This is a genomic window from Spirosoma fluviale, from assembly GCF_900230225.1.
In the GTDB taxonomy this organism is placed as follows: Bacteria; Bacteroidota; Bacteroidia; order Cytophagales; family Spirosomataceae; genus Spirosoma; species Spirosoma fluviale.
In genome coordinates this window covers 807,401-922,743 of record NZ_OCNH01000001.1, presented here as the reverse complement: position 1 = coordinate 922,743, position 115,343 = coordinate 807,401, and the positions used below count along the sequence as shown (strand labels likewise).

The following is a 115,343-nucleotide window of genomic DNA, read 5'->3' as shown; positions in this document are numbered from 1 at the left end:
AATATTCTGATAGACAATGCAATGTACCAATCGGCAGTAATTAATATCAATAAGCTCTTGGATAATTTTAATGCATTCTAATTTCCTTCTCACACCGTTTTAATGTCATGGGGCTTGATTTGTACTGAAGTACAAAGGATACAAGTTATGCAACGCCGAAACTTCCCCTCGATTTTGCTCTATGGTTTTGGACTGGCTCTGGCTCTTTCGCTGGGATTCAATGGCTTTTTGCTGTATGAGCAAAGCCAACGTCTGGGCCTTTACGAATACGAATCAGGCTACACCGCTCATCCGATCGATCTCGTGGCCTGGCAGCAGCAACTCTCCGATTGCAAACGAGCCAACGAGCAGAAAGACAGCCTGATTAGCCGTTTGGAGCAGGGGCCTGCTACACCGCCGGGACAGGCGGCCATTGTTAGCCACATGTCTTCGCGATAGTGCCAGCCAGGCCCTAAAAATTTTCAAAAATAGGTTCGTGTAAAAATAAAATTAGTATGAAAACAAACCCCATTCTCATGAGCTTGTTCGCCGTTTTTGCTGCTTTTAGCATTACGGGCTGTTCATCAAATGCAGAAGAAAAGAAAGAAGAGGAAATCAAATTCCTGGTTACAAGTCCTTTACAGAAAGATACCCTGGCTACCAAAGACTACGTGTGTCAGGTCCATGCCATCCAGCACATTGAGGTAAGGGCGTTGGAAAAGGGCTACCTGCAGAAGATTTTTGTGGATGAAGGGCAGTTTGTAAAACAAGGGCAACTCATGTTCCGGATCATGCCTATGATCTACAATGCCGAACTGCAAAAATCGCAGGCCGAAGCTAATTATGTAGGTATCGAACTCCAGAATACCAAGCGACTGGCCGATAGCAACATTGTATCGAAAAACGAGCTGGCACTGGCCAGAGCCAAGTTCGATAAGGCAAACGCCGATGTAACACTGGCGAAAACACATTTGCAGTTTACCGAAATCCGAGCCCCGTTCAGTGGCATCATGGACCATTTTCAGGTACGGCTGGGTAGCCTTGTCGATGATGGTGATTTGCTAACGACCCTGTCCGACAACAGCAAAATGTGGGTGTATTTCAACGTGCCGGAAGCCGAGTACCTCGACTACAAAACCCACCACGACGACAACATGAAACACGTGAAACTGGTGATGGCCAACAACGAACTGTTCGACCAGCCCGGCGAAGTGCAGACCATTGAAGCCGACTTTAACAACGAAACGGGTAACATCGCTTTCCGGGCCACCTTCCCCAATCCCAAAGGTCTCCTGCGGCATGGCGAAACCGGCAGCGTTCGCATGACGGTACCCTTGAAAAACGCCCTGATCATCCCCCAGAAAGCCACCTTCGAAGTTCTCGAAAAGAAGTATGTGTATGTGGTAGATAAGAACAACACGATCCGGTCGAGGGAGATCACGATAGCCGCTGAAATGCCGCACATCTTTGTCGTTCAGTCTGGTTTGAACAAAGGCGATAAGATCCTGCTGGAAGGCTTACGTCAGGTGAAGGAAAACGAGAAGATCCACTACAATTTCGTGCAACCTGCCTCTGTCATCTCGAATCTGAGTCTGTACGCCGAGTAATCAACTAGTCTAAAACGGAGAAGACATGTTCAATAAATTCATACGTAGACCTGTATTCGCTATCGTGATCTCGATCATGATCGTGTTTATCGGTGTACTGGCTATCAAGAGCTTACCCATTTCTCAGTTCCCTGATATTGCCCCCACCACAGTAAACATATTCATTGCGTATCCCGGAGCCAGTGCTGATGTGCTCGTTAAATCCACGCTGATTACGCTGGAACAGGCGATCAACGGTGTTCAGGATATGCGCTACATTGCAACGGATGCAACCAGTGCCGGTGAGGCCACGCTCCGGATCATTTTTGAGCCGGGAACAGACCCCAACGACGCCGTGATCAGGGTAAAGACCAGGGTAGACCAGGTTATGCCCCTGCTACCCGAACTGGTACAGCGCGAGGGGGTTATTATTACGCCTATTCAGCCGAGTATGCTGATGTACGTCAACCTCTATTCAAAAGAAAAGAGCATTGACGAAAAATTCCTGTTCAACTACGCTACCGTTAAAATGATCCCTGAAATTCAGCGGACAAGAGGGGTAGCAAGGGCGCAGATTCTGGGTAGCCGCCGGTACGCCATGCGCGTTTGGCTCAACCCCGAGCGCATGCGGGCCTACAATATTTCGGTCGAAGAAGTGATGAAGGCCATTGGCGAGCAGAGTATCATTGGTCGGCCGGGCCGGATTGGGCAAAGCTCTGGTATAGCCGCCCAGTCGCTGGAATATGTACTTACCTACAAAGGCCGTTACAACAAGCCGGAAGAGTATGAAGGCATTATTATTCGAGCCAATGCCGCCGGTGAAAGTATCCACCTGAAGGACATTGCCCGCGTGGAGTTAGGCAGCGAATTCTTCGACATCTACTCCAATCTGGATGGCAACCCATCGGCCGCTATCGTGTTGCGGCAAAACTATGGCAGTAACGCCAGTGATGTTATTGACGAAGTAAAAGAGAAGCTCGAAGTAATGAAAGCTTCTTTCCCGCCGGGGGTTGGCTATAAGATCAGTTACGACGTATCCAACTTCCTGGACGCATCGATCGAGCAGGTAATTGATACCCTGCGCGATGCATTTTTGCTGGTGGCTCTGGTTGTATTTATCTTCCTGGGCGACTGGCGGTCTACCCTGATTCCAATCCTCGCGGTTCCGGTATCGTTGATCGGTGCGTTCTTCGTGATTCAGGCATTTGGACTTTCCATTAACCTGATTACGCTCTTCGCGCTGGTACTGGCCATTGGTATTGTGGTCGATGATGCCATCGTGGTCGTGGAAGCGGTACACGCCAAGATGGAAGAAGAACCGCATTTAACGCCGTTCAGGGCCGTTCAGAAAGTGCTTGGTGAGATCAGTGGCGCTATTATCGCCATTACCCTTGTGATGGTATCGGTGTTCCTGCCCATTTCGTTCATGTCAGGTCCGGTGGGTACGTTTTATCGACAGTTCTCCATTACCATGGCCAGTTCCATTGTGATTTCGGCACTGATCGCCCTGACGCTGACGCCTGTATTGTGTGCCATGCTGCTGAAAAACCATCATGGTCATCCGCCCAAGAAAAACCCGCTGACCCGCGCGCTCGACAGTTTCAACCGGGGATTCGATAAAATGACCGGCTGGTACGTTGGCTTGCTGAAATTAATTGTCAGCCGCCGATTCGTTACGTTCGCCGTCCTGGTGGGTTTCTGTGCGGGTATTGTCGTTGTGAATAAGATTTTACCCGCAGGCTTCATCCCGAACGAAGACCAGAGTACGATTTACGCCATTATCCAGACGCCACCGGGCTCGACGCTGGAAAAAACCAACGAGGTATCCCGACGGCTTCAGAAGATTTGCGAAGAGGTTCCGGGCATCGAATCGGTATCGTCGCTGGCTGGTTACGAAATCATGACAGAAGGCCGGGGTTCCAACGCCGGTACCTGTCTGATCAACCTGAAAAGCTGGGGGGATCGCGATAAGAACGTGAAGGAGATCATGGAAGAACTGGAGGAGAAATCCAGAAACCTCGGCGCAACGGTCGAATTCTTCGAGCCACCGGCTATTCCTGGTTTTGGTACATCGGGTGGTTTTTCGATGCGTCTGCTCGACAAAACGACCGATACGGACTACAGCGAGTTCGACAAGATTAACAAGCAGTTCATGGAAAACCTGGGCAAGCGGAAAGAGCTTTCGGGCTTGTTTACCTTCTTTGCCGCTAACTATCCGCAGTATGAACTGGAAATCGACAATAAGCTGGCCATGCAGAAGGGCGTGTCTATCGGCAAAGCGATGGACAACCTCAACATCATGATCGGTAGTACGTACGAGCAAGGCTTTATCAAGTACAACCAGTTCTTTAAAGTGTACGTGCAGTCGGACCCCAGCTTCCGGCGGCTTCCAACCGATCTGCTCAAGCTTTTTGTCAAGAACGATGCGGGCGAAATGGTGCCGTACTCGGCCTTTATGCACCTGAAAAAAGGGCAGGGACCCAACGAGATCACCCGATTCAATTTGTACAATTCGGCCGCTATTCAGGGGCTTCCGGCCAAAGGATACACCACCGCCGACGCCATTCAGGCCATCCGGGAAGTAGCCGCCAAGACGCTGCCAAAAGGGTACGACATCGCGTTTGAAGGTCTTTCGTACGACGAGTCGATCCGGGGTAATGAGTCACTGTATGTGTTCCTGATCGTACTGTCCTTCGTCTACTTTGTGCTGGCCGCTCAGTACGAAAGCTTCATTATTCCGCTGGCGGTCGTCTTCTCGCTGCCGGTGGGGGTATTTGGTTCCTTCCTGGTGCTGAAGATGATGGGACTTGAAAACAACATCTACGCGCAGATCGGCTTGATCATGCTGGTGGGTCTGTTGGGTAAAAACGCCGTACTGATCGTGGAGTTTGCCGTTCAAAAGCGACAGCAGGGCGAAACGATCCTGAACGCAGCCATCGAAGGGGCCAGAGTTCGTTTTCGACCCATTCTGATGACCTCGTTCGCCTTTGTGGCCGGTCTGATACCGCTGATCAGCGCAACAGGAGCGGGTGCTATCGGTAACCGAACCATTGGTGCATCGGCCCTGGGCGGTATGTTGTTCGGAACCATTTTCGGGGTCATTATCATCCCAGGCTTGTACTACATATTTGGCAGTTTAGCCGATGGGCGGAAGATGATTAAAGATGAAGAGGCTGATTCACTGACCGAAAATCTGGTCCATCAATTAGACGCTTTTCCTGTAACTGAAGAAAGCACGAACCATGTTTAAAGCACGCATTTATATAGGACTGGGGATTACCTGCATGACGTTAGCCATAACGTCATGCAAGACCCCGGCATTGGTTACAAGAACCGAAAACAGAGTCGTTCCCACCAGTTTTAATACAGGTCAGGATACGCTCAACACAGGTAGAGCGAGCTGGCGGGAATTTTTCACCGACCCGAATCTGGCCGCCCTGATTGATACAGCCCTCGGAAACAACCAGGAACTGAACATTTCATCGCAGGAAATTCAGATTGCCCAGAACGAGATACGAACCAGAACTGGAGAGTATCTACCATTTGTGGGTTTACAGGCGGGAGCGGGTGTCGATAAAGTAGGACGTTATACCCGATCGGGAGCCATTGAGGAGAGTACGGAAATCCGGCCCGGCCACAATTTTCCCAACCCCCTGCCCGATTTTCTGTTATCGGCCAATGCCTCCTGGCAGGTCGATATCTGGAATAAGCTGCACAACGCCAAACGGGCAGCCGCCATCCGGTATTTGTCGTCCATAGAAGGGCGTAATTTTACCCTCACGAACCTGGTTTCGGAAATCGCCAACTCGTATTACGAATTATTGGGGCTCGATAGCCAGTTGGATATCGTCAAGCGAAACATCGATATTCAGACCAATGCCCTGTCCATTGTTCGGATTGAGAAAGAATCGGCCAAGGTGACGGAACTGGCCGTACGTCGATTTGAAGCGCAGGTGCTTCGTACCCAGAGTCTTCAATTTGATATTCAGCAGCGGATTACGGAAACGGAGAACCACATTAATTTTCTGGTAGGCCGTTTCCCACAGCCTGTTCAGCGGACGACGCAGGACTTCAACACGATAATACCGGAAGTCATGCATGCCGGTGTTCCCACACAACTCTTGCAGAATCGGCCGGATATTCGTCGGGCTGAGCGGGAACTGGAAGCTGCCAGGCTGGATGTTCAGGTGGCGAGAGCTAATTTTCTTCCATCGCTGGACCTGTCGGCAGCTGTTGGTTTCAACTCCTACAAGCCCACGCTGTTGTTAACGCCCGAATCATTTCTGTATTCGCTGGTTGGCGGTTTCGTTCGACCATTGGTTAACCGAAATTCCATTAAAGCCATGTATTACAGCGCCAATGCACGGCAGATCCAGGCGGTTTACAATTACGAACGGACTATTTTAAATGCCTACATTGAAGTGGCCAATCAGTTATCCAATATCAACAACCTGCAAAAGAGCTACGATTTAAAGGCAAGGCAGGTGGATGCGCTGATTCAGTCGACCAATATTTCGAATACGCTCTTTAAATCAGCCAGAGCCGACTATATGGAAGTGTTGCTGACCCAACGCGATGCGCTGGAATCCAGATTCGATTTGGTTGAAACGAAAGTGCAACAACTCAATGCCATGGTCAATACGTACCGGGCACTGGGTGGCGGCTGGAAGTAAAGGGAGTACCGGAAACGGGGTGATTTAAACGCCATATATTAAAGATATGGCGTTTAAATCACCCCGTTTCCGGTATATAAAGACGTTAAAACTGAAAGTAAATAAACTGGTTGGAGGAAAATACCCCAAATAGATAGGTGACGAACGAAATCAGGCCAAACAGCACAGCAAAGCGGATCGTGTTACGAGTCGGGATGGTGAGGTAAAATTGCTCTTTCAGCAAAAGGAACACGATCAGGAACAGGCTGAACCACATCTCTACCGAATTTAGCGGACTATTGATGGTATCCCCCAGCGATGCCGTTGGTATCCGTTTCAGGATCAGGAAGGCGTCGGCCAGGCTGCGTGCCCGGAAAAACACCCACGTTAACATGATCAGCGTGAACGTAATCAACACGTTGACTACTACCCGTACGGGCGATTTGCGACTCTGTTTATCATTTACCGGCGAGGTGACCAGACTTGGTGGCGTACTCGAAAAGCCCATTCTTGCCAGTAGCTTATCCCGCAAAACGGCCAGAATCTGGTAAAGACCGTTCAGTCCGCCCCAAATCACATACGTCCAGTTGGGGCCGTGCCAGAGCCCACTGGCCAAAAAGACGATGAGCATGTTGAGATACTGCCGAAACTCCCCTTTCCGGTTTCCGCCCAGTGGTATGTACAGGTAATCGCGAAACCAGGTCGACAGCGAAATATGCCACCGACGCCAGAACTCAGAGATCGACTGAGCGATGTACGGCGTTCGAAAGTTGTCCATCAGGGTAAACCCCATAACCCGGGCAGCCCCAATGGCCACGTCGGAATACCCCGAAAAATCGCAGTAAATCTGGAACGTATAAAAGAAGGTGGCAATCAGTAGCGTCAACCCATTCTGCTGCGCCGGATTGGCATAGGCGTGATCGACGAGCATGGCCAGTCGATCCGCAATGACGAGTTTCTTGAAAAGCCCGAACGCCATTTGCATCAGACCCGCTTTCACCTTCTCGACATCGTATTTGAAGTAATCGTGAAACTGCCAGAGCACATTCTGCGGCCGTTCGATGGGTCCCGCTACCAGTTGCGGGTAAAACATGACATACAAGGCGTAGATGCCAAAGTGTTTCTCGGCTTTCTGGTTGCCCCGGTACACTTCAATGGTGTAACTCATGGCCTGAAACGTGTGAAACGACAGTCCGATGGGCAGTATGCTCATGTTGTCTTTGTAAGACGAAATACCGCTCTGTCCAAATACATGCAGGACTTTCACGAACACCCGGTTTACCAGTTCCGTCACCGATTCGGCAACGCCGGGCATACTCAACTTCTCGAACAGCAGGGAAATATTTTCGGTAAAAAAGCCGAGGTATTTAAAGAAGGCCAGAATGCCAAGGTTCGAAATAAGCGACAGAATCAGCAGCCAGCGTCGTGACTTACCCCTCGATCGCTCAATCCAGATTCCCGCAACGTAATCAATCACAATGGTGAGAAAGAGAATCAGGATATAAGCAGGCTGAAAAACCATGTAGAAGTAGCAACTGGCTACCAATAACAAGATCCATCGCCCCTGCCACTTCAAACTAAAGTAACCGAGGGTAACAACCGTAAAAAAAAGTAAAAACTGTAGTGAATTAAAAAGCATTGGTTGATGAGTAAGTCGGCAAGACGCTCTAGCATCTCGCCAACTCCGTTAATATACCTTCTCGACCTTCTCGACAAAATCCTGAAACTGGCGCGCCGGGATGAACTGGGGCTGCGTACGGTAAGACAGAACAATGAAGACCAGCAACAGCGAGATCAGGAAGGCCTGTAAGATAACGATCAGGAAAGAGAACACTAAATAATTGGCCCAGCCCGGCACGGCTGTATCGGTAAACAACCGCAGGGCAACTACCATACCGATACCGGATATAGATATCACCACCATAATAACGCAAAACAACGCCAGGCGTACGGCGGTGGTATCCATGAGGACCGAAACTGCACTCAGGCCATGCAGCACCAGCGAAACAAAATTCATCTTGGATTCGCCCGCCAGCCTACGTCCCCGCTCCAGCGGTACGGCGGTATAGGGTAAGCGGGAACGGATAACGCCACCAGGGTAGTTGTTCCAGATTTCGGAAACATGCGTCAGCTTGCGCAACTGCTGGGCAGGCACCAGACTGAAGTTACCAAACGTAATGACTTTTCCGGTAAGCAGTTGAAAGACTCGTTTATAAACTTCGTAGAACAGGCGAAAGACGAGACTTTCGTGTCGTTTGGCCCGGTGCGCAAAGACAATCCGGTTGGGGTTGCCCACGCCGGTTTTTATCAGCTCCGGAATATCCTCAGGCCGGTCTTCACCGTCGGAGTCCATGACAATCGTTGGGTACTGCTCGGGTAAGGACGCCAGATGCGAAAGACCAAGGGCTATGGCTTTCTGGTGGCCGACATTCCGGAATAATCGAAGAATTGACAGCGACTGCCCAATACCGGTGGGTAAGGTTTCGTAATTTGCCGAGGAGCAATCGTCCACAATAAGAAAGTCCAATCGGCGAACTAACGTATCCTCGTTTACCGCCTGAATACGCTCTAATAAAAGTCCGAGCGCCTGCCAGTCATTAAAGAGCGGAATGACGACATTGATGCGGTCGGGATAGCTGGCTAGCGTTTTATCCAATGTTATCAGGGTTCACAACAATGATAAATGATTTACAAAAAAAGCTACTGGGGCGCTGTGGCCGACGAATTGGCCGAGTACAGACCGGGCAACGGTTGACGCTGCTTCTCCCGGATTACGTCCCTGACCACATAAAGTGGTCGACCTTTTGACTGAAAGAATATGCGTAACACGTATTCGCCAATCAACCCCAGTGCAATGAGTTGTACGCCACTAAAGAGTACAATGACAAACAACAGGGCCGTAAATCCCTGTGGTACGTCATGATAAATAAATCGTTTAATCAGCGTCTGGATCAGGTAGATGACGGCAATCCCGATGGTGAACATACCCAGGCGGGTAATAATCTTAACGGGAAATTCGCTGAAATTGAAGATGCCATTGTAGGCCAGTCCTTTCAACATGCTGAATGAATATTTCGACTCACCAGCCAATCGCGCATCCCGTTCGTATTCGATACCGATCTGCCGGAACCCGATCCAGCTGCGCATGCCCCGGATAAACCGGCTTTCTTCCGGCATTTGGTTCAGCACATCGGCCACCCGGCGGCTGATCAGCGAAAAATCACCACTATCCAGCGGCATGTCGACGTACGAAATCGACCGAACCAGCCGATAGAACGACGCATAGGCCATTCGTTTGAACCAGCTCTCTTTGCGTTTTTTCCGCACTGCGTAAACAACATCATAGCCCTCCTGGTACTTCTCAAAAAATTCGTTGAGCAGTTCGGGGGGGTCCTGTAAATCGCCGTCTATGATAAACAGGGCTTCGGTGGCGCAGGCAGCAGCAATACCTGCCGACAGGGCAATCTGATGGCCGTAATTTCTCGATAAAAAAACACAGTGATACCGGCTGTCGGTCAGGGCAAGTTGTTGCATCAAAACAGCCGTATTATCGCGGCTCCCATCATCAATCAATACCACTTCAATTGTACGGGGAGATGTATCCATTACGGCATTCAGCCGTTCGACAAGACGCGGAAACGACTCGGTTTCGTTGTACAATGGAGCAACAATAGAAATCTGCGGATTCAACAAAACAAATAAAGTTGGAACAGTGTCAAACTGGGCAAAAGTAAACCTTTTCGTACGAAAACCCGCCAACGTCTATCTTACAGCCCACCAGTGACATCGACAAATTGACTGTCTAGCCTTCGAAACGGGTTACGTTCGATACGTCTGGTAGATTCTAAACAGCTCGTACCACATCTTGAAAACATAGCCTGAACTAATTCGCGAATCACTCTGCTCAATCCATTGGCGCAGCGGATACTCGGCTACATGCGCCAGTACCTCGGGGCGGCCATGTTTCCGGATGAGCCGGGCCAGTAGTTCAACGTCAAAGAGCCAGGGACTGATAAATGACTCCTCAAACAATCCAGTCACGGTAGCGCGCCGGAATAATTTGGCTCCGCACTGCGAGTCGTAAACGGGTAGCCTTAGAATATTACTGATGATTGTAGCAATAACGCGGCCAACATAATGCCGAAACGGGTCTCGACGGATATCTACACCCAGAAATTTTATGCGTGACCCCATCACCATATCCAGCGCCCGGTTGGCATCCAGCACGGCAGCCAGGTCGGTAATGGCCGTTAAGGGTGTGGCCAGATCGGCATCCAGAAAGCCCAGGTAATCGAACGACTGGCTGGCACAATGCAACATACCAGCCCGCACAGCCCCCGCTTTCCCCTGATTTTGAGGAAGAATTAACGCATCGATGCAGTCAGGATACCGGGCCTTCATCGCGGTCAGTACGGTCTGGGTAGCATCGGTACTGCCGTCGTCGACAAAGCAAAAGTTCACATTTTCTGTCTGCTGTACATACGAAAGAAACGCATCGACCGGCAACCGGGTAGCTTCGTTATAACAGGGGACAATAATACAGACAGACGACATAAAACCTTTAGCGATTGGCAGTTAGAGTGGAGTCAAGGACAAGTGCCTTATGGCCGTAATAGCCCGATTGGCAACGATTCCACCAATGCGTACGGTCGGGCTTAACGTCCTCCACAAACAAACTGGGAGGATACACACTGATGGGCCGGAGCCGAACCGTATCGGCCGAGGTCAGTAATTGCTGATGCCGCTCGGTCATTTCGCGGTCGTACGTAGCGGCCCGGCCACTTAGCCAATCGGCATACAACTGGTTAACGGCGCTGCTGGCTCCTACGCTTCCAATCAGCCAGATGCCCGTCAGGAACCACACGGGGGCGGGCCATTTCTGAGCGATTGTGAGGCTACGCCCCCGCCGGTCGAGCCAGCCCACCCACACCGTTGCGACATAAAACCAGCCAAGTACAAAGAATACGAACAGGATATTCATCGTTCGCGCATAGGGAGCAATGCCCAGCCCGTAATAAGAGGGGAAAATCATAGCCGCTAGTAAGCCCAGATATACGACGGTTAGCAATCCCGCCGGAACCATGAATAAATCGCGAACCGGACTTCCCTGCCGGGTTGCCCGCCTGGCCAGGGTAACAAACAGGAGTGTAAACGGCAGAATGGGCGTTTTCAGCAGCCAAAACGCTATTGAACGGGCTAACCAGCTAAATGACCGGGCAATTGACGGGAACAGTTCACCGGCTTTAGCCTCATTGCTTCCCATGCGAATGGCATTCCCCGGTGCCTGGAATAATACCCAGGCCGACACAAAGGATACCAGCACCAGCCACATCATGAGTGGATCGACCTTTCGAAGAAACACCAACCGATAGCCCGTAATGGCCAATAACAGTAAAATCAGCAATACCAGATTTGTTTCGCCGGAGCCAATGATGGCAAATACCAAAAAGCTGGCCCATACGGTGGTGAGCCATTTTATGGGGCCATTCGGCAATCTATTGTATCCTATAAGGACAGCGATCAGGTAGATCGTCAGGATGGTAGGAACCGTATAGGTAGCAATCGCAGCTGTCCAGAAAAATGCCTCAACTGTGCTTTGAAGGGATAACACCACCAAAAAGAAGAGCAGACAAGTGGCTGTCACTCTGTTTATCAGCGACTCAGTCCGCAGTAATTCACTGACCAATGCGTAAATGGCTCCTACCAAAGCCGTAGCCATCAAGGCGGGGATGAACCGATACCCATCATACCAGCCCCAGACAAGCGGACTGCCGTGAACCAGCATATTGGAAAAATAACGCCCTGTCCACCCGTCATAATAGAATTTCTGTGCCTGCCAGAAACCATATTTTAACGCCGTATCGGCAAAACAGTAATCATCGGCGGCTGATGGGTGGTTGTGGAACGAAAGTAATACCAACGGCAGGTAAGCCACCAGAAATAAGAGAATAACGATTACGGTCGCCAACCGGTCAATAAGCGGATGTTTCATGTAGTAGTATTCGCAGGCATACTCAAGTTAACGACTCCAGTTTTCTGCCTTCTGTTTTAATGTAGGTCAATTTCCAGATCGCCCCCGGTGGGCGTTGTGGTTGCAGGCTTTTGACGGTTGAAGAACGGATACGTCAACACGGCCAGCAAAATGACCAGCGTACCAATATAAAATCCTGACGTCATGTGTTCGGTATCACCAAAGATCAGAACGGCCAGTAAAATACCATATACCGGCTCCAAATTTACTGTTAATATGGCCAGATAGGGCGAAAACTTACGCAACAGGCTAACCCCAACGGTATAGGCGTACACCGTACATACCAACGACAGCACCAGCAGCCAAAGCCACTGCATGGGCATTTGGGGTATATATTGAACCCCACTGCCTACCGACCCATCGAATTGCTGCACCGCCAGCCATAGTACGACAGCACTGAACAGAGCACCCGCCATTTCGTAAAAAGAAATTACCAGCGCATCATACTTATGCGTGAACCGGCTGTTGATAATTGTGAACAGTGAGGATAGCATAGCCGAACTAACGGCCACCGCCAACCCAATTACCTTATCGAACTCAAATCGGAAAATCAGGTACAGACCGGCCATGACAACAGCCCCTAACGCAACCTCAACCAAACGAACCCGCCGACGCAGTAGTAAGGGCTCCAGCACACTCGCCCAAAGCGAACTCGTTGCCATACCCGCCAGACACACAGATACATTAGACAGCCGGGCGGCCAGAAAAAACAACACCCAGTGCAAACCAATCAGACAACCGGTTGCGAGTAACCGCCAGCGATCCGTCGACGAAACCTGGATGGATTGCCGCCGAACGAACAGTACAACACTCATGCCAAGAACGGCCAGCAACGTCCGAAACAAAACAACCGCCGACGAGTCGAGCGGTACCAGCAGTTTACCCAGAATGGCGGTGAATCCCCAGATCAGCACAATGAAATGGAGTTGGAAATAATCTGTTAATGAAGCTTTTTTTTGCATAGGATTGAGGAACGATGAGCGGGGACGGAGAAGCCATTCGGCAGAAAGCAAACTAAAGGCTCCTCAGTCTCCGCTCTTCACTCCTATTACCTTGGAATCGTATTATACAGCAATACGCCGATAGCCGCAAAAATAGCGTTTGGCAGCCAGACCGCCACTATCGGATTCAGATTCCCGGACTCAGCGATGCCCTTCGCCAGCATAAAGAACAGCAGGTACGTAAAGGCCAGGAAGAACCCCAGCGCCACCTGCCAGCCTACCCCCCGCCGACTTTTCCGAGCCGACATGATTACCCCAATGACCGTCAGGATGATGATGGCGAAAGGACGGGTATCCCGGCTGTATTTCTCAAGCAGATACGTTTCCACGCCATCGGCCCCCCGGCTTTGCAGTAACTCGATGTGGTCATTTAACTCCGGACGGGTCAGGGTTTCGTACAGGTTGAAATCCGAGCTAAAATCGTCCGGTTTCAGGTTGAGTGTGGTATCAATGCGGGCACCAGGGGTAAGGGTTTCCTGTAGCCCATTAATGGTGCGTATTTTATAGTCATACACCGTCCATTTTTTCTTTTTAGCATCCCACTCAATATGGTCGGCGGAGAGTTTCTGCTTGAGTTGATTGCCCTCTACCCGTTCCATGGTAAACTTATATCCCGTATTAGTCTGGTTGTTATAACTCTCCAGATACGCATAGGTATTGGGCGCAATCTTCAGGTGAACATTCCGTCCCGAGTAGTTATAGGCATCGTTGATGTATTTTATCTCAAAGGCAATGCGGGTTTTATTTGCCTTGGGAATTACGTAGTTCACCATGAAATAGGTGGCCACGGCCAGTACGGTAGCGCCTAAAACATAGGGTAACAACAGCCTGACAAAACTAACGCCACTACTCAGGATGGCAATGATTTCGGTGCGGGCCGCCAGCCGGGAGGTTAGAAAAACAGTGGCAATGAACACCATCAGCGGACTGATGTAATTGGCCCAGTAGGGAATGAAATTGAGGTAGTAATTGAACAGGATTTCATTGCCCGGAGCATGGGTTTTATGAAAATTATCCACCTTTTCGGTGTAGTCAATCATAACCACCACAAGCACAATCACCATCACCACAAAGATGTAGGTTTGCAGAAAGCGCTTGAGAATATAGGCGTCTAAGAGTTTCATAAAAAAGTTGGTAAGTCAAATAAGTTCGTAAGTGCTACCACTCGCTTAATTCACTAATAAATTTCGGGCTACCTCGTGGCTGATAAATACGGAGCGACCGCTTGCAATTTGCACCAGCACCGATTTATCGAAGGCGTTGATTTCATTGACCGTTACCACACAGCCAAGTGTTAACTGCGAATGATCGAGGTGTTTAAGAAACTCGGTAGAGTGTTCAAGAACAGCCATTAGGCATACCCCCTCCCCGGCCTCCACTTCCGATAGTTTTCGATAGCCGGTTTCGGGCATCTTTCCGGCAGGAGTTGGAATCGGATCGCCGTGCGGATCAAACTGCGGATAGCCCAGATATGTATCTAAACGGGTTACCAGTTCTTCTGATCGAATATGCTCCAACTCCTCGGCTATTTCGTGGACTTCATCCCAGCCGAAACCAAGCTTCTGAACCAGAAAAACTTCCCAAAGACGATGCCGACGGATAATCTGCAACGCCAGCCGTTCGCCTTCGTCCGTTAACCGTACGCCCTGGTATTTTTTATAATGGATTAACTGTTTATCAGCCAGTTTACGCAACATATCTGTCACCGAGGCTGCTTTCGTCGCTGTCATTTCTGCCAGGGCATTCGTGCTGACTTCTCCCTGCCGACGGTTAGCCAGGTAATAGATGGTCTTCAGGTAATTTTCTTCAGTGAATGAGTGCATGAACAAGACGGCTGCTTACCCACAACGGTGGAATAAACGAAAACAGTTTACCTACAAAGGTAGTTTTTATGTTAAACTTTCTAAAAATTTAGGGTAGTCTAAATTTTTATTTCAACAATCCTTATCTTTGATCCGTTATATGTTTGCTCAGTTGATTGAGGATGTTTTGATAATTGGTTCCGATGAGCCCAATTTATTGAACAGTAAGGTGCAACAAATAGTAGTAAGCAGGTAACAGAAACGATGGAAGCTACGAATACGTCGATGAAAGGCTGGCGACAGGAGAACACCACAAATTCACTGTCCGACGTACATAGTTCAGTCCATGTGCCCGTAGGCGCGGGCTTTTTCAAGACCTTACGGGCGTATGCAGGCCCCGGACTAATGGTTGCGGTTGGCTACATGGACCCCGGCAACTGGGCTACGGATATAGCTGGTGGAGCACGATACGGGTATAAACTCCTGTCGGTCGTCCTGATCTCCAACTTATTTGCCATTCTGCTTCAGCATTTATCGCTCAAACTCGGTATTGCCACCGGACGTGACCTCGCGCAGGCCTGCCGGGACAACTTCAGCCAGCCCGTTGCCATTGGGCTGTGGCTGCTGGCTGAAATTGCCATTGCCGCAACGGATCTGGCCGAAGTGATTGGCTCGGCCATTGCGCTGAATCTGTTGTTCGGTTTACCGTTAACGATTGGTATTTTACTGACAGCGCTGGATGTGCTCCTGCTTTTATATTTACAGAACAAGGGATTCCAGTTACTGGAACGGGTTGTAGCCAGCCTAATTTTCCTCATTGTCGGCTGTTTTGGCTACGAATTAATCGTATCCCGACCCGATCTAGCCAGTGTGGCGGGGGGCTTGCTTCCACGTACTGAAATCATCACCAATCCGGGTATGCTCTACATTGCCATTGGTATTTTAGGCGCTACCGTTATGCCCCACAATTTGTACCTGCACTCCAGTATCGTACAAACCCGCGATTTTGGCCGCACGGATGCGGGTCGGCAATCGGCTATCAAGTTTGCCACAATCGACTCTACCGTTTCGTTGTTTCTGGCATTTTTCATCAATGCCGCCATCCTGATCTTATCGGCTTCTGCCTTTCACTTTTCGGGCAACCAGCAAGTGGCCGACATTACCGATGCCCACCGGCTGCTCGACCCGATTTTGGGGGTGAAACTGGCGGGGATTCTGTTTGCTGTTGCCTTGCTGGCGTCGGGTCAGAACTCAACCCTTACCGGCACTCTCGCCGGGCAAATTGTGATGGAAGGCTTTGTGAACCTTCGGGTCAAGCCCTGGCTGCGTCGGCTGATTACCCGGCTGGTAGCTATCGTTCCCGCTTTGGTTGTGGCTATCCTGTACGGTGAACATGGGACCAGCGAATTACTCGTGTTCAGTCAGGTTATCCTTTCTCTTCAACTAAGCTTTGCCGTTGTGCCGCTGGTAGCCTTCACGAACGACAAAGCGAAAATGGGGCGTTTCGTAAATCCAGTCTGGATAAAAGGGCTATCCTGGCTGGTCACCGTACTGATCATCGGATTGAACGCGTATCTGTTGTGGGATACAGTTCTGAAAGCGTTTAGTTGAGGTTGTTTTAGGCACCGTCCTCAGACAAGGCTTATTCATAAAATGCCGGTTAGTGAGAGCCTTGGAGCTTCTCACTGATCCTGTAAATTTGATGCCGGTGTTGTTCTTCCCGGTTGCCAAATTCAGTTACGGATATATACAAATCGGCGGTTGGTTCATGCGAGGTACTTATCAGACGTACTTTATTCCTAGTACCGTCAAACTCGATTACCCGCGTCCAGGAATTACCACCATCTTTCGAGTACATCAATAAACTTCTGGCCTCGGCAGAGAGGCAGCTGTAGGAACATGCCCAAACCTCGTTCCCTGAGGATGATTTCCTTGTTACCATATTCATAACCGGGCTACGGCGGTACGGATCGGGCAAGACCCGTTTATCATACAGCTTGCCATCGGTTGTTGAAACGATAAAATTGGTTCCTGCCAGATAATCACTACCCAGCAAAACCTCTTTCTCTGTCTCAGCCATGGACGTATACCCACCCATTTGATGGTGGTACTTATTAATCAGGCACCACCCGTCTGTGATCCGGCTACTTTTTCTATCCAGACGGATTAGCGATTTATTTAGCCATAGCTGTTTTTTGTTGTCACCATCTGTCAACAACAAGGCTTTGAGAAGCCTAGAGTACTTCAGCAGGTGAATATGTTTATTAACCCCTTGCTGGATTAGAAAATCAGATGTTTTCCAGGTATCCCCTCCATCTGTCGAGATATACAGGAAGGCTAAATTTTTCCATGTTTTATCCCGCCATAAAGAGCCATATTCTCCAATCACAAGGGTTTGATCCGGTAACTCCGACATACCGTTGTTAAATAGAAAATAACTTATAGACGTTGAAAGTTGTAAAACTTGCACAAACGAAAACCCTTGATCATGACTCTTATAAAGTGTACCGTTTGTACAAACAAAGAGCACGTTACACCGATTGATATAAATCGATTTGATGGGTTGCTGAAAGTCATAAACAGCACTAGCCGACTGACTATGGTCATCACTTCTATATAAGATAGTCAATGAGGAAAATCGACACCCCCAGAGAACGCTATCTGTGCCCCAAAAGCAATATTTCCAGTCGACCCCTACTAACTGGCAATCGATCTTCTGATTGTTAAGCCCTAATTGGATAGGCATAAGGCCCCCAAGTAAATCTGTCTCTGTAGCTACCAACGAACCTACTGTTTCTGTAAATTTTACGTATCTGCGGTTGATCTGATAGAAACGCAATTGATACATAACCTCCCACAAAACAAATGAAATGGCTTCCATTAGTTTGCCAACTCTGTAGATGTCTAGCAGAAATGCATAGCCGTGTTTCAGGCTGTGAAAGCCTGGCTGATGTAATTTTGAGAAGTATTTTGATGAGATGTCCACGGTGGCTATAATTTGATTGCCTAAAAGAACTTTGTTTCAGGTATACATAGGAGGTGCTATGAAAAGGTGAGTGGCTCTCCATCGATTTTCAAACAAATCAAGCTTTATGCGATGTTTTAAGCCGCCGTACTAGGGCGATGATGCTTTTCAGAGGGGATCAATCAGTTCCTGCTTTTACAGAAGAAGGCTTGCGTCAATTACAGGCTAGCAACCGAATCAGGCTATCGGGCACATTTATAACTTGGCTTCTATAGAAGGTCGGGCAGCGATAGCCGGTATGCCTTTTTTAGTATAACCACTACCTTTCTGGAGGGCGAAGAGAACGACCTTTTCACCTCTTGGCTGTAATCTCCGGTATACCCTGCCGCCATAATGAAGGGTATCTTTTCCCCACTGCATTGAAATAACATAGTTTACGGCTGGCTGGGGGTCCAGCGACTGGCTGGATGTCGTTACCCGAATATGGTAAAACCGGGCTGGCCGTCGTACCTGTTGGTACCACATGTAGTCAAAATCGTTTTCGTTAAGAATGAGGCCGACGGTTAACGAATCCTGATGCTGCTGATTTAGCATCGTTGTGATTTGATCAAACTTACTGTACAAATGACGCTCATTAACGAAGTAATTAATCGCCCGCCCATCGAGGAACGAAACGGGATACGTTAGCGGAGGCAGTGTAATAAGTGGACGAATGGGGTTCGTCATCACGAAAGCGGTAGCCGAGCCAAGGAATAGTGCCAACGGCCACCGTACCCCTTTTTCGATCACATGAACTAACCAGATAGCCCCAATTGGCGAAGCCATCAGGAATAATGTCGTATGCAAACGACTGTGCCATGGTTGCCACCTAAGATAGGCACAAAACAAACCGAATGTACAAGCCAGCAGGCCAGCCAGCAGCAGGTATTGCGTGCGGTTGGGTATTTTTTTTCGTCGAATTAGCCAGATTACACTCCCTGTTAGCCACAGAAAATGGATAAAAGACGAGGCATTATCCTCATTGTTGCTCAGGCTGGGAATTCTAAACGAGCTACCGGGAAAGGTCGTTCGGCTATCGCTTACGGCAACGTGTATCCATTGGTGAAGCTTTTCGACAGTCCGCTGCGCCACCCAATTGACACCTGGAAATCCGAAATGGAGCGCCAGGTTCCGGCTTATGTTCGACACCATCATTCCCGCTGAATGATACTGGTTTACATAAACATTTTCTGTTTGCGGATCCGTTAGCGGATGGCCATAAACGCGCAGGTTACGTGAGTAATGACCTGCATTTAAGCCAATGCTCAATATTGCCATCAACAAAATGCGAAGCCCTAGTTTGTACACTGCATACATTCGAACTTGCCAGCCTGTGTTCGCAAGCCAGAGCTGCCTGAGTTCAAGTACTCCCCAGCTAAACAACAGCGGGGCACAGTATAGATAAGCAGTACCTTTTGTTAGCAATGCCGCGCCAAGGGCAAGACCGACCCAAATTAGATTCCCGACGCGTTTCTCCTGATAATAACGAAGCAGGTAAAGGGCCACAACAATCAGGTAAAAAGATACGACCAGATCGTTTTGTGTGGACGACGACTGCAAAATAACCATGGGAATCGTCACAGCCATAAACACTGTCGCGATTTGTATGGCACGGGAGCCACCCAGTTGATGGCTCAACAAAGATACCCCAACCAAACAGCCGGCAGTTGCTAACCACTGCACGGAATTAGCCCAAAGGTCGGAATGGCTCAGCAGCATTGTGTGCATGATGATCCATTCGGCTAAAGGTGGCTGATACAACTGCCGTTCGATGTGCGTAGCGAAGGGTTCAACACTTTGCTGCTGCAGCCAGTGTCCAATCCGCCCCATATGATACGTGAGAGAGTCAAAATTATTGGGCGGGTACACAAAAGCGGTTAGCAGCGTCAGGCAGGAAATAATGCCGACTACCCACAGAAGCCGCTTCTCTACCGTAGACAAGGCGCTTAACCGGGGACGGATGGGACCCTCTCCCAAATTGTATTGGAAAACAGCCCAGCCCGTGCAACAAACAGCGACCCCTACCCAGGCTAGCGTCATCACCGTTTCATTTAGCTCACGTAATGAACTTGCTATTTCGGTCAGAAAAATAATAACCAGAGTATTGACCAGTAATGAATCAATGAAACTGTAGCGGATTGGTGCTGATTGGGCATGGCGGAGTCGCTGTAGATATTGCCCAAACCATAAGCTACCGATTGACCACAGTACTAGCAGAATATACATGAGAATAAACAGGCATTAACGCCCTGAGTTGGATAGCTAGGCACGAAACAGATTATAGTATAAAATGCAGTAGATAGCCCGAAAGCCATCTCGCCAGCCAATCTTTTTACCCTCCGCATAAGTCCTTCCGCTATAGGAAATACCAATTTCATAAATGCGAATACCGGGTATACGGGCAACTTTCGCGACAATTTCGGGCTCAAAACCAAACCGTTTTTCCTGAAGGTTTATCTCCTTGAGTATAGACAGCCGAAACATTTTGTAACAGGTTTCCATATCCGTCAGATTCAGGTCGGTAACCATATTTGAGAGCAGCGTCAGAAATTTATTCCCTACCGAATGCCAGAAATACAGAACCCGGTGCGGCCGTCCGCCCAGAAAACGCGATCCGAACACCACATCCGCTTTGTTGTCGAGTATCGGCTGAAGCAGCAGACTGTACTCCATGGGGTCATATTCAAGATCGGCATCCTGAACCACCAGAAAATCGCCGGTTGCCGCTTTAATCCCGGTCAACAGGGCCGCCCCTTTCCCCTGGTTTTGTTCATGCCGAATGTATTGAATGGATGCCCCAGTAGCCTGATTAATATAGTTCTGAGCACACGTTTGTGTTCTGTCCTGAGAGCAATCGTCTACGATGATTACTTCGCGATCAACGTTTTCGGGAAGTTTAACAGACAGGACTCGTTCCAGAATTGTCTGAATGGTTGCTTCTTCATTGTAGGCAGGAATTAAAATGGATAGTTTCATTCACAAAAGAGTTAGGCTGGTATTTTTTATTCGCAGAGAAGGTTTTTGTCGTTACTGGACGGTAGGCAACTTAGCCTGTAAACTTATTGGTAATGGTCCGGTTGGCGGCTGAATCTGGTGTCTGATCTGGACGAATTCGCGAGTGTAGACCGCGTGCCAGTGTTCATTACGTTTATACAGAACGCCAAGCCGATAGGGCGCTGCTGGCAGTAGATCACCATAAAGGGTAGCAACATTGTTGGCTGTCTGGATTTTTCCATTCATCAGAAAATACCCTAACTTATAAGCACTTTGATCAATCGGCCAAACGAATGTGTGCTGGTCTGACTGCAATAGCAGACACGCATCATCCATGTAATCAGGCAGTTTGTCGCTATCGATTGTCAGCTCGTACAACTGACGTGCAACAAAGCTGTACGAGTTTTCTTTCTTCACCACCCGAAGGCGATTGTCTACCATTGGGTGGGCAAGTACCGGCTCAAACTCAGGCTGCGGTAAGCGATAAACCCCTTCCCGCACCGCATCTCTGACAATCAGGCTATAGTAGCTATCGAAACCCTTGTCATTGGGCGGCATGGTAATCAGTAATGCATTCTCCCGCCAATTGTGCAGATCACTGACGAGCGATTTATGAATGGTTGTCGCTTCGCCCAGACAATAGGTATAGGCGGTCAGGTTGAACAGGATGCTGAGGCCTAAAACGACCATACTCACCCGCGACCGATACCCAGGCGACACCAGAAGCATACCAAGTAAGTAGCCAAGCGCAACCAGTACCGTTGCAAACCAAATGAATCGGGGCACCAACAGGCTATAATGCCAGCCAATACTCCGGGCAAACGCAATACCAGCCAAGGTAACGGCTATATATACGTAACACCCGATAAACGGCAGCACTGCCTCCTCACGAATTGGCGTGGTGAACCTCAACGAAACCTTTCGGACAGCGGGTAGCTTTTGATGCAACCAATTGATAGCAGGCCTGGTCCAGTTTCGAACGGTTGTTATTTGAAGCATAAGCAGCAACACGATTATTGCCAGCATCCCCTGAATACCCACCCCCAGCATACTTAATCCAACAAGCGAACGGGTGATCAACACCCCCATAGACCCACTTGCCAGGAAGAAGCCTGCCAGTACGCGAAGGGGATGGCTTATATTCGTCAAATCTACAGTTGCCTCATGGAGCGACGACACATAACGTGACAGCAACAGTACCACCAGCGAAAACAGCGCCCATACCGTCAATCGTCGGTAAAATCCCCCAACCAGCAAGAGAATGCAACCCGCTATGGGTACCGCCATCCCGTTGCCGTTCGAAAAAACCGCCAGCAGGGCAATTGGGAAACTGGCAATAAACCCCACGCGAGACGGACGTGAGAGCAGATAAAAACTTAAGAAAGCGAAGAAAAGAGCCGGTAAATGTTGTAAAGAGCAAATAGCCCAGGTGATAGTAGATTCGTAATACTGAGGCTGAAACAATAGGAAAATTAGCGGTAAGGCCTGAATAGCTGACAAACCTGCCCTCCTTGCCATAAGTATAAGCAGCAATGCCGTGGCGACCAGGGTGGCGTTACCCACAAAAAACAGGGTTTTAAAATTCACATGCCCCTCTATGAAGTAATCAAGCAGGGCAGCTAACCGGGCAAACACGATCATGTGTTCTTTATGCGGCCCGTGCGGAGCCAGGAGTACGGACATTAATTCACGGAGCGTATGACCTCCCCGCTGAAAGACCATAGCATCCACCAGAAACGTATAGTCGTCCATAAAAGGCATATTCACGGCCAGCTGGTTAACCGTCCGGAAATGAATAAAAATGGGAACCAGTAAGCCGGTAAGCCAGAAAATTCGGGATGTAAGTGACGCCTTGAAAAACGACTGAGGTAAATTAAAAACCATGTCAGACGATGTGGATATAATGAAGTTGAAAGCCTTCCGGAAGCTGCACGCAACTCTTTATGCATACAGAAGTAGTCCGTTCAGCGAGCAGACGCTTAATCGATTTACACGTTGATTGGTAAAATGTGTGCCATACTGGCACGCTATTGCGCACACAGGTCCATGCTCACAGGAAATCTGATGAAGACAGGAAAACGTTGTGGAGCAACAAACACCTGAATAGGTTTACAGAAACAGCGGTTGATCGCTTGCTGTTGAAAGCTGGGAAACCTGGCTACTTAGGCTCGATTGTAAGAAAGCCTTTTCGAGCTTTTGTCTTTTAACATCATTAACTTGAACAAAGCCAAGTAGTATATAAGAAGTAATCATAATAGTACGGTGGGTATGGTAATTATACCCTAAAGTTAAGTAAAGTATTTATTTATGGTGTGGACACAAGCTAAATTAGTTAATGGATACAAGTTTTAAGTATACTATAACTATAGACGAATAGTATGACATCAATTCAGCTTCAACTATACATAGGAGCCGCCTGAAAAAGGTGATTGGCGAACCCTGTTTTTTTTACAAAATCGTTTATCGGCCATCGTGCATCACTAATTTTTTCAACATCAGCGCCACCATCACTTACCTTTCCCACGTATTTCCTATTCATCGATAATTGGCCAATGAGAAAAGGATACGCAATCAGGTTTTATCTTCGCTCATTCGATTCTCCTATGCCAATTCGTCCACTACCTATTTTTTCAACAGACCAGGCCCTGTTCGATGGTTTGAGCCGTCGTGATGAGCGGGCTTATTCATTTTTGTATGCCGAATCGTACCCGTCTTTCCGCTATTGGGTGTTAACGAATAGTGGTTCGGAGATGGATGCCGAAGATGCTTTTCAGAAAGGGCTGATCAGTTTCCTGCTCAACATAGAAACAGGACATTATCAGCTACAGGCGGGTACCCGGATTACTACCGTCGTATTCGAGTATTGTAAACGGGTATGGCTGACGGAATTGAAATCGGCCCGATTACAAAAACGAGCGGTAATGCCAGATACAATCGACAGCATTGATACGGCCGATGTTGCCCGAGATTTAGAACGAATGGAACTGGTTAATGCCGTCCGGCAGTCGCTGGGGCAGCTAAAAGACGAATGCCGGAAACTGATTGAGTGGTTTTATGTCGACGATTTATCCCTCCGGGAAATTGCCGAACGCCTGGGCATGAAAGAGTCTTCGGTAAAATCGAAGCGCTATGCCTGTACCGAAAAACTAAAATCGTTTTATCAGCAAACCGCCACAAACCTAGGATTATGAAGTTATCGGAAGATCAATTTGATATTATTGAAGCCTATTTAACCAACGAATTATCCACCACCGACCGGGCTTCATTCGAGCTGGATTTGCAGATGGATGCGGAGCTTCGGGCGGAGGTTAACCGGCAACGTGCCATGCGGATGGGCCTACGGGCGTTGGGAATCGAACGGGCCGTTGAACGAGCAAAAATTCAGTACAAAGCGGAGTTAGAAAGAGATGAACAAACACCGGTTCAGGAACCTATTGTCCGGCCGTTGATCAACTGGCGATACTGGGTTGCGGCTGCTTCCGTCGTTGCCGTTTTGGGCGTTGGATATTATACGTATCAGCAGGTAACGACTCAACCAGCGGATGTGGCTTTTGCGGAAACCCTCACTTCTGACCCGGCTTTGGAGTTAACAAAAGATTTTCCAGCGGGCAAGCTCTCAACGGCTACCCGTACCGGTTTTCTGGATGCCCTTAAAAAATACAAAGCAGGTAACTACGATGCGGTAATCTCCCAACTCAAGACCCTACCCGCCGATCAGCAGTCTATTCATTACAAAAACTACTTCCTCGGTCTGAGCTACTTAGCGAATAAACAACCCGGCGAAGCCATTCCGTTATTAAGTAAAGCTCAGGCGAGCACTTCGCTATCTATTCGGCAAAAATCGGAATGGTTTCTGGCACTGGCTTACGTCAAAAATGGTCAAAAAGAGAAGGCCCTGCCCATGCTGACGAAAATCAGCACGAACAAGGCCCACCCGTTCAATTCACTGGCTAAACAGGTGTTAACTAAGATTCAGTAACCTGGTCTACTGTTTGAACAGGGTTTCGACTTCGGCCGCCGTGATCGCTCGTTTATAGATACGGATATCGTCCATAGCGCCCTTAAAATACCAGGGAAGCGACTGGTACTGGGCACCAAACTTAAGCTCACCACCGGGGCACTTGTCGATTGTTGTAGCCGGTAGGTTATCCGTCCTGAACACAAGGACGTTGTTAAAGTACATCCGAGCCGACCGGCCGCTGTAGGTAAACACTAAATGATACCATGTATTCAGGACGACCGGACTGGTAAATGCCAAATCCTGCCAGCCCTTTCCACCTTCGCAATTACTGTTTTGTTTAATATCCGTCATGAACGTATAAGCAGGACCTATGTCATTTTCCAGTTTGATTAAGGAGCTGTATGTTTGGGGCAGGCCATCGCTGAAGCGGGATTTATTATAAATCTGCATGCGATCGTTACTTTTTACTATAGCTTCCGGTTTAATCCACAAACTAACGGTCATGGCATCTGGATTCAGCGTGTTATTATCCTCCATGTAGAAATAATCGCCCGAACCATTGAGCAGAATAGCCGAGTTCGCCCGCCCATTATGATCCGTAGTAAAGGTGGGATTATTAACGAGCTTCACGTGGTTGTTGAAGCCACTAACATCCTGAAGCGACCGATCAGTGAAGGACACGGAAGCAATCAAATCCTGCGAGACAGTATCTACCAGAGTAGTAAACGTCATGACGTCACCATACACCACTTCGCCCGATGGCAGTTTAGCGTATGGTCGGTAATAGTAAGTTTTATTAGGTGTTAGATTACTGAGATTAACTGGCACAGTAGCCCCTACTGCCGGACTGGTAACAATAGTAACGGATGACGTGGCAACATCCGGCGTGGTGTTGGTGCTGGAATAACAAATGCCGTACTCTACGGCAGCCGGGTTCCCCGCATTATTCAGGACAAAGCCTACCGTTGCCGTAGACGTACCTGTTGCCGGAGTGCCATTACTGGACACAGAGGGTCTTTGGCCAGACCGAAACTGTTGAACCGGTTGACTATACCCAGTTCCTGCTGAGTTTGTAGCAAAACTTCGGGCATAATATAGCGTATTTGGCTGAAGCCCTGTAAGCGAAACGGGTAACGCTGCATTGAGAGGGGCTGTAGTAAAGAACGACGACGTTTGCTCTGCATCGACTTCCGGTAATTGCTTCGTAGCCGAATAACATACTCCATACCTGGTAATGGTGGCGTTACCATTGGCGGTTATGGTCATCCCGGCTGTGGCAGATGTAACAAAAACCGTCGTGATAGCCTGCAACGTTACCGTAGGCGGCACGGCATCACTTACCGTAATGACCTGCTGAAGCGTGGTTTCAAGACCACAACTATTCGTGAGGGTAGCCTTTACGGTGTAGGTACCATTGGCCGGATACGTGTATTTAGTCGTTAGGCCGGTCGTGACTGCGGTGGCGTTATTACCGAAATCCCAAATCACTTTGTCGATGGTTCCGCTGCTGCCGCTGATCGAAAAATCCACAATCCGCTGTTGAGACTGCGCATTGAGTGTACCCGATGGCTTAACGCACTCGCGCTGCGACTTTTTTGTCGGCAAGTCCCACGGGTTGCAACTTAAAATCAGTACTCCACTGCTACAGGCGAGCAGAAAACAAAGTACATAGGTAAAGAATCGATTCATTCTGAGTAAGAAGTTTATATGGTATGAATAGGCAATTAAAACGTATACCCAATGGCCAGTCCCCACGACTGCGACGATGGTTTCCACTGCAACGCGGTGGTCTTCGGCTTAGGTTTGTGCAGCAACAGATACAATTCGGCTACGGTGGCTACAGCGGCCACACCCACGCAGGCTTTAAACAAGCCATTTTTCTGTTGTGCGGCTTCGGCGGCACGGTAAGCTTCGTTGTACTGCCGATACGCGTCCGGGGTGTCAATGGTACCACTACCGGTAGGGTCGGCGGTTTGGCTGATCTGGTTCAGGGCGCTCAGTTTCGTGTTGTAATCATTCCGGAGAAGTAAGGCATACGCCCCGGCACCAACCGCCACCAAACCCGTAACTACTTTCAAACCAACCTGTTTTGAGGGTCTTGAGATGCTGTCAATCGTTTGAATTTGAAGACGAAGCGTTTCCTGGCGGGTATTCGTGTAATTAAGCGCTTTTGTGTAGCTTTCTCGGGCCGCAACATACTGTTTCTGGTTGAAAAACTGGTTGCCTTCGCGCTCATAATAATCCGCGAACTGACCCTTTGTGATCAGATCGTCGGGGTTCAAATTAAGTAGCTGATTCATCAACTTGAGTGCTTCAGCTCCCTTCCCCTGCCGTATGGCATCATCCGCCTGCTTGCGTAAAGTCAGTCCGGTCGTACACTCCTGAATCTGCTCTTTGGCATAAGTGTCGTTTTCAAAGCCCGGCACCTCCAGACAGTTCTGGTACTGTCGGCGGGCTTCGAGATACTTCCCTTCTTTAAATAGGTCATCCCCTCTTTTTCGGTACCGGTCATATTCCTCATCGACGGCAACGACTTGGGCCGTCCCCGGATTTCCGCCCCTCACCCGCAGGGCGGGCGTCAGAAACACGGTCAGCAACAACATCAGGGTCAACGGGTGTATTAGTTTACGCATAGAATTGATTTTACTGATTTGTGGATTGTTTAATTTTCCGGCGGACTTCCTCGGTGTCTTTCAGCGCCCGCGCTACCTTATACCATTCTTTGGCTCCCTCGAACTCATCGGTTGCAAAGATGTTGTTTGCTTTTGCCATATATTTTGTAAAGGCAACGTCGGCTTTGGCCGTATTCAAGTCGTGCTCCTTAGCCAGTACCTGCGCCTTGCTAAAAGCATCAATGGCTTTGGCTTTGTTGTTTCCGCTAGTTATGGCTTTGACACCTTCCTCAATGAGTTCATCGTACGTCTCCTGCTGTAGCTGTTTTTCTTTTAGCCGTTTGCTGTTGGCATCTTCCTTGGTTTTATTTTCATCAGGCTTAGTCGGCTCGGGTACAGGCGGCCTGGGAGACTCTACTTGTGGCGTTACTGACAACGTTTGTGGACCCGTAGCCATAGCTTTCTTTGCGTCGATGGCGGCTTTATACAAATTGGCCACATCTTTGCGATCAGGGTCAAGCTGTAAGGCACTGCTTGTCAAACCAATTACGCGATCATAGTCTTTACGCTGATTAGCCTGCCGGGCTTTGCCAAGCGCAACATCAATTCGCCTATCAAGTGCCTCCTTTGATTCACCAGGCTTGGGTTCTATTACACCTGTTTTCGACGATCCCGCTGGTACATCAGGTTTAGTACCAGCATCCGGACTAGACCCTGCTGTCGATACACTGTCTATCTTTTTAGAAGAACTAGTCTTTGTGCTAAATGAGTTGATACCCCAAACCAGACCACCCAGAACAATAGCTGCCGGAACGATAATCTTCCACGGGAAAATCCGGCCCGGCGTAGTCGTAACAGGCGGCAAAACCGGCGGTAACGGAGCCACTTCCCGTTGAGCAGATGGACTCGCTACCCGTTTAGGCGGTAAGTTGGTTTCAATTGTGGGTTTGTGCTTGGCAACCGGTGGAGTGATGACGGGTGAACTGGGCTCCTCAAAAACGTCGGTACGCTCCTCTATGTAGGCATCCGTTCCGTACGCATCGGTCAACTCGGGTTCCTCAACTTTTGGTTGAGGTCGTAACTGCTCAATGCAAAAGGCTAGTCCACGAATAGCCACTTCATGCGTTGGCTCACTCCCCAGCACTTGTTCATAGCAGCTTTTGGCCGGTTCAAAAAGCTGCTGAGCAACCAGCCGCCCGGCTTCTGTCAGCAACTCCGTAATCTTCCGTTCCTGAATCGCTTTTCTGCACTGCTCAACTCCGTTCAGTGCTTCGGTATTCTGTTCACGTTTAGCAAGTATCTGGTCAAACAAGTCGTGGGCTTCGTCGTAGCGTTGCGCGTTAACCAGCTTACGGGCGTCGACCAGAAGCTGCGGAATGGAGTCCAGTAAGTCCAGCAATTCGTCCTCTTTACGGACCCGTTCGTGAATATCCCGCACTAAACACCGGCGAATCATGGCCTGGTACGGTTCGGCGATATGGTCCAGGCGGGCGGGTAACTGAACGGTAATGATTCTCTTCTCGATCTCCCGCCGAACAGACTGTTCACTGCTGTTGCGCAGGTCGGATTTGAATGGCTTCTCGCCCGTCATGATTTCGTACAAAATGACGCCAAAAGCCCATAAGTCGAGGTTGAAACTCACCCGGCTCCCTTCAATCTGCTCGGGTGCTTTGTACGACGGGGTACCACGGCCATCGCTCAGGTCGAAATCTGAACTGTCCAGTTCATCCTCGCTCACCAGTCTGCTAAGCCCGAAATCAGCAATTTTCGGAATAAACCGCCCGGCATTATCCCGCGAAATCAGGATGTTAGCCGGTTTGAAATCCCGGTGAACAATCCTGATTTTATGCAGGTGCTGAAGCCCCAGCAGGATACCCTGTGTGATGTCGTAGATCTGGGTGGGCGTTAGAGGGGCCTTTCGCAGCAAGTCGGCCAGATTGCCATCCGGGTAATATTTCATGATGGCAAAATCACTAACGCTGGTATCGGTTTCGAATCGATAACAGGCATCGTAGCGGGCTATGTTAGTCTGCGGGGGCACCCGTTTGGCCAGTTCGACTTCAGCTCTCAGTGATTTGGTATCGTTGCCCTTAAACTCGCTGATTTTTATCGCTACCCATTCGGTATCTATCTGGTCTTCGACTTTTATCACCCGGCCATACGAGCCGCTACCCAACAAGGCCTCCTTATCATTAGGGCGAATTGGGTAGCGTTTCCGGAAGTCCTGAAAAGTAGTAAACGATTGATTCATCGCATTCGGTTAAGTTGCAATCATAAATTGAGATCAATGATAGGCCAACGGCAGATTATCCGAAAAACGGCCGTAAAACATGGGCGTTTGCCGTCCCTGCGTTCGCTTTTTCAATTGCGGAGAGATGTACTGATGTAATTCTTTTATCGTGACAATTCCGTTCCCATTAAGGTCGGCCTGACCGGACAGGCCCCGCAGCAAAAAATACGTAAACGCCCCACCCCCTAACCGACCATCCTCAACGGCCGACTGGGTGGATCGGCTGGCCAGTATCATGGCTACATTGCTGCGGTCGGCCGTATTTTGGGTAACAATCTGCCCCGAGTTGCGCTGAGTTACCCCTTTCCGGCTCATCCCGCCCGATAGACAGGCATCGGCAATGCATAATTTTGTCGTTGCGCTGGACTGGTAAAAAGCGGCTTTTATGTCCCGATACGTGAGTAAACCAGCGGGATTGCCGGGCACAACGTCATAGGGCACAAAACTATCCGGCATACCATGTCCCGAAAAATAGAGGATAATTCGATCCGCTTCGGTTGCCTGCCGGAACACGTTAAGCTGCTGTAGAATAGCGGCCTGTGTAGCCTGCCGGTTTGTCAGCAGCCGAATGTTGGCTGCGGGCACACTCCCCCCCGATTTGCTTTGCAGAAATGCAGCAAACTGCCGGGCATCCCGGTCGGCAAACCGCAGATCACCGGTTGCATAGGAGAGTGCCTCGTAGTCGGAAATTCCAACAACAACGGCATAGGTCTGTCCGGCAAATACCTGTTGCTGACTACTCAGCAACAAGCCAAACGCCAGGAGTAGCTTAGTCAGCATAATTGGTAATGGTCTGAATAACCGGCTTCGGTTCGGTATGCGCTACATAACTGATCCCGATCAGATAACCCGAGTAGTTATCTTTCGAATGGGTACTGCAAAGAGCCTGTAACGACTCAGATTTAGCCTGATCGGGCATGTTGCTGGCCAGAATAGTTTCCAGCATATAGATATCGACGGCTTCGGGCACACCATCGGTACACAGAAAAAAGTAGTCGCCCGCCTGAACATCGGTCAGCATAACGACATCGGCCATGAGCTTTACAGGCTCGTCTTCCTTATCCGTTACGCTGGCCATTACCGCCCGACTCAGCCGATTTCGCCAGGGGTGGGTTAAGGCTTGCGTGGCTGTAATGATGCCAGCCTCTACCATATCGGTGACCTGTCGGTGATCCTTCGTTTGAAAAATGACCTTCCCCCCTCGCAGCTGATACACCCGGCTATCGCCGATATGAACGACGGTAACGCCCTGCTGGTGCAGTTGCAGCAACGCCAGCGTTGAGCCCATCCGGCTCAGTAAAGGGTGCTGGGCCAGATAGGTCCGATAAGCCTCGTAAGCCCGATTAAGGATAACCTGTATGTGAACGGCATCCAGCATGGGATTACTCATCGCCAGGGCATAGTCGGCTACGGTGTCACACAGCAGCTGACTGGCCACTTCTCCTTTATCGGCACCGCCTATTCCATCGCAAACAACAAAAAGCTGGGTTTGCTCAGTTGCTTTACTGACGGCAGGATGCAGCGAATCCTGGTTATTGGTCCGCTGGCCGGTATGCGAAAAAGCCAATGGAAATGTTGGGTAAATCTTCATAAATTATTGAGTACGGTCGGGGTTAAAATCCAGCTCGACTTTATAGGTGTCTAGCATGGCCGAGGGAATCACGTAATGCGACAGGCGAAAGCTATCAACGCCACCAAGGGTAAAAATCCCCCCGTTTTCAACATCAACAATCTCTGTCTTCTGCAAGGGAGTGGCGTTCAGCCTTGTCCCATTCAGACTGTATTGATGGGTTTGTGCCTGGTTATCTACAGCCCCATCCTGCAAATGATAGCGTAACTGACCGGTCCACTTGTCGAAGGTGACGGTTAAGGTGCAGTGTCGACGGCTAATGTAACACCGGCCATTGTGCATAAATCGATTCAGTTGAACAGTGCAGGCATCCGACGTTCCTAAAGTGTTGCGTCCGAATTGAAGCGGATAAATCAGTTGGGAATCACCCAGGTAAGTGAGCTTCCCAAAGGCGGGCAAACCATGTACGATATTCTCGTCATACTGAAAAGCGGCCGACAGGATATTGACGGCCCCACAACCCAGATGCGAACACGCAATTGACCCGCGTTCTGCATCTGCGGCACGAACCATAATCCGACGGCCACACGCCTGGCAGTCAATAAGTGTTGTTTTAAATCCGCTCATGCCTGTTATTCGTCCATGTCGTGAACATCCCCATCGTTGACGTAGGTATCGTCGGACTCATGCGAATCGGCCAGATACACAGTGTCATCGTCTTCCTCGGTTTTATTAAGGAGATGTTCATCTGCCGGTGCAGCTGGCGTAGGGTCAACCAGTTCTGGCTCAAGTATGGAATCGACCACTTCTTTGCCCATGCTGGCTTCCATATTTTGGCTAAATTGGTCGTTGCTTAACACATAGGGATGGTCAATCTTTCTGACCTCTACCAGTTCACCGTTCAGCGAATCAAAGCGCAGGATTGTATCCAAGCCATCATCACCACGGCGATCGACAATCCGGTAGGTATATCCGTCGGTACCTTCCATCACCAGCGTATCGATAATACCATCCCGATCGAAATCGAGTCCCATCACGCGCTGTCCGTTTAAATATCCTTCGATAATGGTTGGCTCGGCGGCTTCGGCCAGATGATGGGTAGCGGGCGTTCCGGCCAAAGCCTGTTTGTAAGGCTTAACAGGTAGTTCTTCCTGCGTAATCAGTTCCGTGAATTCCTGACGTTGTTCGAGCGAAAGACTGCTCCATTCGTCTTTCTCAAAGGTATTGTACCAGCGTCCATGCCAGCTAAAGACACCACCCATGCCCACTTCCTTACGAGCCGTTTCGAAAGCCTGATCAAAGGACATGGCGTCGACCACCTTACCGGCTACGTCGATGTCCGTTGGTAAAGCAACTGGTTTATCCAGAGAGGCTACGTCTGTCGTGGATTCACCTGGAGCTGGTGCAGAAGGCGTAGACGTATGTAAACCTGGCCCTCTTGTTATGGCCCAGGCAGCCCCACCCATTAACAAAGTAGCGGAAGAGATGGCCAGTAATTTTTTCTGGTTAGTGCTAAGGCCAGATTTTGTGGGGGTAGTTGGTTGTGGCATAGAATAGGTGTCCGTTGATAAGTCGGATGGATTGGAAAGTTGTGACATGGTCGATGGAAACAATGTGTTGTAAGTTGCCAGTATATCTGAGCTGACAGGAAAAGGTAAGTGGGAACGGCAACCTTTTTTTAGTTGACCCAGATCGCCTGACAACGGCGACACGTCTTCTGGGTTGCCAGAAGGTCCCAATCGCGTGTACCAAATGGATCGCGGCAAGCCGGATTAGGACACCGGTACACTTCGCGGTATTCTTTGTCGATTAGCTCCAGCTTCTCGTCGGTCGATAACAGGCTGGAACTTAAGGTAGGAATAAGCATACTTAGCCCTGCCCCCGACATGATCTGAATAAAGGGCAAAGCGCCCCCGCCGGTGGAGAGGACAGCACTGATACCCACAATGGAGGAAAGGATGACGCTACCCGTTCGAATCATTTTTTCCCGGTTACGACAATCCCGACGCATTTTGGGATATTGTTCATAAACCAGTTTCAACTCCGCAAATGAAACCGTGAAGTCGAGTGGTTGTACAACACTCCTCGAATCGGCAGGCGGCTTTTGACTATCCTGTACGGGAACAGGCTGTGCGTTAACAAGTGGTTGGGCAGGCTTATCCGTCAACGAAGCTATCAGTTGCTGACAGCTTGTCTCTGTCTCGGCCAATCGAATTGAATCCTGATCACTTACAAGTTTCCGGCGGATCCTCAGTCCATTAACAAACGAACCATTTTTGCTGTGAAGATCCTCAAGTATGAAGTTCCCGGGCGTACAATGGATCAATTGGGCGTGGTGCCCACTGACTTTGCTATCCGGAATAATAATTTGATTGTCAACACTTCGACCTATCGTATAGGCAGGCAGGTGGCTTAACTCGTCAATAAATTGTTCGAGTTTACTCTCATTTATGGATGGCAGTGGCATGGATAAATACTACGTACTGATGAGCAAGATACACTACAAAAAGCTCTTTATATGACTATTTTTTTATTATTTCTTATATCGGTTCTTTAACTAAAACCTAGCTAAATATAGGTTACTTTCTTTACAATAGAATCTAAATAGTTCACGGTATAGAGCCATTTACTCATTTATCGTTAAACCTGTTTTTACGTCTCCTAAGTTTAGGTTACACTCTGAATGGCTTTTGAAACTTCTTATCCAAAACAGCAGATTCATTAAAGAGATGGCCCGCTTAGTAAACGGGCCATCTGCCAAACACACCTAATTAAACAAACCCCAGGAGCTTGTGTGATAGAACTAGTATATGTACGTTAACGCCAATGATCCGGTTTTAACCGATTTCGCTTACCAGAACGAATACTTCTCATTTTAACCCATTTGCCGGGTACTGCTCGCAGGTAACTTTCAGCTAAAAAACAGTAAATAAGGCAAACATCGGTTATCTTTGCGCCGTTTTGACCCGCTCGTAAGCAAGAAGGCGATAGCCCATTTTATGGAAGACAAAAAACATATAGACACTATTTCGGCTGCCGGTTTGCTGGTGGCCATGGGTATCATTTATGGCGATATAGGCACTTCGCCTTTATACGTTTTGAGGTCGATAGTAGGTACAACTGAGCCAATTAGAGCTGATGTTGTTCGAGGAGCCCTTTCCTGTATTTTCTGGACCGTCACACTCCAAACCACGATTAAATATGTTATCCTGATCCTGCGCGCCGACAACCGGGGTGAGGGAGGTATTTTTGCTCTTTATGCACTGGTTCGCCGTCATGCAAAATGGCTGACAATACCGGCTATCATAGGCGGTAGTTCCCTGCTGGCAGATAGTATTATTACTCCGCCTATTTCCGTCTCATCGGCGGTAGAAGGCCTGCGAATTATCTACCCGGATATTCCCACCGTTCCTATTGTGCTGGGCATTCTGGCCTTCCTGTTTCTAATCCAGACATTCGGTACCAGCGTCGTGGGTACGGCCTTTGGCCCCATTATGCTGATTTGGTTTACGATGCTGGGCACACTGGGGATCATCCATATTTTTGATGACCTGACCATTCTGGCATCGCTCAACCCCATGTATGCCTTTGATTTCCTGACCGGGTATCCGGGCGGTTTCTGGCTGCTGGGGGCCGTTTTTCTATCAACTACAGGTGCAGAAGCCCTCTACTCTGACATGGGTCACTGCGGTCGGTCCAATATTCGTGTTAGCTGGGTTTATGTCAAAGCCTGTCTGATGCTAAACTATTTCGGCCAGGGTGCTTTCGTCGAAAACCTTGTTGGTCAGCCATTAGGCGAACGGAATCCGTTTTACGGACTTATGCCCGAATGGTTTTTGCTCATTGGCATCGGTGTTGCCACGGCAGCTACCGTCATTGCCAGTCAGGCCATGTTAACAGGAGCCTATACGCTCATCAGCGAAGCGATTCGGCTTAACTTCTGGCCGAAGGTTCGGCTGCGGTACCCGTCCAATCAAAAGGGTCAATTGTACGTTCCCAGTATCAACTGGCTGCTCTTTGCCGGGTGCGTTGGGGTTGTTCTTTACTTTCAGGAGTCCTCACGGATGGAAGCTGCCTATGGCCTGGCCATTACGCTGACCATGATGATGAGCACAATTCTATTTAGCTACTATCTGTATTCACATAAATACAATGCCTGGCTAACCGTCTTTTTCCTTATCTTTTATCTATCGCTGGAAAGCTGCTTCCTGGTAGCCAACCTGGCTAAATTTACGCATGGCGGCTGGGTATCGATCCTGATTGCCGGTATGATGGCCTCCGTCATGATTATCTGGCTGAGAGCCTTCCAGATTAAATTGAGACTGACCGAATACGTCCGTATCGATCAGTACACCCAGGCTATTAAAGAGCTTAGCCGCGACATTAGTATCCCGAAATACGCCACCCACATTGTATTCATGAGCAACGCGGCCCGGCAGTCGGAAATCGAATCCAAAATCATCTATTCCATCTTTCAGAAACGCCCCAAACGCGCCGACATCTATTGGTTTGTCCACGTCGATACGACAGACGACCCGTACACGATGGAGTATAAAGTGAACACCATTGCGCCCGACGACGCCTACAAAGTGACGTTTAAACTCGGTTTCCGAGTAGAACAACGCATCAACCTGTTCTTTCGCAAGGTGATCGAAGACATGGTGAAAAATAAAGAAGTGGACATCACCAGTCGCTATGAATCACTGAGCCGTCAGAATGTTATTGGCGACTTCCGCTTCGTTGTTCTGGAAAAATTCTTATCGTTCGAAAATGAACTGCCTGCCCGTGAACGCTTCATCATGAATATTTACTTCACAATTAAAGGCTTCACCACTCCCGAAGATCGCTGGTTTGGTCTCGACAGCAGCTCGGTTAAGATCGAGAAAGTACCCCTCGTTATTCGCCCGGTCGAGAACGTGCAGTTAAAACGAATTACATCTTAACGTGGAGACGCAAGGTATTGCGTCTCTACACACTACACATGAAAATTCTCATTACCGGCGGTGCCGGATTCGTTGGCGCATCGCTCGCCATTTCGCTTAAACAGAATTATCCGCAGTACCAGATTTTTGCGCTTGATAATCTTAAACGTCGTGGTTCTGAACTGAGTCTGGCGCGTCTGAAAGCCGCTGGTATCGAGTTTCTCCACGGCGATATTCGCAATAAAGAAGATTTTGATGCCCTGCCCGCTGTCGATACCGTCATTGAAGCCTCCGCCGAACCGTCGGTACTGGCCGGGCTAGACGGTACGCCGGACTACCTCATCAACACCAATCTGTTTGGTACGGTCAACTGCCTCAACTACACACTGAAGCATAAAGCCAACTTTATCTTCCTCTCGACGAGTCGGGTGTACCCGATCAAAACCATCGAAACCCTCAATTTTGAGGAGGCCGATACGCGTTTTGTGCTGACCGATGACCAGCCCGTTCCGGGTGTATCCTCAAAGGGAATTGCGGAAGACTTTCCGCTCACAGGAGCCCGGTCGCTCTACGGCACAACCAAGCTGGCTTCCGAACTGCTTATTCAGGAATACAACGAGTTTTACGGCCTGAAAACGGTCATTAACCGCTGTGGGGTGATCACGGGTCCGTGGCAAATGGGTAAAGTCGATCAGGGCGTAATGGTACTCTGGATTGCCAAGCACTTCTTCGAACAGCAACTGGCGTATATTGGGTATGGTGGAACGGGTAAACAAACCCGCGACATGCTCCACATCGCCGATCTGTACCGATTGATCGACTGGGAACTTCACCATCTTGATAAAGTTGACGGCCAGATTCTGAACGCGGGTGGTGGCGTAGAAAGCAGTGCCTCGTTGCAGGAACTGACCAAAATCTGTCAGGAAGTAACGGGTAAAACGATCCCGATTAGCCAGGTTGCCGAAAACCGGGCCGCCGATATTCGCTTATACATTACAGACAACACAAATGTTACGAACCTGACGGGCTGGAAACCTGAACTCGGTATCCGCGAGATCGTGACGGATATTCACGAATGGCTCAAGGAAAATCGTGCCGCGCTGGAACCGATTTTGAAGTAAACATAAAACGGGGTGTGACGCAGAGTTGCACCCCGTTTTATGTTTTTGCGGTCTCACAATCCAGGTACATACAAGTAGGGCAAGTACGCAAGTTTAAAATAACCTAACCCATTATTATTCAGCTATATACAGATTATTATATTTACACTCATAAGAATAAATAAACAATTATGTACTTAATGGCTACAAAATAATTTACCTTAGCGACTCCTCCACATCCTAATGTTAACTTTCCACATAGTCGCTCAGTATCCATGTCGTTACTTGCTTTATGCCACCGCCGTTCTACCGTACTCAAAATTGCTGCCGCTGTTGATGAAGCCGCACTAAACTGGCGAATCCCCCCAACGACTATACGTCTGTTTCAGGAACAGATTGTGGCCCAGTCACCGGGCTTTGCCCTCATTTCCAACGACCATCTCGAAGACCCTGCCCTATTCACAACCATTAGAGCAGCCAGCCCTAACACTTACATTGTTGTTTGTCTGATACCCGAAACGGTCATGACCAATACGCTATGGGCGGTGCTCGACAACCTGGAGTTCGATGTGCTTTGCACCCTTGATGAGTTGGCAGACTGCCTGATTACGCTTAAAGCCGGACGGTTTTATAAATCCTCATTGCTACAAACCCAAACCGGCTATACCATAAAAGAGCCCCTGCCCGGCTTCCATGAACTGACGCCCGGTGAGCGACGGTTGTTAAAACTAATGACCGAGAGCAAGACCGGCCCACAAATTGCCGACGTCTTGTTTATCAGTGAAAAGACCGTAAACAATCATAAAGCCAAAATCTCACAAAAATTGAACGTGACCGGCGGGCCGGGTAGCCTAACCCGCTTTGTGCTGCTTCATCGCGAGGAATTAAGTCAGTGACGTACAAGTATGCTTAAAAATATAGGTAAGTCATAGGCAAGTTCACCTATCCTAATATGAGCAAATTTGCTACCCAATGTGAGCAAGTTTAATCATGTTTTAGGCTGTTTCATCCCCCACCTTTGTATCGTTGACGCGCAACAAAGGCGGATGCCGAAAAGCCTGAAAAGAGAGTAGGTAAGCAAGAAATAATCCTTATAATGAATAACTTAAAACTTCGCTTCTCCACTTCTATTATCTTTGCGATTATGTTGGTAGCTTGTTCTTCAACAGAAAATGAAATAATGAATCCAGTAAAAGATAATAATGTATCTCTGTACACTGTAAAACACAGTGCGTTTGTAACAAATCAATCGACTAAAAAAGAGTTCGCTACATTTTTCAACAAGGTTGTATCTATTAACTCAAATTCCAGAATAAGTGCAGGATCAGAAACTCTAGATCTAAGCAATATAACTTTTAATTTTGAAAATTTAGAGGAAATTTATTTTGAAAATACCTCAGCAAAATCGGTATCTGCATCTACTGTTACAAAAGATGGAACTAAATATATATTTTCATCTCTATATGATGGATCAACTGCAATGAATGATGGTTTGATTACGAAGATTTTTTCTGATGGCAATAGAACTGAATTATCTTATTATGACTTGACTAGAACTCTTGTTGCAAAAATTGTTGTGAACAAAAACGGAGAACTTGTATCAGCTAAATCGTTTAACATACCTAATCCTAATGCAAGAGTTAGTGGATACATAGGTAACTGGGCCAAATGTGTTGGAACTGTAGCTAATCAAATGACTGATGGGTCGATAACAGGTAGTATTGCTACTATAGGTTGTATGGCTTGGGGAGGGGCGTGTGCTATTGCGGTAGGTGTAGGGTGTGCGATAAGCGCATCTGTAAATCATTTTTAAACATGACAAAAAAAAATTATTGGTTTTCAATACTGATACCTGTATTTGTTATTAGTATAATCTCTTGGTTTGTTCAAGAAGGAGAAGGAGATAAATTCTTCATAAGTTATATAATCTACTTTATAGCCTTCTATATTCCTGTAGTATCAATATTAAGGGGAATATACTTGAAATTCACCTTGAAAGACTTTCTGATGTCTTTAATTCCTTTCACGGAACAAAGGAAGAGGTTTTATTATGAAGATTAACAATATTTCTTCTACCTAGATGAGGCTAAACTTGCCTTATCTAGGTAGAAGAAATATTGTTAGAAAAATACGATTGATATTATTTATCCTACCAAGTTCATTAGGAGATTACACAATATTCCTAATTTTTCACAATGGATCAAGCTTTCATAGTATAATATGGTTAGAAGCCATAGGTAGGCTACGAGCAAATTTGATGCCCAATATGAGCAAGTTTAATCATGCATCGGGCCATTTCATCCTCCACCTTTGTATCGTTGACGCGCAACAAAGGCGGATACCGAAAAGCCTTTGAAGAGAGTAGGTAAAGAATATACAGATAAATCGAATGAGAAAATTAGCACATTCTGAAATGTCAATTAAAGGAGGTTCTGCGGGCGATATAGCAACAGGAGTAGCCTGTGGTGTGGGGTACTTGGTTATTTTTTTGGAGGTTCGGCTTTCGTTACAGCAGGAGCTGCCATTCCTATTGTTGCAGCAGCTGGTGCCGCTGGTATAATGGGATGCATGGCTGGTGTGTCAAAATATATTCATCTATAAAATATCAGAAACCATGAAAACTATTTCAAAAGGTCATATGGCTTTTACACACGGCGGAACAGATGGAGTTAAGGATGCTGGAGCTGCTTTCTGTGCTACAGTAATGGGAGGAACAGCTGCCCTTGGATTGATGGGGGCCCTTACAGGTGGTTTTGGAGCAGCTATGTTGGGAATTGCAATTGGAGTCTGTTTCTACGGAGACAGTAAAGGCAAATTTCAATAAATTTAATATGGGTAGAGGTAATCATCTACCCATATTAATTTCAACCATGAAGTAGGAGGAAGCACTAAACAAATTTGAATTATGAAAATTGCAAAATTATTTATCTGTTTTTTATTGTTCATACTTATGATTAAACAAATATATAATGTATCGAATTGGTCTGACAGGTTAATTCTCGTGTCATTTCTTGTCATAATATTTTCTTATCCGATTTACATTTTTTTAAAAAAATAAAACGCAATATTTATTCTTAATGAAATATGAAAACTAAATCGAATAAATGACCACTACACTCATTGTCCTTCTCATACTAATTGCTGCTGGTATTGGAAACCGAGCCCGGAAAAAGAAGAACCCGTTTTCGTAAAAAAATGTCCACCAAATAATCTTGAATTAAGAAGATGCACCTTTCCAACACTCTATCATTACAGGATATCGAAAAACCTCCTTCAGAAAATGGCTGGTTGTTATTTGCTGCAATAACGGTCGTTAGCTTACTGCTAACATTTTCAGGCCAACATCTTTTACTGTCCGACGAACTTTATTTCAACGCCCTTGCCGAGCAAATGACGTATGAGCAAATCCAAAAAGCTATCGCTCAAAATCATGAATGGTCGTGGCTGGCTTATATCATCATACCTATTTTTAACCTGCTAAAATTCTCCCTCGTCGCTGCCTGCATTAGCCTGGGTTATTACTTCGCGGCTGATCGGTGGGTATTCAAATCATTTTTTCGGGTAGCCATTCAGGCTGAACTGGTGCTACTGCTCCCGTCGGTTATCAAACTGATCTGGTTTCTGTTCGTGCAGCCGGATTATAGCCTTCAGGACTTACAGTATTTCTATCCGCTTAGCGTACTCAACTTCTTCGAGCCAACAGCCATAGCCCCCTGGCTAGCGTATCCATTACAACTCGGCAATCTGTTTGAACTGGCGTACTGGCTCGTACTGGCCTATGGTGTCTCGCAGGTCATTGAAACGCCTATGCCCAAAGCGTTTGGACTAGTGGCCGCTTCATATGGATCGGGTTTGCTGGTCTGGGTTGTTTTTGTCATGTTTTTAACCGTTAGCCTGTCATGAGAACGTACTTAAAATGGGGCTTACCTATACTAATAGCTGGCCTGATTGCCTATCTAAGTTGGGGATTCACGACCAAGCTGCATCACAAACAGAAAACCGCCGAACGAATTCAAACGCTACCTGCCTTCACCGCGTATACCCTCAACCGTTCAATCGTAAACTCTGCCACCATAGGCAACCGACCAGCGGTAATTGTTTATTTCGATCCCGATTGCGATCATTGCCAGCGCGAGGCCGATGAACTTCGCCAGAAAGCGGCTTTGCTAAACACTGCCCAGGTTATCCTGCTTTCGTCGGCCCCGTTACCTACCTTGACGACCTTCGCCAAAGCACATCAACTCCACGACTTGCTCAATGTGCAGGTAGCTCATATGGACAAAAAAACGGCTTATGAAACCTTCGGGTTTGTGGCTGTTCCCGATGTGCTCATTTATCATGCCGACGGTTCGCTATCGAAACGCTTCCGGGGCGAAACCAGCGTAGAAGCCATTGCCCGTCATCTCTAATTAAGCCTACCCGTCCAGACTCCTTCTCATTATGGAACAGACGATTTTTGTTCTGCTGCTACTGCTTTGCCTATTGGTTCAGTATGTTAACCATCCCATCGTATGAAGTCCCTCAAACACATCGAAAAAACGATTGTTCGGCAACAGGGACAGGCCGATTGTGGGGTAGCCTGTCTGGCGTCGCTGCTAGCGAATTATGGGGGGCGTAGTCGGCTGGAACGGTTGCGCGAACTGAGTGGCACTGACCCACAGGGTACCTTGTTGTTGGGACTCTATCAGGCTGCCTCGCAAATTGGTTTCGATGCCGAGGGTATGGAAGCCGACTCCGTGGAAAACCTGAAAACAGATGTCAGCGAGCCGGTCATTCTGCGTGTGCTCATCGACAACGGGCCAACCGGGCAACGGCTACAGCATTATATTGTCTGCTACGGTTGGGACGCCACCCGGCAACTATTCATCATCGGCGATCCTGCACAGGGGCTATTGACGTACACGACTCAAGAGCTGACCGCCCTCTGGTCGTCGCGAATTCTGTTGACTCTAACCCCCAATGCATCCTTACAGCATCAGCGTGACGAACAAAAAGCCAAACGCCAATGGCTGTTCAGTCTGGTCCGGGAAGACACGCAGCTATTGGCTATTTCGACAGGATTAGGCATTGTAACCGCCGGACTGGGCTTATCGACAGCCATTTTTTCACAAAAACTGATTGACGAAATTCTCCCCAAACACGAATCCACCCGGTTGATGCTGGGTCTCTTGCTGCTGACGTTTTTACTGGTGGCACGGGCGGTGGTCAATTACCTGCGGGGTTTTCTGCTGAACCGGCAAAGCCGTGATTTCAACAACCGCATCATTAACCGATTTTATGAAGCGTTGCTGTATCTGCCCAAGTCATTTTTCGATAGCCGCAAAACCGGCGAACTCGTGGCCCGCCTGAACGACACAAGCCGCATTCAGCGAGCCATTAGTCACCTGACGGGAACGGTGGTTATCAACGTACTGGTCGTGCTGGTGTCGGTGGGGTATTTATTTACCTTCTCGGGTTGGATCGGACTACTGAGTCTGGTCAGCATTCCACTCTACGGCGGGTTGGTTTGGCGGTATCACCAGCGCATCATCGACGGGCAGCGACAGGTTATGGCGGCATCGGCTCACACCGAAAGCAATTATGTCGATACCATTCAGGGAGTCGATGTGATCAAGGCAACCAATCGGGAGCCCTTTTTCAGCACCATTACAAAAGCCGTTTACGTTAATTTCCAGAATAAAGTGTATTCCTGTCGGGGGTTGGATTGCGTTTAAACCTAATGGCCGAGTTGATCAGTGCTTTACTCATAGCCGGGTTACTAGCTATTACGTCCTTTCTGGTTGTCGACAAATCGTTGCAACTGGGCGAAATGATGGCGATTCTGACAGTCGTGGGCAGTATTCTCCCGGCTGTAGCCGGGTTGGCCATGACCAACATTCAGATTCAGGAAGCCAATGTAGCCTTCGACCGGATGTATGAGTACACCCACCTTCAACCTGAGTATCAGAAACTCGTACATGCAGATCAGGAAAGTAGGTCGGCCTTCAGATTCGAGTCCCTCACGATAGATGCCCTGCACTTCCGCTTTCCGGGTCGCCCATTGCTGTTGGAAAATATTGCGCTGACTATCCGGAAAGGAGAACTGGTTGCCCTGCTTGGCGAAAGTGGACACGGCAAAAGTACCTTACTCCAACTGATTCAACGATTTTATGCACTAGAGTCGGGGCAGATCAGCGTAAACGGAGTCGACTGGAATACACTGGATACGGCTACCTGGCGACAAACCATCGGCGTTGTGCCTCAGCATACGAAGCTATGCAACGGCACCTTGCTCGATAATATCGGTCTGAGCAACACAGCAACGGAAGCGGATAAAATTGTCAGGTTCTGCCAACAGTCAGGATTCGCTCATTACTTCGAAGACTTTCCACAGGGATATTTGACGCTATTGGGCGAAAACGGGATCAATCTATCGGGAGGACAGCGGCAACTGGTTGCTCTGGCACGAGCCTTGTATCAAAAGCCGCAGTTAATTCTCCTCGATGAACCAACGGCGGCTATGGATAAACACACGGAGCAGTTTGTCATGAATTTACTCGATCAGTTGCGGCCACACCTGACCATCCTTTTAATTACGCATAAATTTAGTCTGACAAAGACAGCAAACCGAGTGTATTCAATCACGAATGGCGTACTTCAAGGCCTGAATAGTCCAGTTTGCAGTAAAGAAAATGAGCCTCAACCGGAATTGATTCTGATGTAAAATAGTCGTACCCAGCTTTTTTGTTGCCCCCGATTCGCCTACGAATCGGGGGCTTTTTTCTATCACGGCTCCCTGTCAAACTTACAGGAATTGTCAGCCGAAAACACAGTATATGAACCGAAATATCTACTTAGAGTAACGTAGTGCCGCTCCGGCGACCGTCCCGGTCGGGTGAAAACAGCATATGCTATGTCACACCCAACCGGGACGGTCGGCACTACAACCAACCTAAACCTTTACAACCATGAAATTCTTTGCTCCTACCCTATTGCTGAACCTAGCACTTAGCCTGTTAAACGGCTACGCCGGGCCAACGCCCACCCCACCGATCAAAAAAATGGCTGGTATCGAAAAAACAGTTTTTGGACAATTCCCCGATGGTCGGGAAGCAGACCTGTTCACGCTTCGGAACGCGGCCGGTATGACCGTTAAAATTACCAATTACGGCGGGTATATCGTGTCGATGACCGCCCCCGATAAGTCGGGTACTTACGAAGATATTATTCTGGGGATGCCCACCTTTGCCGATTACTTGAAAGGCACGCCTAGTCTGGGACCCATCATCGGTCGGTTTGGCAATCGAATTGGTGGTGCCAAATTCACGCTGGATGGAAAGGAGTATGTGCTGACACCCAACAGCCGGGGCAACCAACTTCACGGCGGACGGGTTGGCTTCGACAAAAAACTATGGAATGCCACGCCCGTAGATGGTAACGAGCCAACTCTGAAACTCACCTACACTTCCGCCGATGGCGAAGAAGGCTACCCCGGAAATTTGTCTGTAGAGGTTGCTTATACCCTGCAAAGAGACAACTCACTGCGCATTACCTATCTGGCAACTACCGATAAACCAACGGTGTTGAACCTGACCAACCACGCCTATTTCAATCTGTCGGGCATGAAGCGGGATGTGCTGGGGTATGCGTTGATGATCAAAGCCAATTCGTTTCTACCCACCGATGCCAGCCAGATTCCCACCGGAGCTATCGAACCGGTAAAGGGCACACCGTTCGACTTTACCAAACCCACCGTGGTAGGTACTCGCATAAACGACACGACGAACGTTCAGATCAAATACGGTTCGGGCTTCGACCACTGCTGGGTACTTGACGGCCCTGCCAACAAACTCAGACTGGGGGCAACGGTACACGACCCGGAAAGTGGCCGACTCATGACTATGTACACCACCGAACCGGGGGTACAGGTTTACACCGCCAATCACTTGAACGGCTTAAAAGGAAAAGAAGGTGTTGCTTATACAAAACGTTTTGGCATTTGCCTCGAAACGCAACACTTCCCCGATTCACCCAACAAACCCAACTTCCCGTCGACCGTTCTCCGGCCGGGCGAGACGTATCGAAGCATAACGGTCTATAATTTTTCGACTAAATAACTCAAGTCGAGGGATACGTTGCCAACTAAATAAAATTTAACCAGAGAGCCGCAAAGCACACAGAGATTGATGGAGGTGCTTTCTTCCCCTGTCAATCTCTGTGTGCTTTGCGGCTCTCTGGTTAATCCTTGCGGTAATGCATGTGTATCACTACCTTGAATTTGACTCAAATTCAAGCTGCATTGGCCTTTAACCGTTACTTTTTAAGCGCAATAACTTTCTCAAAGGCAGGCTTGGGCTGATTCTTGCGGTCGAAGAGTAGCGGGTAATTGGTCCGACCGCGAATGGGCCAGCCATTTAACCAGCTATCGCCGTCGTTGACACCCCAAAACGTGACACGGGTGACTTTGTCTTTGTGCTTCAAAAACAACTTGAACAGCGCTTCGTAATCAGCGGCTAGCTGGTTCTGTACGCTGTCGGGTAAGGATTCGGGATAAGGATTCGACTGGGCATTGGCGGTCATGCGCTGACCCACATCAGCTCCCTGAAAGTTACGGGGCAGCACTTCGATGTCCAGCTCCGTAAACATAACCTTCACGCCCAAAGCCGAGTATTGCAAAATGCTTTCTTCAATGTCTTTCAGCGGTACTTTCCCCACGTGCCAGTGGCCCTGAATACCCACCCCGTCGATACGTACCCCGGCGGCTTTTATCTTTTTGACTAGCTCAATACAACCCGCCCGCTTTTTGGGTTGTTCGTTGTTGTAATCATTATAGTACAGTTCCGTTTTAGGCGATGCCTGCTGCGCCAGCCGGAACGCTTCGGTTACAAAGTCATCCCCCAGATGCTGGAGAAATACGGACTTTCGCATAGTGCCATCCTCATTCAATGCTTCGTTGACCACATCCCACGAGTAAACCTTACCGCTATAGTGACCGGCGACGGTTTTGATGTGATCCGTAAAGAACGTCCGAATTGAATCCGCGCTCTTGATTCCGCGAATGAACGGCGGTAACTGACTGTGCCAGATCAGCGTATGCCCGTTGATCTTGATGTTGTGCTTTTTGCCGAATGCAATCAGCTTATCGCCCATCGTAAAATCGTAGGTATCCCACTTCGGGTGCAACAGCGCCGATTTCATGATATTTTCGGGCGTGGCCATGTTGAACTGACTCGCAATGAAAGCCGTCGTTGCCGGGTCGCGCTCTTCGATCTGAGCATTATTTAGACAGGTGCCGATGCCGAAGTCCTTTTTGAAGGTATCCTTCAGCGAAGGAATCTTCTGCGCTGACGCGGCAGTAGGCAGTAGGGACAGACTAAGCCATGCTGCCGTACTGAGGGTGATTACTTGATTTCTCATAAATAGTATCGGTAGTTTTTGAGTTGAGTTTTGGACAAGTTTTCGCTAGGTGGGCCATGTGTTTTTTTGTCATTCCGAGGAACGAGGAATCTTCGGGTGAGGCTGATAATATCTCCATTCACAGAAGATTCCTCGTTCCTCGGAATGACAAAAAAACTCAAACCGCATTTCTTTCATTTACTTAAACAGCTCCTGCGAATACAGGAACAGATCGTGCCGCCAGACCGGCCATGTGTGCCCACCGGCGTATTCGCTGTAGTTGTACTTGACGCCCATTTCGTCGAACTTTTTCATCATCACCTGGCAGTTCTGGTAGGCGATGTCTTCCTTGCCACCCATCGAAATCCAGAGGGGTTTCAGGTTGGTATTGATGGCTGACGCATTCTCTTTCATGAAGGCATACTGCGGGTCGGTTAGCGCCGGGTTATTGGCGAACCAGCCCGAACTGAACACGCCCAGCGACGAGAACATGTTGTTGTTCTTGATACCCGCATAGAGCGTCTGCAACCCGCCCATCGACAGGCCCGCGAGTGCCCGGTGTTTGGCGTCGGTTTCAGCCCGGAAATTGCTTTCCACGAAGGGAATAGCGCCGAGTTTTAACTCATTTTCAAAGGCCTTCAACACGTTCTCGTTGAAACCCGCCAGTCCACCGGCGCTTACATTGCCGTCGAGCATGGCAATGATCATCGGCTTCGCTTTCCTTTCGGCAATCAGGTTATCGAGAATCATGTCCGTTTTGCCCTGCGTCGACCAGCCGCGCTGATCTTCGCCCCCGCCGTGCAACAGGTACAGCACCGGGTACTTGTCGGTCGATTTGTCGTAGCCGGGCGGGGTGTACACGTACATTTCGCGCCAGCTGTTCGTGGCTTTGGAGAGGTAACGCTTGATGCGGATGTCGCCGTGAGGTACGTCTTTCATGGCATAAAAAGCCCCGTCTTTGTCGGGAATTTCTATACCGCTCGCCATGCGGCTCATGCCGTAAAACGATTCACTGGCTGGATCAGCAATGGCGACCCCGTCGATCAGCAGGGAGTAGTAATGAAAGCCGCGACTGATAGAATCGGTGGTGGCGGTCCAAAAGCCGCTGGTGTCTTTCACCATGTCGTATTTCTTACCCAGATCGACCTGCACTTTTTTAGCGTCGGGCGCTTTCATGCGGAATACCACTCGGTTATCCGGTAAAATCTGCGGGTATTTGGCGTTGCGGATGTTGGTCGATGCGGGCGTTCCCAAGACGCTATATTTCGTCAGCGAAGCCACATCGACGGGCTTGAAGAGGAACTGTGAGAACATGTACAGTCCGTTCTTCCAAACCTTGAAATCGTGCCCGCCCGGCTCCACATAATAGATATGCGGCACGCCGTTCTGATACAGGTAGTCGTGGGTCCGCTTGCTGAAGGTGATCAGGCCGTCGGCATCTCCGCACGAAATCCAGAGCAGTTTCAGCTTCTGTTTGGCATCGGCTGGATTCGGCATCAACTCCTGCGGGGTTTTCGTGTTCGGGGCCGATGAGAAGCCGCCTACCCAGGCGAATTTGTCTAGATTCCCCAAACCAAAATTCAGCGATTGCCCGCCCCCCATCGATAGGCCCGCAATGGCGCGGTGCTCGCGGTCGGTCAGCGTAGGGTACTTCTTCTCGACAAACGGAATCAGGTCGTTCAGCAGGTCTTTCTCGAAAGTGGCGAAGGCTTCTACTTTATCTTTTTCGAATACGTTGCCCACGGCTCGGTCGTCTTTCATGGCGCGGCCGTTAGGCATCACCACGATCATGGGCTGGAGCTTATTTTCGGCATAGAGATTGTCCAGAATGACCTGCGGATTGCCGCCCTTGAGCCATTCTTTTTCATCTCCACCGATGCCGTGCAACAGATACAGCACCGGGTATTTCGTCTTTTTGTTGTAGCCCGGTGGCGTGTAAACGAGGGCTTTTCGGGTGGTGCCAACCGTTTTCGACGGATAGGCAATAGAATCGAGCTTGCCGGTAGCAATGCCCGAACGTACCTGATCGAAGCCTTTTGGGCCTTCTTTCTCAATTTTCTGCGCGTAACTGCTACCGCAGAAAATGCCGATAGCTGTCGCTAGTACAAGGAGTCGTTTCATAGTTTGAAGGTTTTAATACACTGCGTTTTTGGCATTCTGAGGAAGTATTAGGCCGCCTTTTTTGTCATCCCGAGGCAGGAGGGATCTTCGGCAGCTAGAGGGATTCTCAGCCTCACCCGAAGATCCCTCCTGCCTCGGGATAACAAAAAACGGGATGACAAAAAGCTTACTTCTTAAAAATCAAACTCGCATACTGCCGGAGTGACCGACGCCAGGTTTGCCACTCGTGCAGCGTACCCGGCGACTCGTAATACACGTGCCTGATGCCCGCTTTGTCAAGGGCTTCGTGGAAGCCTTTCACGCCGGTGTACATCCGCTCCGGCTCCTTCGTACCGATGCTTACATAGACCACTTTCATCTTCTTGTTAAACGCATCGGGATCGGCCAAGGCACCGTCGTAGGCCTGTTTGATGTCGGCACCCGGTTGCAAACGACCCGCCCCGCTGAATCCTCCGATGTAGGCAAACTTGTCGAGATTGGTCATTGTGGTCTGGAAGGTCTGAAAACCGCCCATCGACAGCCCCGCCATGGCCCGGTTGTCGCGGTCGGTCAGCGTTCGGAACGACTTGTCGATCATCGGAATTACTTCTTTCACCAGCACCTCAGGAAACACATTGCTATTCATACTGGCTGGGCCGCTCGCCGTTGTACTAACGGGACGTGTCGGGTCGGTTGCGTAGCCGCGTTCCATCACCACGATCATCGGCGTTGCTTTGCCCTCGGCAATCAGGTTGTCGAGAATCATGTCCATTTTACCCTGGGTTGGCCAGCCGGTTTCGTCTTCGCCCGAGCCGTGTTGCAGGTACAGTACGGGGTAGCGTTTCTTCGGATTTTCGTCGTAACCGGCTGGCGTGTAGACGTTAGCCCGACGCCAGGCTTTGGTCATCTCAGAATAGTAGTTGACCGAACGTACCTGACCATGCGGCACATTTTTTGGCTGATAATAGTCCATGTCTTTATCCGGAATATCGATGCCGCTGGCCATGCGCCCCATACCGTAAAACGTCTGACTCGCCGGGTCGCAGATGGCGATACCGTCGGCAATGAGCGAGTAGTAGTGAAAGCCTTCCCCGACGGGCTCCGTCGTGACGGTCCAGAAGCCGCTGGTATCTTTCACCATATCGTACTTCTTCATCAGGTCGATTTGCAGCTTGCGGGCGTCGGGCGCTTTCACGCGAAACACCACCCGATTGTCGGGCAGAATCTGCGGGTATTTCTGCCCCGGAATATTGGTCGAGGCCGGTACGCCAGTGGTCTGAGCCAGGGCCGGTACCGTCAGGGTTATTGCCCCGATGAGTAATGCGATTAATCGTTTCATGGTAAAGGTTTAGGAATTACTGAGAGATTTATTTCGCCTGTGGCGTGATCATCTGGTATTTGCCGCTCAAATGCATCAGGCTGAACACATAGAGCAGCCCATCGTAATACGGGTCGAAATAGCCATCGTCGAACGGCTCCAGCTTGGCGTTCCACAGGGCATGAACAAAATCGAGGCTGTTCTTTTCTTTGTTGATCAATGACAAGGTAGCGGCTGTGGACACCAGCCCAATGGAGTGCCGAAGCTTTTTCACCGGTCCAGCCTGAAGAATAGTCTCAGGCCGTGAGCCATCAAGGTTAAACTGGTCTTCGTAAGAGTCCATGCCTTTCGAGCGCAGGAAATTCTGGAACCGTTTGGCGTAATCTTCCTGCCAGGCTTTGTCTTTCCCAGACCAGGTATAGTCCATAGAAATGTTCATGGGCACGCGCCACGAATCGTAACGAAACGCCGAGATCGACCAGCGGGTGTCGTGTGGTTTGCCGCTAAACTCGGTGTAATCCGCGTTAAGGCCCGTTACCGGGTGACAGGCGCGGTGCAGAAAAACCCGCGAGGTATCGGCGCATTCTTTGTAAAATGCTTCGTGCCCGTCTTTGGCGTACAGCACCCAGGCATCATAAAAAGCAGGCAGGTGATACGACGGGTCGGTCCATTTGTAGTTGTTGCCTTCGGGTACAAACGAAATCTGTTTGGCGTCGGTGTTGATCAGGTTGTAGATGTTGCCGGTACCGTCTTTCTTCCACATGGCATCCAGAATCCGTCGGGCTTCGCCGTAGTAATTGATGCCGGTATTGTTGCCCCATTTGTTGGCCGCAAACAGCAGACTGGTGATGTAATACAACTCGCCATCGGAGGCTGAACCTTCCGAGTTCTTCTTCATCGTCTGCGGATTGATGCTCCACGCAAAGTACGCTTCCCGTGGCCCGCTCTGATGCTGCAGATACTTTTTGGACCACCGCCAGATCCGGTCGAACACGTCTTTCTTGCCAAGCTGCACCGCCACCATCATGCCATACGACAGCCCTTCGGTGCGGGCGTCTTTGTTCTTCACGTCCGACACATACGCCATTGTATCGCCCACTTCGAAATAGACTTTGTTGGGGCCTTCAAACACGTCGTGGTACGCCTTCGCCAGTTTCGCGTCGATGTCGGCCTGTTTGTAGCCCGCTTCCCGAAACAGGTTCCGGTAGTTGGGCTTACTTGTCTTTTGGCTTTGTCCCAAGACGACACCCTGACCACAACATAATATTACCAGCACCAGCCACAAACTGATTCTGCGCTTTCCTTTCATTCGTATTGATTGTATCATAGAGTTGGTTGAGTATCGGCATTTTTTGTCATCCCGACGAAGGTCGGGATGACAAAAAATAGCCTACTTAAACAGCAACGGAGCCATCTCGTGCAGGCTCCGACGCCATGTCTGGAATTCGTGACCTGTCTTGTCCGATACGTACGAAACAGCATTGTAACCGGCGGCTTTCAGGTCTGTGGCCGATTTGTTTACACCATCGGGCCGTTCTTTGCCACCACAGCTAATGAACACGAGCTTTGGTTTGGCTTTGCCGTTAAGGTCGTCCGGCGCGTAGACGCCACCGCTCAGCAGGCCGTAGTACCCAAACACCTCCGGCTTGTTGAGGGTGATCGTTTTCGTTTCCATGCCGCCCATTGAGAGGCCAGCCATAGCCCGGTTATCGCGGTTACTTACGGTGCGGAAGTTGGCGTCCACGTAGGGAATTAACTCCTCGGTCAGCACGGTCTGAAAGCCGTCGATCTTGAAATCGCGCATTTTCCCCCACTTCACCTCGTTGGTCATGCCGTAGGTCATCACGATAATGAATGGCTTGGTTTTGCCTTCGGCGATGAGGTTGTCCATGATCAGGTTGGCATGTCCCTGATTACTCCAGGCAGTTTCGTCTTCGCCCCAGCCGTGTTGCAGGTACAGCACCGGATATTTTTTCGACTTCTCTTTCTCGTAGCCCGGTGGCGTATATACAAACGCCCGGCGCGGTGTACCCGTGCTTTTCGAGGGGAACAGAATCTGCTGCACATTACCGTGAGGAACGTCTTTCAGCGCGTAGAAATCCTGATCGTGAGCAGGTATTTCAATGCCACTCTCCCACCGAACAGATCCGTAGTAGTTCTTGGCACCGGGATCGTTGAATTTCCCGCCGTCAACCGTTACGTTGTAGTAGTGAAAGCCTTCATCCATCGGGCCTTCCGTAGTGCCGGTCCAGTAACCGTCGTTCCCTTTTTTGAGGATGGTGCCGCCCCGTCCGCCGAGGCCCAGGCTCACTTTCACGCTATCGGCTTTGGGAGCCAGTATCCGGAATCGGGCGTAACCCTGCGAGTTTACCTGCGGATACTCCTGCCCCGGCTGATTCAGCGAGGAGGGTTTGAAATCTTCCGCAATGGCCGAGGCCGTTTGCGAGTAACTGCTGATGCTGATCATCGTGGCTACCACGAATGCAGCTAGGGTTTTGAGGGTCATTTGGTTATTAGTTTATGTTAGGAAAAATGAAATGGGTTGTGTTTTGTGTAGAGACGCGACCCTTCGCGTCTTTACGTGCCCGGATGGTATTGCTGACGCATGAGGAGACGCAAGGGATTGCGTCTCTACTTAAACAACTGCGGCAATGTATCGGCCAGGTACAGTTTGCAGTTCATCCAGGTATGGCCGCCCGGCACGATGAGCGGTTTGACGTTGATTTTCTTTTCGGTAAACATGGCGATGTTCTGCTTCACCGGCTCGTACAGAAAGTCGTCGGTGCCAACACTGACGGTGAATAATTTCAACTGCTTATTCATCTGCTCCGCGTTCGGCGACCAGTTGGCGAAGTTCGCTTTGAACTCCTCCGTAGCCGTGTAGGGCGCGTATGAACACACATAGGCAAATTTATCGGGGTTGGTCAGGCCGATGTTCAGCGTCTGCCCGCCACCGACCGAAAAGCCCGCCACAGCCCGGCCTTTGCTTTCCTTGATGACCGGGTAGTTGGCCTCCACAAACGGCACGATGTCGTTGACCATGTCTTTCGTAAAATCAGCCATTGGCGCCGGACGAACGTTGCCGTAGGGCATCACGATCAGCATGGGTTTGGCTTTTCCCTGCGCAATCAGGTTGTCGGCAATTAGGTTGGCACGGCCCACTTTGGTCCAGGTCTCCTCTGTGTCGGAGCCGCCGTGAATCAGGTACAGCACCGGGTACTTGGTCTTGCCGTTAGGGTTGAAACCGGGGGGCGTGTACACCAGCAATTGCCGCGTTGTGCTCAACGTACCTGACTTGTAATATCGGTAGCTGATTTTGCCGTGAGGTACGTTCTGCAACGAATGCACCAGCGGCTGATCGCCGGGTACGTCGACGATGCTGCGCTTGAACCGCTCATTGGCGAAGATGTAGGTGTTGTTCGGGTCAGCGATTGACACGCTGTCGACCATAAAGCTATACGGGTAAATGTCGGGCTTGACCGGCGGCACCGTCACGCTCCAGATACCCGACGTGTCTTTGATCATGGCAACGGGCGCTTTCAGAAACTCGCCGGAAACCGTCACTTTTTTCGCGTTTCGGGAAAAGAAGCGGAACGTGATGCTGTGGTCTTTATGCACATCGGGCGAGCTGATGGCGGGCGGGCGTTGCTGGGCCACTACCGAAATTCCCGAAAATAGAATAGCCAGCAGAATAGATAGAATACGTTTCATGGGCGAATAGATTTATTATTGGAACAGCAGTGGCGTGGTGGCGGCAACGTAGGTTTTCACGTTCATCCAGGTGTGGCCCCCGTCGGTAATCAGGCTTTTGTAATTCACCTTTTTCGCTTTCAGGTAATCCATAAATTCCACCGTGCCTTTGTGCAGAAAATCGTCGCTGCCAACACTCACCCACAGCAGTTTCAGTTGCTTGTTGGTCTGCTCGGGTTTGGCAACAATCTGGCTGAAATTTCCATCCATCTCCTGGGGCGACAGGTACGAACTGTAGGCGCATACGTACGCAAACTTGTCCATGTTGCTGAAAGCCGCCCGGAGCGTTTGCCCGCCCCCGCGCGAAAACCCACCAATGGCCCGGTTCTCCCGGTTTGGAATAGCACGGTAGTTCTTCTCGACGTACGGAATAACGTTACTGACCAGATCGGTCGTGAAATCGTTGGCCCGTTTCACCGCGTCGGCCCCATCGCGCACGGTTGGATCGCCGGGTTTGGTACCGCCCTTTTGCTCGGCTACGCGAGCCGCAATGTTGCCGTAGGGCATCACGATGATCATCGGTTTCACCTTGCCTTCCGCCAGCAGGTTATCCAGAATCAGGTTGGTTTTGCCGACTTTGAAGAAGGTCTCTTCGGTATCTGTCGTGCCACTAATGAGGTAATAAACGGGGTATTTTTTGGTTGGCGACTGATCGTAACCCGGTGGCGTATACACGACAACCGAGCCGGTTGTGCCTTCCAGCGACGGGTAGTACTCGTAGTTGATCGACCCGTGGGGTACGTCCTTCATGGCATGAACGAGGGGCGTATCACCAGGGACGTCGACCAAACTGGCCTTGAACCGCTCGTTGGGGAAAAACGCGACATTGGCGGGGTCCATGACCGATACGCCATCCACCCGAAAGTTGTACGGGTAAATGTCCGGTTTGACGGGCCCGACGGTCGCGCTCCAGATGCCCTGCGCATCTTTGGTCATGGGCACGGGTGCTTTTTCAAACTGCGCGCTCAGTTCCACCGCTTTGGCCTGCGGAGCCTGATAGCGAAAGGTGACGGTCTTGTCGGCGTTTACCTGGGGCGACACTACCAGCGGGCCGCGTGGCGGCTGGGCACGGAGGATACCGACCGCGAAAAGGAGGGCAGCAATGAGCGTTGCCCGGATCGTTGTTTGTTTACAGGATTTCATTCGGTATGGGTTTGAAAAGGGCTACTTAAACAGTTTCTGGGCGATGGTCGACAGGTAGAGTTTACAGTTCATCCAGGTATGGCCACCGTCCGAAATCAGCGTTTCGTGTATGATCTTTTTCTCGTCAAGCACCTTCAGGTAATCGTTGATGACCGGGTAGAGCATATCCTCTTTCCCGACGCCGATCCAGAATAACTTCAGGCGCTGGTTGGTTTGGGCAGGGTTGGCAAAAGCCGTCGCGTTGTTCCGATCAAACTCTTCTTTCAGCATACCCGGCGCGAAGCCGCAAACCCAGCTAAACAGATCGGGATTGTTCAAACCCAGGTAGAGCGTTTCGCCACCACCACCCGAAAATCCGGCAATAGCCCGACTGTCTTTGTCTTTCTTTACCCGGTAGTTCTTCTCCACAAACGGGAACAGGTTGCCCATAAAATCTTTCTTGAACTCCTGTAGATTATCCCAGTTGCGGAGGCTTCCCGACGATTTACTGATCACCGGATATGCACGTCCGTAGGGCATCACAATGATCATGGGTTTGGCTTTCCCCTGCGCAATCAGGTTATCCAGAATGATATTGGCCCGCCCGACTTTCGTCCAGGTTTCCTCCAAATCCGTAGTCCCATGCAGCAGATAAAGCACTGGGTACGTTGCCTTTGTGTCGGCTTCGTAACCCGGTGGGGTGTAAACCACCACGGGCCGTTGCCCCAGCTCAGGCGAGGTGTAGTAGCGGTACGATAGCGTGCCGTGAGGTACGTTCTGAAGGGTGTGGACTAAGGGCGTAGAACCGGTTATCTCAACTACGCTATTTTGAAACCCTTCATTCGGAAAGATGGCGGAGTTTTTGGGATCGGCTACCGAAATACCATCGACCACGAACGAATACGGGTACATGTCCGGCTTCACTGGCCCCACCGTCACGCTCCAGACGCCCTGCGCGTCTTTGGTCATGGCGACCGGCGTTTTCTCGAACTGTGCATTCAATTTTACGTCTTTGGCCGTGGGTGCCTGCAATCGAAACGTGACCGTATTGTCGGCGTTCACCTGTGGTGATACTACGACGGGGCCTCCGGGTGGCTGTGCCATTGCTCTGGCGTACAGGCTAATCAGAGCTAGCAGAAGCCAGAATTGGCGGAGTAGTTGTTGGTTCATGGTTTAGTTAAGGTTTAGGTTCTGTTTTTCATTGAGAGTTGTTTTTTCATCCTTTTTTTGTCATCCCGAGGCAGGAGGGATCTTCGGGTAAGGCTAGAAAACCTCCGGCTACAGAAGATCCCTCCTGCCTCGGGATGACAAAAAAGCTGAATGACAAAAACGGGTCTACAACAACTCTTCACTGGGTAATAACATCCACTTCCGAATAGCCTGATGCCGAACCCTCCTGCGTGTTTTTCAGGGCGCGCAGTTTAATGTATCGGGCTTTGGTCGGCCCAAAGGGTTTGGTTTGCCAGACGGGGCTATTTTTAATGTTCGAAAACTCGCCCTCGCTGACCCGTTTCCAGTTAGCGTTATCGGTGGATACGTCAAACTCATAGTGGGTAATGATACTGGCTTCTTCCCACCAGTTTTGAGCCGGTAAATACCGGAAGCCGACCAGATTTTCTTCTTTGCCCAAATCAACAACCAGGTCGACGGGCATCGCTTGGCTTTTCGGTTGCTGCCACGACGTACCCGGATTACCATCCAGTGCCTGATAGGCCGATTTTGCATCGGTACTCACAACTTTCCAGTTTCTACGGGCAATGTCGAATTTTTCTTCACTGACCACGCTGCTTTGCTTCGTGAACGGATTGTGGGCAATTGCCTTTAAGTCCACTTTGCCGTTACCGGTTTTTACGGGAGCCGTGTATTTGCTTGATGATGCCGTTGGCGTGCTGCCGTCGAGAGTGTAGTATAGTTCTGATTCAGTATCGCCCGGTTTGATCTGAATATCCCCGGCCTGATTGCGGGTGACAACGGGGGGCGTCAGAATCAGTGGGGCTTTGTAGACTTCCATGTTGGAAATCAACGGACTGCCCTTGGCATCCAGGATCGTCAGCCGCAGTTGCGTGGCCTCGACGGTCGGGAAGCGGAGGATACGTTTATACCCAATGGTTGTTTCTTTGGCGATCTCTTTCCAGTTGCCATTAACAAAGGCCTCAACGATAAACGCTTTGACCCGCTGCCCCAACCGAATGGGTTCCTGTACCAGAAAGCGATTGAACGCCGTGGGTTTATTGAAATTCAGCGTCAATGATCCGGTACGGACGTTGTCATCTGTCGCCCAGTAGCTTTCCGGGTCGGCATCAATGGCTTTACCGGCGTCGTAGGTAGCGCTTTTACCGCGTACCTGTGACGCTGTCGCTTTTGCATTGTTAGCCAGATTTACCGCGAAGGCTTCTTTCCTGGCGTTGGCAAAGGCCTGCACCGCTTTTTCGTCTAACTCGTGAATCAGTCCGTTGGGCATGATCGGAAAATTGAGCAGCAGAGTCCCATTTCGTCCAACGGAATTATAGTATGTATCCATCAGTTGGGGCAACGTTTTCACCTTCCTGTCTTCGCGTTCGTGGTAAAACCATTCGGGCCGGATGGAGGTGTTGACTTCGCCAGGCACCCAGGCATTGCCATTTTCGACACCATGCCGCAATTGTTCCTCCGGCACATCGCCAGTGGCATTCAGTAAGCTCCAGTTGGTTTCGCCGACGTATCCGGCTTCGGTACCCACCCAGCGCAGGTCGGCGCGGTCGCCACCGTCGTTCCAGATGACGATGTTGGGCTGGAGTTTCCGAACGAGTTTGTACGTGTTCGGCCAGTCGTAGTACGTTTTGGCGTCGATCTTGCGCGTCTCGTTGGCCCCGCCGTAATAGCCCGACCCGCCATTGGCCCCATCGTACCAGACTTCGAAGATATCGCCGTAGTTGGTCAGCAACTCCGTCAACTGGTTGCGGAAGTAGGTGATGTATTCGGGCTTACCGTAGTCGGCGTGGTTCCGGTCCCAGGGCGAGAGGTACACGCCGAATTTCAGACCATATTCTTTGCAGGCATCAGCCAGTTCACGCACGATATCGGCTTTGCCATTGCGCCAGGGTACATTTTTTACGGAGTAGTCGGTGTATTTCGACGGCCAGAGGCAGAAGCCGCTATGGTGCTTAGCCGTAAAAATGATGCCTGTCATACCGGCCTCTTTACAAATCCGCGCCCATTGCCGACAATCCAGTTTGGTGGGATTAAACAGCTTCGGGTCTTCGTTGCCAAGGCCCCAGGCCATGTCGGTATAGGTGTTGATCGAAAAGTGGATGAAGGCGTAGTATTCCATTTTCTGCCAGCGCAACTGGTTCTCGCTGGGCAGCGGCCCAACGGGTTTCGGCGGAGTTGGCTGGGCCAATCCGGAAAGACCGGTCAGCAACCAAAACGCTATATGAACGAGTAAGGTCTTACGCATAGTCAAGCTTATTTAGTGAGCCAATTATTGATCGTCATCCATGCAAACAGAGGTTCCATCCAGCCGGGGTGCCGGAAAATAAAGCCGTGGTCACCTTTGGGGTAGATGTGCATCTCGACGGGTACTTTCTGACGTCGGAGCTTCTCGAAAAACACGATGCTGTTGTCTACATCGACCAGCTTATCGTCGGCTGCGTGGGTCAGGTACGTTGGGGGCGTATTTGCCCGTACCTGCAGCTCGTTAGAGAACAGATCAACGTCCTGCTTCGAGGGGTTTTTGCCCAACAGGCCGTCGTGTGAGCCGCCGTGTGTCAGGCTGTCCTGCATGCTGATGACCGGATAAATCAGAATTTGAAAATCGGGCCGCAGACTAGTGTTGCTGGTGTTATCGACATACGCTTTCTCGAAGTGCGTAGCTGCCGTAGAGGCCAGGTGCCCACCCGCCGAAAAGCCCATGATGCCTACCTTAGCGGGGTCGATGCCCCACTTAGCAGCATTTTCGCGCACTAGTTTAATGGCCTGCTGGGCATCCTGCAACGGACCAATCTTCTTATCGGGCATAATGGCGTCGCTGGGCAATCGGTATTTCAACACAAAGGCCGCTATGCCTTTTTCAGCCATTGCTTTAGCGGTATTGACGCCCTCGCCATTGTACACTACCACGCCATAGCCGCCACCGGGAATGATGATGACGGCCGCGCCGGATGCTTTGTCGGGTGCTGGTTTAAAGTACTCAAGGGTGGGTTTGGTAATCCCTTTCAGAATGCCCGTTTCCATTCCCGTTTCCTGCACATCGGATGCTTTGGAATTGGGAACGGCAGTGGCATACAAGGGAATGATCTCCTGCGCGTTGGTGATCAGCGATGCCAGTAGCAGTCCGCTTACCAGCGCGGCTATGATGTATGTATTTTTAAAACTAAAGCGTTTCATATTGTTAGGGGCTAGTGTCATTTAGAGATTTTGTCATCCCGACGCAGGAGGGATCTTCAGTGTATGCTTGAAAATGTTTGTTTCCGAAGATCCTTCCTGCGTCGGGATGACAAAAACAATCAGCCATCACAAGCCCATATTCTTCTTTTAATTCGTCGCCGTGGGCTTATACCCAAGCAATGACAACATTTGAGCCGCATACCGCTTCCCTAACTCCCGATAACCGGCGGCATTGAAATGCAGGTCGTCGGCAGAATCGGTACAACCTGTCGACGAGATCACGTGGGCATTTTTGATCGTTTGCGGGAGCGAAGCTATGATCTTATTCATGCTCGCACATTTGCCATTCTGGTCAGCGCTTACTGTTTCGCCGGCCAGCAGTGGTACTTTTTTAGGCTTCAGATCCAGGTCGTGCATCAGGTTGTCGTACACCACTTTTACCTTTTTGGTCCACAGCGTATCGCCCGTGTTCGATTCACCCTGGTGCAGCAGAATGCCTTTGATGACGCCGTCTTTCTGCGCCAACTTCGCCATCTCGACCAGTCGGCCGTAAGGATTCCCGTCGTATTCCTTGATCATGTTCTTCATCCAGCCAGGTACGTCAGTGGTGTATGACGTATACTGATCTTTGTCGAACAGTTCGATTTTGCAGCCCCCCACGGCTACGTTGATCACACCCACCCGGACTTTTTCGGGCAGGTTCGCCACCAGCTCGCGACCGAAATAATCGGCGGGGGTAAGCCCCGTACGGCACCGGCAAAGGGGCGGTTTGGCGGTATACCAATTCCCTTTCGTCCGGTTGATAGCCGGACAGTCTACGGCTTCCATCACCTGAAAACGGGGGTTCACGTTGACCGTATCCTGCGGTTCAATTTTGGCGTTCCCCTCCATATTGGATTGCCCGAAACAGAGGTAAATATGGAAGTTTTTGTCCTGAGAAAACGCGGTGAAATTCAGCAGAGAAAAGCCAGCTATAAAGAGTGCTACGTGCTTGATGTTCATTTTTTTGTTAGTAGTCTTAAAATGTCGGCAGAAAAATCAGAAATAAGTACGCTTGCTTATCTATTCGCTGGAAACGTTTCAATTCACCAGAAGCGCAGCCCCATTTGTCGGGATCACCCAGTCTACCTCCTGATTTTTCGGCAGTTTTGCCGTGCTTACCTTGCCCGTTAATTGCGCATCGTCGCTGTATAATTTATACTCGGCATTGGCGGCAATCATGGGTAATTTCAATTTCAGCTTAATTGGCTCTTTTTGAGCATTCACCCCGGCCACGTACCACTTGGTACCCTGCCGACGTGCCAGTACTACGTACCGGCCCGGATAGCCGTCGATGTAGCGAACTTCATCCCAGGTAGTGGGCACGGTTTTCATGAAGTCGATGGCCCAATCCGGTGCATCGGTAAGGTTGTTCGGGGCTAATGCAAAATGCTGCACGGCACTCTGAAACAAGACCGCTGTTGCCAGGGCGTACACGTCAGACGTAACCCGTTTGGAGCCCCGGTTTGGCGTATTGTTCGCATTGTAAAACTTGTTCAGCGCACTGCCGCCAAAGTCCATGCTGCCCACGGTGTTGCGGATAAACGGGTGTATAGTGGCGTTGAAGGCTTCCCGGTCATTACTTCCCTGCGAAAAAGCCAGGTTTTCGCTGGCTAACACCGCTTCGCTGGCTGCGTAGTTGGGGTACATTTTTTCCCAGCCACGAGGGAGTGTCGAACCGTGGAAAATGCACAGGATTCCGTAGTCGTTGGCGTCGTACAAGATGTCTTCGTACAACTTCATGGTCTCCTGCTTATCCCCGCCGAAAAAGTCGACTTTGATGCCTTTCACGCCGATGCTTTTCATCCAGGCCATTTCCTTGCGACGGGCAATGGTATTGTCCATAATGCCCCGTGGTCCTTGTGGGGCGTCGTTCCAGTAGCCGTTGGAGTTGTACCACAAATACAGGCTAACGCCTTTGCTGGCCCCATACCTGGCCAGTTCAGCCATTTTCTCACGGCCAATCTGCGTGTCCCAAAGGGCATCGACCAAAACGGTTTTGTAGCCCATTGCCGCGCTGAAGTCGATGTACCGAACCTGCTCATTGTACACCGTTCGGCCGTCCATGCCAATAATCCAGCTCCACGAACCCTTCGTATACTCGTATTTTTGAGACCCCTCGTAACGGGATTCAACCACATCGAAAGGCACCGTTGTCTCCACAATTGGGGCAAGGGTTTCGCCGACTGTAATCGTACGCCAGGGTGTTTCGCCCGGCAGAGGAATACCCGGTGCCGACGTGCCGATGCCGTTGTTTTCGTCCGGCATTGGAAAGCCAATCGTATACAACCCACCGGGACGACCCAGCAGGCGGCTTCCGCAATACCGGCTGTCGACGCCCGTTTCCGAAATCAATACCCAGCCGGTATTATTGACTTTGAACAGACAGGGAAACGTGTAGCCATTCCCTCGGCCGTTTTTACCCAGTGTATCGTCGACTGTATACGGAATTTCGTAGCTGGGCATGGTTCGGGCAAAACCCACCATCGCTTTGCTTTGTGCCGAGAGAAAGGTGGTTGTTCCGGCGGGCAGTATAAAGCCGGACTTTTCCTCATTGATCACGCACGAACGCGACGCTTTTTGTGGATATACTTTATACCTGAATGCCACATCGTTGTTGCTCACTCTGAACGTGATGTCAATAGCCGAAAGGTTGTCTTTTGAATAGGAAATTACCCCTTCATTGGCTACATAATGCACCTTACTTTTCTTGATATTCGGCAGCTCGTATGACTTGTCAATTTTGGTAATCGTGGCTGCTTTACCTACGACAAGCCCTTCCGAAAAGTCGCCCACATTGGTTTTCAGGCCCAGCGGTGATTTGCTCAAAAACGATTTCTCATTTAGCGAAACACTATAGGCTGGTTTGCCATTTTCCAATGATACAGTTACTACTAATTTTCCATCCGGGCTGCTTACGACCGAGTTGGTAGTTTGTGCACTAACCCAAAATGGGATTAACAGAAAAAAGAGAAATGTATAGTTCATTTGGTTTTTCATAAACGAGTGGACCCTATTGTCCAGAAATTTTAGGCTCAATTCTGAAGTAATCGAAGTCGGCAAATCCGCCGGTTTCTGGTCGGACCACCGAAGCGGTGGCGTAATTAAAAAGGCCAAAGCGGTAGCCCATGAAATGCGGGATGGTATACGGCATTTTCAGGGCGTCACCGATAGCGGCCCACGCCTTGCCATCGAGGCTGTAGAAGAAATGAGCCGTGTCTTTTCGGTCGCGGAAATCACACTCCGCTTTCAGATAGACTGTTTTCTGGCTCAACGGAACGCGCTGCACCTCCACCGGTTTTCCCGAACTGGCATTGACCATCACAATGGACTTAGCACCGTTTTCGACCTTTACACCCACCAGACCGTAATTCTTTTGCAGCAGGCTCAACCCCGCAAAGTCACCGTCTTTCAGGTTCGACACATCAAGCATGGTCGATCCAGCACTCTCCGGGCCGATGGTGCGCTGGGTCAGGGTGTTGCGGGCCATGACGAACGAGGTGTCGGTGCGTCCGGTTTTCAGACGCAGAAACCCTTTCCGCTCCGAAACCGACCAAAGGCTGTTGTCGGGGTTGTGGTTCCACTGCCAGACCAGCGGCAGGGCCGGATCGCCTTTTTTGCGGGTAAATTCATCGGAGTTGACGATGCCGGGAATCAGGCCTTTGCCGGCGGGCAGGTCGAGCGTCTGGGGCACTTTGCCGTTCTCACCCAGCACCGGCCAGCCATCTTCCCACTTGACCGGTACCAGGTAGGGAATCCGACCCACCCCGCCGAAATCGCGGAACAGATAGGCGAACCAGCGGCCATCGGGCGTATCGATCAACCCGCCCTGTGCTACGCCCATATCCTGCAACGCCACGCGACCCTCCCACGGCCCGGTGATTTTGTCGGCCCGGTGAATGATTACCGTCCGCATACCGCCACGCGGCCACGAGATGTTGAATAGGTAATACTTGCCCTTCACCTTGAACAGTTGCGATCCCTCGGCGGGTAAGCCGCCACCGGTACCTGATGGGGTGCTGGCGTTCTCGATAATGACCTGCTCGGTCGTGCCGGGCTTCACGCCTGATGCGTCGGCTGTGAGTTCAACCAACCGGAGTTTGCCCGCGCCATAGATCAGGTACGTTCGGCCGTCATCGTCGAAAAACAGGCTGTGATCGTGGTAAGAGGGTTTGAACGACACTTCTTTCCATGGGCCTTTTTCGATGTTTTTGGTGGTGTAGATATGCGTTCTGCCGCTGGTTTGGGCAAAGGTGGTCGCGTAGTACGTGCCATTATGGTAGCGCAGACTGCTGGCCCACGAGCCGCGCCCGTAGGTACTTTTTCCGTTGTTCAGGCTCATTGCGTCGACGCTCGTCAGCGTATCGTATGCATACCCGACCATCTGCCAATTGATCAAATCGTTCGATTTCATTATTGGCAACCCCGGACTCAGGTGCATGGTTGTACTGCTCATGTAGTACGTATTGCCCACCCGAATCATGGCCATGTCCGGCACGTCGGCAAAAATGACCGGGTTATGAGCTTGTTGCGCGATTGCCGACATTTGTGTTAGCAGCAACACAATCGTTAAACCAGACCAAAAAGATTTTTTGTTGCTTAATCTCTTAGTAGTGAGCATTTTGTAGAAGATTTTTTGCTGCTAGTTTTTTGTCATCCCGACGCAGGAGGGATCTTCGGGTGATGCTAAAAAAACCTCCGGCGATAGAAGATCCCTCCTGCGTCGGGATGACAAAAACACAGTTAAGCGAATCGACTAAAGCAATCAGTTAAATTTCGTGACTATTGTAGCGGCCCGATCAGTTCGATAAAATTTCCGTCGGGGTCCTGCACAAATACAAAGTGGGCTTTGGCATTCAGGGGCGTGGGTGTACTGCCCAAAAACGAAACGTTCATCTTCGTCAGCCGGTCGATGATGGGTTGTAGCGCTTTTACCTGAATGGTAATGTACTGCATGCCGGTATCGTCCTGAATGTATTTCGGCTTTGGGTGCGATGCTTTTTTGCCAAAGCTCATCAATTTCCAATCCGTGGCGTCGGGGCTGTTTTCGAGTTTCAGGATGGTTACGTTCGTCGCTACGCCATTGGTCAGGCCGGAGCGTTTGCCGAAATCTTCATTGATGGTGAAGCTGCCCGTTTTGACCATACCGATGCCATTCACGTAGAAATCAATCGAACGGTCAATGTCGGCCACAACGACGCCAACACCAATCGTTTTACTGGAGAAATTGGATTGCGCATGAACACTCAGGGCACACAAAAACACAAATAGTGTTGTTCTGACACATTTATAGGCAATTGTCATGATTCTGGTCTTGTTGAAAAGAGGCATTTGTTAGTTCGTTACAAGTCTGATTTGGTGAAAGCGAGGGGTGTTTGTTCCGTTCTGAGCCTTGATTATCAACGTGATCACTTCGCTGTCATCGGCCTTCAGGCGAATTGTTTTTCCCTTTGTTGACAGAACCTCAGCCGGTTTTTCGTTGATTAGAAACTGTATAGCGTCCGGCGTTATAGTCTCTAAAGCACGAATGTCAATGTATTTACCCGTCCGGTTTTTGTTCTGTAACTGGTAGGCAATAAACGACCGGGTACGTCGCCAGAACTGCTCATCATCGTAACCCGATTCGCTCTTTTCGCCTTTGTACTGATGATCGACTTCGGGTTGCTGCTCGCCACAATTTATCTTATCAACCGAAATCGCTTCCAGGGCCAGTGCCTCAGCTTCCTGCTGTTTTAACCGAGCCTTTTGTTCATCGAAAGACGCCTGTGAAAAGGTCTGGAAATACATCTGGTAGCGGGCGTCATGCACCTCGTAAAACGGTTGCAACGTCAGTGAGTCTAAGTTGAATTGCAGATTATTGGCCGGTTTCAGGCGGTTCAGGTACGTTGTCGGTTCGCCAACCAGTGCATAGGCATTCGTGATCGGGTATAACTTGCCCTTGGTTTCGTGCCCCATCCGGCTATCGTCGGCAAAAAGTCCTTTCAGGTCGGCTGTCGATGTTTTGGCCGCCAGCACAATGGGACCGTTCACAAAAGCCGCCCAGTTAGAGCCGTCGGGCAAGTACTCCAGCCGCGTCGACGTTTTGAAGCGGACGGTTACCTTATCACCCGATTTCCATTTTCGGTTAATTGCTACGTAACTGGCTGGCTTTCCGGTAACGGCCTGTGCTTTCCCATTCACCAGCACTTCCAGGTTTTCCGCCCATTTCGGGTAGCGGATATTCAGAGAAAATTCCTGTGGTTTTGTCGTTGATACAACCAGTTCAGACTGGTTTTGGTATGGAAACTCGGTGCGTTGAGTCAGCTGAACCTTTCTGTCTGTCCAGTTCACCGTCGAGGGAATGAACAGGTTGACAAACAGGTCATTAGCCGAATGGCTATAGATCAGTTCGCCGTATTTGGTGTGGTTCTCGATGCCTGACCCCACACAGCACCACATGCTGGTTTCGGGCTGCGAATATACCCGATAATGGTTGGGACGAATGGGCGTGAAATAGACAAACCCGCCTTTTTCGGGGTGCTGACTCGACAGGATGTGGTTGTACATCGTCCGTTCGTAGAAATCGACGTAGCTCACATCGTTCTTGTCCAGGAACAGGGCCTTGCTCAGGCGTAGCATATTGAACGAGTTGCAGGTTTCCGGCCCCTGATTTGAGCGCAGCACCTGGCTGAAATCCGTTGTCGGGTTGAAATGCTCCCGCACGCTGTTCCCGCCGAAGGCTACGCTGCGCGTCTGCGACACGTTTTGCCAGAAATACATGGCCGCTTCCGACCAATCTTTCCTGCCCGTCAGCGAAGCGATTTTCTCGAACCCGATCACCTTCGGAATCTGCGTATTGGCGTGGAGGCCCGTTAGTTTATCTTGGTGCGCCAGCAGCGGTTCCAGAATGGCCCGGTGCGAAATCCGCTGCGCCGTTTCAAGGTATTTCTTGTCCTTTGTGAGGACGTACAGATCGGCGAAGGTTTCGTTGATGCCACCATGTTCAGTACGCAACACCTTCTGAATCTGCTCGTCGGACAGGGGTTTTATCAACTCAACGAACCAATCGCCCAAGCCAATCAGTACCTGCTTAGCCTGCTGGTTACCAGCGTATTCATAAGCATCGCGCAGCCCGGCAAACAGCTTATGGATGTTGTAGAGCGGCACCCAGGTATTGTTCAGCCCGAAGCTACTGCCGTCGATATCGCCTTTGTGAACCCGCTCCCAGAATACCTTGCCTTGCGGAATGCCACCCACGTACCCGTTGCCATTCTTCACCTGGCATTGGGCCAGTTGATCGACCATGTAATCGAGCCGTTTTTTCGTTTCGGAATTGCCGGTCGAGGCATACATCATCGCCAGCGCCGAGAGGTAATGCCCGCCGATGTGCCCATCCAGACCCGAGCTTTCCCAGTTGCCGTAGCGCGGGGCTTTTTCCGACAGTCCGGCGTCGATCAGGTACGGAGCCAGCAGTTTATCCGGGTTCAGGGCCAGGATATACTTCAGGTCAACATCCTGCGCATTCTTAAACAGCCCATCCGTTACCTTCACTTCCTGCAAGGTAAACGGCTGCATCTGCGCCAACGTCGTGACGCTGAGCAGTGCGAGAAAAGCGGTATGTAATAAGGTCGTTTTCAAGGGTAACGTTGTGTTTATTCTGACCGTTCTGCCAATGTGGTCGTTGGTTCCGGCGCTTTGTCATCCCGACGTCAGGAGGGATCTTCGGTAACCGGAGGTTTTTCTGGCTCACCCAGAGATTCCTCCTGACGTCGGGATGACAAAAAACTCGGGATGACAAATTACTACTTATACATCGGGTCGTCGCCTTTGTATTTCAGGTACTTGAACGAAGCCGAATTCCCGGATTTTTCGCCTGATGACGTCGCATACAGGCCATACACGCAGCCAATAAAGCTGTTGGCCGCTTTGGTGCTCAAGAACTTGCCGTCAACCTGGTCTTTCAATAATTTCCAGTTCTTCCCATCGGTCGAGTAGTAGAAACTGTACAAGGCACCTTCCGACTGTATTTTGAAATTTACTCTGGCAGCGGATGAAGTTAAAGGGACTTCAGTCACCAGTTCCAGGGTTTTGTCTTTGCTCTTGAATAACTGAATCACGTCTTTGCCTCCGCTTTTAGATTTGGCCGCGAAGTAAAAATGGCGTTCGTCCTGAAAAATCACCAAACCCGCTTTTTCGTTATCCGTTTTTGGTGAAAAGCTCACTTCGGTTTCGGCGGTGCTCGTTAAATGTTGCTGACGCTTACCCACGAACGAAGGATTTCCGGCTTCTGAAATTGTTTCCGGTTTGAGTGTAAGCGTAAGCCCATTAGCCTTTGACGTCTTAAACGAACTGCTATCCACCGTTCTCAAAAAAAGCATCGACAGATCAAGCCCTTTATCGAACGTCATGGTATACGCGAAATTGCCGTTTTGCGGCAAAGCCCCTTTCTGTTTTACTTCTTTGATGTTGGTTTTGTATTGGTACTCAATCGCTTTTTCGCCGTGTTCGATCATCGGCCAATCGTTTACCCACGTCAGCGGAGCAATGAACATTTCGCGGCCTGTGTTGTAATAATCGCCTTCGTAAGGACGTACCGCCAGGAAAATCGAATACCAGTTGCCATCGGGACCTTCGATAAATTGAGCGTGTCCCGCCGACGTGATTGGGTTGGGCCGGTCGGCTGGTAAGCCTCGTTGCGTCAGTACCGGATTACCTTCAAACGGCACATAAGGCCCCCAAATATCTTTGCTGCGGAGTGCCACCTGTGAGTGATTGACGGAGGTTCCGCCTTCGGCCGCATAAAGTATGTACCAACCGTTATGCTTTAAAATATGGGGCCCTTCAATCCAAACAGGCTTTTTCGAGAGGTCTACACCCCCATTCACCAACTGTTTTTCTTCGCCCAGCACCGTCAAATTCTTATAATCGAACTCGTACATCCGGATGGTTCGGTGGCCCGAATACAGCGGTTTGCGGTCGGGCGCATCGCTGTTGTAAATGATGTAGGCTTTGTCGGTTTCTTCATCGAAATAAATGGAGGGGTCAATTCCTTTTACCTGCGGAATTTTCACCGGATTGCTATAAGGGCCAGCCGGATTTTTGGACGTTACGACAAAATTTCCATCATGGTCAATATCCGTACAGGTAACGTAGTACGTCCCTTTATAATGAGTGATGGCCGGAGCAAACAGCCCGCGCGTCATCCGCTCGCCCATAAACTCCATTTGTGAAGGACGATTGATCACATTACCAATTTGCTTCCAGTTTTTCAGGTCGCGGCTGTGCATGATGGGCAAACCCGGGAAATAGGAAAAAGTAGAATGTACGGAATAATAATCTGCCCCCACCCGCACGATGCTCGGATCGGGGTAAAAGCCGGTCAGGATGGGGTTGACCAATGTGGTCTGCGCCGGGAGCGTGTAACTCGTAACTAAGCAGAAGGCCGTCGAAACAGCTATCATCAGGTTCTTAAACATAATCCAATTGGGCTTGGCTGGACTTCGGGTATAGGAAGCAGCGTACAGAATGGCAAAAAAGATAAAAGAGGATAAAGTCTTAATCCTCTTTTATCTAATCCTTAAATGAACTGTGGTTTGTTAATACCCCGGATTTTGCGGGAACTTCGGCCCATCGACCACCCGGTCAATCTGCGTCTGGGGAATGGGCCGCAACATATGAAAATCCTGAATGTAAGGTGCTCCTTCCGGATTCCAGGCCTTTACACGACGGACCAGCGAGCGGGTACGAACCAGGTCATGCCAACGCTGCCACTCGCCAAACAACTCGCGGCTGCGCTCATCCAGAATAAAGTCGACCGTTACGTCAGAGGCCGTAATAACCATGGCTGCAGCGGCTGCGGTGTTCTGAGCGGGCGTGTTGGTTTTTTTGAAGGCTGCCCGCTGACGCACGACATTCAGCAGATCGGCCGCCTTGGTGGCATCGCCCGCTTTCAGATACGCTTCGGCACCCGTCAGATACACATCCGAGAAACGGTACAGCACAACCGGACGGGTCGACGGGTCGTTGAAGTTGGCGCCCCGGCTGGGGTCCATGAATTTCTTCAGCGCGGGGAAAATACCGTTGTTCCACAAGCTGGGGGGCACCACGATCCCTTTGAAGGGCCGTGTGCCGACAAACTGTGGCGCACCCGCCACCTCGAAATCGGGGAGCCAAACGGCGGTGTCGGCTCCGACGACGGTTGTATAGCTGATACCCCGTTTGTTGTTAGCCGCCGTAGCCGTGTTGGTAACCGCCGTATTGGCGATGTAGACCGTGGTGAACGAATTGGCAAAGCGGGTATCGACATCCCGTTTGGTAAATGCCTGATCCAGAAAATAACTCTTACCCGCATTCGGACCCGTTTTCAGTTTATCTGTGTTAGGCCGCATCCGAATGTACGGACGTCCGTACTGCGAATCGCGAATCATGCCGGAGGTGCCACTGTTGACCAGGGTTCCAGATGCATTCACAAACGAGTTGACACCGCTGTTGTTCGGGTAGTTCCAGTTCGTGAACCAGGGCGTCAGGTTTTGCGCGGCTCCACCACCAGCGGCTCCACCTACTGTATAGTAACCAAACTTCGGATCGAGTACGTGATCGCTCACAAACATGGTTTCTTTGCCGTAGTCGTTGGCGGGCGCAAACGCATCACCGTAGTCCGCCCACAGATCAAGGCTATAGGCCGATTTATTGGCAATAATATCCGAGCAAATCGTAGCGGCCTGCGTAAAATCAGCGGCCGTATTGTTGAGCCAGCCACGGGTCAGGTACGCTTTGGCCAGCAGCAGTTGCGCCACGGGTTTGGTAGCGGCTTTGCCGAGGAACGGAGCAGTTGGCGTGTTGGGCAGATCAGCGGCCGCTTCGGTCAGGTCCTTAATGATTTGCTCATATACCTGAGCGGCTGGCTGGCGCGACGCGGCCTGTGAGGGTACCGTAATGAACGTAGTATTCAGCGGAACATCTCCCCAGGTCTGCACCAGATAGAAATACCAGAACCCACGCAGAAACTTGGCCTGGGCCAGGTACTGCTTGCGGGTAGCCTCGGGCAAGTCTATGGTAGCCCCGTACTGCAATACGCCGTTCAGGGTATTGATGTCCTGAAAAGCGACGCCCCAGGCCGAACCGAAATTGCTTCCGTTCAGTCCATTATAGGTATAAGCGGGGCCACCGCCTGAACTGGCACCCTGCACGAAATCATCGGTACCGGCCTGCATTTCCACCGTGAAACCTTCTGTACCCCACTGCCCCCGAATGTCGTTATACACCCCGGCAATACCACCTAATACCCCGGCAGGGCTATTGAAGTAGGAGGGGACGATCTGCGACTGTGGGTTTTCTTCCAGAATTTTTTCGCAACCTGTATTTAGTAAAGCCGTAAGGCCGACCATGGCCCAAACTTTTATATGTTTCATAGGAATGTCCAGAATTAGAATTTAAGATTTACGCCGAATGTGAACTGCCGAACGGGTGGATTATTCAGGTTTACCGCGATCTGGCGCTCCGGGGTTGCCCGGTTTCCCGACTGGTCATTGAGCGTCGACTGACCACTAGCGTAGCTATTCCCCTCCGGATCGATTGTCAGTTTGTCGCGTACCAATGGCGAATACAGGATGAGCGGATTGGTGGCGTTAAAATAAACCCGGGCCGAACTGCCGCCGATCTTTTTAATCAACTGGCTGGTGAACGTGTAGCCGAGGTTGATACTTCTGATCTTAACGAACGACCCGTCATAGTAACCCAGCGTTGACCCAAAATTAGCCACAGCACCACCGGCATCGGGTGCGGGGAAGGCGTTGGTTGGGTTGGTATCCGTCCAATAGTCGGTTTTTACCTGGTTTACCCGACCCTGGTTGAAGAACGCAAATCCGCCCGAACCGGTAGAGTTACCCGTCAGGTAAGGTACAACCACTTTCATGCCCATCCGGGCGAAGGTCACGATAGACGCATCGAAGTTTTTGAAGGTAAACCGGTTGGTCAGGCCACCTTCCCACTTGGGCTGGAAATTGCCCAGAATCTTGCGGTCGTTGGGGTCTATTTTCCCGTCGCCGTTTACGTCTTCAACCCGGATCTGACCGGGAAACTGCACCGGCGAGGTTTGTTTGGCCAGGGTACCGTTTTCCTTATCGGATGTCTGCCAGATACCGATCTTGTTGTAATCGTAGATGACCGACAGGGGCTCTCCCACAAACCAGCCCGCCCCTATGTTGGAGAGTTCGGTTGGAGTGGTGAGCTGCGTGATTTTTTCCCGGTTAAAGAAGTAGATCAGGTCGGCACTCCAGTTGAAACCGCCGGGCTTTCTGAAAATCTCAAACGTCAGCGATGTCTCTAAACCCCGGCCTTCTGTTTTGCCCAGGTTCTTCAGCGTCGAACCGGCACCGTTGCTCGGAGGCAGTGGTACAGACAATAGAATGTCTTTGGTTTTCTGGAGATACCAGTCGACCGTACCCGTAATCCGGTTGTTCAGGAAACCAAAGTCAATACCCACATCGACCTGCGAGGTCGACTGCCAGCCCAGATTCGTTGCGGGCAGGCTGGTAACCGTATACGCCAGTTGCTGACCGGCCGTACCCAGACCAAAGTTGTAATAGCCTGCCGACAGGGCACCCAGTGTCGAGTACGCCCCTACGTTCCGGTTGCCGGAAATTCCCCAGCCACCCCGCAGTTTCAGGTTCGAAATGGCAGGAACGCTTTTCATGAACGGCTCGTCGATAATGTTCCAGCCAGCACCAATGGCAGGGTAGTTAAAGTAACGATTCTGCGGGGATAAGGTAGACGACCCATCCCGGCGCAGGGTTAACGTTAGCAGGTAGCGACTGTCGTAGCTGTAATTGACCCGGCCCATGTAAGACAGCAGCCCCGTTTCGGCAAAGGAGTTGCCAAAGTCTGAGTTAGCCACGGGCTGACCCGATGCCAGCGAGAAATTGGACGTCTTGATGTAGTCGGCAGGCACCCCGGTCACCGTGAACCGGCTTCCCAGCGAATGGTTTTGAGTCACTTCGTACAGTCCTGTGAAGCCCAGTTTATGCTTGCCAAACGTTTTGTCGTAATAGAGCAGGTGCTGGAGGTTAATATCCCAGTACTCCGTATTGCTGATCTCGGCGTTGGACGACGACTGAACCGTAGCGGAGTTGAAATAGGTAAGTGGACCACCGTAGCCGTTGTAGTTCGACTGGCTGAAGTTCAGACCGGCGTTGAACCGATACCGAAGACCCGGCAAAAGGTTAACTTCTGCATACAGACTGTTGAACGTCCGCAGTGACCGCGTACGACCCAGATAGGAATCTTTCTTCGTCATAATGGTCAGCGGGCTGATCCCGGCCGCATCGATCGATCCTTCCGATGGAAACAGGTTTACGGTGCCATCAGCATTGTAGGGAGACGCCAGGGGTGTTAACCGAACCAGACCGCCCGGTATACCACCACCGCCGGGGGTGTTAGTGTAGGTCAGCGTGTTCAGGGTATTTAAACCGATCTTGATGTTTTTGCCAAGGCGCTGATCGATGGTGGCCCGGATGGTATACCGTTCGAATTTCTGGCTGGGGATAATACCCGTTTCGTTGAAGTAACCCAGACCCAGCGAGTACTGCGTATTGTCGGACCCACCCTGCATACCCAACTGGTGGTTGGTATTGAAGCCAGCTTTGTAGATCAAATCCTGCCAGTCGGTCGAGATGCCGGCGGCCAGTGCTTCCTGTTCCTTAATGGTAAGTGGATAAGCCGTGGTTCCGGGAGCGGAACGGTTGTACTTGGCAGCCTCCTGTTTGAACTGGGCATACTCGGGGCCATTCATGATGTTGTACTTGCCCATAATGGTCGTGATGCCATGATAGCCGTCGTAGGTAAACACGGGTTTACCCACTTTTCCGCGTTTGGTGGTCACCAGAATAACGCCACCCGCTCCCCGCGATCCGTAAATGGCGGTAGCGGAAGCATCTTTAAGGATTTCCAGATTGGCAATATCATCGGGGTTGATGTCATTCAAACCGCCGTACGGAATGCCATCGACTACTACCAGCGGACCATCGAGCCCATCGCCATTGCTGGTGGTTAACGTCCGGTTTCCCCGGATACGAATCGATCCTTGCGAACCGGGCGTAGATCCGTTGCTCACGATGGTCACCCCGGCCGCGCGTCCTTTCAACTGGTTTACGATGTTCGGAGCGGGGACTTCTTTCAGCGTCGCTTCATTGACCGACACAACCGAGCCCGTCACGTCGCGTTTGCGCTGGGTGCCATAGCCCACCACGACAACTTCATTCAGCGTTTTATCGTCGTTGGCCAGGGTAACATTAATGGTCGTTTGTGAGCCAACGGCTACCTCTTTCGTCAGGTAGCCGATGAACGAGAAAACCAGCGTCGTGCCTGCGCCGTCCGGTACGGTCAGTTTATAATTACCGTTCACGTCGGTCGTGGTGCCGCGATTGGTCGATTTTATCTGAATGTTCACGCCCGGCAACCCTTCGCCGTTGTCGCCCGTAACCCGACCGGAGAGCTGCACATCCTGCGCTTCTTCCGTTCTAATCTTACTGGTTGAGTTTTGCTGCGGGAGTGTGGCTGGGGCCGTTTCCCGCTTTATCAGAATCTGCTGACCAATCACCTCGTATTTTAAGTTGAGGGGTGTCAGAATATGATCCAGCAATTGAGAAAGCTGTTCATTGGTGGCCTGATAGGTCACTTTTCGCTTCGACTGAATGATCTCCCGGCTAAATAAAAATTGAACGTTGGCCTGTTTTTCAATTCGTTTGAAAACGGTTTCAACGTCCTGATTTTGAGCCGATATGCTGACTCGTCGACCTAAGAGTTCCTGTGCGTTGCCATCGAAGGCAAAGCTGATGTTGACCAGGGCGAATGCGAACAAGATTTGTAGACTTGTGATTTTCATAATCCTGACCCAAACACTGCGGTTTAGTAAAATGTAATGCATAAGTTTGTGAACGTTGTTGTTCTTTTTTTTTAAAGAATGGACAAAAAATTCCCTTACCCCGTACAAAGGGTTACGTGTTAGAAGAGGCACAAAAAGTGGGGACTTTACAGGCGATAGTGTTGGAAGCACTGTCGCCTTTTGTCGTTATTGGCGGATGTTAACTTTACATCATAGGGTACTGTGGTTTTATTGAGAAGTTAGAATAAATAATTAATTGCAACCGGCGCTTTGAATGACCACCTGGTTATTCACTACGCTGAAGCTGGATTCTATTGTCTGACATACCAGCCGGATTTTTTCAGGAAACGGAACATCATCCAGCTGTCCCGTAAACGTGCAGTTCTTGAGCAGCTCGCGATTATAAACGATAGGCATGTGGTACTCAGCTTCTAACTGGGTAAACACCTCTGGAACAGGCGTGAAATCAAACTTGAACTGGTGGGTAATGATCTCGGACGTTCCACTCTCCAGCGGCCGATTCACTTTCTTTTCAACCTTATCCGTTTTCGAATTCAGACTTAGTTGCTGATGGACGGCCAGCAGCACTTCCTTTTCTGTAGAGCCGGGAAAGCTAACCGGCGTAACGGAGACCTTCCCCGTCTTAACTTTCACAAATGCATTCGATTCATTAGCAAAGGAACGAACCTGAAAGCTCGTGCCCGTTACCCGGGTTGTTAACCGATCCGTATACACGATGAACGGTTTCGCCGGATTTTTGGCTACTTCAAAAAAACCTTCTCCTTGCAGGTAAACCTCCCGCAATAAATCGTCGGTCCCCATCCGAAAACGAATCTGACTATTGACCGATAGCAGCACCGACGATTGTTCGGGAAGCAGCACCGTTACCGACCGATCGGCTACGTTCTTCACAATTTTCCACTTACCAGCCGCCAGGGCAGGTGTTTCTCCGGTAAACAACCCAGCTATCGACCGGCTCGCTGGCTGGCCTGCCTGCCACCAGATCAGCAAGAGCAATACGCTGGCTGCGGCAGCCCAACGCCCCCACTGCCCGCTAAGCAATGGTCTTACGGGGATCTCTGCATCCGGAATCTGATCCAGAATTTGTTTTGTTTTCTCTTTTACCTCCTGATCGGAAAGGGCAACTTTTTCTCCCTGAAGGGTTAAGAAAATTGCCACTGCCTGCTCGTAGAGATCAATTTTCTCCGGGTGGTTAGACAGCCATTGTTGCCAAACCAACTGGTCTTCCCAACGCCTTTCCATCACCCAGGTCCGGAAAGCGTCGTTTTCTAAAAAATCCTCGACGGTCGAAAAATCGCCAGCTGGAAAGTCCATTGGTACTTTTTGGGTATTTTTAATGATAGTATGGAGATTCGGCCGGAGGATACCCTTCTCAAAGCAAATTTTTTTAGAGACAAATACAGATAAGGCAAAAGAACGGCACAAGCCATTTTGTACGCAGCTTGCTGAGGGCTTTCTGCAAGAAGTTGGAAACCGACTGGCGATTCACCTCCATGACTTCGGCAATTTCGGGGATGGACAGGTTTTCGTAGTAGCGCAGATACAGGGCTTCCCGTTCCCGAGGGGGTAAGGTAGCCAGGTGGGACTGCATGGTTTGGGAAAGGATAGCCATCGACTCCTGCCGTATCAGCAGGGTTTCGGTATCGACGTCTTCGGCTACCGAGGTGTCCCAATCCAGTTCCTGAAATGTTTGCCTTTTTTGAGATCGCAGCGATTGCAGGATGTGATGTCTTAATGCCTTTAACAGGTAATGCTTAACCGAATCGGTGTCATTGATCTGAGCACGATTCTGCCAGAGCTGTAGAAAAAGCTCCTGGATACAATCCTCAACGACCGCCCCATCGACCATAAATTTCAAGCCATAGTGCCTCAGCGTACGATAATAGTGCTCAGCCAACTGACCTAATGCGTGCTTATCGCCTTTACGATATGATTGCCATAAAATCTGGTCCAGGGTTTGTGAAGTCTTGAAGTCCACTTAAATACACGTTGGGGAAAATTACAAATTCTAGTCAAGGATTACATTCGCTTTATGCAAGCATACATCAAGGAAGACGAATGGACGTTAAGGACTTTCCTGGTTGTCAAAGCATTCTAGTACAGCCTACTATGTGAATTAAATGTCATCCTGAGTATTGTGTATGGTTGACACTATTTTAGTTAAAGATTAATGTTTTGTAGCCTTGTTGCTACATGTTGTCAGTTGAACAAAGTTTGCTGAAAGGTAGGATTAGATCGCGTTCGAGAGGCCTAAATTCCAAAAGAAACCAAGTATAGGCAAAAATCAGTAATAGGCTTTGAAAAAGAATACAATTCTACAACAATATAATTATAGACAATTTATATATTTTACCCTATTTTGACTGTATTTTAACATTTTTAGCTTTTCAAGCAGATTTCCAGGGAAACTGAAAAGCTTTATATGCAAGTTGCTTATTGCTACTATCTGGACGTCTAGACGCTGTCTGAATTGATCGCCTGGGCTATAAAGCGCGGCTTATGGCCTGGTGCTTTGTTACTTTTTTCGCCCTTAGCTTTAGCCGCAATGGCAGTCCACTACGCAGATAGAAAGTGCCTTGCTCAAGACTAAAATCCACCGCTTTTCGACTCACATCGTTAGAAGGTGTTGGGGAATTTAGAAAGGTTGAGAGTCGTGCCAACTTTGTAGTCGCCAAACGACAAAGTCATGACCAAACAATTCTCTAAACTGACCGACCCTCAATGGGCGGCAATTTCGCCTTTTTTCAATGGCACCGGCCACCCGGCTCAAACGAAAGCGCAAACACGATTTACGTCAGGTAATAAATATCATTTTGTGGCTTTTACGAACCGGATGTCAATGGCGTAATTTACCCGAGGAATGGCCTAACTGGCAAGCTATCTACTACTACTTTGAGCAATGGAAGCAAGATGGTACGTTTGAACGAATCAATTTAGCACTAAATCAGCTGGATCGTAAAGGGGTTATTAAAGAAGCCTGTCCTTCTGTACTATGCATTGATGCACAGAGTGTTAAGCTAAATCCGATGATCTGTGAATACCGAGGGCTAGATGCTAATAAACGAGTCAATGGTCGCAAACGGCTGTTTGTTGTCGATACGCAAGGCCGACTCTGGGTAGCGGCTGTTCATGCGGCTAATCAAGCCGAAGGGCCCGCAGCTATTCTCTTAATTGGTGATATTCTTTGGCGAGCAGGCCAACGCTTAGAAAAAGTCTATGGCGACCAATCTTATAATGGAGTTTTTGCCAAGGCATTAGCTGATTGGGACATCACCTTTGAAAAAGCATCGCGGCCTCCGTGGCGCGGCCTCCGTGGCGCGGCCTCCGTGGCGCGGCCTCCGTGGCGCGGCCTCCGTGGCGCGGCCTCCGTGGCGCGGCCTCCGTGGCGCGGCCCGAATCGGCTCGAGGATTTGTCCCCGTTGCTAAACGCTGGGTAGTCGAACGTACCATTGCGTGGACCAATTTCTTCCGACGCATTGTCAAAGATTATGAGTATACCCTATCATCTTCGGTCAACTGGCTTTATTTGGCTAACATTCAACTGATGCTTCAACGGATTTGATTCAACTACAAAATATAATTCCCCAACACGTTCTAAAAGCGGCTATAGCCTCCAGTGGCTGGAGGGGCAATGAACAGGCAATCGGGAAGCCACGCTAAAATCTGGAATAACTCATTTACAGCATTTACTAATTGTTTTTACCAAAACGCACTTCAATCAGAGTACCTTCGGCCGGACTACTCTTTACGTGTAATTTGGCATTCAACAGGTTACTCAGCTGTTTCACAATAGACAGACCGATGCCCTCCCCAGACTCTCCGTCTTTGGGTTTCAGTTCCATTTTAGCCGCTTTGGGCAATCCAGAAGCAGGGAGATCGACAAGTTGTCGGACAACTTCTTCCGGCAAGCCCGGTCCGGTATCTTTCACGCTGAACTGCCAGCCGGTATTGCCTTCTCCTAACTCCCACGAAATGGTAGCGCCACCTTCCCTGGTATATTTCAATGCATTCAGGACAAGATTCTGGGCTATCCGCTGCACTTTTACCATATCGCCGGTAACGAATAGCACGTCCGGACCGTCTACTTTTAACCAAAGCCCCTGTTCTTTAGCTAACGTCTGCATACTCATACTTAACTCTTTAAGCAGATTAGAGGCATCGAAAGACTGGTTAAAAACCTGTTCCTGGCCAGATTCCAGCCGGGAATAGTCCAAAAGTTGGGTCAGCAGAGAGGTTACCTGGGCCAGATTTCGATTAAGCATACTCAGCATTTGCTCCCGCTCCTCTTTCGTATCCATCAGGTTAAGGAGCGCAGCTGCCCCCTGAATAACGCCAAAACTACCCCGCAGATCGTGCGAGGTGGTTCGCAGAAACTCACCCCGCTCCCGAACATAGCGACGCATCTGCTCCAAATCCTGCATAGTTTGCTGCGAACGTTCCAGTTCCTGAATCCAGCGATTCTGTTGCAGTTCGGCCTGTTTTAAGGCTGTAATATCCAGACCGGTCAGTATAATACCATCATCATATTTATCAATCGAGATTCCCAGCCATTGATCCTGCTGAGCACCTGGCATATGCTGCTCCCGATAAGCCGCTCTACCCGTGCTGTGAACCTGCCGAAGCTGGTCCATCGTTTCCTGATGCCACAACATCGGAGCCAGTTCGGTAGCTAAAGTGCCGGGCAAATGAGGAAGGGGCATATTTGCCATCTGGGCAAATTTTCGATTACACACAATTACCTGAAAATCAAGCAACTCCTCCTCCCCGGTGCGAACAGCTTTCAGCATTCCAATGGCGGCTGGCGATGTATTGAGTACGGCCTGTAGGTTTTCGGCGGTTTTGACCAGTTCGGTATTGGATTTCAGGAGCTGCATATTGGCATTCGTCAGCTCTTTGGTACGGGCCTGCACGCGGTTATCCAACTCCTGATTGAGGCTTTTCTGCACATGCACTTCGGCACAGGTGCCGATGTATCCGCTAAAATTACTGTCAGTGTCGAAGGTTGGGTGCGCATTTTCCATCATCCACCGGTATTCGCCGTCGTTCCGTTTTAGCCGGTATTCGGTCTGGTAAGGCTGGCGGGCGGTGAAATGAGTACTGAACGTATTTATATAGTCGGTTCGATCTTCAGGATGAATATCAATCATCCAGCCCTGCCCGGTTTCCTGCTCCGATGACCGACCCGTGTAATCGAGCCAGGCTTTGTTGAAAAAGCTGTACCGGCCGTCTTCATTGGCCACCCAGATCAATACGGGCGCGTTATCGATGAGAGCATGGAACCAGGCCTGCCGTTCTTCCAGTAGTTGCTGAACCTGCCGCTGCTCGGTAACATCTTCGATAGCCAGCAGAATAGCCTCCTGTCGATGTTGTTCAATAACCCGACGGGCGTGAATCAGCATCACCTTTGTGCCCACCCCCGGAAAATGATGCTTTACCTCAAATGCCTGAATCAGCACATTTTTCTGGACAACCTCCTCCAGTAACTCACGCAGACGGGGAATATCCCAATGCCGGTTGCCAAGTTCATAAATCATGCGTCCAATTGTGGCATCTTCAGGTATTTTAAAGATCTGACAGAAGGCCTTGTTGGCACTTTTCACCCGCAGGTGTTTGTCGAGTACGATAGTAGCTTCGCTGATGGTCGAAAAAATAGCTTCGCCATACATGTACGCTTCGGCAAGCTGGTCGTTGCGAATCTGCAGCTCCTGGTTTATAGTTTGTAGTTCTTCGTTGGTCGATTCTATTTCCTCCTTACTCGTTTCAAGCTCTTCATTAATGCTCTGCAATTCTTCATTACTGCTCACAATCTCCTCATTGACGGACTGGAGCTCTTCGCTGGCAATCTCATGCTCTTCAATAATGCTCCGCATGTCTTCCCGCATTGTGGAGAGTTCTTCCTCAAGCTGTTTGACCCGGCTATTCTGACCGCTTTCCAGCATAGGATCATCCACCAGAACGCCCTGTGCCTCCCGAAACAGGATTAAAAATAACCGCCCTTCAGCCGTATCATTTAACGGCACAACATCAATGGAAACCAGGTACTTTTTACCCGCTACGGTTATTTCGATGCCTGCTTTCCTTTCTGACTGACCCGATTTCTGGGCCTTTCGTACCGCATTCCGAATTTCGAAGGCTAGTGCAGGCCGGGCCATTTTGGACAGATTGAGACTAGCCCGCCCCGACACATGCTCCAGAAAGAGGCTGGTTTCCCCCCGAAACTGAAGAATATCAAGCTCTTGATCCACCACCACACTAGCAGGCATAAATTGCCTGAGCAATACCTGGTCCACAATAGTATCTAGTTCATTCACGGTCTGGCGCGCTTTAACTGGTTGATTTTTCGAATTCACTCCATCGCTCATTCTCAGGTTTGAACGACGGGGTTGCGGTTGCCCATCTTTCCGCTCAATAACCACCTGACTCACTACTATCCCCGCAGATCGCTCGTTTTTACGGATAAATATCTTATAATTTTTGTCAAAAGGTCTAAATAATGCCGAAGAAGCCGACACCATTTCTGATTTGCCCAGCAACAAATAGCCATCATAATTCAAGGCGTAGTGAAACGTAATGAGCGCTTTTCGCTGTAGTACAGAATTCAGATAAATCAGCAGATTGCGGCAGCTGATCAAATCAATTCGGGAAAAAGGAGGATCCTTGAATATGTTGTGCGGAGCAAACACACACATATCCCGAATCGTCTTACTGATCTGATACATGGACTGGTGCTTCGCAAAAAAGCGCTGTAACCGTTTAGGTGATACGTTTGCTACTTCACTAACGGAGTAGAGCCCCTGCCGGGCGCGGCTAATGGCATTTTCACTAAGATCGGTAGCAAAAATCTGAATGGTCACTCTCGATGCTTCTTCGTCGAGCTTTTCCAGCAACAGCATGGCCAATGAGTAGGCCTCCTGCCCGGTTGAACAACCGGGTACCCAGATACGCAACGGTACCTGGCCACTTTTCTGCTGAACAAGTTCGTGAAAAACGCTGTTTTTTACGAACTCCATCGTTTCCTCATCCCGGAAAAAGCTGGTAACGTTGATCAGCAAATCATTATAAAGCAGCCCCGGTTCAGCAGGATGCTCCCACAGGTACCGTAAATATTCTTTGAGTGTTTCCAGCTTATACAGCAACATCCGACGAATGATCCGCCGACGAATGGTGGTCATTTTATAATTACTGAAATCGACACCAATGGCTCTTCGCAGAAACTGAATAATGGGTTGCAGATCTTCAGTAGTGACTTCCCTTAACTCCTCGATTTCATTTTCGATAGTACTTCCGGCATCGGCCGTTTGCTGAAAGATCGTGGCTTGCCGACTGAGATGCTCCAGTTCCCCGGCGATTTCGGCTGGCGATAAAATCATGTCGGCAACCCCTTCGGCGATGGCCGACTGGGGCATGCTCTGAAATTTTGCGGACGAATCCTGGACAAATGTAATCCCCCCGGCCACTTTAATCGCTTTCAGGCCCATCGTTCCATCGTGCGCCATTCCGGACAGGATAACCCCAATTGCGCCCTCTTTTTGGCGCTGGGCTAATGAGGTAAAGAACTGGTCGATGGGCATGTTCGGCACGTCAATCTCCGAATAGGACTCCCCTTTCACGGCTTTCTTCCGACGTGGCATGAGTGTGAGCACACCATCCGCGATTTCCATCGTCTTATCAGGCGGAATTATATAAACCGTATTGGCCTCGATCCGGACCAGGTGCTCTGCTTCTTTAACATTCATTTTCGTTGCCCGACTCAGAATAGCCGACAACTGACTCTCAACCAATGCATTAAGGTGTTGTATATAAACATAAGCCAGACCGGTAGCGGGCGAAAGGTGTTCTAACAGTTCAGAGAAAGCTTCCAGTCCGCCAGCCGATGCTCCGATAGCTACCACTGGAATTGAAGATATGGTTAATGAGTATTCACCTCTAGAGGATATGGTTAATGAGTTTTCACCTCTATCGGAACGTTGAGTAGACATAGGTCTTTTTTATGTAAACCAACCGGCAGTTCAATTGTTGATATATTGTTTTGGGAGTTAATTATACTGCTTAAACTAATTTCCACAGACCAGAGTAAGAAATTTATTCATCTATCGTTTAAAGGGTCTATTCACGGAAACACCATTTCTATAAATACTAATGTGACTAATGGCTAAACGCGATATTGTTGTAATTGGCGCATCGGCGGGTGGAGTTGTGGCTCTTAAAGAGTTAGTCCGTTCATTGCCATCTGATTTTAACGCAACCATTTTTATTGTTCAGCATGTTGCGGCTTATGCAACGAGCATGCTACCGGAAATCCTGAACTATGCCGGTCCGCTCAAAGCGGTTCACCCAACCGATGGTGATTCTATTGAGCCGGGCATGATTTACGTTGCCCCACCCGATCATCATCTTCTGATTGAGCAAAACCAGGTATTGGTAAAAAAAGGGCCTAAAGAAAATCGCTTCCGACCGTCGATTGACGCCTTGTTCCGGTCGGCTGCCTATAACTTCGGCGAGCGGACCATTGGTATTGTGTTAACCGGCTTGCTCGATGATGGCACATCGGGAATGTGGTCGATAAAACGGCTGGGGGGACTCGGCATTATTCAGGAACCCGAAGATGCCGAATATTCCAGTATGCCCTCCAGCGTACTTGAATATGTAGATGTAGACTATACGGTTCCCCTCGCCAGGATGGGTGCACTATTGTATCAGTTAACGTCCGAAGAATACAAGCCTCCGCACCTTAACATCTCTCCCGAAGAAGGGGAAATGCTGAAAAAAGAAGTTCAAATAGCCTCTCAAAAAAATGCGTTCGAGATGGGAATCCTTGACATGGGCGATCTTTCGCCCTTTACCTGCCCGGAGTGCGCTGGTGTACTGGTCCGTTTCAGAGAAGGCAAATTAATTAGGTACCGGTGTCATACAGGACATGCCTACACGGCGGGCTCGTTACTGGCAGAAGTGGATAAATCCGTTGAAGATAATCTCTGGAAAGCCGTTCGCGTGATGGAGGAGGCTATCATGCTGCTGGAAGAGTCGGGAAAAGCATCGGCCCAGGGGGGCGACGAGCAAGCGGCCGAACGGTTCTTCAGCAAAGCCCGCGAAAACCGGGAACGGACCAATATGCTCCACAAGTTTCTTTTTCAGCAGGAGCCCATTCTTCAGCAACCGAATGGGGTTCCTAAATAAGCCTGACCACCACAAGCCAATGGATACTTGTGGTGTCGGCGTCGTTTGTAGTTGGTTGGGCGTTGGGCGTAGTCTGTGACTACGTCCTTGCGTTATCCAGTCTCCGACCGGAGTGACAGGTTAGTCATTTACACCGGTCAGAGACCGGATAACATTAGGACGTAGTCATAGACTACGCCCAACGCCCAACCAACCGACTACGCCCAACCTGCCACCACCAAGCCGTCCACTCTAAATCAATGCCTCAACCACAACCATCACCCTCAGCAGTGGGCGGGTAGTTCAGCAACTTTCAGCCAGAACTGGCAGATGCGGTCGATCACCTGCGAAAACGACATGTCACCCTCCTTCATGGTAACGACCGAGTTAGCCTGCCGCTCATACCCTTCAATAACCGATTTATCGGTTGGCAAGGCGAGCAGAACCACCGGAACCCGGCAAAGACGCTGGTTATTTTTCAACCGCTGTAGGGTATGCAATCGCTCCAGGGCATCAGATCGGGCGTCCAGAAACACCAGCGCAGGTAACTCCGACTCCGGTAATTCATCGAGCAACTCCGGTAAGTGGATACTCTTCGCCAGCGTCTCAACCCGGTATTCAGGCCAGTTTTTGCCAATGATCTGACGGGCCAGAAAGGCATTTTGCTCATCGTTGGTCACCAGAAATAGAGAGGTTGCCTGATATGACAAACTACCCGACTCACCCATCGGATGTGCTTCATCAAGGTGTACGGATGCCCGCAACCCTTCCTCATTTCCTATTGGGGCCAGATGGTCGCCCAGCGACTGGACAACCTGATTCCATCGCCGACGGCTCACAGGAAAGGTCTCTCCGCTCTGAAGCTGTATTTTACCCGCCATTTTCTGACGCAGCGGCCGTTGTAAACTCTTTACGTAATCCGGATTAACCAGGGCGGTTTTATGCACCCGGATAAAGCCGGGCAGTCGGCCTTCCAGGTAACTGATTGGCTTGGACAGCAGCTTTTTTTCTCCATTTCTAAAATGAAGCCAGCTGTAATTGTTGGCCCCCAAAAAATAGGCAATTAATTCCGGGCGCTCAAGGGCTGGGTTTATGATGCTCATGAAAGTAGAGGACGTTCAGGGTTAACGTATTGTGTTTTTATGCGCTGATGATCGATCGACCAATAGGCGCGATAACTCATTCGTAATCAATAGGCTACCGCATCAGCAGAAACTACTTCGGGCGCACTGCTGAGTGCCTCACTGAACACGGAGTTCCAGTCGTCAACGAAACGCGGCAGGCCAAAATCACGCATCGCCAATTCACGGGCATTGTCACCCATGCGCCGGGCTTCGGTTGGGTTATCCAGTAAAAACTGCATACCCGCCAGCAGTTCGGTCGGGTCGGCCGATACAAATCCGTGGACGCCGTTCTGGATCACCGTTGGTAACTCGGTGGTGGCCACGACCACAATGGGCATCCCAATGGTCATGGCTTCAATAACCGCCAACGGAAGACTGCTGTAGCGCATCGGGCTGAACAGGAACCGATACTGGGCAACGGTTTGGTGCAGACGCGTATAGTGGATCTCCCCAATGCCGCCAATCTCTGCCGATTTCATACCCGCCACCGTGAGCGGCACGTGTTGCCTGAACTGCTCGAACAGATCGAAGCCCGCCATACGCCCCCGGCGCCGGAGTTCATTGACCACTACAAGCCCCTCCTGGCGCTGGCCCGTATACCGTATTGTTGAATCGATGGCTACGCTGTGTTTGACAACGCGGGTGGGCGTCTGGCCATTATCCCACATCAGCCGGTTATAATTTGTTACGTGTACGAGCATCACGCCCGGATCGTCGGCGGCCGGATGCTTCGAATCAGTAGGATGCGGCTCGGGGGTGTTGTGTTCCAGATAAATGGTAGGCAGTTGCCGCTGCTCGGGCGACAGAATCTCGAACCGGTCGGCCTGGTAATTCCGGGGTGTCTGGCAAATGACCAGGTCCAGGTCCAGATTTCGGATAGCCTCGGCCGGTACTTCCCGAACGTAATCAGGCATGGACGAATCCTGTCCACGCCCGCAGTAGCCCTCGGGCGCACCGGGTTTAACCGGCAAATACCAGTTGTGTTCTGCCTGCGTAATAGCGGTTAAATAGGCTCCGTGAATGTGCCAGATCAGAATATTCAATCGTCGCATCGGGTATAAAATCAAGCTGTTGGCGGGCGATGTCTGCCCGGTAAGATTGAGTTGACTAACGTCCCCGGCTCACCAACTGTTTGTTGGCCTCCCCTATTCCGATGCTTTTTTGGTAGTGTGTTCCGTTACCTCACTATTTTGAATATAAACGGTTCGTCATACGGGCACTTACTAACCTTCCCCAACAAGGTGCAGTTAATCCGGGGAGTACAGAACCACTTACTAATTACCTCAACATAAACTCAACGGGCTATGGATAAAAGGCTAGCGCTTATCTCCGAACATGCGTCGCCAATGGCTGCCATTGGTGGTGTCGACGCAGGCGGTCAGAATATTGCCGTTGCCGAATTGGCGAAGGAGCTGGCAAATCTGGGATTTAGCGTCGATGTGTTTACCCGGTGCTGCTCGCCAACGGAGGCCGAAATCGTACAGTGGCAACCCCGTATCCGCGTCATTCATGTGCCCGCCGGAGCCCGGCAGTACCTTCCCAAAGAAGCCCTTCTGCCCCACATGGGCGAGTTTGCGCAGAATATGAGCCGATTTATTCAGACGAACGCGCTCAACTACGCCGTTACCCATGCGCACTTTTTCATGTCGGGGCTGGTAGCTCTCAAAATCAAGCAGCTGCATCGCATCCCGTTCGTTGTCACGTTTCATGCGCTGGGGTTGGTTCGACGCCAATGCCAGGGTAGCTCAGATGGCTTTCCGATGGAACGTACCCTGATCGAGAAGCGGATTATGCAGGAAGCGGACGGTATCGTAGCCCTCTGCCCGCAGGATAGCGACGATCTGATAAAACTTTACGGTGCCGACGCGTCAAAAATTACGATCATTCCGAACGGCTATAATCCGCAGGATTTCTTTCCCATCCGGCAGGAGCTGGCCCGCCAGACGCTGGGACTCAATGTGCAGGAACCAACATTGCTGCAACTGGGCCGGATGGTTCCCCGCAAGGGCGTCGACAATGTAATCCGGGCGGTAGCTATTCTTCGGCAAACGCATGGTATTGCGGCCAGGCTTCTGGTCGTGGGTGGTGACTCCCGGCAACCTGACCCGGAACTCACACCCGAAATCGGCCGACTTCAGGAGCTGGCATCGGCGCTTGGTATAACGGATCTGGTCACGTTTACCGGAAGCCGCACCCGCGACGAACTCCGGCATTATTACAGTGCCGCCGATGTGTTTGTGACAACGCCCTGGTACGAACCGTTTGGTATTACTCCACTGGAGGCTATGGCCTGTGGAACGCCCGTTATCGGAGCGGCCGTTGGGGGCATTAAACACACGGTATTGCTGAACAAAACGGGTTTTCTGGTGCAACCCAACGACCCCCCGGCCCTGGCCGAAAAACTGGCGGTACTGATCACCAACAAAGCCCTTCGGCAGCGCTATGGCCAGCAGGCCATTCAGCACGTAAAAACCGGGTATACCTGGACGCGGGTAGCTCAGCAAACCGCCGACTTATACGACCTGATCACCAACGGGCGCGTCCAGACGGGTTTCTGGCTACGGGCTGCCGGCCATCAGGCCACATCCTTACCAATTCCAGACAGATCGTGAACAAAGCTATTTTTTGGGATAAGGACGGCACTCTCATTCCCGACATTCCGTATAATGTCGATCCAGCCAAAATTACGCTCTATACCGATGCCGGAAGCAGTTTGTGCCGACTGCGGGCTGCCGGGTTCAAGCTGATTGTCATCTCCAACCAGTCGGGGGTGGCGCATGGGTACTTCAAAGAAAGTAAGCTTTTCGGCGTCTGGGACCGGCTTACGGAGTTGCTCGGCCCCTTTGGTGCCGAGCCGGACGGTTTTTATTATTGCCCGCACTTCCCGGGAGCGTCCGTCAAACAGTACGACTGGGTCTGTACCTGCCGAAAGCCCAGGCCGGGCCTTTTACAAAAAGCCGCCAGAGATCACCAGATCGACCTGAGCCAGTCGTGGATGGTGGGCGACATCCTCAATGATGTTGAAGCTGGTAATCGGGCCGGTTGCCGAACCGTACTGATTGACCGGGGGAACGAGACGGAGTGGCTTATCAACAGCCACCGGCTGCCAACCACTCGGGCCAATTCGCTCAGTGAAGCTACGGATTACATTCTGGCCACTACCCGCCGACTGGTGCGGCCGGATGGCTCCGATGCGTACCCGGAACGCTGATGAATCATGTACCTCAACGCACGACACAACGTATGAATTTCTGGAAAGACGGGCTGCGTCTTCTGTGCGTCAGACTGGATAATCTGGGCGATGTACTGATGACGACACCAGCCTTTCGCGCCCTGAAAACGACCTGGCCTGCCGCACATCTGACATTACTGACCTCGTCGGCAGGGGCCGCCATTGCCAAATTTATCCCGGAAATAGATCAGGTGATTTCCTTCGATGTGCCCTGGGTAGCGGGCCAGCAACAACAGCCGGACCAGGTTATTGACCTCGGAAACCGCTTACGCAGCCACCAGTTCGACGCGGCTATCGTGTTTACGGTTCAGAGCCAGAATCCGCTACCGGCGGCCATGCTGTGTTACCTGGCCGGTATTCCCCGGGTGCTGGGCTATTGCCGGGAGAATCCGTACCAACTCATGACCGACTGGGTTCCTGACCCCGAGATACTGGTGGCTACCCGCCATGAAGTTATTCGGCAACTGGAACTGGTTCGGGAAATAGGTTGCCATACAACCAACCGGAGCCTATCCTTAACGCGATCCATTGCCGACCAGCAGCGGGTACGCCAGCAGTTAACAACCGCCGGACTCGACCTTCAACGGCCGTGGCTGGTGCTGCATCCGGGCGTTAGTGAAGAGAAACGGCGGTACCCGGCCGAGCAATTTGTTCAGGCGCTTTTACCGCTCATGCAGGACTCCGGGTATCAGGTGGTGCTGACGGGCAGCAAAAGCGAGCAATCGCTGACCAGCCAGATTCAGCATCAGTTGACCGGTCGGGCGGTGGACCTGGCCGGTCAACTGAGCCTTGGTGAGTTGGCGGCTCTTCTGGCCGAAGCTCCTTTGCTCATTGCCAATAACACCGGGCCGGTTCATATGGCGGCTGCACTGGGTACGCCCGTTGTGGTGCTGTACGCCAAAACGAATCCGCAGCACACGCCCTGGCAGGTGCCTAGCCGGGTTCTGTATTTTGACGTTCCGATGGCTTTGCGCTCAAAAAATAAACTTTTACAACAGTTTCCGGAGCCAGCGGAACCGACTGCATCACTGGAGACTATTGTCCGGGCAGTACACGACCTTATGGCTCAATGGCAACCAATTGCTTAACCAATCAACGTATGTATACTTTAGGAATCAACGCGGCTTTTCATGACCAGGCCGCTGCTCTTGTCAAAGATGGTGTGGTACTGGCCGCTGCCGAAGAAGAACGCTTCACCCACATCAAGCACGGCAAGCGTCCAATCCCTTTTTCCACCTACGAACTACCGTATAACGCCATAGATTTTTGTTTGAAAACGGCCGGCATCAACCTGACCGACATCGATCATATTGCCTACTCCTTCGACCCAAATCTGGTCATTGGCGACCATCAGGCTAAAAATACCGTCGAAATTCCGCTTCGGCCGGGGGTTAACTCCCTCAATGGCTGGCAGAATCCCTATGACGGGCTGTTTCTTTCCTCGATCCTGAACGCGCCCGGCCATCTGGTCGATGGTGTGCCGCTGCACCTCTCCGACCGGTTCCGGGGCGCTACAGCCCAGGGGCCTTACCAGTGGCACTTTGTGAACCATCACCTCAGCCACGCAGCGAGTGCCTTTTTGCCGAGTCCCTATGAGCGGGCTGCGGTGCTGGTGATCGATGGCCGTGGGGAAGTGGCAACAACCAGCTACTGGCTGGGCGACGGCAACGACATGACGCTGCTGGACGAGGTTAAACTGCCGCACTCGCTTGGGTTGCTGTACGAAGAGTTGACGACCTATCTGGGTTTTCTGCATTCGTCGGATGAGTACAAAGTAATGGCAGTGGCTTCCTATGGAGAACCTACGTATGTCGATTATTTCCGGCAGATCATCCAGTTGGGTGAGGGCGGACAATACACCATTGCCCCGCTGAAGCTGGAAGAGACATTCGGTCCGGCCCGTCGGCGCGGTGGTCCGCTGGAGCAGTTTCACTTCGATCTGGCGCATTCTGTTCAGGCCGTTCTCGAAGAAACCGTTCTTCACTTACTCAACTGGCTTCATGACAAAACCCAGGCCGATTCGCTCTGCATGGCCGGAGGGGTAGCCCTCAACTGTGTGATGAATGCCCGCCTGCGCGACAGAGGCCCTTTCAAAAGCATCTGGGTTCAACCGGCCGCCGGTGATGCCGGTACCGCCCTTGGAGCCGCCATGTGGATCGATGCCCAACAGCGCCCTCTGCCCGAGCGTGCCGAACGGCGTTACGAAATGCACCACGCGTACCTCGGCCCCGGTTTCAGCGACGACGAGATTGAAGCCTTTCTGCGCTGGTCGAAGTTGCCTTATCGTCGGCTGACGGACCGCTCGCAGGAAGTTGCGGCTTATCTGGCATCCGGCCATATCATCGGCTGGTTCCAGCAGGGAATGGAATTTGGCCCGCGAGCGCTGGGTGCCCGCTCTATTCTGGCACCCCCTTTCCCGGCCGAAATGCAGGCGAAACTGAACGACCTGAAAGACCGCGAAGACTTCCGCCCGGTGGCTCCGGCTGTATTGGAAGAAGCGGCCGATGCGTATTTCCTGAACGCTCGTCAATCGCCGTTTATGCTGTTCGTCAACGACGTCCGTCCGGAAATGGTCGATGCCATTCCGGCCGTTACCCACACCGACGGAACCGCCCGAATCCAGACGGTAAATGAACGTCAGAACAAGCCCTATTACGACCTGATCAAGGCATTTGCCGAGCAAACGGGCGTACCGGTGCTGGTCAACACGTCCTTCAATACCCGTGGCGAACCGGTTGTTTGCACCCCGCGCGATGCGGTAGAATCTTTCTGGACATCGCCCCTCGACGCGCTGGTGATCGGTTCGTTTATGCTGGAGAAAAACCGGGATGGGCTTAACGAAACTTACGGCGAACTAACTCAATCAGAAACCATCACCGCCGACGCTCAGTAATGTATGGAAAAAACCCTGGTTACCGTTATCATTCCCACGTACAAACGACCGGCGCTCCTGCGTAACTGCCTGATCGCTCTTACCCAACAAACGTTGTCGAAGGAAACGTTTGAGGTAGTGGTGGTCGACGATGGGAATGAATCAGCCGTGGCCGAACTGGTACAGGAAGTAGCAAAACAGACTGGGTTAAAGGCCCGCTACCTGGGTCAGCAAAAGCGTCAGGGACCGGCAGCCGCCCGTAATGCGGGCTGGCGGTCGGCCCGGACGCCTTTTATTGCGTTCACCGACGATGACTGTCTACCCCAACCAGCCTGGCTTAGCACGGCGCTGGTGCAGTTTATCCGGGGTGCCCAGGTACTAACCGGGCGGGTTACCATGCCGATGCCCGAGCAGCCTTCGCACCACGATAAAACAACGGCCCTGCTGGAAACTGCCGAGTTCGTTACAGCCAATCTGTTTTGCCGAAAGACGGTACTGGAGCAAGTGGGTGGTTTCGATGAGCGGTTCGATATTGCCTGGCGCGAAGACAGTGATCTGCACTTCAAAATCATCAAGGCCGGTATTCCGATACTACCCTGTCCCGACGCAGTGATTGTTCATCCAATTCGGTCGGCACCCTGGTACGCGCCCCTCCGCGACGAACGAAAGAACCGCTATGATGCCCTCTTGTTTAAAGAGCATCCAGTCTTATTTCGCGAACGCATTCCGGCCTATAAATGGCTAGTGATTCGGTATTATGTGAGTGTCGCATCATTACTGGTTGGACTTATTGGTTTACTTATAGGTAACAGTCAAGTAGTTGGCCTTGGATTTAGCCTTTGGTTGTTACTCACTCTGGCACTTATAAACGAACGATTAGATAACCAGCCAATCACTGGTACGACACTTAAAGCGGCCCTGATCACCAGTCTGGTTACCCCTTTTCTGTCGGTCTACTGGCGATTGTACGGTGCTTTTTCGTATCGTGTCTGGTACTGGTAGTTGATAGCCTTGTAGGTTCCACCATTCTACACCCTGACAATACAAATGGACAAATTGACAAACGCGCTGGGGTACGCTCCCCGGCGAATTGCTATTTTTCGGGCAATCCAGCTCGGCGATCTTTTGTGTGCGGTACCGGCATTCAGGGCCTTACGAGCCGCGTTTCCGGAAGCCCATATCGCGCTGATTGGCTTACCCTGGGCAAAGGAATTCGTTGCCAGCTACCCCCGCTATTTCGATGAGTTCATTGCGTTTCCCGGCTGGCCCGGTCTGCCTGAACAACCCGTTGACCCCGTCAAAACGGTTCTTTTTTTACAGCAGATGCAGAACCGGCAATGGGATGTAGTGCTGCAAATGCAGGGCAATGGTACGCTGGTCAATGCCATGCTTAGCCTTGTTAACGCCAGCGCACTGGGTGGCTATTACCCGGCCGATATAAAGTCGGAAGAATGGGCCGCCCGCACGGGCTTGTTCGTTCCCTATCCCGTCAAAAGCCACGAAGTACAGCGGCATCTTGGCCTGATGCGTTTTCTGGGCATTGCGCTACAGGGCGATGCACTCGAATTTGACCCCGATGAGACAGCTCGGCAACAGGCGTTAACGTTATTGACAAAAGGTCGACTGAAACCCGGTCAGTACGTGTGCGTCCACCCCGGTGGCGTATCAGGTCGGCGGTGGCCCGCCCATCGATTTGCCGACGTGGCCGATGCACTGGCCGAAAAAGGATATACCGTTGTATTGACCGGAACGGCCGGTGAAATCCCGATCATCGACGAAGTCCAAAGTCGAATGGACCATCCAGCCGTATCCTTTGCCGGCCAAACCAGTCTGGCTACACTAGGGGCCATCCTGCAATTTGCCGCCCTGTTGGTTAGTAACGATACAGGTGTTGGCCATTTGGGCACGGCCTGCCACACGCCCAGCATCATCCTCTTCACTTCCGCCGACCCGGCCGAATGGGGTCCGTTAGATACCAGTCGGCATCGGGTGGTTTTTGAAGAGGATGCTCAGGATACCCATCAGGTTATGGCCGAAGCCAGTGAGTTGCTAACGGCCTACCGGCCGTATTTCATGGAGATGCAGACAAGTTAAGGTGAATAATGAATCAGGGCTTTTTGCTACAACGATCAAACCGTTACGCGGCTATTATTCACATTAGTTAGGTGGTTCAGTGGCTCCAGACTGAGTATGGCCAGTGGTAACGCAGCAAATAAATCCGCTACAACGATACCACTGCCTGTTTCCCCGCGACGATCCACCAGGTGATGCTGCCAGATAGCAGGTGCTTCGGCGGGTAGGCTGATGCGCGTATCCTGCCAATCCAATCCAAAGACATCAGTAGATGTCGCACTGCACAAGCGAGCCAGACCGAGCGGTACGGCAATCACATACCAGGTTTCCGCATAGCGCCGGGCAAACGCCAGCACATGTTGCTTATAACGCCCCTCCACCGTCAATGGGAGGTACTCGCCGGAGGCAAACAGGTCAGGGTGCCGGTTTCGTTCAGCTAATAGGGTATGCACCAGCCAGAGTTTTATCCGCGCATCGTTCCGGCTGGCCCACAAGTCAGCCCAACGGGTATCGGATGCTTTTTTCAGCAACTCGCTGAGTGATTGTTGACGACTGGCAAAGTCAACCGGACGCCGGTTATCGGGGTCGACCAAACTCAGATCCCACCCCTCGCAACCCTGATAAATGTCCGGCAGGCCGGATGTAGTGCATTTGAGTACTAGCTGCGCCAGCGAGTTGATGATGCCAAAATCGACTACGCGCTGGTGAAATTGCTGAAAACTGGCCCAGAATGGACGGTTTCTGTCCAGCAACTTCTCTGCGAAAGCTTGCGTACCGGTTTCGTAGACTTCGTTTGGAGCATCGTAGGTCGAGTTGCGTTTGGCTTCCCGCAAGGCTTTTTGCAGGTATTCGGCCAGACGATCCGGGAAATCAGCTTCCTCGGGCGTAAGCTCAACGGAGTCATTACCGGGCATCGGATAAGCGCCGATCAATGTCTGGTAGATAAAGTACTCGTCGTTGGTGTCTGGTACTTCGGAGGTGGTGTCGTTGCTTGTTTCGGTCGACTTGAGGTCTTTGTTGAGCTGCTGCCACTCCTGCACGGCGGCAATCCATTCGTCGGTCAAATCGGTGAGCACATTTAGTCGGCTCCGCACATCTTCGCCCCGTTTGGTATCGTGGGTGGAAGTAGCATTGAGGGCCAGTGGCCACTGCCTTTGCCGATCAATCATCTTCTGGTGGAAGGCCTCCACCGTCAGGCCAAAGTATTCGGGCGAGTCGCCCACTTCATCATGCCCGATGAAGCGGGTGTAGGTGTACATCAGCGTATCTTCCACGCCCTTGGCCATCAGCGGCCCCGTAAACTGCATGCATCGCTGGTAAAAACCCAGCGCCCGTTGCCGATAGGACTCCCGGCCGGAAGGCGGATTTTGCAGCAGCGCTTCGTCCAGCAGACCAACGGCCGGAGCCAGTTCGGGTTTGTTTTTCCGGATGCGGCTGAGGATGGTCCGGACGGCGGTCGCTTCCTCTTCACTCAACGGCATCTGGTTTCCATAATAGCGGTACACCGGGCACTGGATCAAAAACTCGCCGATGGCCGTTTTCAGGTCGTCAGCCGATACGCTCGCCAGGACGGACGAATCCAGCAGGTTTGAATCGAGGAAAAGCGCGTACAGGTTCTCCAGTTCGCCATTCATGTGCTGGTAGAGAATGTAGGCTTTTTTATCGTGAAGCTCTGCCCGAACAGCCATTTTCTCACCCAGCAGCGCATGATAGAACCGGGTGAAGCTGGCTTCGCTCTCGGTTCGGGTGAAAAGGTTGTTGACCATCGAAAGGTAGGCGTAGCCCGTAGCCCCCTGCACCGGCCAGTCGGCGGGCATTTCTTCGTCGTTCTGGAGAATTTTCTCAACCACGATATAAGCCTCCGGCCCGGCCAGTTGGCGCAGTTGCCGGAGGTAGCGGCTGGGGTCCTGAAGTCCGTCGATATGGTCGACCCGCAGACCGTGAAAGACGCCCGCTTCGAGCAGGGTTTTGGGTAGCTGGTGCACCGCATCAAACACCACCGGGTTCTGAATGTTGAGACAGATCAGGGCATTCACCGTAAAGAACCGCCGGTAGTTGATCTGCTGGTCGGTTTCGCCGTGAAAACACAGCCGGTATGCCTGCTGATCGACGATTTGCCTGATGAGCAAAGGAGTTGTGCTGACAACCTTCAGGCAATTTCGAATGTAGGCTTCCTGATCGGGGTTTGTCATTAGCCGGGTAAGTGTCTGCTGACAGGTATCCGACAAATGGGCGTAGGCATCCGTATCACTAAACTGCTCAAGCAGGCTCAACTGCTCCGTCAATGCCTGCACCGCGACCGGAATGGCGGTGTCGCCAGCCTGTAAAATGGACGTATAGGAACGCAAATGCAGCGGATAAGCGGTATCAAAATACTCAATGATAAACTTCCCACCCTGATAATTAGCCGTTAGTTCGCCACGGGCGAGGACTTCGGCCAAATGGTCGCCCAGAAACGGCACCATGAGTCGGCCGTGGTGCACCGGACTTTGCCAGTTAATATCGAAAAACGTAGCGTAAGGCGACAGTTGCCCTTTCTCCAGCACATCCATGAGCCACTTATTATGTGGATCGAAGGCCATGTGATTAGGCACAATGTCCTGTATCCAGCTCATGCCCCGTTGCTTTAATTGCTGACTGATGGCCCGTAGCTCGTCTTCGGTACCTATTTCGGGGTTGATGCGTTGTGGGTTTACCGAGTCATAGCCATGCAGGCTGCCGGGTACGGCTTCAAAAACGGGCGAAGCATAGAGCGTACGAACGCCCAGTTGATCCAGATACGGAATGATTCGCTCAAAATCACGAAACGTAAAATCTTTGTGGAATTGGATCCGGTATGTGGAAACGGGATTTTTCATGATGTTGAGCGTAAAGTATAAATGATTCGGGTTGCAGCGAAATAGTATCGCCATTGTTGAGTAAAGCCGGGCATGCGCTGTTGGCTGATGGCATATTTGGTTGCCATTGCGCATCGGCAGAATCGAGCAGTTTTTCCCAACGGATGTCTTCACCCGATACACAAAGGATTGTTGACTGCGGTTGTTCAGAAAAATTCATCAGGCACAGCACATGCTGATCTTCGTGCCACCGGTGCAAGGTCAGCAGTTCTTTCTCCGTATCGACAGCGACGTCGAGTTGATTCCGGTCGAGGTGATACAGGGCTGGTAAATGATGGCGCAGGGCAATCAGTGTCTGGTAATAGCGGAGTAACGTCCGGTGCGGCTCCTGCATCGGCAAATGCCACTGCAGTTTTGTATGTTCGAACGTTTCTTTCGTCTGCGGGTCCGGCACGTCATCGTCGCCGTCGAACTCATCTTTACGGCCCTGCCGAACGGCTTCGGCCAGATCCGCTTCGGTGTAGTTAACGAAGTAGAAAAACGGGTTTGTCTCGCCCCATTCCTCGCCCATAAACAGCAGCGGAATAAACGGACTGACCAGCACCGCACCGGCCATCAGCTTGAGCATTTCGTAGCTATACAACTGACTCGACCGTTCCCCCTGCTTCCGGTTCCCTATCTGATCGTGGTTCTGCGAAAAGACGATGAACTGTTCGCCCGCATTACCATGGGCCATTTGTCCGAATAGCTTTTCGCGGACTACCGAGAACTGCCCGTCATATACATACCCATCTTTATAGGATTTGGCCAGGTGATTCAGGCCATTGAAATCGGCATAGTAACCGGTTTTTTCTTGCCCAACCGCCACCCGAAGCGAGTGGTGAAACTCGTCGATCCACTGAGCATCCATGCCGTAACCCTGTTCGGCCAGCGGCTTAAGGTACCGAGGGTCGTTCAGATCGCATTCGACCAGCAGATAATGTCGACGCCCGGTTGTACGCATGAGGTCGTCGACCCGCTGCCGGAGTTCCTGAAGAATATGCACCGGGCTGGAATCTTTAAGCGCATGGACCGCATCCAGCCGCAGGGCGTCGATATGAAAATCCCGGAACCACATCAGCGCATTTTCGATGAAATGCCGCCGGACGCCATCGCACCAAAGGTCATCGAAGTTAATGCCCTTCCCCCAGGGTGTGCGGTATTTATCCGTCAGGTAGGGGCCAAAGTTCTCCATGTGGTTCCCTTCCGGCCCGAAGTGATTGTACACGACATCCAGAATAACCGCTATTCCCTTATAATGGCAGATGTTCACCAGATGTTGCAGTCCGAGAACACCCCCGTATGAATTTTGTACGGCAAACGAGTACACACCATCGTAACCCCAGTTTCGGGAATCCGGAAACTGCGATATGGGCATAATTTCGATGGCCGTTACACCCAGTGCTTTCAGGTAATCCAGCTTGGCTTCCAGGGCTTTAAACGTACCGGCTCCGGTGAACGAGCCGATATGAATTTCATAAATCAGGTAGCTATCCAGCGAAGGGTTTATCCAGCTCTGGTCTTCCCAATAATAGGCCGCCGTGTCGACCGCCTGCGAAGGGCCATCTACCCCTTTCGGTTGGTACAGCGATGCCGGATCAGCAAACTCCTCATCACCATTGAGCACGAAGGTGTATTGATCGCCAGGCTTAATTTGATCGGTCGTGAGATGCCAGTAACCTATTTCAGCGCTTACCAGCGGTAAAGTTGCCGACTTATTGTACACCTTAAGCACCACCTGAGTAGCCTTTGGTGCCCAGACCGTTACCTCGGCCTCGGGTTTATTAGGAAAGCTGATGCCCAGCGATCGTCTGTTTACGTTGAGTTGATGCATAAGAGGAAGAGTAGGAAGTATCTATAGGTCGGTGATCCTGTAAAACGAAAATCAGTTAGTTTTCAGCCGGTACCAACTGTATCCATAGCCCGCTAACGGGATGGTAACTGTTCCCTCAGGTCCAGATTGCGTTGTGCTGTTATCCAGCAAATTGACCAAAGCCGCCGTTGGTTTTGCAAAGGCGTTGAGCGTACAGGATTTGGGTTCTGCACTGAAGTTATGCACCATCAGCAGCGAACGTCCCTGCCAGTCGTACCGGATAGCCAGCACGTTTTCCGATCCCGTATCGAGGAGTTCCCAGTTGCCCCATCCTATTTCGGGGCACTGTCTGCGCAAACGGGCAAAGCGGGCCACCCGATTAAGCAGCGATGCTGAATCGGCCCGTTGAGCGGCCACATTGACCCGACTGTAGCTATAAGGTCCTTCGTTAATGACGGGCCGCACCAGTTTAGCCGCATCCGAAAAACCAGCATTGGTGCCGGCCGACCATTGCATGGGCGTTCGAACGGAAAGCCGCTCCTGAAGCCGGAGATCATCGCCCATACCAATCTCCTCACCATAGCGGATAACGGGCATACCGGGCAGTGAAAACAACATACTATACGCCAGTTCGACCAGACGCGGATCAGCCAGCATGGGGGCCATCCGTCGACGAATGCCCCGGTCGTAAAGCTGCATAGTTGAGTCAGGCCCGAATTTAGCGTACACCTTTTTTCGTTCTTCGTCGCTGAGCCGACCAAGATCGATCTCATCATGGTTTCGGAGAAAATGCGCCCACTGCGATGTTGGCGGAATGTTTTTGGTATCAACCAGTGCCTTCTTCAGCGATTTCGTGTCTGACGTTGCCAGGGCGTAGAATAGGTGCTGGTTGGCGAAGAAGTTGAACATCGTGTGAATCCCCTGCCCTTCTTTTCCGAAATAAGGCTCCTGTTCTTTTGGGTCGACATTTGCTTCGCCCAGTAAAATGGCATCCCGTTTATGCCATTGAACGTACTGATGTAATTGATTAATTATACCGAACTGGTGCAGGGGTTTATCGGGGTCGAAGCCGGGGTTCGCCACTTCAATCAGGAAGGGGACGGCGTCTACCCGAAAACCCGCAATTCCCTTATCCAGCCAATACCGGATAATCTTCCGCATCTCCTGCAACACTGCCGGATTCTGCATGTTGAGGTCTGGCTGAAAATCGTAGAACCGGTGGTAGTAATATTCACCCGCCTGTTTGTCGAGCGTCCAGACGGCTTTCTGCACACCGGGAAATACCATCCCGGAATCCCACTTTTCGGGTCGCTCCTTCGACCAGACATACCACGACCGATAGGGCGAATCTTTCCGCTGCCGGGCCTGCTGAAACCACGGATGCTGATCGGAGGTATGATTGGTGACCAGGTCCATAATCACGCGAATTCCCCGCTGGTTAGCCTGCCGTAAGCATTCATCAAAATCCTGTATTGTACCCAAATGGGCGTCTACGCCATAGAAGTCCGAGACATCGTAGCCATCGTCTTTATTGGGCGTGGGCTGAAAGGGTGCCAGCCAGATGGTTTGCACGCCCAGTTTCTTCAAGTAGTCCAGTTCCTGGGTCAGACCCTTGAAATCGCCGTACCCGTTGGCGTCCGAGTCTTTAAAGACTTCTACGTCGACGTTATAAATGAGGCTGTTTTTATACCACAACTCCTCTACAAAATCGGTTGGCACCGGAATAGGTGGCGCTTCATCCACTTTTGATTCGGAAGAATTCGACTGGCACGATACGAGGATACCAACGCATAACAGAACAAAAAGTCGTTTCATGGATGAGTAGTGATGGCGTTCGACAGGAATAACTCCACAAGGAAGCATCCTGTTAGCCATTCCCTCATTTCTCCTATTAGACGGCCGGAAAATTGCATTTATCTAATATCGGCCATAAGGAATTTCGGATTCTTCTATGGCGGCTTATCCATTTGACCGCACGAAAAGTTAAGTGGGCATGAAGAAAGAGGCTATTCATTTAGAAGACTGGCAACGAATTCTGTTGGGCGATGCGCCGGCTGAATTTTTATTAGAGGTATTCATCCGAACATCATTAATCTACCTGATTTTACTGGTTGTTATGCGGCTGCTGGGTAAGCGGATGAACGGGCAGCTTACCAATCTGGAGTTAGCTGTGATGCTCACGATGGGGGCCATTATAGCTCCAGCCATGCAATTGCCCGACCGGGGTTTACTGTCGGGGGTGCTGGCTCTGCTTTGTGCACTTATTTTTCAGCGAGGGACGAACTGGCTCGGGATCAAAAGCAGTAAAACAGAAAAAATCATTCAGGGAACCGCTACGGTACTGGTGAAAGACGGCATTTTCCAACTGGAACAGATGGTGTCGAATCGGATGTCGCACCAGCAGGTTTTTGCCGCACTTCGGAGCGAAAACGTATATAACCTGGGGGATGTAAAACGGCTGTATCTGGAAGCGTACGGTATGTTCAGCATTTACCGGGACGAGAATGGGAAGCCGGGGCTATCTGTATTGGAGCCCTCCGATGATGAAATTCATTCTATTCACGAGCAACCGGAAACTGAAACGCTGGCCTGCACCAACTGCGGCAATACTATGCCCGCACAATCTCAACCAGGCCCTTGTTCTGTCTGCCAGACCAATAACTGGGTAACTGCTGTACGCTAACCTACCATGAAAAAAGAAGATATTTATCTGTACGACTGGCTTCGGATTCTCATTGGAGAGGTGCCGGGCACATTTTATATCGAGATCCTGATTCGGGCAGCCGCGGTTTACCTGATTCTGGTTGTTTCCATGCGCCTGATGGGTCGGCGAATGGCTTCCCGGCTCAGTCGAAATGAAATGGCTGCCATGGTTTCGCTGGCGGCTGCGGTCGGCATTCCAATTCTCGATGCCCAGCGAGGCTTATTACCCGTTGTGGTTATTGCGCTGGTGGTTGTTTTTACCCAACGGCTTATCTCGTATTGGGCGGCCAAAAATGAAAAATTTGAAGGTCTTACCCAAGGAATCAGCAGTACGCTCGTAGAAAATTCGGTTGTACAAGTCGCCAGTATGAAAGAGTCAAGCGTGACCCGCGAGTTGCTTTTCGCCCAACTTCGGTCGGGAGGCATTATTCATCTGGGGCAGGTCAAACGGCTGTATCTGGAAGCCAATGGTGCTTTCACGCTCATTAAAGACCCTAAGCCCAGGCCGGGTCTTTCCCTTATTCCGGAATGGGATGTTGACTTTATTGACCAGCAGAAAAAAGCGCCTGCTCAATGCGTCTGCTACGTGTGTGGACATATACAGCCAAAACCGAGTAAGCCCGCTGATGTCTGTCCGAACTGCAGCCATAGCAAATGGATTCAGGCTTTGGCGTAATTGCCCTTAGTGACTGCTGTTAGAGAAAATCGGCAGATTTTTTTCATCTGCTGAATTCTACTTACTATTTATATGAGTCTTTATACATTTGTAAAGCTTTCAACTGTACTATATACTCAATAAACCGATTTAGGGAAAATATGGACTATTAATAACCGTTTTAAGAAAACAGTAAGTATAAATCACTAGTTAACCCTCAATAGGCGTTGTTAGGAAGCGTCAATTTAGCCAGATAAAAAAAAGCAGACCAACATTGTCAGCCTGCTTTCCGCTTCTATCCACACCATAAGGGAATCGTTCAACTCCCTTTGATAAAGCGAATATACCACGAAATAGCTTACATACTGACTTTTGTTAGCATATCGCCTTAATACAATCTGAAATAATGGTTTTTAGTAGAGAAGTCCACTTTGATAGTTCGCTTCCTTCAATGGAAGAAATACTTCAACGGGTGAGTATACGAACCGGTATTGAGCCCGTATACTTAGCAGATAAATGGCTGTTAACTAACCCATTGAATCAGGAAGATATTTTTAGCCTTTACCAGGAAGATAATCACAAACTTATTTTGATGAACGACGGCCCAATGACAACTTTACTAAGAGCTACTTTGTATACATTAATTGAGATGGGAGGATATTATGCTGAATGGGATATATCATCACTCGAAAGTTAGCCACAAGTATTTATCTAATATATACACTATAAAGTAAGTTACAGTTAACAGTTCTTATTCCCATAGCATCACATTATCCATATATTAATAGCCTCTCCATAACCATTAATGGCTTTTTTGCGTTATGTTTAAAGAGTTAACTTTTTCCCGAAAAAATAGCACCTTACAAAGAAAGTTACACTCTACTGTGTAGATGCAAATGCAAAACGCTAACAATTAATTAATATGGTTACCTACGAAATTTTACGGAAAAGTTTTGTTCGACAACTGGTTGACCAATTTGTTGAGTTTCATCCAGACATGACCGAACAACAACGCGAAGACTCCATTCCGGCCTGTCTTAATGTCATAACCGTCTTTATGGGCTTAACAATAACTTTCTTTGGAGTATTAACCTGGGCAATTATTTAAGTAAGGAGCATTGGCAAAAACAGCTAGTCCCGATGTAAAGCTATTCGGCGCAGTTAACCTTTGACAGCAACTCTGAAACTGACGAAAACGCCAGTCCCAACGGAACTGGCGTTTAATTAACACCAGTGTGTCATTTATCTAGTCGTCTGCTCAAAGATAACCTGTTGAGAAGGACGTCATGTTAATACGTTGTTATATGACATACCATTCAGGCAATTTATTCTGGAAGCATGGCTCTGTTTAGTGTTTCGCCAGCAATAGGCTCGAAAAAGGGCCAAAGGGCAAGAGTCGTTAAATAAACGAGCCGGACTTGTATAAAATCATCCGTTTTGTGAGGGTGGGGAATCTGCCGATAGTAAGGTAGCATGGCTACAACATATTGACCGGGTTCAGCATCTATTTCATCAAAGAGTAGCTCATGCTGGGTGCCGTAATCGTATGTGTTTCCCAGCACGAGTGCAAGGTCCACCTCTTTATCTTTTCCAACTCTTGCTGCTCGTCTGCGATTTACGTCCGTGTAGAGCATGAAGCGAATTATTGCTTTTGAACTCGTCAGATTTACCTCATTCATTATATTTTACTTTTGCTACATTTATATTTTACATGAAATATAAAGGTAGCAAAAATATGGCCATACCTATAGTCGGTAAGGCCATATTTTACATTTTTCATGCAATTTCCATCGCTGTGGTCCTGGTGTAAGACAGAAGAAGGGGATACACTCCCAAATTTGTCTTTTTTTGCTGGTGGCAACCCGGACCTGCCGATCTACGTAATTACTTCAATCGTTTATATTGTTTAGGTAAAAAGAGGAAGGTTTCACCGGCTTGCCATTAGTAAGCTGGTTTGTTTCTATAAAAGCAAATTGGTTTCTACGAATTACCAAAATTTATCCGGCAACACACAATTGTAAGGATTCTTCATAAGACCATACTGGTTTCAGCTTACGATAAACAGTCAGCAACGCATCTGTTTTTCCTCTATAATCAATATGAGGCTGGAATGAATAGTTTGTCACTTCAATGGCATCAATATCGTCAAGATTGAAAAATTGCCATCTACTTGGCGACACGGGAGAAGGGACTGTATCCCGGCAAAAGCCATAGACAACGGATGTTAGCGTGTCTCGCCTGAGACCAGTCATGTAAGGCTCAATGGTTCGCCATCTCTTTTTGACTTTAATCTGAATCACCAGCTGATCCATAATTGCATCATCAATTACGACAAACGCATCGCCCTGCAACAGTGTCTTCATATTCCGCAAACGTTAAGTGTATAATTTATTTAACTCGGCAGATTCCCAAACGTCTGTACGATTTGATGAAGTAACCTCAGTCGCTGGAGCTAAAAAAAGCTCACGTTTTACTTCTTACAGTTTTTCCGAAACAACATGCTGCTTGCAGATGTGTAGACCCTACTTTCGGAATTTTGTTTAGAACCGGCCTGGTAATCTACTCAAAAGTATAAAAATTATATTAGCCGCTATACCATGTATACTTTATATAACAAAGAATTTATCACACGGTCCGTTCTCCTCTGTCAGTAGCAAGTTAGTCCCCTGTTTATTGAATCTTATTGAGAATAGATAGGGCATTACCACCATTACAAAGAATTATTCTAAATAAGTTTTGAGTTCATATCCTAAGCGCCTAGCTTTGCCTTTAATTATAATTATTCTAAATAAATGAAGCCAAATTCTACCTTCCTTTTCTTAATAAATACGCTACTCACGTTATTCACACTGACTGCAAAGGCACAAAGCCAGGGTACTATTAAAGGAATAATTACAACCAGTGACGGCAACCCAGCATCTTTTGTTACTATTGGTTTAAAGGACACCCGCAAAGGGGCACTTACCGCCGAAGACGGCTCTTTCGTGCTGAAGGGTATTAGCCAGGGCGTGTATACACTACGTGTTACCTTTGTTGGACTCCAGCCTCAGGAAAAGTCTGTCCGTGTACGGGCTGGTCAAACAGAAACAGTTGACTTTGTCCTGACCGAAAACGCAGCTCAGCTCAATGAAGTTGAAGTTATAGGGGCCAACAAAGCCGTTACGCTTGGCAAAGCCAGCATTGCTCCACTCGACTTACCTCAAATGACGGGTGTTGTGAGCAGCGTTGTTATTGAAAATCAACAGATCTCCCGCTTGGGCGATGCCCTGAAAAACGTGAGTGGCGTATCCCTCACGCAACAGCGGGGCGGTGTGGCCGAAACGTTTTCGGCACGGGGATACAGCATTGGTATTGCCGGTGCGGGAGGAAGTATTTTCAAGAATGGAGTCATCACAAACACCATGGGCTTTCCCGAAGCCAGTACGCTGGAGTCTGTAGAAGTGCTGAAAGGTAGTTCGTCTCTGCTTTATGGTAATGTGTCGGGTGGGCTGATTGTGAACATGGTAACTAAAAAGCCAAAGTTCGAATTTGGGGGCGAGGTGTCCATGCGAGCGGGCAGCTTTGGCTTGTTGAAGCCAGTGGTCGATGTATACGGCCCCTTGTCAAAAAATCTGGCATTTCGGGTCATTGGTACCGTCGAGAACGCTAAAAGCTACCGGGATGTGGTAAAAACCGACCGCGTTTACGTGAACCCGTCATTGATCTACAAACTCGGTCAGAAAACGACCATTCTGCTCCAGGGTGACTATCTGAAGTCAAACCTAACGCCCGACAATGGCATCGGTTCCCTCAATGCCAATCAGGACGCCATTATTCCCAATGTTCCCCGGTCACGCTTTATCAATACAACCTGGGCCTATAATAACGTAGAACAAGCAAGCGGCTCGATCAATGTCGACCATACATTCAATAACAAATGGAAACTGACCTTTATTGGCGCAACGCAGCAAACTAATGTGTCGGCTTATGGTGCTGGCGTTCCCAACAACAACGTTGCCGCCAACGGCGACTGGAACCGGGCGCTAAGCCGCACAAAAACCGCAGAGAACAACTATACGGGTCAAGTAAACCTCAACGGTCGCTTTAGTACGGGAGCGGTAGGGCACCAGATTCTGGTGGGTTCCGATCTGGTGGGCATTGTGAGCGAGAGCAACGCATTTACCATGACCAGCAATGGTGTTGCAGTAACGACCTATGACAGAATAAACATTCTGGACCCAACGAAATACGAGACTCGTTCCGACATCCCGGATGCAAATGCCACTATTCGCACGACCTCCCCATCTGTCCGCCTTGGTTTTTACGCCCAGGATTTGATCAGTCTCACGGATAAACTTAAAGTACTGGCGGGTCTGCGGTGGTCGCAGCAGAAAACAGTTCAGACTACCCTTCTCGATCTGCGAACCCAGAAAGAAACGCGAGGCCCGGTCGAAACCAAGGCGGATGCGGCTTTCTCGCCAAAAGTGGCGTTGATTTATCAGCCAACCAGAGGAACATCGTTCTTCGGAAGTTACGCCAGCAACTTCACCATCAATACCGGTGTCGACATCAACGGGCAGATCCTGAAGCCTTCAATTGTTGACCAGTACGAAGCGGGCGTTAAAAACGAATTTCTGGATGGCCGTATCACAGCCAACGTCGGGGTGTATCACATCGTGAACAGCAATCTGGCCCTGATGGCCCCGTTCAGGCTCGATGGCTCACCCAACATCGACGCAAATGTGAAAGAGTTTACGGGCCAAACCACCAGCGATGGGCTGGAAGTTGACCTGACAGGTAACCTCTCCAAAAACTTCTACTTCATCAGCGGTTACGGCTATAACTATATGCGATATACAAAAACGACGCAGGTAAAGGGGTCTTATATTGAAGGGGAACGCCTGACGAACAACCCGGCTCACACGGCCAACTTCACCCTGTTTTATACCGTTGACCGATCGCCGTTACGTGGGCTCAAACTGGGCGCTTCGGCCTTTTACACCGGTGCCCGTTACGGCGGGAACAACAACACCTTTGGCCAAACGCCGGAGTTTAGCCGCCTGATTCCACTAACCGGTTTTGCCACGTTCGACCTGTCGGCCGGGTATACGTATCGGAAGGTATCTTTGCTGGCCAAAGTGTCGAACCTTACCAATGAACTGAATTACCTGATTCACGACCGCTACAGCATCATGCCGATTCCACCCCGGCAATTTGTCACAACGGTCTCTTATCGTTTCTAATACCTGAAATCAATACCAAACAAAACCCATACTTGATCATGAATAAGCTGGTAAAAACATTCGTATGCTTCGGCGCACTCCTGACCGTCGGTCTGACTAGTTACGCGACCGATCGTGGAAAATTCAGCGATACAACCCGGGCCTATGCCGTTCCCACCCTGACCAAAACGCCCAAAGGATCTGTAGCCTTATCATGGACGGAGAAAGATCCCGATGGCATCGTTTATTTTTACTGGGCCGAGTCGGCCGATAAAGGCAGGACCTTCGGCGACAAAAAACTCATTTTCTCATCGGCTGGTATTGGAAACTCCCGGCTGATGCGCCCCAAACTGCTCTTCAAAAAAGATGGTACGCCCGTTGCCGTTTTCGCCCTGCGCGGTCCCGGTTCGGGTGCTCCCCAACAGGCAGCACAGGCTCCCCAGGCAGAACCTGCTCACGCCAATCATGAAGCCGCTGCGGCTGGCCATGACCACGGTGCTGCCCCGCAGGCAGGCCCGGCCAAAGGTGCTCCACGCGGGGGTGGCGGTGGTCGGCCTAGCGATTTACAGATCGTTTACAGCTATTCGAACGACCAAGGCAAAACCTGGAGCCAGCCCGCTCCGGTACATGCCGATAAAACGCCCAACATTGTTCGGGGCTTTTTCGATGCTATCGTACTGCCAAACGGCGAAATCGGCGTGGCTTATCTGAACGATATTGAAGGAAAGCAACACCAGCGCGACATGCGGTTTGTTAGCTCGAAAGGCAACCAGTTCAGCAGTGAGCGCATCATTGATCCCTTCGTTTGCGATTGCTGTAACATCAGCCTGCTGGTCGACAATTCGGGTACGCTGAATCTATACTATCGGGAGAATCAGGACAACATCCGCGACATCGCCAAGATGAGTTCGAAAGACAATGGTACCAGTTTCACTAAGTCCGAGATTCTGTTCAAGGACAACTGGCAGATCAACGGCTGCCCTCACTCGGGTCCAACATCCAGCGTTGGCGCAGGAACGAACCTGATCGCGTGGTTTTCGGGTACGCAGGAGTCACCGGGTATTCGGGTTGTGAATCAGCAGGGCAAACGGTTATTCGTCCTGGACGAACCAACCGCTAAAAATGCGTATCTGGTGGCAGCACCAAAATCATCCGTATTACTTTGGGAACAAAATCAGACATCGGAGGCCGGAATAAGCTCGGTCATCGCTTATAAGAACATCAAAGCAGACCAGAATCCAGCCACACAACTGGTGAAGAACGCAATCAACGGAACCAACGCCAGCGGCCTGGTTGTCGACAATCAGCTTCTGGTTGCTTACGAAGTGAAACATTCCAATAATAAAAATTCGGTAGCACTTGCTCAGATTGACCTTTAAACAGCCGTTTCGGCGTCTGATTTAGTCAACGGCAGCTTACTTTTCTTTTCTTCCTCTTTTTAATCAAAGCCCCGGCCTATACCAATGGCTGGGGCTTTTATTGTTTCCTCTGCAACTGGAAAAAATATCTTCCCATCCGTAGATTCCGTAATTTGCGGATCAACGCGCCCTAAATCAGTCCGAATTCTTCGTTGTTATGCCACAAATTCGTCAGCTTGCTGCTCATATTGAAGCCTTAGCTCCCCTCGCCTATCAGGAATCGTACGATAACGTGGGCCTGTTGGTCGGCGACCCCACTACCGACATTAAGGGTGTTCTGGTTACGCTCGACGTTACCGAAGCGGTTATTGACGAAGCTATTGCCAAAGGGTGTAACGTAATTGTGGCGCATCACCCGGTAGTGTTTAAGGGCCTCAAAAAGCTGAACGGCAAAACGTATGTAGAGCGTACCGTTATCAAAGCGATCAAGAATGATATCGCCATTTATGCGGCTCATACCAATCTGGATAACGTAGCTGGGGGGGTTAACTACAAAATTGCGGAGAAATTAAAACTGACGAACGTACAGATTCTGGCACCTAAAACGCAGGTGTTAACCAAGCTGGTCACGTTTGTCCCCGTGGCCGATACCCAACGGGTTCTGGATGCGCTGTATGCCGCCGGAGCGGGGCAGATTGGAGAGTACAAAAATTGTAGTTTTCGGGTGGCCGGAACCGGCACCTTCCAGCCCAGCGAACGGGCCAATCCAGCCATTGGTGAGATTGGAAAATATCATGAAGAGTCCGAAAACCGGATCGAGGTCATCATCCCAACCCATCAACAAGGTCAGTTACTGACCGCCTTACGGCAGGCCCATCGGTATGACGAAGTGGCGTATTACCTGACGGCGCTGGACAATCAGCATCAGGAAGTGGGCTCCGGAGCCGTGGGCGATTTGCCCGAACCGATGGCAGGAACAGCCTGGTTGTCTTATTTGAAAGAACACATGAACCTGAATCTTATTCGCTACACCGCCCTCCCCGACCGGCCCATTCGCCGAATAGCCGTTTGTGGGGGTGTAGGCAGCTTTTTATTACCCGACGCTATTCGGGCAGGGGCGGATGCGTTTGTGACCGCCGATTACAAGTATCACGAATTCTTTGATGCAGAAGGGCGCGTAAGTATCTGCGATATTGGGCATTATGAAAGCGAAGTCTATACGAAAGACTTGATTTGCGGGCATTTGGCAAAAAAATTCACTACTTTTGCGGTAATTTTATCAGAAACGGATACGAATCCGGTTCGGTACTTCATATAGCACTAACTACATTCCGAATGGAACTGACGATTGCGCAAAAACTAGACGCTCTTCTCAAACTGCAATCCCTGGATTCTCAACTAGACGAACTCATCAAAATTCGCGGTGGTCTGCCCGAAGAAGTCCGTGACCTTGAAGACGATATAGCAGGTTTTGAAACCCGGATTGGGAAATTCCAGGCCGAAATCAAGACGCTGGAGGAAGAAATTGAGCGCAATCGCGTGGCTAAAAAGGACGCTGAAAAGCTGATCACCAAGTACAAGGATCAGCAGATGAACGTTCGCAACAACCGCGAGTTTGACGCCATTTCGAAAGAAATCGAATTACAGTCTCTTGAGATTGAACTCGTTGAAAAACGCGCTAACGAAGCGCAATTCCGGGTGCGGGGAAAAGAAGAGGAGATTAAAACGACCTCGGCCGCCCTTAACGAACGGAAAGAAGACCTGAAAGCGAAAAAGCAGGAACTCGACCAGATTACCTCAGAGAGCCAGGAAGAAGAAAAGGAGATTATCAAGCAACGTGATGAGCAGGCAACGACCATCGAGCCGCGTTTGTTGAACTCCTACAAAAAAATTCGGGGTAATGCGCTGAACGGTCTGGCCGTTGTCATGGTGAAGCGTGGTGCCTGCGGAGGTTGCTTCAACGTGGTGCCGCCCCAGCGTCAGGCAGACATTAAAGACAAGAAGAAAATTATCGTTTGCGAACACTGCGGACGGATTTTTGCCGATGTGGAAGGTGTTCCCGAACCAGCTCCAACGGGCCGTGGCCGGTAGGTCTCCCCAGGTAGTCTTGAAAAAAGGTCGTCTTCTGGCGACCTTTTTTTGTTTCAGTCCCAGTTGGTTGATGTTATTTTGTTATCGTACCTGTTTAAGCCTTCCGGCAATCATCAAGCTTTCGTCGTATCTGTGTCAACGTACCGTTTTGCCCTTATAACAGCCCTCCTACTCCTGCTCAACCCGTTTGTGGGCAGAGCGCAGGATTTCGTCTGGACACCGGAGCTGCAACGAACGTATGGCGACCTTCAAAAACTAATTGTACAACCGGCTCAGCCGATACTTTCGACGGAGTCAACCCGGAATGGTGTACGCATTTTCGTTGACGACTATACAGATATGCTCCTGCTCGTCACGTCGGATGATGATCGGTTGTTTGCGTCGATCAGCGACCGGGAAGATGAGCGTCTCGAAGCCCTTAAAAGACTGGACGACGCATCGCCCTGGCAACGGGTACTCATGGCCGAAGTGCGGCTCCATTGGGCCTTCGTCAAGCTGAAATTCGGGAAGGAAGTAAGTGCGAGTTGGGATGTTATTCGGGCTTACAAATTGCTGGCGGAGAACAAGAAGCGATTCCCAGCGTTTCTGCCTACCTATAAATCGCTGGGAACGCTTCATGTCATGATTGGCTCCGTTCCGGACAGCTACAGTTGGGTGGCTAATTTACTAGGGCTGCACGGCAATATTCAGCAGGGGCAGCAGGAGCTTCAGCGTGCCCAGGCTGACGCAACTTTTGGACTCGAAGCACAGCTTATCGACCTGATGATCCGGGCTTATGTTATCAAGTTCACCGATGCCGACAGGAAAACGTTACATCGGCTGGTCAGCGCCCACCCCGATAATCTGCTCCTCCACTTTTTCGGAGCGACCATCGAGCAAAAGAGCGGTCATGGTGAACAGGCGCTTGCGTATTTGTTAAGTCGACCCTACGGCAAAAGCTATTTGCCTTTGCCTGTCATTGAAAATATCCTGGGCGACATTTATCTTCAGAAGGGTGAGTACACAACGGCAACAACGCATTTTCAGCAATTCCTGGCGACTTACAAAGGCCGTAATTTCTTAAAAGATTCCTATTATAAACTCTTTCTCTGCCACTGGCTGGCTGGACAACCCGACGCTCCTTCCCGCCCATTTCTGCGAAAAGTTATCACCGTTGGTCGAACCACAGTTGAGTCGGATAAAGCCGCCCAGAAGTTTGCCGAATTCTACTTGGCCAAAGGTGCATCGGCCAACCAGAAAGTGCTCATGCGGGCACGACTGGCCTCAGACGGTGGTTTTACAGATAGCGCCCTGGCCTATCTGCGCCCTTACACCGAAGCCAGATTCTCAACGGTAGCCGAAAAAGCTGAATACACGTACCGTATGGGCCGCATTTTCCAACGCCGGAACAACCCCGATGCGGCCATACCCTGGCTAACACGTGCCTTGGCGTTGAGCGACCCCGACCAGCTTTCATTTGGCGCGACGGCGGCCCTTCAATTGGGATACATCTATCAGCAAAAAAACGACCGCACTCGCGCACGGTCGTTTTTCCAGAAAGCCATCAGCTTTAAGCGCCACGAATACAAAAACAGCGTGGATAACAAAGCGAAGGCGGGTTTAAGTGGCTTGTAGAGACGCAAAGGGTTGCGTCTCTACTCCAGGGCAGCTACACCGGGCAATACTTTACCTTCCATGTATTCCAGCAAGGCACCGCCACCAGTCGATACGTAGCTAACCCGGTCGCCGTAACCGGCCTGATTGACCGCCGACGCCGAATCACCACCGCCGATGAGCGAAAAGGCTCCGTTTTCTTCAGTCGCTTTTACAACGGCTTCAGCAATGGCGTTGGTACCATGAGCGAAGTTTTCAAATTCAAATACGCCCATTGGGCCGTTCCAAAGGATAGTTTTCGACTTGAGGACAACCTCTTTGAAAAGTTCGATAGTATCAGGGCCGATGTCCAGTCCTTCCCAGCCGTCGGGAATCTGGCCCGTTGGCACAATCTGTCTGTTGGCATCGTTCGAGAAATCGTCGGCGCAGAGGTTATCGACGGGCATGTAAATTTTCACGCCTTTAGCTTCTGCCTTTTTCAGCAGTTCAAGGGCCAGTTCCTGCTTATCAGCTTCGAGCAGTGACTTACCGATCTGACCACCTAATGCTTTGGTGAAGGTATACGTCATTCCGCCACCAATGATCAGGTTATCGACCGTGTCGAGCAGTTTCTCAATGATGAGGATTTTATCGGAGATTTTGGCTCCGCCCATAATAGCGGTGAAAGGCCGTTCGGCTTCTTCCAGAATCTTCTTGGCGTTGGCCAACTCGGCATTCATCACGTAACCGGCTACGCGATCTTCGAAAAACTGACCCATTACGGCCGTGGATGCGTGGGCACGGTGAGCCGTTCCGAAGGCGTCATTTACCCACACATCGCCAAGTTTGGCGAGTTTCTCAGCAAAGGCTACATCACCTTTTTCTTCCTCTTTATAAAAACGCAGGTTTTCGAGCAGCAGGATTTCGCCAGGTTGCAGGCTGGCCGCTAAATCCGTCGCCGATTGACCAATGCAATCGTCCGCGAATTTTACATCGCGGCCAAAAGCTTCTTTGAGGGCAGGCAATATGTGCTTGAGCGAATATTTTTCTTCGGGACCGCCCTTTGGTCGGCCGAGGTGCGACATCAGAATAGCCGAACCACCGTCGTTTACGATTTTCAGAACGGTTGGGATGGTTGCCTTGATGCGGGTATCATCCGTAATGTTGTACTCTTTGTCGAGTGGCACGTTGAAGTCTACCCGAACGAGGGCTTTCTTACCGGCAAAATTGTAGGTATCTACGGTTTTCATGCGACTGCGTATGGTCGTTGGTTTGCGAGGCCAAACTTAGCGGTTTTTTAGCAGACGCGGGTAGTAAGTTTGCGGTTGTTCCTATTAAACCGCGATTCGGAGGGCTGTATGGCTGGCAATCTGATCGAAGTCAGCGTCATTATGTAAGACCGGTATATCGTAGAAAATGGCATAATGCGCAATCAGGCAATCGTTCGATTTGCGGATAGTAACGCCCTTTTTGCGTAGTGAGCGATACAGGTCGGCTGCCCCGATGGCGGCTTCGACGGGGTCAAGTCGAAGCATTGGCACATTTAATAGGACATCCTTTACTATCAGGTAAGTGTGGTCCTCGCGCACTCCCTGCACCACTTCCTGTAAAACTACAGCCGTCGTGTAAACTGGGAACTTCTCAGTAAGGTAATCTTCCAGTAAATTAATTTGTCTCGTATGGCTATTCTTACGGCTAAACCAATCAACCCAGACCGACGTATCAACTAAAATTGACTCCATTTAATCTAAAGAGTCCGAATTTATATCCTCATCATCCCAGAACTCTACTTTACCACGTAAAGCTAGTAGCTGTTGGTTATTTTGCAGAATAGTTACATAGCGTTCAAGTGCCTTCTGAACAAGTTCTTCGGTGTTTTCAATGTGGCTTAGTTGCTTTGCTTCATTTAGCAGTTGGTCATCAAGTTTGATGCTCGTTTCCATGATTTATTAGTCTTTTCAGGGTAAAAATACTACATCCCGCATATTATCAACATGTTTCGTTTGCCCAAGATATCATTATACATATACAAAACCACCTACACCTGTAGAGTCTACCCTTCGAATATACACATCAGTACTTCCCTTCGCTCCCGGCTCCACCAAAATCACCCTTGCCAAATTGAAGGTCATCTTTCGGCCCGTGGGGTATGGCGCTGGTAGCCTGAACAGCGGCAATACTGGCCGCATTGATGAACAAATCGTTTGGCGAATCATCGTCAGGTGCATCGGTAAAGCCCTGTTTGGGACTCGATAAATACTGAATACCAGCCACAGCAAGGCTAATCAGCACCAACCCCCCAATGGTCAAAGCTACGTTCAGCGGTACGAGCACGGTATAATGATGTAACGTCATGACAGCCGTAATAAGGCCCAGTGTACCCAGAATGATCAGCATCCGGTTGCGCTTCGTCAGGCCCTGCCAGAGATAAATGACCGGAAGGGCAAACGTCAGCACCCAAAAGAGCACTGGTAACCCGATTTGTGGCGCTTCCGTCAACACGCGTCTGGCCGGCCCCGATTCGAGCAGGAGTCCGTTCAGTTCACGTACCATAAAATAGTTTCCGCTGGCAGCCAGCACAAGTAGCGACAGCCACTGCACCAGATTGAGCGGATCGGTGTAATACGATCGGTCAATGTCTTGCTTAACAATCTGCCTGGCTCCGCTATACAGTAGCAGTGAAACGCCCATCATGACAAAAGGCAAAGCATCAAGCCCCCAGCTAACTTTTAGTAAACTGTCGAAGATAGCCGTGTAAAAAGCCGCGATCGAAAAGAAGGCGATAAGCGTATCGCCATAATACCAGAGCACCAGCAGCAAAAGCGGCAACGTAAAGAGGCAATGCGTAGCCACCGATAGGCCATTGGGTAAAAACTGATTGAATCCAAACGCCAGAAAGCCCGTTAGCGTAACAACAAAGGCATTATCGATACCATTCCGATACAGCAGCCGACGGCTAATAAGAAACCAGCCAACAATCCCCACACCAATACCGAAGGCAATGTTGAAGATACCGTAGGCCGTTTGATTGTCCAGCATACTGGAAAAAATACTGGCGGGTAACAGGTAACAGGCCAGTATGGCAACAGTTGTAAACAGAAACAGACCAATCTCAATGAATCCGTTCGTCCGGCGAAACTCCACCGGGTAGGCTTTCCGGACGGCCTCCATCTGCTCGTCGGAAAGCAGTCCCTGCCGATGCCACCGCTCCGATTGCATCAGCAGGTCGCGGTTATAAATCCACTGTTCGTTATACGCTTTCATTCGTTCGATTGCCTTTGGGTAGCTGGCTCATGAGGTAATACACAAACGCAATGCCGGTTACGATAAAATACCAGTAATAAACATCGTCGCTGGATGGGCGCAGGTAATGAAAAAACAGATACGTCGCGCCAATGTACCCGTATACACTGCTCATCAGCAGAAACAGAAACGAGCCTTCCGACGCGTTGGCCAACTGACGCTGCTGGCGAGCATACCGATCAAAGACAAAACAAGCGATGCCCAACCCCAGGGCGAACCACAACCGGACATCGTCAAAGTTGAATAGTCCGCCCAGCAAAGCCACCATCAGCAGATTACCCGCTATGGTCAGGTAAGTATAGGTAAAATGGGATTTAATGCGCCGTCGCTCCAGCAAAAACGCTATGCCGATGAGCACAAGAGCCAGCGCAAGAGCCGACAGGACTGTACCCTGATTGAAAAAGTTCGTTTTAAAATACAACTCAAGCGGTCGGACAGTTACACCAACCCACGAAATGAGCGCCGTCAACGCCATGCTCAACACCCCCCGATGGTCGAACCGATAGGCCAGCGGTAGAAACACAACCGCAGGCAGCAAAGTAACAAGTCCGTAGCGCGAACCAAACACATTATAAGCGTATTGCGCGTAGCCTTCCAGCGTCAGGAAAAGCAGGCAGGCCAGAATCAGCGCATAATCGCCAAAGGTCGACCTACTCTTCGCTTGGGCAAACGTCCAGCCGGGTCGATTTCGCCAGGCAAAGTAAAAACTACCGGCGCAGGCAGCTGCAATAGCCATCAGCAAAGCACCCTGCCCAATCTGGTCGAAGTTATCATAGACCAGCAATCCCAGTCCCAGGCTGACCAGCAGAATACCGATGTATAGCATCGAGCGTAACTCCCAATGCAGTGAAAAAGGCTTC

Annotated in this window: 87 protein-coding genes and 1 pseudogene (1 of these 88 cut by a window edge); 35 read left to right on the top strand and 53 right to left on the bottom strand. The window is 50.2% G+C overall.

Translation table 11 applies throughout. From position 1 onward, the window contains the following. The first annotated feature begins 147 nt into the window (after positions 1 to 147). Genes CRO74_RS03845 through CRO74_RS03830 form a run of 4 tightly spaced genes read left to right on the top strand, consistent with a single transcriptional unit; the run spans position 148 to position 6,238 of the window. Positions 148 to 438 (top strand): hypothetical protein, encoded by a 291-nt coding sequence (locus CRO74_RS03845; protein ID WP_179830114.1) that lies wholly within the window; start codon positions 148 to 150, stop codon positions 436 to 438. 56 nt (positions 439 to 494) lie between these two features. Then, the gene (locus tag CRO74_RS03840) at positions 495 to 1,586 is read left to right on the top strand and encodes an efflux RND transporter periplasmic adaptor subunit (protein ID WP_097124661.1); all 1,092 of its coding nucleotides are present in this window, start codon (positions 495 to 497) and stop codon (positions 1,584 to 1,586) included. A 25-nt stretch (positions 1,587 to 1,611) separates the two neighbouring features. Then, entirely contained in the window at positions 1,612 to 4,815 is a 3,204-nt protein-coding gene (locus CRO74_RS03835) for an efflux RND transporter permease subunit (RefSeq protein WP_097124660.1), read from the top strand. Further along, positions 4,808 to 6,238 carry a TolC family protein gene (locus CRO74_RS03830; RefSeq protein ID WP_097124659.1) on the top strand — a complete coding sequence of 477 codons (1,431 nt, stop codon included), beginning with the start codon at positions 4,808 to 4,810 and terminating at the stop codon, positions 6,236 to 6,238. Before CRO74_RS03835 ends, CRO74_RS03830 begins: the two co-directional genes overlap by 8 nt. Positions 6,239 to 6,323: 85 nt before the next feature. On the opposite strand, the gene CRO74_RS03825 is transcribed toward CRO74_RS03830, so the two are convergent. The 8 genes from CRO74_RS03825 to CRO74_RS03790 all read right to left on the bottom strand — a co-directional run bounded on the left by CRO74_RS03825 (position 6,324) and on the right by CRO74_RS03790 (position 15,072). Next, positions 6,324 to 7,856 carry an MBOAT family O-acyltransferase gene (locus tag CRO74_RS03825; RefSeq protein WP_097124658.1) on the bottom strand — a complete coding sequence of 511 codons (1,533 nt, stop codon included), beginning with the start codon at positions 7,854 to 7,856 and terminating at the stop codon, positions 6,324 to 6,326. Between the two features lie 48 nt (positions 7,857 to 7,904). Next, on the bottom strand, positions 7,905 to 8,873 hold the full coding sequence (locus CRO74_RS03820; RefSeq protein ID WP_097124657.1) for a glycosyltransferase: 969 nt from the start codon (positions 8,871 to 8,873) through the stop codon (positions 7,905 to 7,907). 44 nt (positions 8,874 to 8,917) lie between these two features. Next, positions 8,918 to 9,910 carry a glycosyltransferase family 2 protein gene (locus CRO74_RS03815; protein WP_097124656.1) on the bottom strand — a complete coding sequence of 331 codons (993 nt, stop codon included), beginning with the start codon at positions 9,908 to 9,910 and terminating at the stop codon, positions 8,918 to 8,920. A 126-nt stretch (positions 9,911 to 10,036) separates the two neighbouring features. After that, positions 10,037 to 10,771 (bottom strand): glycosyltransferase, encoded by a 735-nt coding sequence (locus tag CRO74_RS03810; protein ID WP_097124655.1) that lies wholly within the window; start codon positions 10,769 to 10,771, stop codon positions 10,037 to 10,039. Between the two features lie 7 nt (positions 10,772 to 10,778). Next, on the bottom strand, positions 10,779 to 12,209 hold the full coding sequence (locus tag CRO74_RS03805; protein WP_097124654.1) for a DUF6056 family protein: 1,431 nt from the start codon (positions 12,207 to 12,209) through the stop codon (positions 10,779 to 10,781). Positions 12,210 to 12,265: 56 nt separating this feature from the next. Continuing rightward, positions 12,266 to 13,210, bottom strand: coding sequence for a DMT family transporter (locus CRO74_RS03800; RefSeq protein ID WP_097124653.1), 945 nt, complete (start codon positions 13,208 to 13,210; stop codon positions 12,266 to 12,268). Positions 13,211 to 13,296: 86 nt separating this feature from the next. Beyond that, positions 13,297 to 14,373 carry an LptF/LptG family permease gene (locus CRO74_RS03795; protein WP_097124652.1) on the bottom strand — a complete coding sequence of 359 codons (1,077 nt, stop codon included), beginning with the start codon at positions 14,371 to 14,373 and terminating at the stop codon, positions 13,297 to 13,299. 45 nt (positions 14,374 to 14,418) lie between these two features. Next, positions 14,419 to 15,072, bottom strand: a complete 654-nt coding sequence (locus tag CRO74_RS03790) for a metal-dependent transcriptional regulator (protein ID WP_097124651.1) — start codon at positions 15,070 to 15,072, stop codon at positions 14,419 to 14,421. 243 nt (positions 15,073 to 15,315) lie between these two features. Here CRO74_RS03790 and CRO74_RS03785 point away from each other — a divergent pair, with 243 nt between their 5' ends. Then, on the top strand, positions 15,316 to 16,662 hold the full coding sequence (locus tag CRO74_RS03785) for an Nramp family divalent metal transporter (protein WP_097124650.1): 1,347 nt from the start codon (positions 15,316 to 15,318) through the stop codon (positions 16,660 to 16,662). Positions 16,663 to 16,711: 49 nt separating this feature from the next. On the opposite strand, the gene CRO74_RS03780 is transcribed toward CRO74_RS03785, so the two are convergent. The 4 genes from CRO74_RS03780 to CRO74_RS03765 form a co-directional block, all read right to left on the bottom strand. Continuing rightward, complete coding sequence (locus CRO74_RS03780; RefSeq protein ID WP_097124649.1) at positions 16,712 to 18,037, bottom strand: beta propeller repeat protein; 1,326 nt, start codon at positions 18,035 to 18,037, stop codon at positions 16,712 to 16,714. A gap of 234 nt (positions 18,038 to 18,271) precedes the next feature. Then, positions 18,272 to 20,281 (bottom strand): ArnT family glycosyltransferase, encoded by a 2,010-nt coding sequence (locus tag CRO74_RS03775; protein ID WP_097124648.1) that lies wholly within the window; start codon positions 20,279 to 20,281, stop codon positions 18,272 to 18,274. Between the two features lie 36 nt (positions 20,282 to 20,317). Further along, positions 20,318 to 21,031, bottom strand: a complete 714-nt coding sequence (locus tag CRO74_RS03770) for a glycosyltransferase family 2 protein (protein WP_097124647.1) — start codon at positions 21,029 to 21,031, stop codon at positions 20,318 to 20,320. Between the two features lie 51 nt (positions 21,032 to 21,082). Further along, entirely contained in the window at positions 21,083 to 22,933 is a 1,851-nt protein-coding gene (locus CRO74_RS03765) for a hypothetical protein (RefSeq protein WP_097124646.1), read from the bottom strand. 719 nt (positions 22,934 to 23,652) lie between these two features. Here CRO74_RS03765 and CRO74_RS03760 point away from each other — a divergent pair. After that, on the top strand, positions 23,653 to 24,240 hold the full coding sequence (locus CRO74_RS03760; protein WP_097124645.1) for an RNA polymerase sigma factor: 588 nt from the start codon (positions 23,653 to 23,655) through the stop codon (positions 24,238 to 24,240). Continuing rightward, the gene (locus tag CRO74_RS03755) at positions 24,237 to 25,028 is read left to right on the top strand and encodes a hypothetical protein (protein WP_097124644.1); all 792 of its coding nucleotides are present in this window, start codon (positions 24,237 to 24,239) and stop codon (positions 25,026 to 25,028) included. The genes CRO74_RS03760 and CRO74_RS03755 overlap by 4 nt, the downstream gene beginning before the upstream one ends. A gap of 6 nt (positions 25,029 to 25,034) precedes the next feature. Here CRO74_RS03755 and CRO74_RS03750 read toward each other — a convergent pair whose 3' ends face one another. The 8 genes from CRO74_RS03750 to CRO74_RS03715 all read right to left on the bottom strand — a co-directional run bounded on the left by CRO74_RS03750 (position 25,035) and on the right by CRO74_RS03715 (position 33,949). Next, positions 25,035 to 26,699, bottom strand: coding sequence for a LamG-like jellyroll fold domain-containing protein (locus CRO74_RS03750; protein WP_245877749.1), 1,665 nt, complete (start codon positions 26,697 to 26,699; stop codon positions 25,035 to 25,037). 35 nt (positions 26,700 to 26,734) lie between these two features. Then, positions 26,735 to 27,643 carry a tetratricopeptide repeat protein gene (locus tag CRO74_RS03745; protein WP_097124643.1) on the bottom strand — a complete coding sequence of 303 codons (909 nt, stop codon included), beginning with the start codon at positions 27,641 to 27,643 and terminating at the stop codon, positions 26,735 to 26,737. Positions 27,644 to 27,653: 10 nt separating this feature from the next. Then, positions 27,654 to 29,873 carry a serine/threonine-protein kinase gene (locus CRO74_RS03740; RefSeq protein ID WP_097124642.1) on the bottom strand — a complete coding sequence of 740 codons (2,220 nt, stop codon included), beginning with the start codon at positions 29,871 to 29,873 and terminating at the stop codon, positions 27,654 to 27,656. 33 nt (positions 29,874 to 29,906) lie between these two features. Then, a complete protein-coding gene (locus CRO74_RS03735; RefSeq protein WP_097124641.1) occupies positions 29,907 to 30,692 on the bottom strand; it encodes a caspase family protein in 786 nt (261 codons plus the stop codon). Then, positions 30,682 to 31,503: a PP2C family protein-serine/threonine phosphatase gene (locus CRO74_RS03730; protein ID WP_097124640.1), complete on the bottom strand. Its 822-nt coding sequence runs from the start codon at positions 31,501 to 31,503 to the stop codon at positions 30,682 to 30,684. Before CRO74_RS03730 ends, CRO74_RS03735 begins: the two co-directional genes overlap by 11 nt. Before the next feature lie 3 nt (positions 31,504 to 31,506). Then, positions 31,507 to 32,109: an FHA domain-containing protein gene (locus tag CRO74_RS03725; protein WP_097124639.1), complete on the bottom strand. Its 603-nt coding sequence runs from the start codon at positions 32,107 to 32,109 to the stop codon at positions 31,507 to 31,509. Between the two features lie 5 nt (positions 32,110 to 32,114). Then, the gene (locus tag CRO74_RS03720) at positions 32,115 to 33,080 is read right to left on the bottom strand and encodes a hypothetical protein (protein ID WP_097124638.1); all 966 of its coding nucleotides are present in this window, start codon (positions 33,078 to 33,080) and stop codon (positions 32,115 to 32,117) included. Between the two features lie 80 nt (positions 33,081 to 33,160). Further along, entirely contained in the window at positions 33,161 to 33,949 is a 789-nt protein-coding gene (locus CRO74_RS03715; RefSeq protein ID WP_097124637.1) for an FHA domain-containing protein, read from the bottom strand. A gap of 532 nt (positions 33,950 to 34,481) precedes the next feature. Here CRO74_RS03715 and CRO74_RS03710 point away from each other — a divergent pair. The 11 genes from CRO74_RS03710 to CRO74_RS03660 all read left to right on the top strand — a co-directional run bounded on the left by CRO74_RS03710 (position 34,482) and on the right by CRO74_RS03660 (position 45,600). Beyond that, positions 34,482 to 36,425 carry a KUP/HAK/KT family potassium transporter gene (locus CRO74_RS03710; protein ID WP_097124636.1) on the top strand — a complete coding sequence of 648 codons (1,944 nt, stop codon included), beginning with the start codon at positions 34,482 to 34,484 and terminating at the stop codon, positions 36,423 to 36,425. Between the two features lie 38 nt (positions 36,426 to 36,463). Next, on the top strand, positions 36,464 to 37,525 hold the full coding sequence (locus tag CRO74_RS03705; protein WP_097124635.1) for an NAD-dependent epimerase/dehydratase family protein: 1,062 nt from the start codon (positions 36,464 to 36,466) through the stop codon (positions 37,523 to 37,525). A gap of 254 nt (positions 37,526 to 37,779) precedes the next feature. Then, positions 37,780 to 38,400, top strand: a complete 621-nt coding sequence (locus CRO74_RS03700; RefSeq protein ID WP_097124634.1) for a LuxR C-terminal-related transcriptional regulator — start codon at positions 37,780 to 37,782, stop codon at positions 38,398 to 38,400. Positions 38,401 to 38,600: 200 nt separating this feature from the next. Continuing rightward, positions 38,601 to 39,317 carry a hypothetical protein gene (locus CRO74_RS03695; protein WP_144035872.1) on the top strand — a complete coding sequence of 239 codons (717 nt, stop codon included), beginning with the start codon at positions 38,601 to 38,603 and terminating at the stop codon, positions 39,315 to 39,317. Positions 39,318 to 39,893: 576 nt separating this feature from the next. Next, entirely contained in the window at positions 39,894 to 40,064 is a 171-nt protein-coding gene (locus CRO74_RS31800) for a hypothetical protein (RefSeq protein WP_218840201.1), read from the top strand. A gap of 54 nt (positions 40,065 to 40,118) precedes the next feature. After that, complete coding sequence (locus CRO74_RS03685) at positions 40,119 to 40,328, top strand: hypothetical protein (RefSeq protein WP_097124631.1); 210 nt, start codon at positions 40,119 to 40,121, stop codon at positions 40,326 to 40,328. A 401-nt stretch (positions 40,329 to 40,729) separates the two neighbouring features. Further along, positions 40,730 to 41,407 carry a hypothetical protein gene (locus CRO74_RS03680; protein ID WP_097124630.1) on the top strand — a complete coding sequence of 226 codons (678 nt, stop codon included), beginning with the start codon at positions 40,730 to 40,732 and terminating at the stop codon, positions 41,405 to 41,407. Next, positions 41,404 to 41,913 carry a peroxiredoxin family protein gene (locus CRO74_RS03675; protein ID WP_097124629.1) on the top strand — a complete coding sequence of 170 codons (510 nt, stop codon included), beginning with the start codon at positions 41,404 to 41,406 and terminating at the stop codon, positions 41,911 to 41,913. The genes CRO74_RS03680 and CRO74_RS03675 overlap by 4 nt, the downstream gene beginning before the upstream one ends. Before the next feature lie 102 nt (positions 41,914 to 42,015). Continuing rightward, positions 42,016 to 43,218: an ABC transporter transmembrane domain-containing protein gene (locus CRO74_RS03670; protein ID WP_097124628.1), complete on the top strand. Its 1,203-nt coding sequence runs from the start codon at positions 42,016 to 42,018 to the stop codon at positions 43,216 to 43,218. 5 nt (positions 43,219 to 43,223) lie between these two features. Further along, on the top strand, positions 43,224 to 44,207 hold the full coding sequence (locus CRO74_RS03665) for an ATP-binding cassette domain-containing protein (protein ID WP_097124627.1): 984 nt from the start codon (positions 43,224 to 43,226) through the stop codon (positions 44,205 to 44,207). A gap of 244 nt (positions 44,208 to 44,451) precedes the next feature. Continuing rightward, the gene (locus CRO74_RS03660) at positions 44,452 to 45,600 is read left to right on the top strand and encodes an aldose epimerase family protein (RefSeq protein WP_097124626.1); all 1,149 of its coding nucleotides are present in this window, start codon (positions 44,452 to 44,454) and stop codon (positions 45,598 to 45,600) included. Between the two features lie 196 nt (positions 45,601 to 45,796). Here the strand turns inward: CRO74_RS03660 and CRO74_RS03655 are convergent, their stop codons facing one another. The 20 genes from CRO74_RS03655 to CRO74_RS03560 all read right to left on the bottom strand — a co-directional run bounded on the left by CRO74_RS03655 (position 45,797) and on the right by CRO74_RS03560 (position 76,432). Then, positions 45,797 to 46,900 carry an endo-1,4-beta-xylanase gene (locus CRO74_RS03655; RefSeq protein WP_097124625.1) on the bottom strand — a complete coding sequence of 368 codons (1,104 nt, stop codon included), beginning with the start codon at positions 46,898 to 46,900 and terminating at the stop codon, positions 45,797 to 45,799. A gap of 177 nt (positions 46,901 to 47,077) precedes the next feature. Then, entirely contained in the window at positions 47,078 to 49,000 is a 1,923-nt protein-coding gene (locus tag CRO74_RS03650) for an alpha/beta hydrolase-fold protein (protein WP_097124624.1), read from the bottom strand. Positions 49,001 to 49,166: 166 nt separating this feature from the next. Further along, positions 49,167 to 50,318, bottom strand: a complete 1,152-nt coding sequence (locus CRO74_RS03645) for an alpha/beta hydrolase-fold protein (protein ID WP_097124623.1) — start codon at positions 50,316 to 50,318, stop codon at positions 49,167 to 49,169. Between the two features lie 28 nt (positions 50,319 to 50,346). Continuing rightward, positions 50,347 to 51,624, bottom strand: coding sequence for a family 8 glycosyl hydrolase (locus tag CRO74_RS03640; protein WP_245877748.1), 1,278 nt, complete (start codon positions 51,622 to 51,624; stop codon positions 50,347 to 50,349). A gap of 63 nt (positions 51,625 to 51,687) precedes the next feature. Continuing rightward, positions 51,688 to 52,803 (bottom strand): alpha/beta hydrolase-fold protein, encoded by a 1,116-nt coding sequence (locus tag CRO74_RS03635; protein WP_097124621.1) that lies wholly within the window; start codon positions 52,801 to 52,803, stop codon positions 51,688 to 51,690. A gap of 125 nt (positions 52,804 to 52,928) precedes the next feature. Further along, entirely contained in the window at positions 52,929 to 54,008 is a 1,080-nt protein-coding gene (locus CRO74_RS03630) for an esterase (RefSeq protein WP_097124620.1), read from the bottom strand. Positions 54,009 to 54,023: 15 nt separating this feature from the next. Next, a complete protein-coding gene (locus tag CRO74_RS03625; RefSeq protein WP_097124619.1) occupies positions 54,024 to 55,190 on the bottom strand; it encodes an esterase in 1,167 nt (388 codons plus the stop codon). Between the two features lie 21 nt (positions 55,191 to 55,211). Further along, positions 55,212 to 56,339 carry an esterase gene (locus tag CRO74_RS03620; RefSeq protein ID WP_097124618.1) on the bottom strand — a complete coding sequence of 376 codons (1,128 nt, stop codon included), beginning with the start codon at positions 56,337 to 56,339 and terminating at the stop codon, positions 55,212 to 55,214. A 178-nt stretch (positions 56,340 to 56,517) separates the two neighbouring features. Beyond that, positions 56,518 to 58,605 carry an alpha-L-fucosidase gene (locus CRO74_RS03615; protein ID WP_097124617.1) on the bottom strand — a complete coding sequence of 696 codons (2,088 nt, stop codon included), beginning with the start codon at positions 58,603 to 58,605 and terminating at the stop codon, positions 56,518 to 56,520. 8 nt (positions 58,606 to 58,613) lie between these two features. Further along, positions 58,614 to 59,534, bottom strand: a complete 921-nt coding sequence (locus tag CRO74_RS03610; protein ID WP_097124616.1) for an alpha/beta hydrolase — start codon at positions 59,532 to 59,534, stop codon at positions 58,614 to 58,616. Between the two features lie 147 nt (positions 59,535 to 59,681). Next, positions 59,682 to 60,536, bottom strand: a complete 855-nt coding sequence (locus CRO74_RS03605; protein ID WP_097124615.1) for a sialate O-acetylesterase — start codon at positions 60,534 to 60,536, stop codon at positions 59,682 to 59,684. 78 nt (positions 60,537 to 60,614) lie between these two features. Further along, the gene (locus CRO74_RS03600; RefSeq protein ID WP_097126000.1) at positions 60,615 to 62,561 is read right to left on the bottom strand and encodes a glycoside hydrolase family 97 protein; all 1,947 of its coding nucleotides are present in this window, start codon (positions 62,559 to 62,561) and stop codon (positions 60,615 to 60,617) included. Positions 62,562 to 62,586: 25 nt separating this feature from the next. Then, positions 62,587 to 64,119 (bottom strand): glycoside hydrolase family 43 protein, encoded by a 1,533-nt coding sequence (locus CRO74_RS03595; protein ID WP_245877747.1) that lies wholly within the window; start codon positions 64,117 to 64,119, stop codon positions 62,587 to 62,589. 236 nt (positions 64,120 to 64,355) lie between these two features. Next, positions 64,356 to 64,877, bottom strand: coding sequence for a VOC family protein (locus tag CRO74_RS03590; protein ID WP_097124613.1), 522 nt, complete (start codon positions 64,875 to 64,877; stop codon positions 64,356 to 64,358). A 30-nt stretch (positions 64,878 to 64,907) separates the two neighbouring features. Further along, positions 64,908 to 67,190: a glycoside hydrolase family 127 protein gene (locus CRO74_RS03585; protein ID WP_097124612.1), complete on the bottom strand. Its 2,283-nt coding sequence runs from the start codon at positions 67,188 to 67,190 to the stop codon at positions 64,908 to 64,910. A 164-nt stretch (positions 67,191 to 67,354) separates the two neighbouring features. Next, complete coding sequence (locus CRO74_RS03580; RefSeq protein WP_097124611.1) at positions 67,355 to 69,028, bottom strand: glycoside hydrolase family 43 protein; 1,674 nt, start codon at positions 69,026 to 69,028, stop codon at positions 67,355 to 67,357. Positions 69,029 to 69,148: 120 nt separating this feature from the next. Beyond that, positions 69,149 to 70,963 (bottom strand): RagB/SusD family nutrient uptake outer membrane protein, encoded by a 1,815-nt coding sequence (locus CRO74_RS03575; RefSeq protein ID WP_097124610.1) that lies wholly within the window; start codon positions 70,961 to 70,963, stop codon positions 69,149 to 69,151. A 14-nt stretch (positions 70,964 to 70,977) separates the two neighbouring features. Next, positions 70,978 to 74,475 (bottom strand): TonB-dependent receptor, encoded by a 3,498-nt coding sequence (locus CRO74_RS03570; RefSeq protein ID WP_097124609.1) that lies wholly within the window; start codon positions 74,473 to 74,475, stop codon positions 70,978 to 70,980. Between the two features lie 210 nt (positions 74,476 to 74,685). Further along, the gene (locus CRO74_RS03565) at positions 74,686 to 75,768 is read right to left on the bottom strand and encodes a FecR family protein (protein ID WP_097124608.1); all 1,083 of its coding nucleotides are present in this window, start codon (positions 75,766 to 75,768) and stop codon (positions 74,686 to 74,688) included. Positions 75,769 to 75,841: 73 nt separating this feature from the next. Further along, on the bottom strand, positions 75,842 to 76,432 hold the full coding sequence (locus CRO74_RS03560) for an RNA polymerase sigma factor (protein ID WP_097124607.1): 591 nt from the start codon (positions 76,430 to 76,432) through the stop codon (positions 75,842 to 75,844). A 708-nt stretch (positions 76,433 to 77,140) separates the two neighbouring features. Here CRO74_RS03560 and CRO74_RS03555 point away from each other — a divergent pair. Further along, positions 77,141 to 78,016, top strand: a pseudogene (locus CRO74_RS03555) (IS5 family transposase). 127 nt (positions 78,017 to 78,143) lie between these two features. On the opposite strand, the gene CRO74_RS03550 reads toward CRO74_RS03555, so the two are convergent. Then, the gene (locus CRO74_RS03550) at positions 78,144 to 82,346 is read right to left on the bottom strand and encodes a CheR family methyltransferase (RefSeq protein WP_245877744.1); all 4,203 of its coding nucleotides are present in this window, start codon (positions 82,344 to 82,346) and stop codon (positions 78,144 to 78,146) included. Between the two features lie 256 nt (positions 82,347 to 82,602). On the opposite strand from CRO74_RS03550, the gene CRO74_RS03545 reads away from it, so the two are divergent. Next, positions 82,603 to 83,631, top strand: a complete 1,029-nt coding sequence (locus CRO74_RS03545; protein WP_097124605.1) for a chemotaxis protein CheB — start codon at positions 82,603 to 82,605, stop codon at positions 83,629 to 83,631. Between the two features lie 263 nt (positions 83,632 to 83,894). Here CRO74_RS03545 and CRO74_RS03540 read toward each other — a convergent pair whose 3' ends face one another. Both CRO74_RS03540 and CRO74_RS03535 read right to left on the bottom strand, forming a co-directional pair. Continuing rightward, the gene (locus tag CRO74_RS03540; RefSeq protein ID WP_097124604.1) at positions 83,895 to 84,713 is read right to left on the bottom strand and encodes a LytTR family DNA-binding domain-containing protein; all 819 of its coding nucleotides are present in this window, start codon (positions 84,711 to 84,713) and stop codon (positions 83,895 to 83,897) included. Between the two features lie 86 nt (positions 84,714 to 84,799). Beyond that, on the bottom strand, positions 84,800 to 85,786 hold the full coding sequence (locus CRO74_RS03535) for a glycosyltransferase (protein ID WP_097124603.1): 987 nt from the start codon (positions 85,784 to 85,786) through the stop codon (positions 84,800 to 84,802). Positions 85,787 to 86,038: 252 nt separating this feature from the next. On the opposite strand from CRO74_RS03535, the gene CRO74_RS03530 reads away from it, so the two are divergent. From CRO74_RS03530 to CRO74_RS03505, 6 genes are read left to right on the top strand one after another with little or no spacing between them, the layout of a single operon-like run. Further along, on the top strand, positions 86,039 to 87,346 hold the full coding sequence (locus CRO74_RS03530; protein WP_097124602.1) for a glycosyltransferase family 4 protein: 1,308 nt from the start codon (positions 86,039 to 86,041) through the stop codon (positions 87,344 to 87,346). After that, positions 87,343 to 87,945 (top strand): D-glycero-alpha-D-manno-heptose-1,7-bisphosphate 7-phosphatase, encoded by a 603-nt coding sequence (locus tag CRO74_RS03525; RefSeq protein WP_097124601.1) that lies wholly within the window; start codon positions 87,343 to 87,345, stop codon positions 87,943 to 87,945. Before CRO74_RS03530 ends, CRO74_RS03525 begins: the two co-directional genes overlap by 4 nt. Further along, positions 87,945 to 89,054 (top strand): lipopolysaccharide heptosyltransferase II, encoded by a 1,110-nt coding sequence (waaF, locus tag CRO74_RS03520; RefSeq protein ID WP_245877743.1) that lies wholly within the window; start codon positions 87,945 to 87,947, stop codon positions 89,052 to 89,054. Before CRO74_RS03525 ends, waaF begins: the two co-directional genes overlap by 1 nt. An 11-nt stretch (positions 89,055 to 89,065) precedes the next feature. Further along, positions 89,066 to 90,859 carry a carbamoyltransferase family protein gene (locus CRO74_RS03515; RefSeq protein ID WP_245877742.1) on the top strand — a complete coding sequence of 598 codons (1,794 nt, stop codon included), beginning with the start codon at positions 89,066 to 89,068 and terminating at the stop codon, positions 90,857 to 90,859. A gap of 3 nt (positions 90,860 to 90,862) precedes the next feature. Beyond that, a complete protein-coding gene (locus tag CRO74_RS03510; RefSeq protein WP_097124598.1) occupies positions 90,863 to 91,840 on the top strand; it encodes a glycosyltransferase family 2 protein in 978 nt (325 codons plus the stop codon). Positions 91,841 to 91,885: 45 nt separating this feature from the next. Further along, the gene (locus tag CRO74_RS03505; RefSeq protein ID WP_097124597.1) at positions 91,886 to 92,932 is read left to right on the top strand and encodes a glycosyltransferase family 9 protein; all 1,047 of its coding nucleotides are present in this window, start codon (positions 91,886 to 91,888) and stop codon (positions 92,930 to 92,932) included. Between the two features lie 35 nt (positions 92,933 to 92,967). Here CRO74_RS03505 and treY read toward each other — a convergent pair whose 3' ends face one another. The 3 genes from treY to CRO74_RS03490 are packed head-to-tail and all read right to left on the bottom strand — an operon-like array spanning position 92,968 to position 99,415. Continuing rightward, complete coding sequence (gene treY / locus CRO74_RS03500; protein ID WP_097124596.1) at positions 92,968 to 95,769, bottom strand: malto-oligosyltrehalose synthase; 2,802 nt, start codon at positions 95,767 to 95,769, stop codon at positions 92,968 to 92,970. Beyond that, the gene (treZ, locus tag CRO74_RS03495; RefSeq protein WP_097124595.1) at positions 95,711 to 97,621 is read right to left on the bottom strand and encodes a malto-oligosyltrehalose trehalohydrolase; all 1,911 of its coding nucleotides are present in this window, start codon (positions 97,619 to 97,621) and stop codon (positions 95,711 to 95,713) included. The genes treY and treZ overlap by 59 nt, the downstream gene beginning before the upstream one ends. A gap of 51 nt (positions 97,622 to 97,672) precedes the next feature. Then, on the bottom strand, positions 97,673 to 99,415 hold the full coding sequence (locus CRO74_RS03490) for an alpha-amylase family protein (protein ID WP_097124594.1): 1,743 nt from the start codon (positions 99,413 to 99,415) through the stop codon (positions 97,673 to 97,675). Positions 99,416 to 99,593: 178 nt separating this feature from the next. Here CRO74_RS03490 and CRO74_RS03485 point away from each other — a divergent pair, with 178 nt between their 5' ends. The 4 genes from CRO74_RS03485 to CRO74_RS03470 all read left to right on the top strand — a co-directional run bounded on the left by CRO74_RS03485 (position 99,594) and on the right by CRO74_RS03470 (position 102,066). After that, complete coding sequence (locus CRO74_RS03485; RefSeq protein WP_097124593.1) at positions 99,594 to 100,283, top strand: DUF421 domain-containing protein; 690 nt, start codon at positions 99,594 to 99,596, stop codon at positions 100,281 to 100,283. A 6-nt stretch (positions 100,284 to 100,289) separates the two neighbouring features. Next, a complete protein-coding gene (locus CRO74_RS03480; RefSeq protein ID WP_097124592.1) occupies positions 100,290 to 100,979 on the top strand; it encodes a DUF421 domain-containing protein in 690 nt (229 codons plus the stop codon). Between the two features lie 430 nt (positions 100,980 to 101,409). Further along, entirely contained in the window at positions 101,410 to 101,655 is a 246-nt protein-coding gene (locus CRO74_RS03475) for a hypothetical protein (RefSeq protein ID WP_144035871.1), read from the top strand. A 225-nt stretch (positions 101,656 to 101,880) separates the two neighbouring features. Next, the gene (locus CRO74_RS03470; RefSeq protein ID WP_097124590.1) at positions 101,881 to 102,066 is read left to right on the top strand and encodes a hypothetical protein; all 186 of its coding nucleotides are present in this window, start codon (positions 101,881 to 101,883) and stop codon (positions 102,064 to 102,066) included. A gap of 217 nt (positions 102,067 to 102,283) precedes the next feature. Here CRO74_RS03470 and CRO74_RS03465 read toward each other — a convergent pair whose 3' ends face one another. Further along, complete coding sequence (locus CRO74_RS03465) at positions 102,284 to 102,637, bottom strand: hypothetical protein (protein ID WP_097124589.1); 354 nt, start codon at positions 102,635 to 102,637, stop codon at positions 102,284 to 102,286. A gap of 318 nt (positions 102,638 to 102,955) precedes the next feature. Next, entirely contained in the window at positions 102,956 to 103,321 is a 366-nt protein-coding gene (locus CRO74_RS03460; protein WP_097124588.1) for a hypothetical protein, read from the bottom strand. Positions 103,322 to 103,750: 429 nt separating this feature from the next. Between CRO74_RS03460 and CRO74_RS03455 the strand changes: the two genes are divergently transcribed. From CRO74_RS03455 to CRO74_RS03435, 5 genes are all read left to right on the top strand, one after another. Next, positions 103,751 to 106,180: a TonB-dependent receptor gene (locus tag CRO74_RS03455; protein WP_097124587.1), complete on the top strand. Its 2,430-nt coding sequence runs from the start codon at positions 103,751 to 103,753 to the stop codon at positions 106,178 to 106,180. A 38-nt stretch (positions 106,181 to 106,218) separates the two neighbouring features. Further along, on the top strand, positions 106,219 to 107,538 hold the full coding sequence (locus tag CRO74_RS03450; RefSeq protein WP_097124586.1) for a sialidase family protein: 1,320 nt from the start codon (positions 106,219 to 106,221) through the stop codon (positions 107,536 to 107,538). A gap of 196 nt (positions 107,539 to 107,734) precedes the next feature. Beyond that, complete coding sequence (locus CRO74_RS03445; RefSeq protein WP_097124585.1) at positions 107,735 to 108,835, top strand: Nif3-like dinuclear metal center hexameric protein; 1,101 nt, start codon at positions 107,735 to 107,737, stop codon at positions 108,833 to 108,835. Between the two features lie 17 nt (positions 108,836 to 108,852). Beyond that, a complete protein-coding gene (locus CRO74_RS03440; protein WP_097124584.1) occupies positions 108,853 to 109,608 on the top strand; it encodes a zinc ribbon domain-containing protein in 756 nt (251 codons plus the stop codon). Between the two features lie 132 nt (positions 109,609 to 109,740). Beyond that, positions 109,741 to 111,222, top strand: a complete 1,482-nt coding sequence (locus CRO74_RS03435) for a tetratricopeptide repeat protein (protein WP_097125999.1) — start codon at positions 109,741 to 109,743, stop codon at positions 111,220 to 111,222. Between the two features lie 20 nt (positions 111,223 to 111,242). Here CRO74_RS03435 and CRO74_RS03430 read toward each other — a convergent pair whose 3' ends face one another. The 5 genes from CRO74_RS03430 to CRO74_RS03410 form a co-directional block, all read right to left on the bottom strand. After that, on the bottom strand, positions 111,243 to 112,430 hold the full coding sequence (locus CRO74_RS03430) for a phosphoglycerate kinase (protein ID WP_097124583.1): 1,188 nt from the start codon (positions 112,428 to 112,430) through the stop codon (positions 111,243 to 111,245). 84 nt (positions 112,431 to 112,514) lie between these two features. Continuing rightward, a complete protein-coding gene (gene vapC / locus CRO74_RS03425) occupies positions 112,515 to 112,922 on the bottom strand; it encodes a type II toxin-antitoxin system VapC family toxin (RefSeq protein WP_179830113.1) in 408 nt (135 codons plus the stop codon). Beyond that, positions 112,923 to 113,123, bottom strand: a complete 201-nt coding sequence (locus CRO74_RS03420; RefSeq protein ID WP_097124582.1) for a type II toxin-antitoxin system VapB family antitoxin — start codon at positions 113,121 to 113,123, stop codon at positions 112,923 to 112,925. Positions 113,124 to 113,253: 130 nt separating this feature from the next. Continuing rightward, complete coding sequence (locus CRO74_RS03415) at positions 113,254 to 114,444, bottom strand: hypothetical protein (protein ID WP_097124581.1); 1,191 nt, start codon at positions 114,442 to 114,444, stop codon at positions 113,254 to 113,256. After that, a protein-coding gene (locus CRO74_RS03410; RefSeq protein WP_097124580.1) for a DUF2157 domain-containing protein crosses the window boundary here: on the bottom strand, positions 114,431 to 115,343 show its 3' portion. 89 nt of this gene lie beyond the right edge of the window; 913 of the gene's 1,002 nt are visible here — the last part of the coding sequence; its start codon lies beyond the right edge, outside the window; the stop codon is at positions 114,431 to 114,433. Before CRO74_RS03410 ends, CRO74_RS03415 begins: the two co-directional genes overlap by 14 nt.

What these genes read in the sequence shown, in the direction of transcription:
- CRO74_RS03845 (WP_179830114.1), top strand. Translation starts at nt 148, where the DNA reads ATGCAACGCCGAAACTTCCCCTCGATTTTGCTCTATGGTTTTGGACTG.
- CRO74_RS03840 (WP_097124661.1), top strand. Translation starts at nt 495, where the DNA reads ATGAAAACAAACCCCATTCTCATGAGCTTGTTCGCCGTTTTTGCTGCT.
- CRO74_RS03835 (WP_097124660.1), top strand. Translation starts at nt 1,612, where the DNA reads ATGTTCAATAAATTCATACGTAGACCTGTATTCGCTATCGTGATCTCG.
- CRO74_RS03830 (WP_097124659.1), top strand. Translation starts at nt 4,808, where the DNA reads ATGTTTAAAGCACGCATTTATATAGGACTGGGGATTACCTGCATGACG.
- CRO74_RS03825 (WP_097124658.1), bottom strand. Translation starts at nt 7,856, where the DNA reads ATGCTTTTTAATTCACTACAGTTTTTACTTTTTTTTACGGTTGTTACC.
- CRO74_RS03810 (WP_097124655.1), bottom strand. Translation starts at nt 10,771, where the DNA reads ATGTCGTCTGTCTGTATTATTGTCCCCTGTTATAACGAAGCTACCCGG.
- CRO74_RS03805 (WP_097124654.1), bottom strand. Translation starts at nt 12,209, where the DNA reads ATGAAACATCCGCTTATTGACCGGTTGGCGACCGTAATCGTTATTCTC.
- CRO74_RS03800 (WP_097124653.1), bottom strand. Translation starts at nt 13,210, where the DNA reads ATGCAAAAAAAAGCTTCATTAACAGATTATTTCCAACTCCATTTCATT.
- CRO74_RS03795 (WP_097124652.1), bottom strand. Translation starts at nt 14,373, where the DNA reads ATGAAACTCTTAGACGCCTATATTCTCAAGCGCTTTCTGCAAACCTAC.
- CRO74_RS03790 (WP_097124651.1), bottom strand. Translation starts at nt 15,072, where the DNA reads ATGCACTCATTCACTGAAGAAAATTACCTGAAGACCATCTATTACCTG.
- CRO74_RS03785 (WP_097124650.1), top strand. Translation starts at nt 15,316, where the DNA reads ATGGAAGCTACGAATACGTCGATGAAAGGCTGGCGACAGGAGAACACC.
- CRO74_RS03775 (WP_097124648.1), bottom strand. Translation starts at nt 20,281, where the DNA reads ATGTATATTCTGCTAGTACTGTGGTCAATCGGTAGCTTATGGTTTGGG.
- CRO74_RS03770 (WP_097124647.1), bottom strand. Translation starts at nt 21,031, where the DNA reads ATGAAACTATCCATTTTAATTCCTGCCTACAATGAAGAAGCAACCATT.
- CRO74_RS03765 (WP_097124646.1), bottom strand. Translation starts at nt 22,933, where the DNA reads ATGGTTTTTAATTTACCTCAGTCGTTTTTCAAGGCGTCACTTACATCC.
- CRO74_RS03760 (WP_097124645.1), top strand. Translation starts at nt 23,653, where the DNA reads ATGCCAATTCGTCCACTACCTATTTTTTCAACAGACCAGGCCCTGTTC.
- CRO74_RS03755 (WP_097124644.1), top strand. Translation starts at nt 24,237, where the DNA reads ATGAAGTTATCGGAAGATCAATTTGATATTATTGAAGCCTATTTAACC.
- CRO74_RS03750 (WP_245877749.1), bottom strand. Translation starts at nt 26,699, where the DNA reads ATGAATCGATTCTTTACCTATGTACTTTGTTTTCTGCTCGCCTGTAGC.
- CRO74_RS03745 (WP_097124643.1), bottom strand. Translation starts at nt 27,643, where the DNA reads ATGCGTAAACTAATACACCCGTTGACCCTGATGTTGTTGCTGACCGTG.
- CRO74_RS03740 (WP_097124642.1), bottom strand. Translation starts at nt 29,873, where the DNA reads ATGAATCAATCGTTTACTACTTTTCAGGACTTCCGGAAACGCTACCCA.
- CRO74_RS03735 (WP_097124641.1), bottom strand. Translation starts at nt 30,692, where the DNA reads ATGCTGACTAAGCTACTCCTGGCGTTTGGCTTGTTGCTGAGTAGTCAG.
- CRO74_RS03730 (WP_097124640.1), bottom strand. Translation starts at nt 31,503, where the DNA reads ATGAAGATTTACCCAACATTTCCATTGGCTTTTTCGCATACCGGCCAG.
- CRO74_RS03725 (WP_097124639.1), bottom strand. Translation starts at nt 32,109, where the DNA reads ATGAGCGGATTTAAAACAACACTTATTGACTGCCAGGCGTGTGGCCGT.
- CRO74_RS03720 (WP_097124638.1), bottom strand. Translation starts at nt 33,080, where the DNA reads ATGTCACAACTTTCCAATCCATCCGACTTATCAACGGACACCTATTCT.
- CRO74_RS03715 (WP_097124637.1), bottom strand. Translation starts at nt 33,949, where the DNA reads ATGCCACTGCCATCCATAAATGAGAGTAAACTCGAACAATTTATTGAC.
- CRO74_RS03710 (WP_097124636.1), top strand. Translation starts at nt 34,482, where the DNA reads ATGGAAGACAAAAAACATATAGACACTATTTCGGCTGCCGGTTTGCTG.
- CRO74_RS03705 (WP_097124635.1), top strand. Translation starts at nt 36,464, where the DNA reads ATGAAAATTCTCATTACCGGCGGTGCCGGATTCGTTGGCGCATCGCTC.
- CRO74_RS03700 (WP_097124634.1), top strand. Translation starts at nt 37,780, where the DNA reads ATGTCGTTACTTGCTTTATGCCACCGCCGTTCTACCGTACTCAAAATT.
- CRO74_RS03695 (WP_144035872.1), top strand. Translation starts at nt 38,601, where the DNA reads ATGAATAACTTAAAACTTCGCTTCTCCACTTCTATTATCTTTGCGATT.
- CRO74_RS31800 (WP_218840201.1), top strand. Translation starts at nt 39,894, where the DNA reads ATGAGAAAATTAGCACATTCTGAAATGTCAATTAAAGGAGGTTCTGCG.
- CRO74_RS03685 (WP_097124631.1), top strand. Translation starts at nt 40,119, where the DNA reads ATGAAAACTATTTCAAAAGGTCATATGGCTTTTACACACGGCGGAACA.
- CRO74_RS03680 (WP_097124630.1), top strand. Translation starts at nt 40,730, where the DNA reads ATGCACCTTTCCAACACTCTATCATTACAGGATATCGAAAAACCTCCT.
- CRO74_RS03675 (WP_097124629.1), top strand. Translation starts at nt 41,404, where the DNA reads ATGAGAACGTACTTAAAATGGGGCTTACCTATACTAATAGCTGGCCTG.
- CRO74_RS03670 (WP_097124628.1), top strand. Translation starts at nt 42,016, where the DNA reads ATGAAGTCCCTCAAACACATCGAAAAAACGATTGTTCGGCAACAGGGA.
- CRO74_RS03665 (WP_097124627.1), top strand. Translation starts at nt 43,224, where the DNA reads ATGGCCGAGTTGATCAGTGCTTTACTCATAGCCGGGTTACTAGCTATT.
- CRO74_RS03660 (WP_097124626.1), top strand. Translation starts at nt 44,452, where the DNA reads ATGAAATTCTTTGCTCCTACCCTATTGCTGAACCTAGCACTTAGCCTG.
- CRO74_RS03655 (WP_097124625.1), bottom strand. Translation starts at nt 46,900, where the DNA reads ATGAGAAATCAAGTAATCACCCTCAGTACGGCAGCATGGCTTAGTCTG.
- CRO74_RS03650 (WP_097124624.1), bottom strand. Translation starts at nt 49,000, where the DNA reads ATGAAACGACTCCTTGTACTAGCGACAGCTATCGGCATTTTCTGCGGT.
- CRO74_RS03645 (WP_097124623.1), bottom strand. Translation starts at nt 50,318, where the DNA reads ATGAAACGATTAATCGCATTACTCATCGGGGCAATAACCCTGACGGTA.
- CRO74_RS03640 (WP_245877748.1), bottom strand. Translation starts at nt 51,624, where the DNA reads ATGATACAATCAATACGAATGAAAGGAAAGCGCAGAATCAGTTTGTGG.
- CRO74_RS03635 (WP_097124621.1), bottom strand. Translation starts at nt 52,803, where the DNA reads ATGACCCTCAAAACCCTAGCTGCATTCGTGGTAGCCACGATGATCAGC.
- CRO74_RS03630 (WP_097124620.1), bottom strand. Translation starts at nt 54,008, where the DNA reads ATGAAACGTATTCTATCTATTCTGCTGGCTATTCTATTTTCGGGAATT.
- CRO74_RS03625 (WP_097124619.1), bottom strand. Translation starts at nt 55,190, where the DNA reads ATGAAATCCTGTAAACAAACAACGATCCGGGCAACGCTCATTGCTGCC.
- CRO74_RS03620 (WP_097124618.1), bottom strand. Translation starts at nt 56,339, where the DNA reads ATGAACCAACAACTACTCCGCCAATTCTGGCTTCTGCTAGCTCTGATT.
- CRO74_RS03615 (WP_097124617.1), bottom strand. Translation starts at nt 58,605, where the DNA reads ATGCGTAAGACCTTACTCGTTCATATAGCGTTTTGGTTGCTGACCGGT.
- CRO74_RS03610 (WP_097124616.1), bottom strand. Translation starts at nt 59,534, where the DNA reads ATGAAACGCTTTAGTTTTAAAAATACATACATCATAGCCGCGCTGGTA.
- CRO74_RS03605 (WP_097124615.1), bottom strand. Translation starts at nt 60,536, where the DNA reads ATGAACATCAAGCACGTAGCACTCTTTATAGCTGGCTTTTCTCTGCTG.
- CRO74_RS03600 (WP_097126000.1), bottom strand. Translation starts at nt 62,561, where the DNA reads ATGAACTATACATTTCTCTTTTTTCTGTTAATCCCATTTTGGGTTAGT.
- CRO74_RS03595 (WP_245877747.1), bottom strand. Translation starts at nt 64,119, where the DNA reads ATGTCGGCAATCGCGCAACAAGCTCATAACCCGGTCATTTTTGCCGAC.
- CRO74_RS03590 (WP_097124613.1), bottom strand. Translation starts at nt 64,877, where the DNA reads ATGACAATTGCCTATAAATGTGTCAGAACAACACTATTTGTGTTTTTG.
- CRO74_RS03580 (WP_097124611.1), bottom strand. Translation starts at nt 69,028, where the DNA reads ATGTTTAAGAACCTGATGATAGCTGTTTCGACGGCCTTCTGCTTAGTT.
- CRO74_RS03575 (WP_097124610.1), bottom strand. Translation starts at nt 70,963, where the DNA reads ATGAAACATATAAAAGTTTGGGCCATGGTCGGCCTTACGGCTTTACTA.
- CRO74_RS03570 (WP_097124609.1), bottom strand. Translation starts at nt 74,475, where the DNA reads ATGCATTACATTTTACTAAACCGCAGTGTTTGGGTCAGGATTATGAAA.
- CRO74_RS03565 (WP_097124608.1), bottom strand. Translation starts at nt 75,768, where the DNA reads ATGGACTTTCCAGCTGGCGATTTTTCGACCGTCGAGGATTTTTTAGAA.
- CRO74_RS03545 (WP_097124605.1), top strand. Translation starts at nt 82,603, where the DNA reads ATGGCTAAACGCGATATTGTTGTAATTGGCGCATCGGCGGGTGGAGTT.
- CRO74_RS03540 (WP_097124604.1), bottom strand. Translation starts at nt 84,713, where the DNA reads ATGAGCATCATAAACCCAGCCCTTGAGCGCCCGGAATTAATTGCCTAT.
- CRO74_RS03535 (WP_097124603.1), bottom strand. Translation starts at nt 85,786, where the DNA reads ATGCGACGATTGAATATTCTGATCTGGCACATTCACGGAGCCTATTTA.
- CRO74_RS03530 (WP_097124602.1), top strand. Translation starts at nt 86,039, where the DNA reads ATGGATAAAAGGCTAGCGCTTATCTCCGAACATGCGTCGCCAATGGCT.
- waaF (WP_245877743.1), top strand. Translation starts at nt 87,945, where the DNA reads ATGAATCATGTACCTCAACGCACGACACAACGTATGAATTTCTGGAAA.
- CRO74_RS03515 (WP_245877742.1), top strand. Translation starts at nt 89,066, where the DNA reads ATGTATACTTTAGGAATCAACGCGGCTTTTCATGACCAGGCCGCTGCT.
- CRO74_RS03510 (WP_097124598.1), top strand. Translation starts at nt 90,863, where the DNA reads ATGGAAAAAACCCTGGTTACCGTTATCATTCCCACGTACAAACGACCG.
- CRO74_RS03505 (WP_097124597.1), top strand. Translation starts at nt 91,886, where the DNA reads ATGGACAAATTGACAAACGCGCTGGGGTACGCTCCCCGGCGAATTGCT.
- treY (WP_097124596.1), bottom strand. Translation starts at nt 95,769, where the DNA reads ATGAAAAATCCCGTTTCCACATACCGGATCCAATTCCACAAAGATTTT.
- treZ (WP_097124595.1), bottom strand. Translation starts at nt 97,621, where the DNA reads ATGCATCAACTCAACGTAAACAGACGATCGCTGGGCATCAGCTTTCCT.
- CRO74_RS03490 (WP_097124594.1), bottom strand. Translation starts at nt 99,415, where the DNA reads ATGAAACGACTTTTTGTTCTGTTATGCGTTGGTATCCTCGTATCGTGC.
- CRO74_RS03485 (WP_097124593.1), top strand. Translation starts at nt 99,594, where the DNA reads ATGAAGAAAGAGGCTATTCATTTAGAAGACTGGCAACGAATTCTGTTG.
- CRO74_RS03480 (WP_097124592.1), top strand. Translation starts at nt 100,290, where the DNA reads ATGAAAAAAGAAGATATTTATCTGTACGACTGGCTTCGGATTCTCATT.
- CRO74_RS03475 (WP_144035871.1), top strand. Translation starts at nt 101,410, where the DNA reads ATGGAAGAAATACTTCAACGGGTGAGTATACGAACCGGTATTGAGCCC.
- CRO74_RS03470 (WP_097124590.1), top strand. Translation starts at nt 101,881, where the DNA reads ATGGTTACCTACGAAATTTTACGGAAAAGTTTTGTTCGACAACTGGTT.
- CRO74_RS03465 (WP_097124589.1), bottom strand. Translation starts at nt 102,637, where the DNA reads ATGAATGAGGTAAATCTGACGAGTTCAAAAGCAATAATTCGCTTCATG.
- CRO74_RS03460 (WP_097124588.1), bottom strand. Translation starts at nt 103,321, where the DNA reads ATGAAGACACTGTTGCAGGGCGATGCGTTTGTCGTAATTGATGATGCA.
- CRO74_RS03455 (WP_097124587.1), top strand. Translation starts at nt 103,751, where the DNA reads ATGAAGCCAAATTCTACCTTCCTTTTCTTAATAAATACGCTACTCACG.
- CRO74_RS03450 (WP_097124586.1), top strand. Translation starts at nt 106,219, where the DNA reads ATGAATAAGCTGGTAAAAACATTCGTATGCTTCGGCGCACTCCTGACC.
- CRO74_RS03445 (WP_097124585.1), top strand. Translation starts at nt 107,735, where the DNA reads ATGCCACAAATTCGTCAGCTTGCTGCTCATATTGAAGCCTTAGCTCCC.
- CRO74_RS03440 (WP_097124584.1), top strand. Translation starts at nt 108,853, where the DNA reads ATGGAACTGACGATTGCGCAAAAACTAGACGCTCTTCTCAAACTGCAA.
- CRO74_RS03430 (WP_097124583.1), bottom strand. Translation starts at nt 112,430, where the DNA reads ATGAAAACCGTAGATACCTACAATTTTGCCGGTAAGAAAGCCCTCGTT.
- vapC (WP_179830113.1), bottom strand. Translation starts at nt 112,922, where the DNA reads ATGGAGTCAATTTTAGTTGATACGTCGGTCTGGGTTGATTGGTTTAGC.
- CRO74_RS03420 (WP_097124582.1), bottom strand. Translation starts at nt 113,123, where the DNA reads ATGGAAACGAGCATCAAACTTGATGACCAACTGCTAAATGAAGCAAAG.
- CRO74_RS03415 (WP_097124581.1), bottom strand. Translation starts at nt 114,444, where the DNA reads ATGAAAGCGTATAACGAACAGTGGATTTATAACCGCGACCTGCTGATG.